An 84091-nucleotide genomic window follows, 5' to 3' on the forward strand; every position below is an offset into this window, starting at 1 on the left:
TGGGTGTGGCGGAAGGTGATCGCGCGCAAGCGTGCTCGGGGCGACTTCCACACGTCGGTACTCGTTGTGGGTGGCGCGCGAGCGGTGCGGCATATGACCCGCACCTTCTCCCGCAAGGACGGCGAGGGCTACCGCGTCGTCGGTGTCTGTGTGCCCCGTTATTCGGGTGCCCCCGGTGATGTGATCGATGTCGACGGCCGGGAGATCACCATCTACGGCGACGAACACTCCGTCGTCGAAGCACTCAAGTTGTCGGGGGCGGACTCGGTGGTGGTCACCGCCACCGAAACCCTGGGCAGCGAGGGGTTGCACGATCTGGTCTGGCAGCTCGAGCCGCTCGACACCGACCTGGTGGTCGCCACCGGTGTGGTCGATGTGGCCGGTCCGCGGATCGAGATGCGCCCGGTCGCCGGTCTGCCGCTGATCCACGTGGAGAAGCCCAGCTACCACGGGGCCAAGCGCTCGGGGAAGCGGATCTTCGACCTGGCGTTCGCAAGCCTGGCATTGCTGGCGTTGGCTCCGGTGTTCGCGGTCGTCGCCCTGCTCATCAAGCTCGAGGATCGGGGTCCGATCTTCTACAAGGCCGAGCGTATCGGCATCGACGGCACGCCGTTCGGGATGATCAAGTTCCGCTCGATGGTGACCAATGCCGACAAGATGGTCGACACGTTGCTGGCGCAGAACGAGGGTGCCGGTCCGCTGTTCAAGATGAAGGACGATCCGCGGGTCACCCGTATCGGCAAGGTGATGCGTCGGTTCAGCATCGACGAGTTGCCGCAGTTCCTCAATGTCATTCGTGGCGAGATGAGCGTGGTGGGTCCGCGTCCGCCGTTGCGGCGTGAGGTCGAAGCCTACGACGGTCGGGTCAAGCGCCGGCTGTTGGTGCGCCCCGGAGTGACGGGACTCTGGCAGGTGTCGGGTCGGTCGGATCTGTCGTGGGACGAGTCGGTGCGGCTGGATCTGTCGTATGTGGAGAACTGGTCGATGGTGAGCGATGTGCTGATCATCGGCAAGACCGTCAAGGCCGTGCTCGCCAGCGACGGCGCCTACTGAGTTGGCGTCCCAGCGACAAAAGCTTTCGAGAACCTCAAGCACAGCGCGCTTTGACAGCGCTACTTCACTACTTAGCGGAAGAGTTTCGATGAACGAGCAAGGCCTAACCTTCTTAGGATTTTCCTCTCCCACGGGAGAGGTGGACCGTATGATCGTCCATCAATTTGATGCGGCGGCGGCGTCCCCAGGCGGTATCGATACGTGCATACGTGGACTGGCTTCTTACGCCAATGAAAGAACCATCGCTATCGCTGGCGTTGACACCGGCCGAGGGCCTGCAGGGCGGAAAATCGGGCAATGGGAAAAATACACAAACGGAAGCAATGAGGTCTTCTTTATCCCGGTTACAGCCCTCGATCCGGCGATCCTCGCTCCGCGGCGCGTCCCTCATTCCATCAAACTCTCGGCGGGATTGATCCGGTTTCGGGGACATATGCCTCAAGCCAAGGTCTGTCAGACCCATCGTGCCGATATTGCGAATGTCGTCCACCTTCTCTTCAGAGGCACGAAAGTCTACTTCATACACACGCAGCGTAACGGGATAGCTAGCGATCAGTCTGATTCGTTCTGGACTGCCGCCGCGGCTGCACACCGGCGCCTCGAAACCATCGCGATCAAGCGCGCGGCCCAGGTCATCGTGTTCAACGAGGAGTACGCGCATGAGGTTCGCGCGAAGAACGCGAATACAACCTTCTACCCGACATGGTTCGACCCCAAAATTATTCGCCCCCGGGCAGAGGACGCCGACGAGCATGGAATTGTATGGGTAGGGCGACTCGAGAACCCGAAAGATCCGATACTGGCGATCCGCGCCTTTGATGAACTAGCGCGAAAAGATTCTGGAAAGCCGTGGCGCTTGGTCGTTGTCGGTGGAGGCAGCCTTGCAGCGTCTGTGCAGGAAGAAGTCCGAAGACTCGCGCTGGATGTACGTGATCGGATTACAGTAGCCGGTCGCCTCGCTCCCTCGGATGTAGGAGTAGTGCTCGCCAACGCCTCCGTATTCTTGATGACATCGCATCCAGGATATGAGGGGTACCCCCGCGTACTTGTAGAGGCAATGGCGGCTGGATTGGTTCCCGTGGTTACGGAGGGAAGCGACACCGGCGGCTTAATCCGCCACGGAAAGACCGGCTTCGTTACGAACCGCGTACCCCGAGTAATCGCGGAGTGTCTTGCCTCTGTTGGCAGCGTCAACATCGAGCACGTCAAGGACGCTGTACGGGAGCACTCTGCTCCAGCAATCGTCTCGGCAATATTTGACACCACATCGAAATAAGGGGGAGCCGTGCGTGAGCTTGCAGTAGAAAAGACTACCCTCGGCGATGGAGTCGAGATTGCCGGAGTGCCCCTGTTTATTGGGAGCAGTGAGGACCTGCTCGACGAAATCGACAAGGTACTCCGCAATCCGGGGCCTTCTTTGCTCATGACTCTCAACGTTGATCAGGTCTTGGAACTCGAGAAAAATCCAACACTATTCGACGCGTTCAGAACTGCTGCCATTCGAACGATCGACGGCGTGCCGTTGCAGTGGCTTTCGCGCAAGGTGGCGGGTACAAGCGTGCACCGAAACACCGGTGCCGACCTACTAGAGATCGTTACCGACAAGGGCAGGGAGCGAGCTTGGCGAATTGCGATTGCCGGCGGAGCCCCAGGTGTGGCTGACGAAGCTGCGGAAAAGCTGAAGTTGAAATACGGCGGAGCCAGCGTAGAAGCGGTCGAGTTCCCCAAAATCGCGGGATCCGATGGCCACGCGACTCGGTCCGTCATAGCGTCCTTCGAACGCGGAAATTTTGACTTGGTCTTTTTGTGCCTCGGGTGCCCGAAGCAAGAGACCTGGTTTTTAGAAAATCGGCAGCATTTGCCCGCGGGGGTATACATCGGAGCAGGTGCCGCGGTGGATTTCTCCTCCGGCCGGAAGAAGCGCGCTCCGCAAGTTCTTCAGAATTTCGGGCTTGAATGGTTCTGGCGACTGGCTGCCGAGCCGAGTCGCTTATGGCGTCGATACTTGGTTAGAGGGCCAATGTTCGTCAAGGTTATTGCTCGATCCCTCTCGAAGAAAGGTCAGTAGGAATGAAATCGTTGGTGACCGGTATCGCGGGATTCGTGGGAAGCACTTTAGCTGAAGAACTGCTCAGCAAAGGGCACGAAGTAGTCGGAATCGATTGCTTCACCGACTATTACGACGTCAACACAAAACTGGCGAATATCAAGAACTTCGAGTCTGACGTCGAGATTGTCCGTTCCGATATCAATGAGGCTGATCTCGATGCACTCTTCGACGGAGTGGACACGGTCTATCATCAGGCCGGCCAGCCGGGTGTCCGGTCTTCTTGGGGTAGAGACTTCACTACCTACACGAAAATGAACGTCGACGCAACACAACGTCTTCTGGAAGCGGCGAAGAAGTCGTCGACTCTTAAGCGATTTGTATATGCTTCGTCTTCGTCGGTGTATGGCGACGCTGAATCATATCCGACACGCGAGACCGACCGACCTATGCCCGTAAGTCCTTACGGCGTTACTAAACTTGCGGCCGAGCACCTATGCACGCTGTATGCAAAGAACTTCGGAGTTCCTACGGTCTCACTTCGGTACTTCACCGTCTACGGACCGCGGCAACGACCCGACATGGCGTTTAACAAGTTCATTCGCGCCGCGTTGCAGGGATCCGAAATCGAGATCTATGGCGATGGACATCAAGTGCGGGATTTCACGTATATTAGTGACATTGTTGCGGCGAATGTAATGGCCGGTAACTCCAGTGCCGATCCCGGCACGGTGCTCAACGTATCCGGAGGAAGTAACGTATCGATTCGCGACGTCCTTCGAATTCTTGGCGAAATTACGGGACGCACGCTCAATGTTAATTATGGCCCTCCGACGCCGGGTGACGTCCGTCGGACCGGCGGTGAAAGCGAGGAAATCGCAAAGAAGCTGGGATGGCGCCCCTCTGTGCAAATCGAGAAGGGTCTGGAATTGGAGGTCGAATACTTCGCCGGTCTTCTCAATAAAGGAGGTCAAGCGTGAAGTACTCTGAATTTCGTGAAGTTCTGCGCGCGGACCTTCACGCTCACGGGGTCCAAAAGTGGAGGATCGACTACATATTCCGCCGCCCTGAGCTTTTCTATCAGCGACATCTTCGACTCGTCGAGTACCTTTCTTCCTCGCCCAGTTTTATTCTCAGACTGGTGAGGATACCCGTACGGTTCCGGCTTCAGCGCCTCTCGGTGAGAACTGGGCTGTCGATCCCGCCCGGTGTCTTCGACCGCGGGCTTTCGATCGCTCATTACGGCAGCATCGTCGTGAACTCCAAGGCAAGGGTGGGGAAGTACTGCCGTATCCATTCGGCTACAAACATTGGCGTCGCAAATGGCGAGTATCCCCAAATTGGCGATTACGTATATATCGGCCCAGGTGCCGTCATATACGGAGGCGTGAAAGTCGGCAATAATGTCGTAATCGGAGCGAATGCTGTGGTCTCTAAGGACGTTCCAGACAACGTTACCGTGGCCGGTGCACCCGCTCGCGTCATTTCTGAGCGGAGCTCGCGCGACATCATGCCGGAATGGTACGCAGCATTGGACCTCTATAACGAGGACGACCAAAATTGAGTACGCGGCGCGTTGGTTTTCTCATCCCTCGCCTGAAGGAGGGCGGCGCGGAGTACGTTGCGCGTGAGTGGGCAACATGGCTGTCTGAACATGGGGATATTGTGGACGTCATCTTGACGGATGCCGGGGCAGATGTAGAGGACGTCGGGAACGCGGGATTCACTGTGCAGCGACTGACGTCGAACGGCTGGTTTCGAAAGTCGCTCGAACTTCGGTCGCTCGCTAAACATCGCAAGTATGACGTCGTTGTGGGTCTAATGCCGTACTGGAACTTGATGGCATTGTCTCTGAAGGCGCTTCGTGGCGCGCAAAAACCCGTGGTCATCATATCGAACCGAAACTCCGAAACGACGTTGCGAAACGTGCTGTCGATAAAATACCGGGTGCTTACTTCCGCCTCGCGCGTATTTTATCGATTTGCCGATTCGGCGATTGCGATTTCTCATCCGATTGCTGCCGAGATGACGGCGCGGTACGCAGTTCCGCAGTCGAAGATCTGGGTCGTGCCCAATCCTGCCACGGCGAAGGTTTCTCGCTCATCCGAGCAATCTCGTGCGGATGGTGGCAAAGAACGGACCGACGCGGTCGTCAACATTGTGGTGCCGGCACGACTGGTCTCGCAGAAGCGGCCGATGCTGGCACTCGAGACGGCGCGAGCACTAGCGGGCTCCCTCCACGCGGAAGTCCATTACTTCGGCTCGGGACCACTAAGGGACGCAGTAGCACGTCGGGCTGAAGAACTCGGCGTAGCAGCCCATTTCCATGGCTGGGTCGATGCGTGGTATGCGGAGCTGCCGGAAAACGCCGTGGTTGTCCTCCCCTCGGTGGCGGAAGGACTTGCCAACGTGTTGATCGAGGCCGCTGCAGTAGGCGTGCCCTCGGTTGCGTCGTCACGAGCGCTCGGCGTTGCTGACGCGATCGTACCCGGCGTGACGGGCTGCTTGATTCCAGACGATTCGCCGTCGTCGTTTGCCAGGGGAGTCAAGGAAGCCTTGAAGTGCGAACCGTCGCTGGCTGCCGCGTGGCTTGAGCAATACTCGATAGAGCACAGTGGTTCTAGGCTTCTCGAAGTTCTCGACACGGCCATGGCCCATCGGACCTCTTACTTGCCATGACCCACGCCAAGCCGCGTACACCAAATCGACTTTTTCGGGCCGCCGTGAGGTTGCAGCGGTCGCAGGCGCCCGCCCTACTGGCAATGGTTCCTGGCTTTGTTCTGCCCTTTGCGATTTCTCTTGCTTCATCTCCGGATGAGGCGGATACGGTGTTGCTCGGTCTTGCAATCTCTGTCACGTTGATCAATGTCGTTGTAAATTCGGTCGAACTAAATGCAATTGGAGAGTATGGTCGCTACCTTTCGAGTCGGGGAATCGAACAGGCATCGGCTCGCGACCTGGCCAGCGCGCAACGTGACGCCTTGATTTACGCCGTGCGGATCGGCATCCCCATCGGTGTAGGACTGTCGATCGTTTATGTCTTGGGTCGGCCGGATCCAGGCCTATTTTTAATCTGCGCCGGAGCCGCGATTCTCGTAGCAATTGCTGGTGGTGCCTCGGCGTCTTGTTCGGCCTATCTAATTGCTACGGGTAAGAGCGCAACAGCGATTGCGACCCAGTCGTTCCGAAGTGTGTTCGCCCTTGTTAGTTTGGCCGGGGTCTCGACTTTGGGCGTATGGGTTATAGCTGTCGCGATGCCGATTGGTGAAATAGTCCGCTTCTTCGTACTCCGTCGGACTATCCGAAAATCGACGGCGGTACCAGAGCCTGGAAAGTCCTCAAATTTCCGTTTGAATATGCGAGGCATGGGTTGGCAATCTGCTTCTACAGCGGCATCTCAGATATCTCCAGTTGTTGACCGTGCGTTTCTCGGCAACGCGGACAGTGGATCAATTGCGGCGTATGAAATGGCCGATAAAATACTTTTCGCAGTAATTCAGTTTCTGAATCTTTCCTTCTTGGTGCGAATGGTCGGCAATTGGTCCAGGCTGTGGTCGCTCGATTTCCAGCAGGCGCAGCGTCTGGTCCGGTCAGATATTCGCCGTCTCATCATACGGTCGATGCTTTCCGCTGCGGCGGCTGCGGCATTTATCGCCGCCGCTCTCTACTCGAATATGATTCCGGATGCCTGGCATGAAGGGCTACTGTGGGGTCTCGCCTTGCTAGCCTCTGTACCCTTCGGTTTAATCACTTCGTCGTATGCGCGACTTCTGATCATAATCGAAAAACAGAACCTGCTCTTGCGATTCTCAATTTTCACTATCTTGGTGAATGTAATTGCTGATTTGGTTCTCTATACCTTCTTTGGCGCGATTGGAATCGTACTCGCGAGTGGTTTGATGCGGGTCTTTAGCTCGACGGCATACTCGGCGTACTTCCGATTCTTTGGTTGGACGGAACTGCGCAATAAGCTGGAAAGTGGTGAGAGTATTGCGCGCTAATTTTGCCCTGTCCTCATGTTCGCAGACGAACTGATCCTCGCTGTTTGTTGGAGTGAAAGGAAGTAGGGAATATGTCCCTTCGGATGGCTGTATTCGGAACCGGCTACTTGGGTGCGACCCATGCAGCTTGCATGGCGGAACTCGGACACGAGGTCCTTGGTGTCGACGTTGATGCGTCGAAAGTTGCCAAGCTGTCTTCGGGAGAAGTCCCGTTCTATGAACCTGGACTTGAGGAGCTTCTTCAGCGGAACATCTCGTCCGGGCGGCTACGTTTCACCTCGTCCTATGCGGAAGCGGCCGAGTTCGCCGATGTGCATTTTCTCGGCGTCGGTACTCCTCAGAAGAAGGGTGAGTTTGCGGCGGACCTGACCTATGTGGACTCGGTCGTAGCTGAGCTGGCCCCCTTGCTTACTAAGCCGACCGTAATCTTTGGAAAATCGACCGTTCCTGTGGGCACTGCTGCGCGGTTGGGTGCTATGGCACGTGAACTTTCACCAGCCGGCGACGATGTTGAGGTTGCCTGGAACCCAGAGTTCCTCCGTGAGGGCTATGCGGTGCAGGATACGCTGCGCCCCGACCGTTTGGTCCTGGGCGTCGACGAGACGTATTCCCGTCGAGCAAGGGAAGTCGCGGAGGAAGTCTACGCTGATCTTCTTGAAGTCGGCATCCCGTTCTTAGTTACGGATCTTGCCACGGCGGAACTAGTGAAGGTTTCCGCAAATGCGTTTCTTGCGACAAAGATTTCGTTTATCAACGCAATTGCTGAAGTCTGCGAGGCCGCAGGTGCCGATGTAAGCGTCCTTGCAGATGCCATCGGTCACGACGAGCGCATCGGTCGAAAGTTCCTTAATGCCGGTATCGGCTTCGGCGGCGGCTGTCTGCCGAAGGACATCCGTGCGTTCATGGCTCGTGCGGGCGAACTTGGTGCGGACCAGGCGCTCACATTCTTGCGTGAGGTTGATGCAATCAACATGCGGCGTAGAACCAGCATGGTAGAGCTGGCGAAGGACACCTGCGGGGGCAGTCTTCTTGGGAGGCGGATTGCAGTTCTGGGGGCGGCATTTAAGCCGAACTCCGATGATGTTCGGGACTCCCCCGCCTTGAACATTGCGGGACAGATTCAGCTTCAGGGTGCCGCCGTGAATGTCTATGATCCGAAAGCCATGGAAAATTCGCGTCGGTTGTTCCCCACGCTCGGATACGCAACGTCGGTGCGCGATGCGTGCGAGGGCGCAGACGTAGTGATGGTACTGACAGAATGGAAAGAATTCCGTGACCTGGCTCCGAACGACATCGCCACAATCGTTCGCGAAAAGCACATTATCGATGGGCGGAACTGTATGGATTCTCGTGTGTGGCGATCCGCTGGTTGGACTTATCAAGGTGTAGGCCGGAAGTAGCGTTGTAGAGCAATAGAGCATGTCTCGCCAGATGGCTTGTCGTCGCATTGCGCGACTGGCCGTTTGTGCAGACGATCTCTGCCTATAGTCTGGCTGAACCACCAATACTACGATTCACTGAGAGTATCAGGAGTTGGCGTCGATGGAACTTGCACGTATCCGAAATCGAATTAGGGCTTCCCTCAAAGGGACCATTGTTGCAGCTCGCGCAGAGGGAGTGACAATCGGTGAGGGATGCCGGATTAATAGTCGCTTTCTCACACGCGAGCCGTGGTTGATCACAATCGGCGATCGCGTCACGATCAGTACCGAAGTTGAACTAGTTACGCATGACGGGTCGGGCTGGCTTTTCAACGACGAACAAGGTCGCAGGTATCGATACGCACGTATCGAAATCGGATCTGATGTCTTTATCGGTACGCGGTCCGTGATCCTCCCAGGCGTGCGTATCGGGAGCCACTCAATCGTTGGAGCAGGCTCAGTGGTTACGAAGTCCGTGCCTGATGGTGTGGTGGTCGCGGGTAATCCCGCGCGGATCGTCGGCACGTGGGACGAGTACCAAGATAGGCTCCGCGAGTGGAAGTCGCAGGAGGACATGGTGGGATCGACTTACCGAGAGCGCATTGACTCAGTTCTGGAGTCCGGCTTCAGGCCGTTGATGAACTCTTAAGTTCTAACATGCGCCCCATAGCTGGTCACGTGGCCAGCTCTGAGGCGAGAATTCACTGGTATGCCGGCATCGACGTCGGTTTGAGGGCGATGAAGGGCGGGCGGTCAAGTGCGGATGGGCAGCAGAGGGACGTTCGGGCGTGAAAAGATCACCCTCGCAGTCGTGGTAATCGCATGCTTACTCGTAGTGATTGGATTAGCGGTTGACCATGCGCGGACCGAGCCGCCTGTCACCCACTCAGACGGATCTGACGATGCTGGCACCAATCTGTACCTTGGCCCCGACATCGACAAGTATGACGTCCCTCGCGGTAGTCGAGTTCTGTTCTTCGGAGACTCGTACACGGAAGGCTGGGGCGCTGAGGACCTTGCTGATGGTTACGCGTACCAGATGAGCGGTCTGATGGGCTGGGACGTCACCGTGCGCGGAGTCGGGGGGACAGGCTACCTGGATGAAGGAAGTAAGAACGAGGGAAAATATGTTACTCGTATCGAACGACTGGACGCCGTGGGGCCGTATTCTCTGATTGTCCTGCAAGGCGGTTCAAACGATCAGGCCGCCCTGCCGCGATCGGAGAGTGGTGTTATCGATACCACTCCTTTGTCGATATCGGTCGAACAAGCGTTCAACGCCATGCAGGCGAAATATCCAAATACACCCATAATTATGCTTGGCCCGGTCTCCACCGGCGAGAAGGTTAACCCCGACAAACAAGCGGTCGACACGACCCTAAGTTCGTTCGCTTATACGCGAGGCATTCACTACATCAGTCCTATTGCGGGGCGATGGTTTTTGAGTAGCGAGCGCGAGGAATTGATAGACGAAAAAACCGGCCATCCGAATGGGCTTGGATACGCGAAAATGGCTCGAATGCTGAAGCGGCAGTTGAACGCGTACTTGATTGAGCCGATTGATTAGCGTGAGAATTGACTGAGTGGGATAAGCGCCAGGCGCAGTTCAACTATTCGGTTCAACATCGTTCAATGTGAACGTTGTGCGGATAATTCGATCTGGCATCCCGTGCAATTTTACCCGATCAGTGCCGACCAAAGGTTGATATGACAGTTCGAAGCGATTTTATTGCTGTAGCTATCGGGGTCGTGGCTGCATTATTGGCAGGGTTCGCTACTGCTGCTCCGTCTTATCTCGCCGTATTCGGGCTGTTGATTTTGTTGATCTTGATCGCCCTGTTGCCCCAACGAATTCTTCCGTCGTTGGCGCTGATCGTTTTTGCATTGGTGCCCGTAGCTTATATGGGCTATGTGCCATTCATGGTCGGTAGATACATTACACCAAGTCTGGTAATCATCTTGATTTGGTTACTCCGGGTTCCGCGGGGAATTTCGACGCGTCAATTCGTCGGAGTGTGGAAGTTTATATCTGCGCTCCTGGTAGCATGGCTACTTTACTCATCGTATTCAGGTATCGACAGTGCGCGGTCGTATGCATGGAGTTTTGTTTTTTGCGTGCTGTTCATAGGTGTCGGTTTAGTGGCTTCTCGTGTGGATGTGGAAACCGTGAAGTTGCTTATCCGGACGTGGTTGTGGCTAGCTGTTGGGTTGGGATCTCTGGCTATAGTCGAGGGTCTGGCTGGATTCTCCATTTTCCGCGGCATTTACGCATCTGGTGGTGGGTTCGAAGATAGGTGGAGTGTCAATCGGATTACCACGCTGCTCGGCCATCCTCTAATGAACGGCACCTTCTTCGCAACTGCCGGCTCCTTTGCGCTTTTGATGGCGCTCCGGCGTCGGGATCGCCTTGCATGGGCCGCGGCGGCATTCTCGGCACTTGCCGTTTTGTTCAGCGTATCCCGCAGTGCGACTATTGCGCTAATTGTGGGCGTCGCTGTTGGTGTTCTACTCGTTCTGTTTACCAAAACCCGCCGACGAGGTGTTAAGGTCTCGGCGATATCCGCAGTGGTGGTCGGCACAGTAGGTCTAGTGAGTTCGCCACTTCTTCGTGAACGTTCTGCATCGGAGGAGGGGTCGTCCTCGGCGGAATATCGAGCCGATGTAACCACGATTGCTTTGGAGATCTCGGAAAAGGATGGTTACATGGGTTCGGGGCCCGGTACGTCCAATCTTCGCGTTGTAGCAGAGGGTTATTACCTCCCGATCGAAAATTCTTTTCTGGGGTTACTAACAAGTCTTGGCATTCCCGGCCTGCTTCTGGTAATCGGCTTATTGGCGTGTGCTCTGTTAGTTGCCGTCCGAAGGCGTCGATTCGAGGTTGCGGCAGGGTGGATGGCCTATGTGGTCGCGGTCGCTGCATGGCCGGTGTGGGAAAACAATCCAGGTAGCTTTCTTATCGGTTCGATCTTGATAATTCTTTCGTTTGCCCCATCCTTGGCGGATGAAATTATCGGCCCAAAGCGCGAAGCTAGCAATTTGATAAATAGGTGATTCATTGCATACGTGGAGTTGCTTAGCTGATAGACCGGCCACGATCTCGGACTCCGCCCGTGCATCGGAGATTCGCTCCTGCGAACTTGACGTGTGTAACAATCGTCGTGTCCATGCGCTCACGGCCTTCATGCCAGCTGTTGATCGGGCGAGTTTGTCGTAGCGACTGGCCAGGCCACGCCCGTGACTGAGTGGGCAGAACCGGCGTTCGACCACCTTGTGACCGCGGTAGTCGACCGGGTCGAACGCCGGGGCCTGCTTGGTCGGATGGTTCGGCGATGACGCACCGATACCGCGTCTGCTCGGTAATTCCCGACTGGCTTGGGAAGAATACATCTCGTCACCGTGAACTCGATCGGGGCGGGTTCGTGGCCGTCCGCCACTGGATCGGAAAACTGTCAATTAGTCCAGTAGGTGCGGAAACGTCGGTGAGTTACCGGACTGACCTGGTAAAACGAGGACGACCAGTGGTAGTCCGTGACTGTCTACGAGTTGGTGAATTTTCGTCGACAGGCCGCGACGGGAACGGCCGCTCGCATGGACGGTCGGGTCGCCGGCGGTTTCGTGTAATTCGACCGATCCCCCTGTGGGACGAGCGGTATTGGTGGCTTGCTGGTAGGCGCGAGTAATGGTTGAGTCCACCGACACCGCCCAGTTGATTATCGCGTCCGCGTCCGTCAGTAATCGCTGCAGGACCCGGTCCCACGTGCCGTTACCAGCCAATCGTCGATGCTACGTCCAAATCGTCTGCCACGGACCGAGCACCTCCGGCACGTCCCGCCATGCGATCCCGCACCGGTAGCGATAGACGATGCCCTCGGCCATCGACCATGCATTGGATAACGGTCGACCACGCCGCCCCGTCCGAGCTGGCAGCAAATCCGCAATCACTCCCACTGCCTATCCGACAACACCTGAAACGCGTCACCAGAACACGCTCGCTCGCAACGGTTCACATGTAGGTGAGGCGCACACCGATTGAGCGGCCGTCAGACCCGTCAGTATTGTGTCCCGGAGCCATTGCCTGCTTGCTGACGTCGTTGATTGAGATGCCAGATCCATGGTCCACCGACGAGTGCCATTCCGATTGCAACCAGACCGAAGTAGCCGATCGCCCGAGTTAGGACATTACCGGCAGGTAGATCGATGCTCGGCTTCGTGACCTGCATGTTCGCTCCTCCGGTCGGGTGGATTGGGGTACTAATCAGGTAGCGTCCCGGCGGTGACATACGTGCGGAAGGTGCGGACCGTGTCGGGAGCGGTCGCGGTGCAGGTCGCCCGCAAAAGCCGTGGCAGAGTCGAGATCATCGAACACCTCGGGTCAGCGCACACCGATGCCGAACTCGGTGTGCTGCTCGCCCGGGCTCGTCGCATCGTCGACGGCGAGCAGGGCGTACTCGACCTCGAGGTCTCCACCCGCATCGCCCGGGTCGACGAGGTCACCGACTGGCGCCCCGAACCCGAGCGGACTGCCGCCGCAACGGTGGCGCCGGCCGGACGCACCCTGGGCACGAGTTCGCGGTTGCTCTACGAGGTGCTCGGCGCCGTCTACGACCGACTCGGATTCGACGAGGTGGGCGACGCCGTGTTCCGAGATCTGGTCATCGCCCGGATCGTCGAGCCCACCTCGAAAGCCGACTCCGCACGAGTCCTCGACGATCTCGGTGCAGAGACCGTCTCGTACAAAACAATCCAACGACATCTCGCCGCGGTGGTCACTCGCGACTATCGCAACATCGTCGCCACGCGATGCTTCGCCCGTGCCGCCACCAGCGGGGACTTGTCCCTGATTTTGTACGACGTGACGACCCTGTACTTCGAAGCCGAGAAGGAAGATGACCTGCGCAAGGTCGGGTACTCGAAGGAGCGTCGCGTCGATCCTCAGATCGTGGTCGGCCTGCTCGTCGATCGCACCGGATTCCCTTTGGAAATCGGATGTTTCGAAGGCAACACCGCGAGACCACCACCATCGTGCCGATCGTGCGCCGATTCCGGCAGCGGCACGGCCTGGACGACACCGAGATGGTCGTTGCTGCTGATGCGGGCATGCTGTCCGCATCGAACCTGACCGATCTCGACGACGCCGGCGTGAAGTTCATCGTCGGCTCCCGTGTCACCAAAGCACCCGGCGATCTCGCCTCGCATTTTCACTGGCACGGCGACCTGTTCACCGACGGCCAGATCATCGACACCATCACCCCACGTCACGGGCGCAGCACCGTCAACAACGTGCGCACCAGGGCCGAGCCCGTGTGGGACCCGGCGACGCATCCGAACGGATGGCGAGCAGTCTGGCAGTACTCACGCAAACGTGCGGTGCGCGATGCGCAGACCCTCAACCTGCAGGAAGCTCGTGCCCGCGCTGTCATCGACGGCACCAAACCCGCGAAAGCGACCCGCTTCGTCACCGTCACCACGAAGGGCCGGCGCCTGGACACTGCGAGTATCGAACGGGCCCGCTCCCTCACCGGTTTGAAGGGGTATGTTTCGAATCTTCCTGTCACTGTGATGGATTCACGTGACATTATCGCGAAATATCATGATCTGTGGCATGTGGAGCAGTCGTTTCGGATGTCGAAGACGGATCTGCGGGCTCGACCGATGTTCCATCGCACCCGCGATGCGATCGAGGCGCACCTGACCATCGTGTTCGCCGCGCTGGCCGTCGCCCGTGAGATTCAGGACCACACCGGGCTGGCGATCGGCAATGTCGTCAAGCAGCTACGACCGTTGCGGACCTCCACGATCGTCATCAACGGGACCACCGAGTCGATCCCGCCGCAGATCCCAGCCGCTCAGCAGAAAATCCTCGCGGATCTCGACGTCGCGGGGTACTAAAAATGTCCTAGGTCGGTCCAGACCGAAGTAGCCGATCGCACGCCAGTTCACGATGAGGGTCGGAACCGCCATCACGATCCACACAGCACCGAGGACGGCGATCGCAATGATGACGTCGACCTGCGGTGTTCGTATCGACGGCCATACGAAACCCAGCAGAGTCTGAAGAGCACGGCATACAAGCAACAGCACTCCATCCGAAAGAACTCCCATCGCGACGACGGCTACTGCAATTCCGGCGCTGCTCAAGTCCGCACCTTCCTGGCTTTGCTGGGTTCGACCCTACAGCGACGCACTCGGGGTTCGAAGTCAGGCCAAGCGTCGGGAGAACTTTGGAATGCAGGAACAGTTAATCCGGGTCCATCCAGGCAGATCGCCGCGTTTGACAGGGACGCTCTAGGTTCTAAGGCCTAGCGGCACGTAGGTACGTTTTCCGAGACTATTGGCGTGTCGATAAGCGGCTGAATAGGAACGCGCGGGGCACCTGCGACACCCGGTTCCTCAAGTTCGAAGACTATTTCAATTGTCTTTCCCTGAGCGATCGGAGTTTGCACATTGAATAGGGGGTGGCCCCGCTCCTCGTTTGTGTAGCTAAAAGTAGCTTTGCCGTCAATCGTTACTTTCTTGAGGGTTGATCCCTGAGTGGCGAGCAAGCCTACATCGGTGAGGTTTGTGCCAGGCGGCGCACCAACAGGATTATCGAACATGCCGGCTACATAGTTTGTGTAATCCCCGGGAGGTAGGTCATTTGTCAACCGGACCGTGACTTTCGAGGTACGAGTGTCTCCCTCGCACGACCCTGCGGTGTACTCGATCTCCCGCTGCAGGTAGTAGTCGAGCTTGTTTCCGCCGAGATTATTGATCACCACTCCGGCATAGGGAGCGGGGTCATCCGGCACGATATGGCCGAGTGGAGTCGTTTCCAGCACCGTCTGCTCGCCCGGGACAGAGCTCCAAACGGCGAGTCGGCCTTCACCCGCTGCGCGCCCCAACGCTTCCAGGAGGGCCCGGGGACGCGAAATGCTCCCGGTGAGCTTCTGCACGACAGTTTTTGCAACGGTTTCGAGGTAGCGCTTGCGAGCTGCCTGGTCGTCGCCAAAGCGCGAATACGCCGTGGACTCGGTCAGTTCCACTACATTGTCGGCAGTGACCTTCTCGCCGCCGGGCAGAGTGACGTCCCCGATTACGTCGAGGACATAGCTCAGGGCCACCGGGTCGGTCGCAATTGCGCCATCAACCCGTTCACCAGTCTCCTGCTGCCACATCGACTGCCAAATCTGGCCCGCGTAAGGGAAATGGGGACTCACATTGCTGTTGCGGAAGTCCTGGGCGGGGCGGCTGTGCCCGTATGCTCGCTGGAAATCGGGGCCGAGGTCGATCGGGTCGTAGTCGAACCGGAATTCCCGGTTGCTCGTGACGTCGTCGACGGAGACCGCTCCGTCATTTGCTCGGATCACAGTGAAGCCGCCGAGCAGTCCGCCTGTGCCACGTGCCTCTGCGTTCGTCTGGAAACCGACGAAATAACTGCGCGGACCATCTGCTCCGAGCATCGCCGGCGCGATCTGGGCTGCGAGCGAGGTGTTGTTCAGCAGGCCGGACAACTCGGACACCTGCTCCTGCAGATCGACCCGCGCGTCGTCGATCAGCCCGAGCCACGTGCTGTCGACATTCTGGGCCTGCTCGTCGAGGCCGCTGATCGCCGCAGAGGTCGTCTCGAGGACGGGCGCGGCGTCGCGGAGGGCCGCAAGATTGATTCGTGCACCGTCCAAAATCAACTGATCGGGAGACACGGCACTACCTGCGTCGACCGCGGGGAGGAGAACCTGCTCTGTGAGACCGCTCACAATGGTGGTCATCTGGCGAGTGGAATCGAACGGGCTCCCCAAGAATGGAACGGCGCCGGCAACACGCCACGGCACCGAGTCGACCGAACTCTGGGCGTCCTGGGCGTAACGATCGGCGTCGCCTGCGACGACGCGGGCCTTGTCGGTATCACCTGCGAGCAGTGCATCTTTCGCCTGCGTCGCGAAGTTCTGCGCCTTCTCCAGATTCGACTTCGCCTGCAGGCCTTCGTAACCCAGCCAGCCGATGAATCCGACGACGACGAGTGCGCCTACGCCGCAGCCGATCTGCACCCGCCGGCGCTTCCTGCGCTGAGCTGCAATCTCGTCGTCGGACAGGCGCCTGCGCACCTTACGTCGACGCGGTTCGGGCGAAACTGACTCACCGGTAACATCGTTCACGCCGCTTGTGCCCCCTTCGTGGTTTCCGCTCGAGACGATAACCCGATTTCGATCTGGCCGACCGTTCAAGTGGTGGGTAACCGTGACTGTAAGTAAACTTCTGCACGGTGATCGTGACAGTGGAGTTGGGAGGCTCCGTCCACGATCGCACGACAGGGGAGGGTTCCGCACTTCCCGTGTCCTGAATTGTGTCGGGAGGACGAGGGGAGCGTGGTGCATCTATTTCCGCTGTCCCCGAGTCAGCGGGGTCTCTGGTATGCGCAATTGCTGCATCCGGACGTACCGTTCACCACTGCGCAGTACGTAGAGCTCATCGGCGAACTCGACATCGAGCTCTTGCGTGCTGCGTGCGTGCAGGCCGCACGCGAGGTCGAGTCGGGCTTCTTGTTCTTCACCGACGTCGATGGCGTTCCGCACCAATACGTTGACGTCGCGTTCGACGACGATGTTCCGTACATCGACTTCCGTTCCGAGACAGACCCAGAGCAAGCGGCATCCGAGTGGATGACCGAGCGCTACACGAGCCCGTTGGATCTGCTGCACGACCGGTCGATCTTCACAACGGTGCTGCAGATCAGCGACGACCGCTACTTCCTGTCGAGCTACGTCCACCACATCGCGCTCGACGGGCAGGGTGCGGTCAACATGCTCAATCGCGCCGCCGAGCTGTATTCGGCGTGGGTTTCCGGCTCCGAGGCGCCGCCGCTCAAGACGATGCCGATTGCCGACATTCTCGACGTCGAGGCCGCCTATGTGGGCTCGAAGCGTCAGGACACCGACCGTCAGCACTGGCTCGAACGACTCGCCGACCTGCCCGAATCCGTGTCGTTCGTCGATCACGAAGCACCTCTCGGGGTGCCGGCACGGCGGGCGAACTCCGAACTCGACCCCGACACCGCAGCNGGTGTCGAAGCTCGCCCATGACGCGAACTCCACCGACGTGCCGATCGTCCTCGCAGCGTTCGGCGCGTTCCTCGCCCGGACGACGGGCGTGGTCGACGTCGTGCTCAGCCTGCCCGTCTCCGCCCGCACCACCGCCGCGCTGCGTCGATCCGCAGGCGTTCTTGCCAACGTCGTGCCGTTGCGCCTGTGCGTGGATCCGGCAACCACACCCGTCGAACTCATCCGCGACGTGCAGGTGGAACTGAGCAGCACCCTGCGCCACCAGCGGTACCGGTACGAAGACATGCTCGCGGATCTGCGCAGCCTCGGCCGCTCCCGCGACGAGGCGGCGAGCCCGTTCGGCCCCACCGTCAACCTGATGATGTTCCATCCCGAGATCGCGTTCGGCGACGTGACGGGGGAGTACCACCACCAGTCCAGCGGCCCGATCGACGATCTCGCCGTGAATGTCTACCCAGGCGTCGCCGGACGCACGATGCGCGTCGACTTCGAGGCCAACCCCAATCTCTACAGCGACGAGCACCTCTCGTCGCTGCACAGCCGTTTCCGCGGATTCCTGAAAGAGTTCGTGCAGAACGCGGGCGTTGCGGTGGGCGATCTCGCCCTCGCCGACCCGGCCGAGCTCGACGGTCTGGTTCCCGCCCGCGGACGCACCGCGCCCGAGCCCGAACTGCTGCCCGACGTCCTTACCCGCCACGCCGCGAGCGACTCCGTCGCCGTCGTGGACGGAAACGGCAGCATCACCTACCGCGAACTCGACGCCCGCTCCGATGCGCTCGCTCATGCGATGGTCGCGGCCGGTGCCGGACCCGAAGAGCGCGTCGCGGTGCTGCTGCCTCGCTCGATCGATTCGGTGGTCGCATTGTGGGCCGTCGCCAAGACCGGTGCCGCCTACACCCCGCTCGATCCCGAACTTCCCGCCCGCCGCCTCGATCAGGTGCTGCGCGACGTGCGGATCGCCGTCGCTCACAACCACCCGGCGCTGCCCGAGCACGTCACCCGCATCGCGCCGCCCACCGACGGAACCGGCGAGACCTTCACCGCCGAGCATCGCCTACGGCCGCTGCACATCGACAACACGGCGTGGGTCATCCACACGTCCGGTTCCACCGGCACCCCGAAGGCCGTCGCGGTCGGCCATCGCGGTGTGTCGGCGCTCGTGTCGACGCTGCGCGAGCGCTACCGCGCCGACGCGACATCGCGCGTGCTGCACCTCGCGTCGCCGTCCTTCGACGCGTCGCTGCAGGAACTGCTCCTGGCCTTCGACGCCGGCGCCACCCTGGTGATCTGTCCGCCCGACGCCGTCGGCGGACCGGCGCTGGCAATCCTGCTGCGCAGCGAAGCCGTCACCCACGCGATCACCGCACCGGCGATCCTCGCCGTCACCCCCGACGACAGCCTGCCCGACCTGCAGGTTCTCGACGCTGGTGGCGAAGCACTTCCGCAGGCCGTGGCCGACCGCTGGTCCACCGGCCGCACGATGCTCAACGCCTACGGGCCCACCGAGACCACGATCCTCGCGACCCTTAGTGACCCGCTGCAGCCCGGCGTGGGTGTGCCGATCGGCCGGCCGATCGACGGCACCACCGCCGTCGTTCTCGACGCGCGCCTGCATCCCGTGCCCGCCGGGGTGATCGGCGAGCTGTATCTCGGGGGACCGGGCGTCGCGCGCGGCTACCTCGGTGCACCGGCCCTCACCGCCGAACGTTTCCTCGCCTCGCCGTTCGGTGGGCGCATGTACCGCACGGGCGACCGCGCCCGCTGGACGACCGAGGGCCACCTCGAATTCCTCGGTCGCGCCGACCAGCAGGTGAAGATCCGCGGCTACCGCATCGAACTCGGCGAGGTCGAAGCCGCGCTCGTCGCCTTCGACGAGGTGCAGGCCGCGACCGTCACCGTTCACGGTGAGCACATCGCCGCCTACGTCGTGGGCGACGTCGACCCCGCCGATCTCACCGTCCGTCTCGCCGACGAACTGCCCACCTATCTGCGTCCGTCGTCGATCACCGTGCTCGAGGCGCTGCCGCTCACGCCGGGTGGCAAGGTCGACCGGCGTGCGCTGCCCGCACCCGAGCGTGCTGTGGCCGTCGGATCGCGGCCGCCCAACGGTCCGACCGAGAAGATCGTCGCCGAGTTGTTCGCCGAGCTCACCGGCATCGACGACATCGGAGCCGACGACGACTTCTTCGCGCTCGGCGGTCACTCGCTCGGCGCCGCTCAGCTCGCCGCCCGTCTCGGTGCCGCGCTGGGTCGCGACGTGCAGTTGCGCGACGTGTTCGCCCACCCGACCGTCGCCCGCCTGGCGGCCGCCGCGGCGAAGCGACCCGAATCGGAATCGCGCCCCGTCGCCACCCCCGACACCGGGCCGTCGCCGCTCGCCCCCGCGCAGCGCCGACTGTTCCTGCTCGCCCGCGCGCACGGCGACCCGGCTGCCTACCACCTGCCGTTCGCGTTGCACCTCGACGGCGACCTTGACCTGCCGGCGCTGCAGGCCGCGGTGGTGGACGTCCTCGACCGGCACGAAACCCTCCGCACGCTGTTCCGGCTCGAACTCGACGGCCCGGTGCAGGACGTGCTGCCGCTCGACCGTGCCGTCGCCGGTCTCGCGCTCGAACCCGAAACCGCCGAGGGTGACGTCGAAGCGCTCATCACCGAGTGGGCGGCCGAACCGTTCGACCTCACCGCGCAGATCCCGTTCCGCATCCGCTTGCTGCGACTCGCCGACGACAAGCACGTGCTCGCCGTCGTCGCCCACCACATCGCGCTCGACGGTGCGTCGTTCGTGCCGCTCACCGCCGACGTCGCCACCGCCTACCTCGCCCGCACGGCGGGAGAGGCGCCCGCGTGGACGCCGCTGCCGCTGCACTACCGGCACTACGCGCAGTGGCATCTCGACCGTCTCGGCGATCCGGCGGCACCCGACACCCGCGCCGGTCGCGAGATCGACTACTGGACACGCACACTCGGCGGTCTCGCCGACGCGGCGCCGCTGCCCACCGACCGTCTCCGCAACGGCGGCTTCGGTCCCGCTGCGGCCGTGGACTTCGCGGTGCCCGCCGACCAGGTCGCGGCGCTGCGGTCCGTCGCCGCCGTGCACGACGCCACCACCTTCATGGCTGTGCACGCCGCCGTCGCCGTGTGGCTGGCCGCCTGGACCTCCGGACACGACATCGCCATCGGCACCGGAACGGCCGGTCGCGACCACCCCGACCTCGACGCACTCGTCGGCATGTTCGTCGGCACCGTCACCCTGCGGACGAACGTCGACCCGGCGCAGCCGTTCACGGCGCTGCTCGCGCAGGCCCGCGACACCGACCTCGACGCCTTCGCGCACGCCACCGTGCCGTTCGACTACGTCGTCGACGCCCTCGGCTTCTCGCCCTTCCACGTGATGCTCGCCTACGACAACGTGGACGTGCCCGACCTCGAACTGCCCGGCCTCACCGTGCGGCCGCAGGAGATCGCCTCGTCGCAGGCACGATTCGACCTCGAGATCTCGCTGCGCGAACTGCGCGACGGATCGCTCACCGGCCGCCTCGTCTACGACACGAAACTGTTCGACGACGACACCATCGCCCGCTGGGTGACCCGCCTGAGCGGAGTGCTCGAGCAGGTCGCGCAACATCCGTCGCTGCCCGTCGGCGACCTCGACCTCGGCACCCTCTCCGTCGAACCGGCCGAACCCGGCCCGGAGGCGACCTTCGCCGAGATCATCGACCGGTCGCCGGCCTGCGTCGCCGAACCCGGTGGACAGGCCGTCGAGATCCGCACGGCGGCACGCCCGCTCGCGTGGACGTTGATCGAGCGGGGAATCGGGACGGAAGACCGTGTGGCCGTCGTCCTCTCGCGGTCGACGCGGTCGGTGCTCGCCGCCGCGGCCGTGGCGCTGAGCGGCGCGGCCTTCGTCCCAGTCGACCCCAACCAGCCCGCCGCACGCATCGCCCAGCTGCTCGGCGCATCCGGCGCGCAGTACGCGATCGTCGACGGCGACGTCGCGCTGCCCGACGGGATCGAGCCGATCGCCTTCACCGTCGAGGGCGACACCCGCCCGATCACGGACGCGGATCGTGTGCGGCCGCTGCACGTCGACAACACCGCCTACGTCGTCTACACCTCGGGCTCCACCGGCCGTCCCAAGGGCGTGGTGGTCTCGCACCGCGGACTCGGCCCGCTCGCACAGTCGTTCGTCGAACGTTTCGACCTGCCCGCCGTCTCCGACACCGCCACCGAAGCGCGGGTGCTGCACTTCGCAACCCCCGCCTTCGACGGTGCGGTGCTCGAATACGTCCTGGCGCTCACCTCCGGCGGCACGCTGGTGGTCGCGCCCGCCGACCTGTTCGGTGGCGACGAACTCGTGGATCTGCTTCGCGCCGAAGGCATCACCCACTGGTTCTCGACGCCTTCGGTGCCCACCCAGCTCGACCCCACTGGACTCGACGCCCTGCGCACCATCGCCATCGGCGGCGAGGCATGGCCGGTCGAGACCGCCGAACGCTGGGCACCCGGACGCACCCTGCTCAACGTCTACGGCCCCACCGAGATGACGGTGCTCGCCACGTCGAGCGAACCCTTCGCACCCGGCGACCGGCTCACCATCGGCACCGGCCTCGTCGGCGTCACCGCGGTGGTGCTCAGCGAACGCCTGCGGCCCGTGCCCGAGGGTGTGACCGGCGAGCTGTATCTCGGGGGACAGGGCGTCGCCCGCGGATACCTCGACGCACCCGCGCTCACCGCCGACCGGTTCGTCGCCAACCCGTTCAGCACCGGGCGTCTCTACCGCACAGGCGATCTCGTCCGCTGGACGGGACACGACGACGACCGCGCCCTCGAGTTCGTGGGCCGAAGCGACCACCAGGTCAAGATCCGCGGCTTCCGCATCGAACTCGGTGAGATCGACGCGACCCTGCAGACCCACCCGGGCATCGGCACCGCCGTGACCGTGGTGCGCGGCGACACCCTCGCCACCTACGTGCACAGCCGTAACGGCCGCCTCGACCCGCACGAGATCCGCGAATGGGCCGCCGAGCGGCTGCCCCGGCACATGGTGCCCGCGACCGTCACCGTGCTCGACACGTTCCCGCTCACCAGCACCGGCAAGATCGACCGCGCCGCGCTGCCCGAGCCGGTGGTCGCCGCGACCCGCACCGACGGATATCGCAGCGCTACCGAAGAACTCGTCGCCGGTGTCGTCGCCGACCTGCTCGACCTGCCGAACGTCGCCGGATCCGACGACTTCTTCGCCGTCGGCGGCAACTCGCTGCTCGCGACCCAGCTCGCCGCGCGCCTGCGGGGAGTCGCGGGTCGCCGGGTGGGTGTGCGCGACATCTTCGAGCACCCCACCGTCGCCGAACTCGCGAACCTGCTCGCCGAGGAACCCACCGGCGAGCACCTGCCGCTCGTGCACATCGACGACGACAGCGACGCGCCGCTCGCACCCGCGCAGCAGCGCATGTGGCTGCTCAACCGGTTCGACGTGGCCGACGGCATCGACGGTGGCGACCACATCGCCTTCGCGCTCGATCTCGACGCCGACACCGACCTCGACGCCGTGCGTGCGGCCGCCGCCACCGTGGTCGCCCGCCACGGCTCGCTGCGCACGGTCTTCCCCGACAGCCCGTCGGGACCGCGTCAGCACGTGCTGCCGTCGGTGACGCTCGACCTTGAGCCCGTCGACGCGGGCACCGACTTCGATGCGGAGCTGGCCGAATTCGCTCGCGCGCGTTTCGATCTCACCGTCGACCCGCCGATCCGCACCCGGCTGTACCGGATGGACTCCGGCTACGTCCTCGCCGTGGTGATCGACCACATCGCCGCCGACGGCCTGTCGCTGCTGCCGCTCGGACGCGACGCCGTCGCCGCCTACCGCGCCCACCGCGACGGGGAGACGCCGGACCTGCCGGCACCGGTGGTGACCTACCGCGACTACGCCCGCTGGCACCGGGCCGTGCTCGGCGACGAGACCGATCCCGACAGCCTCGCGGCCCGGCAGCTCGCTTTCTGGAAGCAGACCCTCGACGACGCGTCGCCGTTGCTCGCGCTGCCCACCGACCGTCACCGCAGCGCAGCGACCGCCGGTACCGCGGGGCGCGCGAGCTTCACGATCCCCGCCGAACTGCACGCCGCGATCGACAAGCTCGCTCGCGCCCACGACGTCACGCCGTTCATGGTGATGCACGCAGCGTTCGCGACGCTGCTGTCGGCGCTCGCCGCCACCGACGACGTCACCATCGGCACGCCGGTCTCCGGACGCAGCGACGCCGCGGTCGACGACGTGGTGGGCATGTTCGTCGGCACTGTGCCGCTGAGGCTGCGGGTGCATCCGCGCCGCACCTTCGCCGACCTGCTCGCCGATACCCGTCGCGCCGATCTCGACGCCTTCGCCCACGCCGACGTGCCGTTCGATCGCATCGTCGACGCGGTGGGCGCCGGTACCGACGCACACCACCCGTTGTTCCAGGTCATCCTCGCGTACGAGTCGTTCTCGCTCGACGAGTTCACGCTGCCCGGCAGCTCCACGACCATCCGCGAGATCCCGGTGGGCACGGCACGCGTCGACCTCGAACTGACCGTCCGCGAACGCCGTTCCGAGACCGGTGTGCCGGCCGGTTTGGAAACGGTCCTTACGTACGCGGACGAACTTGTGGATTCGCACACGATTGTGCAGTGGCAGTCGTGGTTCGTGCGTATCCTCGATGCCGTTACCGCCGACCCGGCTGTGTCGGTCGGCGGTATCGAGTTGGGCGACGCCGACCTCACCCCCGTCGGCGTCGCGCAACAACTTTCGGCAGAGTCGCTGCCCGAGCTGGTCGCGCAACGCGTGGCCGACGATCCTGCGGCCGTCGCCGTGGTGGGGGACGGGTACTCCCTCAGTTACGGCGCGCTGTGGTCGCGCTCGGGCGCGCTCGCCAAACTCCTCCGCGAACGCGGCGTCACCGCCGAGGACGTCGTCGCCGTCGCACTGCCGCGGACTCCCGAGCTAGTCGTCGCGATCCTCGCCGTCTCCCGCGCCGGCGGCATCTACCTGCCCGTCGACGTCACGCATCCCGCGACGCGCCTGCAGGCCCTGTTCGACGACGCGCAGCCCTCGCTGGTCGTCACCGACAGCGACTTCACCGACGTCCGCGTGCCGACGCTGCGACTCGACGACGCGGAGGTGGCCGGCCGCCTCGACGACGGGGCGCTGTTCGACTTCCCGCTCGTCGCGGATCTCGGCGCCTACATCGTCTACACGTCCGGTTCCACCGGAACCCCCAAGGGTGTGCAGGTCACGCACCGCAACGTGCTGTCGCTGCTCGCCGCGACCGTCGACGAATTCGGGCTGCGCGCCGACGACGTGTGGACGCTGTTCCACTCGCCGACCTTCGACTTCTCCGTCTGGGAGATGTGGGCACCGCTGGCCACCGGCGCTCGTGTGGTCGTGGTCGACCACCTCACCGTGCGCGACCCGGCTGCCTTCGTGGACGTGCTCACCAGCAACCGGGTGTCGGTGCTCAACCAGACGCCCACGGCCTTCTACCAGCTCGCCGCCACCGATCACGCGCCGCTCGAGGACCTGCGGCTGCTGATCTTCGGCGGCGAAGCCCTCGACCCCGCGCGGGTGCGCCCGTGGGCCGAGCGTCATCCGCATGTGCGGGCGGTCAACATGTTCGGCATCACCGAGACCACCGTGCACGTCACCTTCGGAGACGCCACCGCGACCGGCATCGGAGCACCGCTGCCCGGTCTCGCCGTGGACGTGCTCGACTCGTCGCTGCGCCCCGCACTGCCCGGCGCGATCGGCGAACTGTACGTGCGCGGAGACCAACTCGCGCGCGGCTACCGCGGACGCCCCGGCCAGACCGCGACCCGCTTCGTCGCCGCTCCCGGTGGCACCCGCCGCTACCGCACCGGCGACCTCGGCCGCCGCGACACCAGCGGTGCCCTGCACTATCTCGGCCGCGCCGACCAGCAGATCGAACTGCGCGGCTACCGCATCGAGCCCGGCGAGATCGAAGCCGCCCTGCTGCGCAGCGAAGGTGTGCGCCAGGCCGTCGTGCTGCTGCGCGACGACCGCCTCGTCGCCTATCTCGTCGGCGGCGACGCCACCGCGGCCCTGCGCGACCTGCGCCGCAGCCTGCCCGACTACCTCGTCCCGTCGGCCGCCGTGGTCCTCGACGCGCTGCCGCTCACCGTCAACGGCAAACTCGACCGCGCCGCACTGCCCACCCCCGATGTCACCGCCGGCGGCGGAGCGGCACCGCACGGACCGGTCGAGGAACTCGTCGCGGACGTGTGCGCCGAACTGCTCGGCATCACTGCCGGCACCCTCGGCGCCGACGACGACTTCTTCCATCTCGGCGGCAACTCGCTGCTCGCCACGCGCCTGGCCGGTCGCTTGTCGGACGTGCTGGACACCGATGTCACCGTGAGAGACATCTTCGAGAACCGGACCATTGCGTCTCTAACCTCATACATAACCAGTGGAAGCGATAAGCCTGCTCGCCGTGCGCGTCTCGTCGCCGACCCCGACGCGCCGGCTCCGCTGTCGGCGGCGCAGCAACGCCTGTGGTTCATCAACCGCTTCGACCCGGCGTCCCCGAGCTACAACCTGCCCTTCGCGGTGCGGCTCGACGGGAACCTCGACGTCGACGCCCTCGCCGCCGCTGTAGCCGACGTGCTCGAACGGCACCGCACGCTGCGCACCGTCTACCCGGCCGCCGACGAATACACCGTGCTGCCCGCAGCGCGCCCCGATCTCGATCCGGTGGCCGTACCGGATGACGCCCTCGACGAGTTCGTCCGCGACTACGCCACCACCGGATTCGACCTCACCGTCGAACCTCCGGCCCGCATGCGGCTGTACCGGACGGCACCCGACCGGCACGTGCTGCTCGTCGTCCTGCACCACATCGCAGCCGACGGCTGGTCGCTCACGCCGCTGCTGCGCGACATCGCCGTCGCCTACGACGCCCACCTCACCGGCGCGACCCCCGAACTCCCGGAGCTGCCCGTCCAGTACACCGACTACGCGCGGTGGCAGCGCAGCGTCGCCGACGAGCAGATCCCGTACTGGCTGGGCGAACTCGCCGACCTGCCCGACGAAGTGACCCTGCCCGGCGACCGGCCGCGCCCCGCACAGCCCACCGGACACGGTGCCGCCCACACCGTCTCGCTCGACGCCGACCTCGTCCGCGGACTGCACACGCTGGCCCGTGAGGGTCGCGCGACGGTGTTCATGGTGCTGCACGCCGCGCTCGCGGCCCTGCTCGCGCGGCACGGTGCCGGTCGCGACATCCCCATCGGCACCGCCGTCTCCGGTCGCGGCGAGCCGCAGCTCGACGACGTCGTCGGCATGTTCGCCGGCACCCTCGTGCTGCGCACCGACGTCGACCCCGACGCCACCTTCACCGAGCTGCTCACGCAGGTGCACCGCCGCGACCTCGCCGCCTACGGCAACCCGGACGCACCGTTCGAGACGCTCGTCGAGAAGCTGCAGCCCGCCCGCAGCGAAGCACGGCACCCGCTGTTCCAGATCGCGCTGTCGCAGGCACGACCCGTCGCGTCGACCTTCGCGCTGCCCGGCCTGAACGTCACCGCCGCGCCTGTAGACACCGAAACGGTCAACGTCGACGTGCAGGTCACCGTCACCGAGCAGCAGGACGGCATCGACCTCGAATTCTTCTACAGCACAGACCTCTACGACGCCGACACCGTCGCCGGCTACGCCGACCGCCTGCGAATGATCCTGAGCGCGGCCGTCGCCGATCCGGACGTGCGGGTCGGGGAGATCGACCTGCACGGCGACGCCGGCCTGCCCACTGTCGGCGCTGTGCCGGGCGCACCCCGGTCGCTGCGCCAGTGGCTCGCGCAGGGCGCGGCTGCCGGCGGCGAGGAACTCGCGATCGTCGACGACGACCGCGAACTGTCGTATCCCGAACTGCTCTACTATTCCGACGCTCTCGCCGCGCGTCTCCAGCTCGCCGGGGTGCGCCCGGGCGACCCGGTCGCATGCGCCTACCCGCGCTCGCTCGAATCGGTGCTCGCCGTGTGGGGCATCATCGGCGCCGGCGCCGCACCGATGCTCGTCGACCCCACCGCCCCCACCACGCGTCTGGGCGAGATGCTCGCCGACGTGCACGTGGGAGTCGGTGAAGCGCCGACACTTCCGGCGACCGTGCGGTGGCTCGAGGTGACCTCCGACGACGAGGAGCCGCTCGCCGACGTCGTCGATCCCGCACCCGACGCCCCCGCCTACTTCGTCTTCACCTCCGGCACCACCGGACACCCCAAGGCCGTCACCGTCACCCAGCGCGCCGCGAGCGCGTTCGCCGAGGACATCGGCGAATACCTCGCAGCCTTCCCGGGCGATCGCGTCCTGCACGTCGCGGCACCGTCGTTCGACGCCGCGATGCTCGAGATGCTCACCGCCGGCATCTCCGGCGCGACGCTCGTGGTGGCCGACGCCGACAGCTACGGTGGCGCTGCCCTCGGCGACCTGCTCGACAGTGCCGCGATCACCCACGCGGTGATGACGCCGTCGACGCTCGCGACCGTGCCGGTGCGCGACCTGCCGGCCCTGCGCACCCTCGTGCTCGGCGGCGACCGGCTCACCCGCGAGATCGTCGACCGCTGGGGAGACGGGCGCACCCTCGTCAACAGCTACGGCCCGGCCGAGGCCACGATGTTCGTCACCAACTCGCAGCCGCTGCGACCCGGCGACGACATCGTCATCGGCACCCCGGTCCGCGGCGTCACCGTCGAGGTCCTCGACGAGCGACTGCGTCCCGTGCCCGCCGGCGTGGTCGGCGAACTGTACGTCTCGGGACCGCGACTCGCGTCGGGCTACCGGGATGCCGCTGGGCGCACCGCCTCGCGGTTCGTCGCCGGACCCGACGGCCGTCGCTACCGCACCGGCGACCTCGTGCGCTGGACCCGCGCCGGTGCCCTCGAATTCGTCGGCCGCAGTGACAACCAGATCAAGCTGCGCGGCGTGCGCATCGAACCCGGCGAGATCGACACCGCTCTCACCGCTCTCGACGGCGTCGACCGGGCCGTGACCCTCGTGCGCGGCGGCCGCCTCGTCTCCTACGTGACCGACGAGAACCTCGACGGCGATAACCTGGACGACGCAGACCTGCGAGCCCAGCTGCGCACCGTCCTGCCCGCGCATCTCGTGCCCACCGCGATCGTGCCGCTGGCCGCGATCCCGCTCACCTCCCACGGCAAGGTCGACGCCGCCGCCCTGCCCGAACCTGCCGCCGGCGAAGGCAGCGAACCGCGCACCGAGACCGAAGCGCTCGTCGCCCGCATCATCGGCGACGTCCTCGGCGACGGCACCGCGGTGGGACGCACCGACGACTTCTTCGCGGCCGGCGGCAACTCGCTGCTCGCGACCGTCCTCGTCGGCCGCCTGCGCGACGAGACCGGCACCGACGTGCCGCTGCGCACCGTCTTCGCGAACCCCACCGTCGACGCGCTCGCCGCCGCCCTCGACGCCGGTGGTTTCGACACCGACGCCGGACCCGTTGCCGTGTCGCCGCGCCCGGAACGGATCCCGCTCAGCCGCGCCCAGCGTCGCCTGTGGGGATTGAGTTCGCTTGCCCCCGATGCCTACCGGCTGCGCAGCGAGGTCAACCTGAGCGGACCGCTCGACCTCGGTGCCCTGCAGGCCGCGCTCGGTGACGTTGCGCTGCGCCACGAGATCCTGCGCACCGACTACATCGTCGACGGCGACGGCATGTACCAGCAGGTCCACGAAGCGCCGCGCAGCGACCGGTGGCGCGTGCGACTCGAACGCACCGGCCCCGACCAGCACGTGCTGTATCTCGACGTCGACCATTCGATCGCCGACGGCACGTCGCTGCGGCCGCTGCTGCGCGACCTCACCATCGCCTACCTCGCCCGCGTGAACGGTGCGGCCCCGCAGTGGGAACCGCTGCCGCTGCAGTACGCCGACTACGCCCTGTGGGAATCCGAACGCGGCATCCCCGAACGCGACCTCGAGCACTGGCGACGCGCCCTCGACGGACTCACCGTCACCGAACTGCCCGCCGACGCCACCGGAACCGACACCGGTGCGCGCAGCGTCGACTTCACCGTGCCCGCCGATGTACGCGACGCGCTCGCCGACCTCGCCCGCGCCCACGGCGCCACCGAGTTCATGGTGCTCCACGCCGCGCTGTCGGTGCTGCTCGCGCGACTCGGCGGCAGCGACGACATCGCCGTCGCCGCTGTGGTGGGCGGACGCCGCTGGGCTCAGCTCGAGGACCTCGTCGGCCCGTTCCTCGACACCCTCGTGCTGCGTGCCCGCGTGGCTCCGGACATGTCGTTCGCCGGACTGCTCGGCCAGGTCCGCGATTTCGACGTCGCCGCCTTCGATCACGTTGCGGTGCCCTACGAGCAACTGCTGTCGGAACGGCAGAGCGGCGCACCACAGGTCGCGCTGGCGTTGCAGGACTTCGGCATCGACCCGATCAGCCTGGGAGAGCTCACCGTCGAGGCGCGCGAAGTCCTCGACGACACACCGAAGTTCGACCTGCAGTTCACGCTCGCCCCGCGTCCCGACGGCTACACCGGCACGCTCGTGTTCGACGCCTCCCGCTTTGCCGGCCGCACCGCCGAACTGCTCGTCACCCGGTTCGTCGCGCTCCTCGGCAGTCTGGCGAGCGCACCCGACCGGACCATCGGTGAAGTGGCCGTCGACGCCCCGGCTCCCGCCCTCGACGGCGGCGAACCGGCCCCGGCACGCACACTTGCCGAGATGCTGCGCGCCACCGCCGCTGCCCATCCCGACCGTGAGGCCCTGCGCGGCGACGACGAATCGCTCACCTACCGCGAACTCGACGAGCAGTCCGACGCCCTCGCCGACGAACTGCGGGCCGACGGCGCGCGGGACGGCCGGATCGTGCGCATCGACGCACCGCGCAGTGTCGACTACATCCGCACCCTGTGGGCCATCACCAAGACCGGTGCGGCCTTCACGCATTCGCGGCAGGCGGGGGAGACGTGCCTGCCCGGCACCGCCTACGTCGTGTCCACCTCCGGGTCCACCGGCACCCCGAAGCGGGTCGCCGTGACGCACCGCGGACTCGCCCCGCTCGCCGCAGAAGTGGCCGAGCGCTACCGGGTCGAGCCCGGAGACCGCGTGCTGCACGGTTATTCACCCGAGTTCGACGCCGCGCTGCTCGAACTGCTGCTCGCCCACACCACCGGCGCGACGCTCGTCGTCGCACCCCCGGACGTCTACGCCGGGCAGGACCTGCACCGCTACCTCGCCGGGCAGCGCATCACCCACTACCTGTCGACCCCCACGGTGCTCGGCACCCTCGACCCCGAGGGACTGCCCGACCTGAAGGTCGTCGCCTCCGGTGGCGAATCGCTGTCGCCGTCGCTCGCCGCGCGCTGGGCCGACGGCCGCGTGATGCTCGACGCCTACGGACCGACCGAGGCCACGATCGTCGCGACCCTCGTCGACATCGAACCCGGCACCCGCCCGAGCATCGGCAGGCCCGTGCCCGGCACCGTCGCCCACGTGCTCGACGCGCGCCTGCGTCCCGTGCCGGCCGGAGCCGTCGGCGAGCTGTATCTCGCGGGTGAGGGCCTCGCCGCCGGCTATCTCGACGACCCGGCTCGCACCGCCGAACGCTTCGTCGCCGCTCCGGGCGGTGCCCGCATGTACCGCACGGGCGACCGCGTCCACCGCCGCGTCGACGACACCCTCGGCTATCTCGGCCGCACCGACCGCCAGCTCAAGGTGCGCGGCGTGCGCATCGAACCCGGCGAACTCGAGGCGACGCTGCTCGCCCAGCCCGGCATCCGGCAGGCCGCGGTGGTCGCGCTGAGCGGCACGCTCGTCGCGTTCGCGGCCGGACCGGACCTGTCGGCCGACGACATCACCGCGCGACTCGCGCTCGTCGTGCCGCCGCACCGCATGCCGACCCGCGTGCACACACTCGACCAACTGCCCCTCACACCCAACGGCAAGCTCGACGTCGCCGCGCTCGAACTGCACGACGCCGCCGCACTCGACGACGACGCGGCCCTCGACCGGCCGCTCACCGACGCCGAGGATCTCGTCGTCACCGTCGCCGAGGACGTACTCGGTGCTCGCCCTGCCGCGCACCGCGGGTTCTTCACCGCCGGCGGTGACTCGCTGTCGGCCGTCGTCTTCGCCGCGCGCCTGAGCGAGGCATTCGGCACCGACGTGCCGGTGCGCGAGGTGCTCGCCGCCCCCACGCTCGCCGTGCTCGCTGCCCGCATCGAATCCGGCGACGACCAGCGCGTCGCGCTGCGGCACTACGACGACGACACCCCGGCACCGATCGCACCCGCGCAGCGCCGCCTCGGCATCGTCGCGCGGGCCGAGACCGGCACCGCCGGCTATCTCGTGCCGGTCGTGCTGACGCTGAGCGGCGACCTCGACGTCGACGCCCTCGCCACCGCGGTGAGCGACGTCGTCGACCGTCACCGCGTGCTGCGCACCGCCTTCACCGACGACGTGCAGGTACCCGTCGACCCGCCGGTGCTCGAACACTCCGCGCCGGAGGACGTCGCCGCGGCCGTGACCGCCACGATCACCACGCCCTTCGACATCACGACGCAGGCCCCGATGCGGATCCGGTTGTTCCACGTCGAACCCGGCCGCTGGGTACTCGCCGCCGCCGTGCACCACATCGCGTTCGACGGCGCATCCGTAGGTCCGCTGCTCACCGATCTCGCCGTCGCCTACGCCGCGCGTCGCGGGGGAGAAGCACCGGTCTTCGAGTCGCTGCCCGTCACCTACGGCGACTACGCGCGCTGGCAGCACGAACTGCTCGGCGACGCCACCGACCCGAGCTCGCTCGCGGCCCGCCAACTCGACTACTGGGCAACCACACTCGCCGGCCTGCCCGACAGCCCGCTTCCGCTGCCCGCCGACCGGCCGCGTCCCGCGCAGCCGACCCACCGTGGCGCGCAGATCGTCTCGACCCTCGACGCCGAGACCCACCGACGCCTCCGGGATGTCGCGCGCAGCCACGACGTCACCGTGTTCATGCTCGTCCACGCGGTGCTCGCCGCGATGCTCGCGCGTCGCAGCGGACGCACCGACATCGCCGTGGGCACGGCGATCGCGGGTCGCACGGATGCCCGTCTCGACCGGCTCGTGGGGATGTTCGTCGGCACCGTCGTGCTGCGTACCGCGGTCGACCCGTCGCGGCCGTTCACCGACCTGCTGCGCGACGTGCGGGCGACCGACCTCGGTGCGCTCGCGCATGCCGATGTGCCGTTCGACGAGGTCGTCGCCCGTCTCGCGCCGCGCCGCGACCCGTCGTACAGCCCGCTCTTCCAGGTGCTGCTCACGCACCGCGTCGAGGCCGGCGAGGTGCTGCCGCAACTGCCGGATGTGCAGATCGCCGAGACCGACGCCGGGGAACCGGCCGCGCAGTTCGACGTGGTCGTCGAACTCGTCGAGCACGAGGCCGGACTCGACCTGCGCCTGGTCTACGCGACGGATCTGTTCGACGACACCACCGGCGACGCGATGCTCACCGACCTCGTCGCGATGCTCGCCGCCGCCCTCGCCGAACCCGACCGCGCCGTCGGCGATCTCGCCGTGCCGGTGCCCGCACCGCTGTCGGCTCCCGCCGTCGCACCGCGCACCCTGCCCGAGATCTTCGCGACCGCCGTCGAGCAGCATCGCGGACGTATCGCGGTGCGCTCCGGCACCGTCGCGTGGACGTACGGCGGACTCGACGCCCGAGCCGACGAGATCACCTCCGTGCTCGCCTCCCACGGCGTACGACGCGGAGACCTCGTCGCGATCGCGGTGCCGCGCAGCGAGTACTGGCCGCTCGCCGTCTGGGCGATCACTAAACTCGGTGCGGCGTGGGTGTCCGTCGACCTCACCCAGTCCGACGCGCGCAGTGTCGCGATCCTCGCCGACTCCGGTGCTCGCATCGGCCTGACCGTCGGCTACCGCGAACTCGGCCACGTGACGTGGCTCGACCTCACCGCCGATCGCAGCATCGACTTCGACGCCGTCGAACCCCCGCGTCCCGCAGTGACATCCGGCGACCTCGCCTACACGATCTACACGTCCGGCACCACGGGCACACCGAAGGGCGTCGACGTCACCCACCGTGGGCTCGCGGCGCTGCTCGACGTGCAGACCGCCCTGCTCGACCTCGGGCCGGAATCGCGCGTGCTGCAGGTCGCCTCGCACACCTTCGACGCCGCGGTCTTCGAACTGCTCTCCGCCCACGCGCACGGCGGCGCCCTCGTGATCGCCCCCGACCACACCTTCGCCGGGGAACCCCTGCAGGAGCTGATCGTCGACGAGCGCGTCACGCATCTCAACCTCACGCCCACCGTGCTCGGCACCCTCGACCCCGAGGCACTCGAGCCGACGACGATCGTCGCCGCGGGTGAGACCCTGCCGGGTGCGCTGGTGGGCCGCTGGTCGCGGCACCGGATCGTCAACGGCTACGGACCCACCGAATTCACCGTCGCCGTCTCGTATTCCGAGCCGCTGACCGGTGGCGGGAAGCCGAGCATCGGCACGCCTGTCGCGGGAGCGACCGCCTACGTGCTCGATTCGCGCCTGCATCCCGTGCCGCGCGGCACCGTCGGCGAGCTCTACGTGACCGGCGACAGCACCGCCCGCGGTTACCGATACGAATCCGGCCTCACCGCAACCCGATTCGTCGCGAATCCGTTCGACGACGGCGGGTCGCGGCTGTACCGCACGGGCGACCTGGTTCGGATCCTGCCGAACGGGGTACTGGACTACGTGTCCCGCATCGACGACCAGGTGAAGATCCACGGCATCCGAATCGAACCCGCCGAGGTCGACGCCGCTCTGCTGAATGGTTCGGGAGTCGCGGCGGCCGTGACCGTTCCGCATCCCGGACGTGACGGCGACACCGTGCTCGTCTCCTACATCCAGCCCGAGACCGGCGCCGCGCCCGAGGCGGCAGCGCTGCGTCGCGCGCTCGTCGCCGACCTGCCGCGTCACCTGCGTCCGGTGAGCATCACCGTCGTCGACGCGCTGCCACTGATGGCCTCCGGCAAGGTCGACCGCGCGGCGCTGCCCGCCCCCGACGCCGCGGTCGACGAACCGTATGTGGCGCCGCAAGGACGCATCGCGCAGACCGTCGCCGCGGTGTTCGCCCGCCACCTCGACCTGCCGATCGACGAGATCTCCGCCGACCGTGGATTCTTCGACCTCGGTGGCAGTTCCATCGCAGCCGTCACCGTCGCCGGTGAACTACGCGACGCGCTCGGTGCCGACGTCCCCGTCGAATGGCTGTTCACCAGCCCGGATCTCGGCTCGCTCGCCGACCGCATCGAACACGGCCGCAGCGACGACGAAGGCGACCCGCTCGGCAGCATCGTCGAGATCGCCGGTCGCGGTGACGAGAAGCCGCCGCTGTTCTGCGTGCATCCCATCAGCGGACTCGCGTGGATGTACGCCGGTTTCGCGCAGCATCTCGACGGCCGCACCCTCTACGGTCTCCAGGCAACGGGCTTCGACGACATTCCGGACAGCATCGGCGAACTCGCCGCGCGGTATGTGGCCGAAATCCGTAAGGTTAGGGCCGATGGTCCCTACCACCTGCTGGGCTGGTCGGTGGGCGGCACCATCGCACACGAGATGGCCGTGCAACTCCGCGAGCACGGAGAGCAGGTCGGTGCGGTAGTGCTGCTCGACACGCTCACGCCCGAGACTGTGCCTGCCGAGCCCCACCCGACGGCAGAGAACGTACCCGACATCGCCGGGCTGCCCGAAGAACTCGTCGCCGAGGTCCGGCGCCGCACCGACGCCGCCGCGCAGGCCGTCGAAGACGCGGTGCGCCGGCACACCCTCGGCGAATACGACGGCGACATCGACCTGGTGGTCGCCGCCCCCGATCTCGACCGGCACCCAGATCTCGCCGCCACTTGGCAGCGATATGTGCGCGGTCTCGTCGTCGAACATCCGGTGCCGTTCACGCACTCGGAACTGGCCGATCCGGACGCGGTGCGTGCGATCGGCCCGGTGCTCGACAGCGTGCTCGAGCGCCACGACGACCCCCACACCGCGCCCACCGGGTGCGCACGCAGTGTTACCGCAACGAGGGAGACGCCCTGATGGAAGTACATGATTACCTGCGAATTCTGCAGGCGAGGTGGAAGATCGTCGCCGTCACGACGGTGGTGGCGGTTCTTGCCGCTCTCGGCGCCTCCCTGCTGACCACGCCCCAGTACGAAGCCAAGACACGCCTGTTCGTGTCGACCGCGTCGGGCGCGTCGGTGCAGGAGATCTACCAGGGCAACCTGTTCTCCCAGCAGCGAGTCACCTCCTACACCGAACTGCTCGAGGGCACCACCCTCGCGCAGCGCACCCTCGACAAGCTCGGTCTCGGCGAGATGTCGGCCGTCGATCTCGCCGGCAAGGTGACCGCCTCGTCGACCCCCGACACGGTGCTCATCGACACTGCCGTCACCGACGAGTCGCCCGAGCGTGCCCGCGACCTCGCGAACGCGCTGTCGGACGAGTTCGTCGTCATGGCACGCGAACTGGAGACCCCGGAGGACGGCGGCCCGCCCACGGCCCGCGTGGTGGTCGAGCAGTACGCGGCCACTCCGTCGTCGCCGGTGACGCCGAAGACCACGCGGAACGTCGCGCTGGGTCTGGCCGTCGGTCTGCTGCTCGGTATCGCCCTCGCGGTGCTGCGCGACCGCCTCGACAACACCATCAAGGACCGCAACGCCGTCGAGGATCTCGCCGGCACCGGTGTGGTGGGTGTGATCCCGCTCGACAAGGCCCGTCACGAAGAGCCGGCGATCGTCTTCGCGGAAGCCAACAGCGGCGACGCCGAGGCCTACCGCGAGATGCGGACCAACCTGCAGTTCCTCGAGGTCGACAACCCGCCGCGCGCGATCGTCGTCACCAGCTCGCTGCCCAGCGAGGGCAAGACCACCACGGCCCTCAACCTGGCGCTCGTGCTCGCCGAGGCCGGCCACTCCGTGGTGCTCGTCGAAGCCGACCTGCGCCGCCCCCGCGTGACCAAGTACCTCGGCACGCTCGGCGACGCCGGCCTGTCGAATGTGCTTGCGCACACGGCCTCGCTCGAGGACGTGCTCCAGCCGACCCGCTTCGACGGCATGTGGGTGCTCGCCGCCGGCGGTCTGCCGCCCAACCCGTCCGAGCTGCTCGGTTCCGCGCATGCGCGGGAGGTCGTCGAGGACCTGCGGTCGCGCTTCGACTACGTCATCATCGACGCGCCGCCGCTGCTGCCCGTCACCGACGCGGCGATCCTCACGAACATCGCCGACGGTGCGCTGCTCATCGCGCGTTACGGCAAGACCACCCGCGAGCAGTTCGCGCGGGCCATCGGCAACCTGCGTTCGGTCAACGCGCCCGTGCTGGGCACGATCCTGTCCATGACCCCCACCAAGGGTCGCGGCAGTGCCTACGAGTACCGGTACTACTACAGCTCCGACAAGGACGGTGCCGCCCCGGCAGCCGCCCGGACGAGCACGCCGGCGACGCAGCGTGTCGGTGCACCGACCCCGACTGCACCGGCCACGACTGCACCGGCCGCCCAGCCGGCGCCGCAGGCGCAGGCACCCGTCGAGGGACCGGCCCGGCCGCGGAACGGTCACCGTCACGTCGAGCCGCCGGCCACGCAGGCCTACCCGGCGCCGGGCAACGACGCCTACCACTACCGCGCTGCGGAGCAGTTCCCGCCGGCGCCGCAGCCGGCATCGGAGCGGTACGGCAGCGAGCCCTACCAGGCACCGCAGGCGTACTCCGCAGCCGAGCCGCTGTCGCGACCCGTGGTGCACGCACCGCGGCGCCCGGTGAACGACTCAGGCTCGGAGAGCGGCGAGGAGAGGTAGCAACAGGTCGGCGATCTCGGATCCGACCGTGACGAACGTCTCCTCGTCACGGCCGATCGGGTCGACGATGTCCTCCGGCCCGGGTGCAGACATCTGCGCCCGGGCCGTCGTCAGTTCTGCGATGGTCCGCGCACCGGTGGCGTTCTGCAGCCGGGCGGCCTCGCGCAGCGTGAACGTCACGCGCATCCTGCGCGGTGCGAGCTGGATCACCTTGGCGCGGTGCCGCTCGCTCATCGTGATGATCATGTCGGAGTCCTCCGCGATCTGCGGGGTGATCCGACGCGCAGCGAATCCGTCCGGATCACCTCCGAGCTGCTGCAACACGAGTGCCGCGGTGGGTTCCATGCCGTAGCCGACCATCGCCCGGGTGCCGGCGCTGTGCGCCGAGAGGTCGTCGCGACCGGCCTCGGCCGCGTATGCGGTGGTCAACCTCTCTGCGGTGGGTGATCGGCAGATGTTTCCGGTACACACATAGAGAATCCGCATTCGGCGATCCTATGGGAGACGCCACCCAGGCGCTCAGGAGACATCTCCGGGGTGCCCGGTCCCGGTGTACGTCATCCGAACGGCCCTCGTGACCCGTCGGTAACGTTCTGTACCATCGTCGGTGTTTTCGGGCGCCGGGGGAAGCTACACGGCTGGCGCAACCAACGTCGAAGGCGGCTGATGAGTTCTATTCTCGGTGTGACCGTGGGGGAGAGCGCCGTTCGGGTGGTGCGGCCGGTGGATCGAACGACCCCGACCGCAGGATTCCAGTTCCAGGTGGTCGAGACCGGTAAGGACGATCCGGCACGGCTGGCGGCCGGCACCCTCGGGGTGCTCTTCCAGACCGGTGTCGCGGGCGATCCGATCGAGCGGGTGGGGCTGGTCTACCGCGACCACACCCAGGCCGAGCGACTCCGGGCCGAGTTGGCCACCGAACACGTCGACCGTTACGTGCTCGTCTCCGAACCCGAGGCAGCCGTCACCTATCTGCAGGCCACCGGCGAGCTCGGCAGCAACACCGCCGTCTTCTACGACCTCGGCGACGCCGGGCTCACCGTCACCGTCGTCGACCTCGTCTCCCGCGAGGTGCTCGCCGAACGCACCGACAGCATCGGCGGCCGCGTCTTCGACAACGTGATCCGCGACCACCAGCTCGATACCAACGGTGTGTGGCGCCCCGACGACCCCGCCACCGACGACGAATTGTCGGCCCAGTGCCGAGAGGCCAAGGAGAAGCTCTCGCAGAGCGAGACCGTGGCCGTGCCGGGTGCGGCGGGGGTCGTGCTCATGTCGCGCGAGACCTTCGATCCGCTCATCGCGCAGTGTGTCGAGTCGTCGGCGCAGTTCGTTCACCAGGTGATCTCCCGTGCCGGTCGCAACCCCGAGGCCGTGGTCCTGCTCGGCGGCGGTGCGCACATCCCGCTCGTGCAGGAGGTGCTGCGCTCGTGGCTCGGCCTGCCGCTGGTGGTGCCGCACGAGCCCGAACTCGTCCTCGCCAAGGGCGGAGCGATGGCCGCTGCGAAGCCTGCGAACTCGCAGCCCGTGAGCACCCTCACCCGCATCGTGCCGGGCCGGCCGTCGTCGACCAGCGCCGAGACCGAGCAGATCCCGGTCGTCGCCGCTGCGGTCCCCGCACAGACGCCCCCAACTGCCGCATCCGCTCCGGAGTCCGCCGATGCCAAGAAGCCGTGGTGGTCGTCGCTGGCCGGTCGCGGCCCGTCGGTCAGCGGCAAGCAGATCTCCGGCGCCGGGATCGCGGGCACGGCCCTCGCGGTCGTCGCGGTCATCGGGGTGGCGCTGAGCACCGGCTTCACGAGTTCGTCGACCGACGAGACGAGCCCCACCCAGTCGTACACCCCGACCACTACGAACGCGCCGCGGCAGAACCCCGCGCCGGCGGTGGCGCCCACCCAGGTCACCACGACCACCACGGTCGAGCCGGAGCCGGCTCCGACGACCTATTCGCCGCGCCCGGTTCCGCCGGCCCCCGAACCTCCGCCCGCTCCGGTTCCGACCATCCCGGGGCTGGGAGTGCCGGTCCCGACGCTGCCGCCGCTGCCGACGATCGAGCTGCCGCCGCTGCCGCAGATCCGCCTTCCCTGACGTCACCCGGTCACGCGCGTCGTGCGTGCCGGCCACCCGTCTGCTGTCCGGGTGCGTCGGTACGCGCGAGCACGGCCGCGATCGCCGTGGTGAGCGGCACCGACAACGTCAGAGCGATACCGCCGACGCATGCGCGGACCAGCTCGATCGCCACGGCGTCACTGGTGATCACATCGGTGATCGACCGTCCGGCCACCGAGAACAGCAGCAGAAGAGGCAACGCACCGCCCGCGTAGGCAAGGACGAGCGTGTAGACGGTGCTGGCGATGTGGTCGCGGCCCACACGCATCGCCGCCGAGAAGATCTCCCGACGCGACGACTCGGGATCGAGTCCGGCGAGTTCGAACGCCGACGACGCCTGCGTGATGGTGACGTCGTTGAGCACACCGAGCGAGCCGATGATGAATCCGGCCAACAGCAGGCCGGAGATCGACACGTGCCCGATGTACAGCTGCACGTCGGTGTTCTGTTCCTCCGACAGCCCGGTCAGGTGCGTCATCCGGATCGTGAGGTAGGACAGCAGGGCCGCGACGACCATCGACGCGAGTGTGCCGAGCAACGCCGAACTGGTCCTCAGATTCACGCCGTGTGCCAGATACAGCACCGCGTAGAGGATGAGCGCACCGCCCACGAGCGCGACCGGCACGGCGGGTTTGCCGTCCAGGAGCGCCGGGAGCATGAACACCACCAGCACGCCGAACGCGACGCCCAGGCCGATCAGGGCCCGCAGGCCGCGCCAGCGGGCGATCGCGACCACCACGACGGCGAACGCCGCGACCACCAGAGCGAGCGGGAAGCCGCGGGCGTAGTCGTAGAAGGAGTACTGGGTGGCACCCGCCGGATCGGTCTGGCGGACGAGACGGATCTCGTCGCCGGCCTGCAGTTGGGGCTGACCCGGGCCGGGGATCACCTCGAGGAGGGTCCGGGCGCCGTCATCGGGACCGGATTCGATGGCGACGATGCTGCGTTCGCAGTCGAAGGTGTTGGTCGAGGGAGGGGACGGCTCACCGGTGAAGACGCGCCCGAAGGACGGGCTGCCGCACGGTCCGGTGTTCTGCTCGACGACCGTCCCGGCCTCGGTGACGACCGCGCCGCCACCACTGGTCTGGAAGGGGGCGGGGATGTCCACGGAACGGCTGCTCGGCCACAGCAGTGCGGTGCCGAAGAGCACCAGGAGACCGATCACGGCCAGTAGGCCGACGACGATCTTTGCGGCGATCGGCCCGAGGGGGATGGGACTTTCGGCCTGCCCGTGACCGTGTCCATGGCTGAAATGACCGTGTCCGTGATTCACCCGGACAGGCTAGCCAAGAAGCGAGAGGATTTGGGCTGGTGGTGGCGGGGAGCAGGGGGGGTGTCCCCGCCACCGTCACCTGATCTCGCACAGGGGGGATGGCGATCGATCAGGGAGCCCGGCACATTGCGTAGTGCTTAGTGCCGTAAGACAAATTACTGGTTCCGACCCCGACTTGGGGAGGGGTTGGCGTGTGTCGATGGTCACGAAGCCGACAAACTGTCCGTTCGGGTAGGTAGTACGTGCCACCAAGCAGGGACTTTGGTCCCGAAAGCCGCAAGGTAACCGTTTGGTAACAATGACCTTCCCCGAAGTTGGGGCCGTCCCCTACTGCTTGTAGGAGGACAGGAAGTTGCCGATCCGCTCGATCGCCACCGCCAGATCGCGTGCCCACGGCAGCGTGACGATGCGCAGATGGTCGTGGTTCGGCCAGTTGAAGCCCGTGCCCTGGGTGACGAGGATGCGCTCCTGCAGCAGCAGATCCTGCACGAGCTTCTCGTCGTCGTGGATGTCGTAGACCTCCGGATCCAGACGCGGGAAGGCGTAGAGCGCGCCACGCGGCTTCACGCAGCTCACGCCCGGGATGGCGTTGAGTCGTTCCCAGGCGACGTCGCGCTGCTCGAGCAGGCGCCCGCCGGGCAGGACGAGATCCTCGATGCTCTGATAGCCACCGAGCGCCACCTGGATGGCGTGCTGGGCCGGCACGTTGGGGCACAGGCGCGTCGAGGCGAGCAGATCGATGCCCTCCAGGAAGCCCGCCGCGTGCTCCTTCGGGCCGGTGATGACCATCCAGCCCGACCGGTAGCCGGCGACCCGGTACGCCTTCGACAGCCCGTTGTAGGTCAGGCAGAGCAGGTCGGGGGCCAGCGAGGCGAGGGAGACGTGCTTCGAATCGTCGTACAGGATCTTGTCGTAGATCTCGTCGGCGAGCAGCAGCAACTGGTGCTTGCGGGCGAGGCGCACGATCCCCTCGAGTACCTCGTGCGAGTACACGGCGCCCGTCGGGTTGTTCGGGTTGATCACCACGATCGCCTTGGTGCGCTCGGTGATCCGGGACTCGATGTCGTCGAGGTCCGGGTTCCAGTCGTTGGTCTCGTCGCACAGATAGTGCACGGGGGTGCCACCGGCGAGCGAGGTCATCGCCGTCCACAACGGGTAGTCGGGTGCCGGGATGAGCACCTCGTCGCCGTCGTCGAGCAGGGCCTGCATCGTGATGGTGATGAGCTCGGAGACGCCGTTGCCCAGGTAGACGTCGTTGATGTCGAACTTCGGGAAGCGCGGCACGAGCTCGTAGCGCGTGACGATCGCGCGACGGGCGGAGGCGATGCCCTTGGACTCCGAGTAGCCCTGCGCGTGGGGCAGCGCCGCGATCATATCCTGCACGATCGTGTCGGGCGCCTCGAACCCGAACGGTGCGGGGTTGCCGATGTTGAGCTTGAGGATGCGATGCCCCTCGGCCTCGAGCCGCGCGGCGTGGGCGTGCACCGGCCCGCGGATCTCGTAGAGCACGTTCTGGAGCTTCGACGACTGCTCGAGCCGACGGCTGATGTGATGGTGAAGTTGGCCTTGCTCCTCGGTAGTCACGGGTTACATGGTGCCACCGTGCTGCAACACGATTTCATCCGCGTTTTGTAGGTCGTGGTAACGACTCGGGAAACAAGACGCGACGAATGTCCGGATCAATGCGATGATCGAGGTCCATCTAGGCCGCACGTCGGGGTGACGTGCGGGAATGCAAGGAGCAAGTGGTATGGCGCAGGGCACCGTCAAGTGGTTCAACGCGGAAAAGGGCTTCGGCTTCATCGAGCAGGATGGTGGGGGAGCAGACGTTTTCGTCCATTACTCCGAGATCCAGGGGTCGGGCTTCAAGACCTTGGACGAGGGGGCACGAGTCGAGTTCGAGATCGGTCAGGGGCAGAAGGGCCCGCAGGCTCAGGGCGTGCGCATCATCTAGGTCGCACCCTTTCGGGAATTCCGCGTTCGACGGCGTCGCACTTCCGGTGCGGCGCCGTCGTCGTGTGCTCTCCACCACAACAGGGGCGTATGGACCTACCTGTCGGTAAGTACGGCTTGTAAGGTATATCCGAGTCGTGGGGTAACAGTTTGTTTTCTCCGGTGCGGGGGGATTCGTACCGGACGGTTTTTCCTTCGTGGGGGAATGGGTGTTTGTGGATTCGGCTACTCCTCGCAGTGCGACACACGATCGATGGACCGACCCCAAGAAGCGCCTCTGGCTGTACGGACTCGTCGTCCCCCTGAGCCCGTTCATCGCCTACTTCCTCGTCGAACATCTGCACCTCGGCGTCTTCTGGGCTGCGGGTGCACTGGTCATCGCCATCGTCTGCCCGCTGGTCGACGCGTTCGCGAGGCTCGACACGAGCAATCCGCCCGAGGACATGATGCGGACGCTCGAGAACGACCGGTACTACCGCTACTGCACCTATCTCTATCTCCCACTGCAATATGCGGGCCTGACATTCGGATGCTGGATGTGGGTGTCGCAGCCCATGGGCGGCGCCGAACGATTCGCGATGGCCGCCACACTCGGCATCGTCGGCGGTGTCGGCATCAACGCGGCGCACGAACTCGGGCACAAGCGCACCACCATCGAGCGGCGCCTCGCGAAGATCGCCCTCGCCCAGTCGTTCTACGGCCATTTCTACGTCGAACACAATCGTGGACACCACGCGCGCGTCGCGACCCCGGAGGATCCCGCGACCGCCCGCATGGGAGAGAGCTACTGGCGGTTCCTGCCGCGCTCCGTGTTCGGCAGCCTCCGTTCCGCGATCCGATACGAGAAGGGCCGCCTCGAGCGTCGCGGTACGTCGTTCTGGAACATGCGGCACAACGACATCCTCAACGCATGGGCGTTGAGCGTCGTTCTCTACGCCGTGCTCATCGCGGTGTTCGGCTGGTCGATCGCCCCATGGCTCGTCGTCCAGGCCGTCATGGCGATCATGTTCCTCGAGGGCGCCAACTATCTCGAGCACTACGGTCTGCTGCGCGAGAAGCGACCGGACGGCGGCTACGAACGGGTGCAACCCCAGCACAGCTGGAACAGCAACCACGTGTGTTCCAACCTGTTCCTCTACAACCTGCAGCGGCACAGCGACCACCACGCCAACCCACTACGCCGCTACCAGACCCTGCGGTCGATGCCGCAGGCGCCCCAGCTGCCCGCCGGCTACGCGGTATTGATCATCCTGGCGCTGTTCCCGCCCCTGTGGCGGCGGGTGATGGACCCGCGACTGCTCGAGCACTACGGGCACGATCTGTCGCGAATCAACATTCGGCCTGAGAAACGAACGGCGATTCAGGCACGATACGGTGGTGGGAATTAGGCGTCGTGTCGGGGAGACTGCGCCGTTTCTGTGATGCGCACACCCGTGCGGATCGTGCGCGCCCGGGGAGATAAGTGGAACAGCAGTATGTGCCTGCATCGTCGCAGGCCGGGGAGTCCGGCGACGGTTTCCCGCTCTCGTCGGCCCAGCGCGGGATCTGGTTCGCCCAGCATCTGCTCGGTGACATTCCACTGACCATCGCCCAGTATGTCGACGTCCGGGGCGACTTCGATCCCGAGATCTTCGCCGACGCCGGCGCCGCCACCGCCCGCGAACTGGGCACCGGCATGCTCCGCATCTTCGAGGTCGACGGCCATCCCCGTCAGGTCATCGACCACACCCTCGAGGACCGCGCCACCATCCTCGACCTGCGCGGCGAGGGCGATCCCGAGGCGGCAGCCATCGCCTGGATGCGAGCCGAGTACCGCACGCCACTCGACATGCTCGAGGACCGGTTGATCGTGTGCGCGGTCCTGCGCATCGCCGACGACCGCCATTTCGTCTACACCCGGATCCACCACATCGCCCTCGACGGTTACGGGGCGACGACCTTCGACACCCGCACCGCCGAGCGCTACAGCGCCGCGGTGCAGCACCGCGAGCCCGCCCGCTTCGACGTGAGCCCGCTGCCGGAGATCGTCGAAGACGAACAGCGCTACCGCGACTCGGCCCGGTTCGTCAGCGACCGCGACTACTGGGCCGACCGCATCCGCGACCTGCCGCACCCCATCAGCCTCGCCGGTCGCGCCGCGCCCGTCGGCCCGCACCCCGTCCGGTTCAGCGCGCCCCTGCCCGAGCGTGTCGAGGCCGCGGTCGACCGGATGATCGCCGAGCGCGAGAAGACCACGACCTTCGCGACCGTGGTCGCCGCCGCCTTCGCGGCCTTCCTCGCCCGCGTCACCGGTGAGACCGACGTGGTGCTCAGCCTCCCGGTCTCGGCGCGCACCACCGTCCGCCTGCGTCGCTCCGGCGGCATGGTCTCCAACGTCGTCCCGATCCGCGTCGGCGTCGAACCGGACGGCAGCCGCGACGATCTGATCGACCGGATGCAGCTCGAATTCACCGGGGCACTGCGCCACCAGCGGTACCGGCACGAGGACATGCGCCGCGACACCGGATACGGCAGCGCCGACCGCGGATTCTTCGGGCCCGCGGTCAACGTCATGATGTTCGACCACGAGATCCGCTACGGCGATTCGGTCGGCCGCCGGCACGTGCTGAGCACCGGCCCGGTCGACGACCTCTCGCTCAACATCTACCCGAGCGCGCCGGGGCAGCCCGCCCACATCGACCTCGAGGCCAACCCCCACCTGTACACGGTCGACGAACTGCGCTCGCACCACACACGATTCGTCGAGTACCTCGGCGAGTTCGCCGACTCCGACCGCACCATCGGCACGCTGCCCGTCCTGCACGACGACGAATACGAGAGCCTCGTCCCGAATCGAGGACTGCCCGCGCAGCCCGTGCGGCTGTTCGCCGACTTCCTCGCCGACGGTGTGCGCCGCAATCCCGACGGCGTCGCGGTCATCGACGGCGACCGGCAGGTCACCTACCGCGAACTCGACGACCTCTCGAACCGCCTCGCCGCACAACTCGTCGAGGCCGGGGCTGCCCCCGAGACCTTCGTAGCGCTGAGCATGGACCGCGGCGCCGACGCGCTGATCGCGGTATGGGCGGTGGCGAAGACCGGCGCGGCCTTCGTCCCGATCGACCCGGCGCTCCCGGCCGACCGGATCGCCTACATGGTGGGTGATTCCGGTGCGCAGCTCGGACTCACCGTACGGAGCCGGATCGCGGACCTGCCGTCCGGACCCCGCTGGATCGCCGTGGACGCCCCGCTCCCCTCGGATGCCGACGTCGAGGCGGTGCGGTCACGGGCCGTGCCGGAGAACCCGGCGTACATGATCTACACCTCGGGCTCCACCGGAACCCCGAAGGGCGTGGTCGTCACCCATCTCGGGCTCGCGACCTTCGCCGCCGACGCCCGCCCCGAACTCGCCCTCGGCACCGACTCTCGGATGCTCCGGTTCTCGTCGGCGAGCTTCGACGCGTCGATCTTCGAGATGCTGCAGGCCTTCAGCGCCGGAGCGGCCATGGTCGTGGCGCCGCCGCACGTCCTCGGCGGCGACGAGCTCGTCGACGTCCTGCGCGCGCACCGGGTCACGCACATCGTCTCGGCGCCGACCGTGCTCAACACCGTCGACCCCGCGGGTCTGCCGGATCTCGAGGCCGTCGTCGTCGGTGGTGACGTGTGCACCCCCGACCTCGTCGAACGCTTCGCTCCCACCTGCCGGTTCACCAACAGCTACGGCCCCACCGAGACCACCATCGTCGTCACCGCCGGCGACCCCCTGACTCCCGGCGACCCGATCACCATCGGCCGTCCCCTCGACGGTGTCGTCGCCGTCGTGCTCGACCGTCGCCTGCGGCCGGTGCCCGTCGGCTTCGTCGGCGAGCTGTATCTCGGCGGACCGGCACTGGCACGCGGCTACCATCGCCGTCCCGGGCAGACCGCGGATCGTTTCGTGGCCAATCCCTTCGAACCCGGGACGCGCCTGTACCGCACCGGCGACGAGGTGCGGTGGACGCCCGACCACCAGCTCGACTTCGTGGGCCGCTCCGACTTCCAGGTGAAGATCCGCGGCTTCCGCATCGAACTGGGCGAGATCGACAACGCCCTGCTCGACCAGGACGGTGTCGACTTCGCCACGACCGTCGTGCACGACAGCGGCAGTTCCGTCGTCCCGGTGTCGTACGTACGTATGGAATCCGGCGCGGCCTTCGACATGCAGGCGCTGCTCGACGGTGTCGCCCGCGTCCTCCCGTCGCACATGGTCCCCGCCGCCGTCGTCGAACTCACCGAGATCCCGGTGACCCCCGCCGGCAAACTCGACCGCGCCGCCCTCCCGGCACCGCAGTTCGCTACCGCCGAATTCCGCGCCCCCGAAACCGAATCCGAACGCCTCCTCGCCGAGGTCGCCACCGGACTGCTCGACGTCGAACGCATCGGCGTCGACGACTCGCTGTTCGCCCTCGGCGCCGACAGCATCGTCGCGATGCAGTTCGCCGCCCGCGCCAAGGCCGCCGGACTGCACATCACCGCCCGGCAGATCTTCGAACACAAGACCATCGCGGCGCTCGCGCGCGTCGCGACCGCCGTCCCCACCGCACTCGTCCTCGACGAATTGCCCGGCGGGGGCGTGGGCGACATCCCGATCACGCCCATCGTGCACGAGATGCTGGGGCGCGGCGACTATTCCACCTTCGCGCAGGCCGTCCTCGTCTCCACTCCCGCGGACCTGACCTTCGACGACCTGCGGGCCGCGCTCGCGGCCGTCGTCGCCCGGCACGACATCCTGCGCTCCACGCTGTGCGACGGGCAGTGGCGCACGCACGCCGAGCTGCCGGATCTCGACGCGTGGATCACCCGCGTCCCGGTCGCCGACACTGCCTCAGCGGACGCGTTTGCCGACGACGAATGCGACGCTGCCGCACACGATCTCGATCCGGAATCCGGTCTCGTGCTGCGCGCCGTGTGGTTCGACGTCGCCGAACCCGGCGAGCAGGGCCGGTTGCTGCTCGTCGCACACCACCTCGTGGTCGACGGCGTGTCGTGGCGGGTGCTGCTTCCCGATCTCGGTCAGGCGTGGATGCAGGTCGCGGCAGGACAGGCACCGTCGCTTCCCGAGGTGGGCACCTCCTACCGCCGCTGGGCACACGCCCTGCACGACACCGCCCGCGACCACGCGGGCGAACTCGACCACTGGACCGAAACCCTCGGTGGTGCAGCACCGCTCGCCGGAGTTTCACCGCTCGACCCGGAGATCGACACCCTCGCGACCACCGCGACCGTCCGGGTCGATCTCGACCCGAGCGTGACCGACGCGGTGCTCACCCGCCTGCCCGAGCTGTACGGCAGCGGCACCGCCGACGGATTGCTCACCGCTCTCGCACTCGCCGCAGCCCAGGGCGGGCAGCGCTCGCTGCTGCTCACCCTCGAAGGGCACGGCCGCGACCTCGACGCCACCGGCACCGTCGACCTCGCCCGCACCGTCGGCTGGTTCACCAGTGCGTATCCCGTGCGCCTCGACCTCGCCGACGGTCTCGACCTCACCGACGCCACCGCCGGAGGGCGCGCGAGCGCCACCGCGATCAAGACGGTCAAGGAACGACTCGCCGCCGTCCCGAACAACGGTGCCGGATACGGCATCCTGCGCTATCTCGATCAGGAGACGGCACCGGTCCTCGCCACCCTCCCCACCGCGCAGGTGTCGTTCAACTACCTCGGCCGCCTCACCTCCGGCCACATCGCCGATGAGATCCGCGAGATCGGCTGGGTGCCACTCGATCTCGAGCTCGACCCCAGCCGCACGTCGCCGATGGCCGCGTCGGTCGCCGTCGACATCAACGCGATGGTCGTCGACGGCCCCGACGGCGCGCACCTCACCGCGTCGTTCACCTATGTGCCGCGGGTGATCTCCGCCGAGACGGTCGGCGCACTCGCCGAGCGGTGGAAGGACGCACTCGTCGGCCTCGCCGCGCACGCGCAGCGACCCGACGCCGGTGGCCTCACCCCTTCCGACGTGCCGCTCGTGCGCACCCACCAGCAGCAGATCGAGCAGTGGGAGAACCGTTTCGGTCGACTCGCCGACATCTGGCCGCTCTCGCCGCTGCAGACCGGTCTGGCCTTCCATGCCGCATTGTCCGTCGACGCGGTCGACGTCTACACGGCACAGCTCCGCCTCGATCTCGCCGGGGACGTCGATTCCGGTCGCTGGCAGGCGGCCTTCGCGTCGCTGCTCGCACGGCACGCCGCCCTGCGCACCGCCTTCGTGCACGACGACACCGGCACCCCGGTCCAGCTCGTGCTGGATCACGTCGAGATGCCGTGGCGCGAGGTCGATCTCACCGGATCGTCCGACCCGCAGAGCGACCTGCAGGCGCTCCTCGACACCGAACGCTTCGCCCGCTTCGACCTCGCGCACCCGCCGCTGCTGCGCGCCGTCCTCGTCCGGCTCCCCGAGCAGCGCGCCGTCCTCGCCCTGACCAACCACCACATCGTGCTCGACGGCTGGTCGATGCCGCTGCTCGTGCGCGAACTCCTCGTCGGCTACGCCGCCGGCGGACAGGTCGCACTGCCCACTCCGGCCTCCTACCGGGACTACCTGGCCTGGCTCGACCGGCAGGACACCGACCGCGCCCTCGACGCGTGGGCAGAAGCGTTCGCCGACCTCGACGAACCCGCGCTGGTCGCACCCGGGGCCACCGACGCCGTCGACGACGCGCCCGTCCAGATCGACATCGACCTCGACGCCGACGATATCGACGCTCTCGCACGGCTCTCGCGCCGCACCGGCGCGACGCTCAACACGATCGTCCAGACCGCCTGGGGCCTGCTGCTCGCCCGGCACTGGGGCGCCCGCGACGCGGTCTTCGGCGCAACCGTCTCCGGCCGGCCCGCCGACCTGCCCGACGTCGAGAACATGCTCGGCCTGTTCATCAACACCCTGCCCGTGCGGGTGCGGATCGACGAGACCGAAACGGTCGCCGACCTCGTAGTGCGCCTGCAGGGCGAGCAGACCGCCCTGCTCGACCAGCAGTTCGTCGGCCTCGGCGCCATCCAGGACCGCATCGGTGCCGGCACCCTCTTCGACACGCTCACCGTCTTCGAGTCGTATCCCGTCGACCGCGCCGGATTCGACGAGACCACCGACATCGCCGGCATGCGCGTCACCGACGTCGACGCCCGCGACGCCACGCACTACCCGCTCTCGCTCATGGCGCTGCTCGAACCGCACCTGCGACTGAGCCTGCGCTACCGCACCGACGTCTTCGACGCCGCGACCGTCGACGAACTCGCCCGCCGTTTCACGCAGATCCTGAAGTTCGTCGCCGAGCGCCCCGACGAGACCGTCGGCGCCGTCGACGTGTTCCTGCCCGGCGAACGCGAACGGGTCCTCGACTCCTGGAACCACACCGCACATTCGGTACCCGTCGGGGACGTCGTCGCGCTGTTCGAACAGCAGGTCGCGCGAACGCCCGATGCGCCGGCCGTCGTCGTCGACGGGTCGGTGTCGACCTACGCCGAGTTCGCGTCCGATGTACATCGGCTCGCGCGGCGACTCCTGGCAGAGGGTGTCGCTGCGGAAACGCGTGTCGCCGTGGCTGTTCCGCGCTCGTACGCCCAGCTGGTCGCGATCTACGCCGTGCTCGCCGCCGGTGGGGCGTACGTGCCGGTCGATCCCGACCAGCCTGCCCAGCGCACCGCCCACGTCCTCACCACCGCCGCCCCGCAGCTCGTGCTCGCGACCGCCGAGACCCGCGACAGCCTGCCCGCCGACCTGCGCGTGCTCGACGTGTCCGACGTCGACGGATACTCCGGCGACCCGCTGACCGGCGACGAACGACCCGCCCTCCGCCCCGGCAACCTCGCCTACGTGCTCTTCACCTCCGGTTCGACGGGCCGGCCCAAGGGTGTCGCGGTGACGCACGGCGCCCTGCACAACCAGCTCGCCTGGATGCGCGCCGCTTTCGCGCCGGACGCCGCCGACACCGTGCTCTACAAGACGCCCTTCACCTTCGACGCGTCGGTGTGGGAGTTGTTCCTGCCGCTGCAGAGCGGGTCGCGGCTGGTGATCGCCGACCGCGACGGGCACGCCGACCCCGCCTACCTCGCGTCCGTCGTCCACCGCGAACGCGTCACCATCGCGCAGTTCGTGCCGTCGGTGCTCGACCTGTTCGTCGCCGAGGCACAGCGCACCGGGATCGACGCCTCGTCGCTGCGCGCAGTGTTCTCCGGCGGTGAAGCACTCCGGGCCACGACTGCCTCCCGCGTCCGCGAGGTGCTCGGCGCCGAGGTCCACAACCTCTACGGCCCGACGGAGACGACGGTGCAGGTCGCGCACCGCACCGCGATGGTGCAGGTCGCACACCGCACTGCGCGCCGCGACGATGCCGAACAGGTGCCGCTCGGCCGGCCCGTGTGGAACACCCGTTTCCTCGTCCTCGACGCCGCGCTGCGTCCGGTGCCCGTCGGGGTGCCGGGTGAGCTGTACGTGGTGGGCTCGCAGGTCGCGCGGGGCTACCAGGCCGGTCCCGCCGTCACCGCCGACCGCTTCGTCGCGAACGCCTTCGGGAACTCCGGTGACCGGATGTACCGCACCGGCGACCGCGTCCGGTGGAACCGCGACGGCGAACTCGAATACCTCGGCCGTACCGACTTCCAGGTCAAACTCAACGGTCAGCGTGTCGAACTCGGCGAGATCGAGAGCGCGCTGCTCGCGCATCCCGGTATCACGCAGGCCGTCGTCACGCTGCGCACCGGCCGGCACGGTGACTATCTCCCCGCCTACGCCGTCGCTACCGGTGAGGGTCCGGACGAGAGCGCGGTGCTCGCGACCGTCGCCGACCGCGTGCCCCGGCACATGGTGCCATCGGTGCTCGTGCTGCTCGACGACCTGCCCGTGACCGCGCACGGCAAGATCGATCGGGCGGCTTTGCCGGAACCGGACTTCGACGCCTCCGCCGCCTACGTCGCGCCGCGCACCGACACCGAGGCCGCCGTCGCCCGCATCATGGGCGAACTGCTCGAGGTCGAGCAGGTCGGTGCGTCGTCGAACTTCTTCCAGCTCGGCGGGAACTCGCTCGGCGCAACCCGATTGATCGCCCGCGTCAACGAGACGTTCGACGCCACCATCGGGATCCGCGCGCTGTTCGACGATCCCACCGTCGAAGGCCTCGCAGCCGCCGTCGACCGTGCCCGCGGCACCGGTGCCGTCGCGACGGTTCCCACGGCCGGGCCGCGCCCCGACCGGATTCCGTTGTCGCCGGCGCAGACCCGCATGTGGTTCGTCAACCGGTTCGACCCCGATTCCGGCGCCTACAACGTCGGCGCCGCGCTGCGGCTGCGCGGCGATCTCGACCTCGACGCCCTGCGCGCGGCGGTCGTCGACATCCTCGAACGGCACGAGACACTCCGGACGATCTACCCGGACTCCGATGCCGGTCCGTACCAGAGCATCCTGTCCGTCGACGACGCGCTGCGGGATCGTCCCGTGCTCGTCGCCGACACCGAGACGGTGATGGAAACCGATCTCTCCGAACGCATCCGGAAGCTGACGGCACGCGGATTCGACATCACCGCCGAACCGCCGCTGGAACTGACGCTGCTCGAGTGCGCCGACGGCAGCCACGTCGTCGTGATGGTCGTGCACCACATCGCCATCGACGGCTGGTCCACCCAGGTGCTCGCCACCGACCTCGTGCTCGCCTACTCCGCACGCGCCACAGGCCACGCACCGCTCTGGGAGCCGCTGCCGCTGCAGTACGCCGACTACGCGCTGTGGATGCGCGAGCTGCTCGGCGCACCGGGCGAACCCACCGAGATCGCCGCGCGCGAACTCGACCACTGGACCACGACACTCGCCGGCGCACCCGCGCTGCTCGAACTGCCCACCGACCGGCCGCGACCCGCGAGCTCGTCGTTCCGGGGCGCGGCGGTGCCGTTCACCGTCGATCCCGACACCGTCCGCCGCCTCGACGCCTACGCGCAGGCCCGCGGCGTGAGCCGGTTCATGGTGCTGCACGCTGCGCTCGTCGTGCTGCTCGCCCGACTCGGTGCGACCGACGACGTGTCCGTGGGCACGCCGGTCGCCGGTCGCGGCGATCGCCGCCTCGACAACCTCATCGGCATGTTCGTCAACACCCTCGTGCTGCGAACCCCGGTTGACCCGGCCGCGGGCTTCGACGACATCGTCGCCGCCGTCCGCGACGTCGACCTTGACGCCTTCGCGCACGTCCAGGTGCCGTTCGAGCAGGTCGTCGAGGCCGTCGACCCGGTGCGTTCGCAGAACAGCGCACCGCTGTTCCAGGTCGCACTGTCGGTCGAGGAGGCACACCCCAACGATCTCGAACTGCCCGGGCTGCGGGTCGAACCGATCGTGCCCGACTTCGGCATCGCCAAGTTCGACCTCGAGTTCACGCTCCGCGACGACGACGGTGCCCTGGCCGGCACCCTCACCTACGCCACCGACCTGTTCGACGCGTCCACTGCCGCCCGCACCGCCGAGCGCTGGAACCGCATGCTGGCGCAGCTGCTCGACGGCCCGCGCAGCCCCGTCGGCGACCTGCCGTATCTCGACGCCGACGAGACCGCTCGGGCACTCGATGCGGCGCGCCCGGAATCGATCCGCATCCGGACGCTGCCGGAGATCCTCGCGGCCAGTGTCGTCGCGTCGCCGAACGGTGTTGCCGCCGTGGACGAGACGCGACAGCTCACCTACCGCGAACTCGACGAACGTTCCAACGCCCTGGCCCGTGTTCTCCTCGCCGAGGGCGCCGGACCGGAAACCGTGGTGGCCCTGGCCTTCGAGCGGACCATCGAGTCGCTGGTCGCGGTGTGGGCGGTCGCGAAGACCGGTGCGGCGTTCGTGCCGATCGACGTGAAGCTGCCCGTCGATCGCATCGGTTTCATGCTCTCGGACTCGGGTGCCGCCTTCGGCCTGACCATGAGCGAGATCGCTCCGGCCGTCGACTTCCGCTGGCTTGCACTGGATTCCGACGACGTCGCCGACCGGTGTGCCGAGATGTCGACCGACGCACTCGACGTCGACATCGCACCCGACGTCGCGGCGTACATGATCTACACGTCCGGCTCGACCGGCACCCCGAAGGGCGTCGTGGTCACCCACCGCGGCCTCAACGCCTTCACCGCCGAATGCCGCACCGAACTCGGGCTCACTGCGCAGTCGCGGGTACTGCGGTTCTCGTCGGCGAGCTTCGACGCGTCGGTGTTCGAGATGCTCGCCGCCTTCGGTGCCGGAGCCACGATGGTGGTCGCGCCGCCCGAGATCGTCGCCGGCGCCGACCTCGAGGCGTTTCTGCTGCGCCACCATGTCACCCACGTGCTCACCGCACCGGCCGCGCTCGGTGGCGTCGACCCGGCGAGGCTGCCGGATCTCGAGGCCGTCGTGGTCGGTGGCGACGTGTGCCCGCCCGAGCTGGTCGAGCGGTTCGCGCCGCGTTGCCGGTTCGTCAACAGTTACGGCCCCACCGAGACCACGATCGTCATCACGATGACCGATCCGCTGGTCGCGGGCGGAGCCATCACCATCGGCCGGCCCATCCGGGGCGCCGGTGCCGTCGTGCTCGACGCACGCCTGCAGCTGGTGCCCGACGGAGTGTTGGGCGAGCTGTATCTGGCGGGTCAGGCGCTCGCCCGCGGCTACCACGACCGACCTGGGATGACGGCCTCGCGGTTCGTCGCGAACCCGTTCACCAGTGGGCTCATGTACCGCACGGGCGACCTCGTGCGCCGGCGCGCGTCGGGCGAACTCGAGTTCGTCGGCCGCAGCGATGCGCAGGTCAAGCTGCGTGGTCTGCGTATCGAACTCGGCGAGATCGAGGCGGTGCTGAGCCGCCAGGACACCGTCGCGCACGCGGTCGTGGACGTCTACCGCGACGCCCACACCGGCGAACGGCTCGTCGGCTACGTCGTGCCCCGCGACGGCGCCGAGGTCGACGCCGATGCGCTGCGCAGCGCCGTCGCCGACGTCCTGCCGTCGTACATGGTGCCCTCGCAGATCGTGCCGATCGAGACGGTGCCGGTCACGGTCAACGGCAAGCTCGACCGCAACGCGCTGCCCGCGCCCGACCCGGTGACCCGCGAGTTCCGCGCCCCCACCAACCCCGTCGAGGAGACGGTCGCCGAGATCGTCGCCGAACTGCTCGGCGTCGAACGCGTGGGCCTCGACGACGACTTCTTCGCCCTCGGCGGCAACTCGCTCATCGCAACGCGCCTGGTGGCCCGCATCGGGGAAGCGCTCGGCACCACGGTGCCGGTGCGCGCGGTGTTCGAGGGATCGACCGTGCAGGCGCTCGCCGAGACCGCCGGCTCGCACATCGGCACGGGGGCGCGGCTGCCGCTCGTGCCGCAGGAACGCCCCGCGCGGGTGCCGCTGTCGTACGCGCAGCAGCGCATGTGGTTCCTCAACCGCTTCGACCCGACGTCCCCGCTCTACAACATCCCGCTCGCGGTGCGTCTGCACGGCGACCTCGACGTCGACGCCCTCACCGCCGCCGTCCGCGACGTGCTCGACCGGCACGAAGCGCTGCGCACGGTCTTCCCGGAACACAAGTACGGACCGTCGCAGCACGTGCTCGCCACCGGCGACGTGCCACTCGATCTCACTCCGATCGACACATCCGACACCGACGCGCTGCACACCGCGATCGCCGGAGTCGTGGGACGCGGCTTCGACGTCACGCGTGAAGTCCCCATCCGCGGCGCGCTGTTCCGCGAGAACGACCGCACCCACGTGCTCGTGGTGGTCGTCCACCACATCAGCGCCGACGGCGCGTCGACCGTGCCGCTGGCCCGCGACGTCCTCGTCGCCTACTCCGCGCGCCTCGACGACGCTCAGCCGGCCTGGGAACCGCTGCCGGTGCAGTACGCCGACTTCGCGCTGTGGCAGCGCGCCGTGCTCGGCGACCCGCAGGATCCGCAGGCACCGATCGCGCAGCAGCTCGACTACTGGACCTCCGCCCTCGCCGACACCCCGGCCGTCCTCGAACTGCCCGCCGACCGGCCGCGACCCGCGGCGGCGTCCTACCAGGGTGCCAATACCGGCTTCCGGATCGCCCCCGAGGTCCTCGCCCGCATCGACCGGCTCGCCCACGCCCACGGCGCGACCCGCTTCATGGTCCTGCACGCCGCCCTCGCCGTGCTGCTCGCGCGTCTCGGCAGCACCGAGGACGTGTCGGTGGGCACGCCGGTCGCCGGTCGCGGTGATCGTGCCCTCGACGACCTCGTCGGCATGTTCGTCAACACCCTCGTCCTGCGCACCCGCATCGATCCTGCGGCGTCGTTCGCAGAGTTCCTCGAACAGGTCCGCGCCACCGACCTCGCGGCGTTCTCGCATGCCGACGTGCCGTTCGACCAGGTCGTCGAGGCCGTCGATCCGGTGCGCTCGCAGAGCCACTCGCCGCTGTTCCAGGTCGCGCTGTCGCTGCAGAACCAGGGCATCGGCGAACTCGAACTGCCCGGGCTGCGGGTCGAACCGCTCGAAGCGGATCTTGCCATCGCGAAGTTCGACGTCGACATCGCGCTGCGTGAGGACGAAACCGGCGGACTGATCGCCGAACTCACCTACGCGACCGACCTGTTCGACGAAGCGACCGCCGCCGATCTCGCCGCGCGGTGGGTGCAGCTGCTCGACGCGAGCACGGCCGACCCGACGGCTTCCACCGGCGACATCGCGCTCCTGTCGGACGCCGAGACCGATCGTGCACTGTCGTACTCGGTGCCGGCGCCGCTGCCGCAGAGGACCTTCCCGCAGATCCTCGCGGCCGGTGTCGCCGCGAACCCGGACGGCGTCGCGGTGGTGGACGGCGAGCGGCAGCTCACCTACACCGAACTCGACCTCGCGTCCAACCGGCTCGCGCACAAGCTGATCGACCACGGTGCCGGACCGGAAACCGTGGTGGCGCTGTCATTCCCGCGCAGTCTCGACGCCGTCGTCGCCCTGTGGGCCGTGGTCAAGACCGGCGCGGCGTTCGTGCCCGTCGATCCGGCACTGCCCGCAGCGCGTATCGCGTACCTGCTCACCGACTCCCGGGCCATCCTCGGCCTCGGCGACGGACCGTCGCATGTTCCGTGGCTGAGCATCGACGCCGACGATTACTCTTCTGCACCGGTGACGTCCGCGGTGAATGCGGAGTCGGCGGCGTACATGATCTACACGTCCGGTTCCACCGGCACGCCGAAGGGCGTCGTCGTCACCCACCGCGGTCTCAACGCCTTCACTGCCGACCACCGTCCCGAACTCGGATTGAGCACCGGCTCGCGGATGCTGCGGTTCTCGTCCTCGAGCTTCGACGCGTCGGTCTTCGAGCAGATCTCGGCGTTCTCCGCCGGTGCCACCGTGGTGGTCGTGCCGCCGCACATCGTCGCCGGTGCCGAACTGACCGACCTGCTGCGCCGCGAACGCATCACGCACATCATCACCGCGCCCGCCGCGCTCGGCACCGTCACCCCCGACCTGCCCGACCTCGAATCCGTGGTGATCGGCGGCGACGTGTGCCCGCCGGAACTCGTCGAGAAGTTCGGTCCCGTCTGCCGTTTCGTCAACAGCTACGGTCCCACCGAGACCACCATCATCATCACCGAGACCGCGCCGCTCACTCCGGGCGACCGCATCACCATCGGTGCGCCCATCGAAGGTGCCGGTGCCGTCGTCCTCGACACGCGTCTGCATCCCGTGCCCGACGGCGTCATCGGTGAGCTGTACCTGTCGGGTGCCGGTCTCGCGCGCGGCTACAACGCGCAGCCGGGACTGACGGCCGCGCGGTTCGTCGCGAACCCGTTCACCGGTGGACTCATGTACCGCACGGGCGATCTCGTGCGCCGCACCGCGACCGGCGAACTCGACTTCGTCGGCCGCAGCGACGCGCAGGTGCAGGTCCGCGGCCTGCGCATCGAACTCGGCGAGATCGAAGCAGCGCTGAGCCGCGCCGACGAGGTGGCCCAGGCCGTCGTCGTCCTGCACACCGACGCGCGCACCGGCGAACGTCTCATCGGCTACGTCGTTCCTGCGACCGGCGCCGCGGCGGACCCGCAAGCATTGCGGGACCGGCTCGCCGGCGAATTGCCGTCGTACATGGTGCCCGCGCAGATCCTCGTTCTCGACGCGCTGCCCATCACCGCCAACGGCAAGCTCGACCGGAAGGCTCTGCCCGTCCCCGGTTTCGAGGCACGCGCCTTCCGCGCACCCGAGACACCGGTGGAGCAGACGGTCGCGTCCGTCTACGCCGACCTGCTCGGCGTCGACCGCGTGGGTCTCGACGACGACTTCTTCGCGCTCGGCGGCAACTCGCTCAACGCGACCCAGCTGGTCGCGCGGCTCGGTGCCGCCCTGCACACCACCGTGCCGGTGCGCACGGTGTTCGATGTTCCGACGGTGGCCGCGCTGGCCGCCGCCGTGGCGCGCACTGCCGGTTCCGGTGGCCGTCCCGACCTCGTCGCCGTCGAACGCCCCGACCGCATTCCGCTGTCGCTCCAGCAGCAGCGCATGTGGTTCTTCAACCGCTTCGATCCCGACTCGTCCGCCTTCAACATCCCGATGGTGCTGCGCCTGAGCGGCGAGCTCGACGTGCCGGCGCTGCAGGCCGCGCTGCTCGACGTCCTCGACCGTCACGAAGCGCTGCGCACCGTCTTCCCCGACAGTGACACCGGTCCGTCGCAGGTGATCGTGCCCGCCGACGAGGCCGCCTCCGATCTCGGACCGGACGTTGCCGCGGCCGACGAGATCACCGATGTCCTCACCGATTTCGTCACGCGCGGCTTCGATCTCACTGTCGACGTGCCCGTGCGTGCCCGACTGTTCCGCATCGCCGACGACGAGCATGTCCTCGCCGTCGTTGCCCACCACATCGCGAGCGACGGAGGGTCGCAGGCACCGCTGTCGCGCGACGTCGTCACCGCCTATCTCGCGCGTCGCGAAGGTGCCGAGCCCGGCTGGTCGCCGCTGCGCGTGCAGTACGCCGACTACGCCCTCTGGCAGCAGAAGCTCCTCGGCAGCGAGGACGACCCGCAGTCGCTGCTCGCCCGTCAGCTCGCGTACTGGACCGACGCCCTTGCCGACCTGCCCGACCTGGTGGAACTGCCCACCGACCGGCCGCGTCCGCCCGTGCAGTCATCGCGGGGCGCGACCGTCCCGATCGCCCTCGACGCCGAGCTCGCCGACCGCGTCGAACAGTTCACCCGCGAACGCGGCATCACGCTGTTCATGCTCGCTCACGCCGCCGTCGCGGTGCTGCTGGCCCGCTGGTCGGGGAGCAGCGACATCCCGATCGGCACCCAGATCGCCGGTCGCGGCGAGGAGGCTCTCGACGACCTCGTCGGCATGTTCGGCAACACCCTCGTGCTGCGCACCCGCATCGACGCCGGCGCCACCTTCGACGAGGTCCTCGACCAGGTGCGCGACGTCGACCTCGCGGCCTTCTCGCACCCGGACGTGCCGGTCGAGCGCCTCGTCGAACTGCTCGACCCGGTCCGCTCCACGGCCTACTCGGCGCTGTTCCAGACCCTGCTCGTGGTGCACAACTTCACGCGCTCGGAGATCGACCTTCCCGGGCTGCGGCTGAGCACCGTCGAACCCGGCGCGACCGGCGCCAAACTCGACCTCGAGATCCACCTCGGGGAGACCTTCGACGCCGACGGCCGACGCCTCGGCATCGACGGATCGATCACCTACGCCACCGACCTGTTCACCGAGCACACCATCACGCAGGCCGCGCAGCGCCTCGTCGCGCTCGTCGACGCCGCGGTGCGTGCGCCGGAGGTCGCCGTCGGCGACATCGACCTGCGTGGTGACGACGAGATCCGTCTGCTCGCCGGCATCAATGCGACCGATGCGGGTTCCGTCGACGAGACCCTGCTCGTCCGCTTCGACCAGCAGGTCGCCCGCACCCCGGACGCGCCGGCGCTGATCTTCGAGGACACGACCCTGACGTACGCGCAGTTCGCGTCGCGGGTCAACCGTCTCGCGCGGCATCTCGTCGGACTCGGGGTGGGTCCGGAGAGCCTCGTCGGCGTGTACACGGGCCGGTCCATCGAGATGATGGTCGCGATCTACGCGATCCTGCAGGCCGGGGGAGCGTACGTTCCGCTCGACCCCGAACATCCCGCCGACCGCACCGAATACGTGCTCGACCTCGCCCGGCCCGTCGTCGTCCTCGCCACGGCCGCCGATCGGGGATCGTTGCCCGCCGCGGCACCGGTGCTCGAGATCGATGCGCCGTCGACGGTCTCCGACGCGCCGCTCTCCGACGCCGACCGCGTCGCGCCGCTGCGACCGGACAACACCGCCTACGTCATCTTCACCTCCGGCTCCACTGGACGTCCGAAGGGTGTTGCGGTGAGCCATCGTTCGGCCGCGAATCAGATCGTGTGGATGCGCGAACGGTACGACCTCGGCGCCGGTGACGCCGCGCTCCACAAGACACCGATCACGTTCGACGCGTCGGTGTGGGAGCTGTTCTACCCCTTGCAGGTCGGGACACGTCTCGTCGTCGCCGTTCCGGGTGGGCACCGCGACCCCGCCTATCTCGCACGGGTGTCGCGTGAGGAGCGCGTGAGCATCCTCGAATTCGTCCCGTCGATGCTCGCGGTGTTCCTCGCCGACCCGGCGCTGCAGCTTCCCGAGTCGCTGCGCTACCTGTCGGTCGGTGGTGAAGCCCTGCCGGCCGATCTCGCTGCCGACTTCGCCGCACGATCGACGGCGGCGCTCGACAACACCTACGGTCCCACCGAAACGACCGTCACCGCAACGGTTCTGCGGGTCGAGGGCGAGCACGCGGGCAGTGTCCCGATCGGCCGTCCGATCCGCAACACCACCGTGCAGGTGCTCGACGCGCGGCTCCGCCCGGCGCCGATCGGGGTGCCCGGTGAGCTCTACCTCGGGGGAGTGCAGGTCGCGCGCGGCTACCACGCCCGCCCCGACCTCACCGCCGAACGGTTCGTCGCCGCACCGGACGGCGAACGTCTCTACCGCACCGGCGATCTCGTTCGGATCCTGCCCAGCGGTGAGCTGGACTTCCTGGGCCGCACCGACTTCCAGGTCAAGGTGCGCGGTCTGCGCATCGAACTCGGTGAGATCGAGAGTGCCCTGACCGCGCTGCCGGAGATCGCGCAGGCCGTGATGGTCGTGCACGACGGCGACCACGGCCGGCAACTCGTCGGCTACGTCGTCCCGTCCTCGGGCGCGACCGTCGACGTCGAGGCGGCGCGTGCGGCGGTCGGCAGGTCGCTGCCGCGCTACATGGTGCCCGACGTGCTCATGGTGCTCGACGCGTTGCCGCTCAACGCATCCGGCAAGCTCGACCGTCGCGCTCTGCCCGCGCCCCTCGCCGCGATCCGGGAGTTCCGCCCTCCCGTCACCCCTACGGAACAGGCGGTCGCGGCCGCGATCGCCGAGGTGCTCGAGGTGGAGCGGGTCGGTCTCGACGACGACTTCTTCGCGCTCGGCGGCAACTCGCTGATCGCGACCCGCGTCATCGCCCGCATCGGTGCCGCGCTCGGCGCGGACATCCCGCTGCGCACGCTGTTCGAACATCCCACCGTCGACGCGCTCGCCGCCGCGGTGGCCGAGCACGGTGGGCAGGCCGCGCGACCTGCACTGGCCGCGGGGGAGCGGCCCGAGCAGGTGCCGCTGTCGCTCGCCCAGCAGCGGATGTGGTTCCTCAACCGCTTCGATCCCGACTCGGCGGCCTACAACCTGCCGATGGCGATCCGACTGTCGGGCTCGGTCGACGTCGACCTGCTGCGCATCGCGGTCGCCCACGTCGTCGAGAGACACGAGTCGCTGCGCACCGTCTACCCCGACACCCCGGACGGGCCGGTGCAGGTCGTGCTGCCCGCCGCCGACGCCGCCCCGGACATCGAGGTCCACACCGTCACCGGTGGGGACGACGCCCTGCTCGCCGCGGTCGCGCCGTTCGCGACCGGCCACTTCGACGTCACCACCGAGGTGCCGCTGCGGATCGGGCTCTTCGAACTCGGTGCAGACGACTACGTCCTCGCGATGGTCGTCCACCACATCTCCGGCGACGGCTTCTCGATCGCCCCGATGGTGCGCGACCTGCTCGTCGCCTACACCTCGGCTCTCACCGGTTCCGAGCCCGAGTGGGCGCCGCTGCCGGTGCAGTACGCCGACTACGCGCTGTGGCAGCGTCGTGTGCTCGGGTCCGAGGACGATCCCGATTCGCTGGTGTCGCAGCAACTCGACTACTGGCGCGGTGCCCTCGCAGGCCTGCCCGACCAACTGTCGCTGCCGACCGACCGCCGACGACCCGCCGTGCAGTCCTACGAGGGCGGACGCGTCGAGATCCGCATCGACGCCGACCTCCACGCCCGGCTCGTCGACCTCGCCCAGAGCTGTCACGCCACGCTGTTCATGGCCGTGCACGCGGCCCTGTCGGTGCTGCTCGCGCGACTGTCCGACAGCGACGACATCGCGGTCGGCACGCCCATCGCGGGTCGCGGCGAACGTGAACTCGACGACTTGATCGGCATGTTCGTCAACACCCTCGTGCTGCGCACCCGGGTGTCCGGCGCCGTCACCTTCGACGACCTGCTCGCCGCCGTCCGCGAATCCGACCTGCGGGCCTTCGCGCACGCCGATGTGCCGTTCGAGCGGCTCGTCGAGGTGCTCAACCCGCAGCGCTCCACGGCGCGGCACCCGCTGTTCCAGGTCGGTTTCTCGTTCCAGAACTTCGAGCAGGGCACCCTCGCGCTGCCCGGACTCGACGTCGCCCTCGTCGACCTCGAACACGACACCTCGCAGTTCGACCTGCACTGGATCGTCCAGGACCGCTACGACGAGTCGGGTACACCCACCGGCATCGTCGGCTACCTCACCTACGCGTCGGCCCTGTTCGACGAGTCGACCGCCCGCGTGTTCGTCGATCGGTTCGTCCGATTGCTCGACAGGATCGTCGCCGAACCCGGCCGTCCCGTCGGTGATCTCGACATCCTCGACACCGTCGAGCGCACGCGAATCCTGCAGGAGTGGAACGACACTCGGCACGAAGTTCCCGCTGGGACGCTGGTGTCGCTGTTCGACGCGCAGGTCGCGGCCCGACCGGACGCCGTCGCGCTCGATCACGAGGGCGGCACCCTCACCTACCGCGAGTTCGACGGACGGGTCAACCGCCTCGCCCGTCACCTGATCGACCTCGGCGTGGGTCCCGAAACGGCCGTTGCGCTGGGAATGCGTCGCTCCGTCGAGTTGCTCATCGGCATGTACGCCGTCGCGAAGGCCGGCGGCGCGTACGTCCCGCTCGACCCCGACCACCCGCGCGAGCGGATCGACTACATCCTGTCGGTCGCCGACCCCGTCTGCGTGCTCACCGCTCGCGACGACGACTTCGATGCCGGCGGTCGCGCCGTGGTGCACGTCGACGCACCCGAACTCGACGCGCTCGACGACAGCCCGGTGCGTGACACCGAACGTCGTGTTCCGCTCGACCCGCAGCACCCCGCCTACGTCATCTTCACGTCGGGTTCCACCGGACGACCCAAGGGTGTCGCAGTTCCGCATGCGGCGATCGTCAACCAGTTGCTCTGGAAGACAGGGCATTTCGGTCTGTCCTCCGACGACGCCGCGCTGCTTGAGACGGCCGCGACGTTCGACCTGTCGGTATGGGAGTTCTGGTCGGCACTCGTCTCCGGCGGTCGACTCGTCGTCGCCGCACCCGACGGTCATCGCGACCCGACCTACCTCGACGCGGTCATGCGGCAGAAGTCCGTGACCACTCTGCACGTCGTGCCGTCGATGCTCGAGGCGCTGCTCGACACGGCCGGCGGTGCGCTGAGCCCGTCGTTGCGGCGCATCCTCGCGATCGGTGAGGCGCTGCCCTCCGCGCTCGCCCAGCGGTTCCGGTCGCTCCATCCCGACGTCGACCTGGTCAACCTGTACGGGCCGACCGAGGCCGCCGTCTCCGTGACCGTGCACGCGGTGACCGGTGACGACACCGACTCGGTGCCGATCGGCCGCCCGGAGTGGAACACGCGCGTCCACGTCCTCGACGGTCGCCTCCGTCCCGTGCCGGTGGGTGTGAGGGGCGAGCTGTATCTCGCGGGCGCCCAGCTCGCACGTGGCTACGCCGGACGCCCCGACCTCACCGCCGACCGGTTCGTCGCCGACCCGTTCGGATCCGGCTCACGCCTCTACCGCACCGGTGACATCGTCGCCTGGAACGAGGACGGCACCCTCGACTACCGCGGCCGCGCCGACTTCCAGGTCAAACTCCGCGGCTTCCGCATCGAACTCGGCGAGATCGACACCGCATTGCGGGCACAGCCGGGTGTGGCGCAGGCCGTGACGGTCGTGCACAGCGGCCCGCACACCGGCGACCGGATCGTCGCCTACCTCACCGGCGACGAGGCCCTGCACGCGGACGCGGTGAAGAACGCACTCGCACAGAGTCTTCCGAGCTACATGGTGCCGTCGGTGGTCATGATCCTCGACGCGCTGCCGCTCAACGCGAACGGCAAGATCGATCGCAAGGCGCTGCCCGCACCCGAGGTCGCGACCCGCGCGTACCGCGCGCCGTCCACCCCGATCGAAGAGATTGTCGCCGGCATCTACCGCGACCTGCTCGGCGTCGACCGCGTAGGCGCGGACGACGACTTCTTCGAACTCGGCGGCAACTCGCTGATCGCCACCCAGGTGATCGCGCGCCTCGCGACCGCGCTCGACGCGCGCGTCCCGCTGCGCGTGCTGTTCGAGGCACCCACCGTGGCAGCACTGGCCGTGCGGGCCGAGGAACACGCCGGATCCGGGGGCCGCCCGGCACTGCAGGCGCAGCCGCGACCCGACTCGGTGCCGCTCTCGCTCGCGCAGCAGCGGATGTGGTTCCTCAACCGTCTCGACCCCGACTCCGCCGCGTACAACATCCCGGTGGCCATCCGTCTCACCGGATCGCTGGACCTGACGGCCCTGGCCGACGCCGTCGCGGATCTGTTCGCGCGCCACGAGATCCTGCGCACCGTCTACCCGGAGGCCGACGGCGTCGGACACCAGGTCGTCCTGCCCGTCACCCGGGTGCGCCCGGACGTCACACCCGTGCCGATCGACGAGGCCGACATCCTGCCCACCGTCGTCGAATTCGTGAACGCCGGATTCGACGTCACGTCCGAGGTACCGGTCCGCACCCGCCTCTATCAGGTCGGCGACGACGAATACGTGCTCGTCTTCGTCGTGCACCACGTTGCCGCGGACGGTTTCTCGATGGGACCGCTGACCCGCGACGTCATGGTCGCCTACGACGCGCGTCGGCGCGGGGAGGCACCGTCGTGGTCGCCGCTCGCCGTCCAGTACGCGGATTACGCTCTCTGGCAACGCGAACTGCTCGGATCCGAGGACGATCCCGACAGTCTCGTCGCACGCGAACTGGCCTACTGGACCGAACGACTCGGTGACCTGCCCGAGCCGCTCGAACTACCGCTCGACCATCCGCGTCCGCCGGTCGCGACCAACCGCGGTGCACGCCACACCTTCGAGATCGACGCCGCCACCGTCGATGCGCTGCAACGACTCGCGCGCGAACACAACGCGACCACCTTCATGGTCGTGCACGCCGCGCTCGCCGTCCTGCTCGCGAAACTCGCCGGCACCCGCGACGTCACCATCGGCACGCCCGTCGCGGGTCGCGGGGAGGCCGAACTCGACGACCTGATCGGCATGTTCGTCAACACCCTCGTGTTGCGCAACGACATCGACCCGGCCCTGCCGTTCACCGAGCTGCTCGCGCAGGTGCGCGACACAGACCTGGGTGCCTTCGGCAACGCGGACGTGCCGTTCGAACGGCTCGTCGAGGTGCTCGATCCGCCCCGCTCGCAGTCGCGGACACCGTTGTTCCAGGTCATGCTCGTCTTCCAGAACATGCAGCAGTCGGTGTTCGAACTCGACGAGCTGACCATCTCCGCGCTCGACACGGACTTCGCCGAAGCTCGGTTCGACCTGCAGCTGACCGTGGGGGAGTCCTACGACGCTGCAGGACAATCAGCCGGTCTGACAGCGGAGTTCACCTACGCGACAGATCTGTTCGACGAGTCGACGATCATGACCTGGGCGGAGTGTCTGACGCGGGTGCTGACCGCGGTCACGGCCGAGCCCGCACGTCGAGTCGGCGACATCGAGATCCTCGACCGTGCCGAGCGCGCGCGACTGCTGGCACCCGGCCACGAGGACGCCTTCGTTCCCGTCGCCGACAGGACCCTGGTCGACCTGTTCGACGCGCAGGTCGCCCGCACACCCGACGCGGTGGCCGTGATCGCCGGCGACCGGACTCTGACCTATGCCGAGTTCGACGCCGAGGTGAACCGTCTGGCGCGTCACCTCATCGAGGTGGGCGTCGGTCCGGAGACCACGGTGGGTCTTGCGATGGCACGGTCGCTGGACCTTCTGGTCGCGATGTACGCGACGGTCAAGGCCGGCGGTGCCTACGTACCGATCGACCCCGATCTGCCCGCTGCACGCAACGAGTACGTCCTCGAGGTCACCGACCCCGTCGTCGTCCTCACGACCGAGCGCGACGGCTTCCCGGTATCGGACGGCATCCGGTCCCTGGCCGTCGACACGCTCGATCTTCGCCACGTGGCGAGTGACCCGGTCACGGATTCCGAACGTCGGCACCCTTTGCGGCCGGACAACACGGCCTGGGTGATCTTCACGTCCGGTTCCACCGGCCGTCCCAAGGGCGTCGCTATTCCGCACGGCCGCGTGGCCGTGGCGTTGGCATGGCGCCAGAGCGCCTACCGACTGGACGCGAACGACACGGTCCTGCAGAAGACACCGTTCACCTTCGACGCGTCGGGACGCGAATTCTGGTGGCCGCTGACCGTGGGTGCGCGACTCGTCATCGCCGCTCCGGACGGTCACCGCGATCCGCAGTACCTCGCGTCCGCGATCGCCGAACACGGCGTGACCTCGTCCTACTTCGTCCCGTCGGTGTTGTCCGAGGTGCTTGCCGTCGCGCGCGACACGGACCTGGCGTCACTGCGACAGGTGTACTGCAGCGGTGAGGTGTTCACACCGGGACTCGCCCGGGCATTCCGCGCGCGGAACGAGCACGCGGAACTGTCCAACGAGTACGGCCCCACCGAGTTCACCCTGTCGATCACGCGCCACGTTCTCGACGCCGCCGACCCGGGATCGGTGCCGGTGGGTGCGGCGCAGGGCAACGTCGCCGCCTACGTCCTGGACCAGTGGCTGCAGCCCGTCCCCGACGGTGTCGCGGGTGAGCTGTACCTGGCCGGGGCCCAGCTCGGCCGCGGTTACATCGCGCGCCCGGACCTCACGTCCGAACGATTCCTGGCCGACCCGTACGGTCCCGCCGGCACTCGCATGTACCGGACGGGCGACCTCGTGCGCAGGACGTCGACGGGCGAACTGCACTACATCGGCCGCACCGACTTCCAGGTCAAGCTCCGAGGCCTGCGTATCGAACTCGGCGAGGTCGAGGCTGCCGTCGCTGCGTATCCGACCGTCCGTCAGGCCGTCGCACTCGTCCGTACCGATGCGTTGCGCGGCGACCAGCTGGTCGCGTACGTCGTCGCCGAGGACGGAACCACGATCGACATCGACGACCTCAAGGCCACTGTCGGCCGGCGCGTCCCGGGCTACATGGTGCCGTCGACGGTGATGGTCCTGCCGCAGATGCCGCTCAACCCGTCCGGCAAGGTGGACCGGAAATCCTTGCCGCAGCCGGAATTCGAAGCACGTGAGTTCCGCTCCCCGACGACACCGGCCGAGCAGGCCGTCGCGGACGTCTTCGCCGATGTTCTCGGGATCGAACGCGCGGGCCTCGACGACGACTTCTTCGAACTCGGCGGCAACTCGCTGGTCGCGACACGCGTGGCGGCGCGTGTCGGTGCGGCCCTCGGAACGAAGATCCCCGTTCGTACCGTCTTCGAGGCGTCGACGGTCGCCGCGCTGGCGTCGGCAGCCGAACACGCGGGGCGCGGCGAACGTCGTCCGTTGATCCCGATGGCACGGCCCGACCTGATTCCGCTGCTGCCCGCACAGCAGCGCATGTGGTTCCTCAACCGGTTCGATCCCGACTCCGCCGCCTACAACATCCCGGCCGCACTCCGGTTGTCCGGGGCACTGGACGTCGAGGCTCTGCAGGCAGCGGTGAACGACCTCGTCGCGCGCCACGAGATCCTGCGAACCATCTACCCGGAGATCGACGGCATCGGCTACCAACGGGTGCTGCCGATCGAGGACGTGCGCATCGACCTGGCACCGAGAGCCGTCGATGAGGAGGCAGTGCTCGGGGCCGTCGCAGAGGTGGTGACCGCTGGGTTCGACGTCACCACGCAGGTCCCGCTGCGCAGCGCGTTGTTCCGTGTGGCTGCGACGGAGTTCGTGCTCGTGTTCGCGGTGCATCACATCGCCGCCGACGGCTACTCCATCGGGCCGTTGACCCGTGATGTGATGATCGCCTACGCCGCACGGGCCGAAGGGCACACACCCGGTTGGGCACCGCTGCCGATCCAGTACGCCGACTATGCATTGTGGCAGCGGGAGAACCTGGGTTCGGAGGACGATCCCGCCAGTGTGATCTCGCAGCAGCTGGAGTACTGGACGGCGTCCCTGACCGGCGCCCCGGACGAACTGGCTCTTCCGTTCGACCGCCCGCGTCCGGTCGAATCCTCCAATCACGGTGCGGCCTATCGCTTCACCGTTCCCGCCGAACTGCACGATGCGCTCGTGCGGCTCGGGCGGGAACACAACGCGACGCTGTTCATGGTGCTGCATGCCGCACTGGCCGTGGAGCTCGCGAGGTCGAGCAACACCGACGACATCGTCGTCGGCACACCGATCGCCGGTCGCGGCGAGGCCGAACTCGAAGACCTGATCGGCATGTTCGTCAACACGCTCGTGCTGCGCGCCCGGGTCGACGGTGGGGAATCGTTCAGCGATCTTCTCGCTCGGATCCGAGATCTCGATCTGGGTGCCTTCGGCCACGCCGACGTGCCGTTCGAGCAACTCGTCGAGGTCCTCAATCCGCCGCGTTCCCGCTCGCGGAACCCGTTGTATCAGGTGCTGCTCACCCTGCAGAACATGGCACCGTCGACGTTCGAACTCGGTGGGGTGACGATCTCTCCGGTCGAAGCACCGCTCGACCAGACGAAGGGCGACCTCCAGTTCACGCTCTTCGAGTCCGCCGACCACGCCGGTCGCCCGTCCGGACTGGCGTGTGAACTCACCTACGCCACCGAACTCTTCGACGAACGGACGGTGCGGGGCATCGCCGACCATCTGGTCAGGATCCTCGATGCCGCGGTGGCGGATCCGTCCGTGCCCGTCGGGGATCTCGACCGTTCGAGCCCCGCCGAGTACGAAACGCTTCGCGACCTCGGTCACGGTTCCGACCGCGTCGTCCCGGGTGCCGCCACGCTGCCGGACAGGTTCTCGTCGCAGGCTGCGGCTTCGCCCGATGCGGTGGCCCTCGTGTACGAGGGCGAAAGCCTCACCTACGCGGAGTTCGCCGGTCATGTGAACCGTCTCGCGCGACACCTGATCTCCCTCGGTGTCGGGCCGGAAGTGCGTGTCGCGGTGGCGATGGAACGCTCGCTGGATCTGGTGCTGAGCATCTACGCCGTGCTCGCGGCCGGTGGTGCGTATGTTCCGATCGATCCGGAGCAGCCGGCAGAGCGCAACGACTACGTGCTCGCCACGGCCGATCCGCAGGTGGTGCTGACGACCTCACGTCACGACATCGGTGTGGGACGGACCGTCGTCCGCGTGGACGAACCGATCACCTCCGGCGTGTCCGGCGCGCCTGTCGTGGACGCCGATCGTCGTTCACCTCTGCGTCCGCAGAACACTGCATATGTGCTGTTCACCTCGGGTTCGACGGGTCAGCCCAAGGGTGTGGCGGTCGCACATGCGGCAGTGGTCAACCAACTCGCATGGATGCAGGACCGCTTCGCCGTCGAGTCCTCGGACGCCGTCCTGCTCAAGACCTCCGCGACCTTCGACGCGTCGGTGTGGGAGTTCCTGCTGCCACTGATGTCGGGTGCCCGACTCGTGATCGCCTCACGCGACGGACACCGGGACCCCGCGTATCTCGCTCAGGCGTTGGTGGATTTCGACATCACCATCGCACAGTTCGTGCCGACGGTGCTCGATGCCGTGCTCGACGAGTCGACGGCGCCGACCCCGGCGCTGCGTGCGGTGTTCGCCGGCGGCGAGGCATTGCAGTCGGCGACCGCCGAGCGTTCCCGCGCGACGTTCGGTGCGGAGATGCACAACCTCTACGGCCCGACCGAGGTGACGATCCAGGCGACCCACCGTGTCGCGCGCGATGGCGACGGTGTTGTGGTGCCTATCGGTGCGACCGTATGGAATACGTGCGCGCGGGTGCTGGACGCGCGCCTGCGGCCCGTGCCCATGGGCGTGACGGGTGAGTTGTATCTGTCGGGTGTGCAGGTCGCGCGAGGATACGAGGGACGCGCGGGACTGACTGCCGAGCGTTTCGTGGCCGATCCCACCGGTGACAGTGGCGAGAGGCTCTATCGAACCGGCGATCTCGTCCGGTGGAACCGTGACGGTGAACTCGAGTACATCGGCCGGAACGACCTGCAGGTCAAGCTCCGTGGTCAGCGCATCGAGATCGGTGAGATCGAAGCGGTGCTGCGGAGCCTGGACCACGTTGCGGCCGCGGCGGTCGACGTGCGGTCGGATCAGTTGGTCGGCTACATCGTTCCCGCAGGGGACATCGATCCCGCGCACCTTCGCGGAGCGCTCGGCGAACTGTTGCCGTCGTACATGGTGCCCACGCACTTCGTCGTGCTGGACTCGTTGCCGCTCAATGCATCCGGGAAACTGGATCGAAAGACGTTGCCTTCCCCGGAGATCGAGGAGCGGGAGTTCCGTGCCCCTGTGACGGCGGTCGAGCATGCAGTGGCTTCGGTATTCGCCCAGGTGCTCGGAGTCGAGCAGGTCGGGTTGGACGACAACTTCTTCGCACTGGGTGGCAACTCGCTGGTGGCGACGCAGGTCGTGTCCAGGCTCGGTGCCGCTCTCGACATGCGTGTGCCGCTGCGTGCGTTGTTCGACGCGTCGAGCGTGGAAGGCCTTGCTGCGCGGCTCGAAGGTGAGTCCGGTTCCGGCGCTGTCGTTCCACTCGTTGCGCAGGAGCGGCCCGAGGTGGTGCCGTTGTCGTTGGCGCAGCAGCGGATGTGGTTCCTGAACCGGTTCGATCCCGAGTCGGCGGTGAACAACATTCCCGCTGTCATCCGGCTGACGGGTGTGCTCGATGTCGATGCATTGCGGGCCGCGGTGACGGATCTGGTCGAGCGGCACGAGATCCTGCGGACGGTGTATCCGGAGATCGACGGTGTCGGTCGCCAGGTCGTGCTCGGTGTCGATGACGCCGGAGTCGCGCTCCAGGTGGTGCGCGTTTCCGAGGCAGAGGTGTTCGATCGGGTCGTCGCCGCGGTGAGTACCGGTTTCGACGTGACGGTGGCGCCGCCGTTGCGGATCGAGTTGCTGCAGGTCTCGGAGACCGAGCATGTGCTGGCCGTGGTGGTGCACCACATCGCGGCGGACGGCTTCTCGATGGGACCGCTGTCTCGCGATGTGATGGTGGCGTACGCGGCCCGTTCAACGGGGGAGATCCCGGCGTGGAAGCCGCTCGACGTTCAGTACGCGGACTATGCGCTTTGGCAGGGTCGAGTCCTCGGCTCCGAGGACGATCCGTCCTCGGTCGCGACTGCCCAGGCCGAGTACTGGCGCACGACACTGGCGGACCTCCCGGAGGTCTCTGCCCTGCCGACCGACCGTCCCAGGCCGGCCGTCGCCTCGACACGCGGTGCCGAATACCGTTTCGGCTGGTCGCAACAGCAGCAGCAGGCACTCGAACGGCTCGCTGTCGAGCACGGCGCCACCCCGTTCATGGTGGTCCACTCGGTGCTCGCGGTACTCCTGGCACGCATGTCCGGAACCGATGACATCACCATCGGTACTCCGGTCGCAGGGCGTGGCGCTGCCGAACTCGACGACCTCATCGGCATGTTCGTCAACACCCTTGTGCTCCGCACCGTCCTCGAGGAGGGAGAGTCGTTCGCCGATCTCCTCGGCCGGGTCAAAAACGTCGACCTCGGTGCCTTCGCGCACGCCGACCTTCCGTTCGAGCGGCTCGTCGAGATCATCGATCCCGTTCGCTCGCAGGCATGGCATCCGCTGTTCCAAGTGGCGCTGTTTTTCCAGAACATGACGTCGGGTGCTCTCGAGCTCGAGAATCTGGCGATCGAACCCGTCGACGTCGACGTGACCACGGCGAAGTTCGACCTCCAGTTCACCGTGGCGACAGCCGAGAACGGCGGTTCCGATGTCGCGATCAACTATGCGGTGGACCTCTTCGACGACGAGACCGTTCGGTCCCTTGCCGAACGCTTCCTCCGCGTACTCGACGCCGCCACCGCCGCTCCGAACACCGCGGTCGGCGACCTGCCGGTGCTCAGCGCACAGGAACAGCAGCGCATGGTCGTCGAACCGAACCGGACCGAGCGGCGCATCGACCACCACCTGCTGCTCGACGGGTTCGACGCGCGTGTTGTGGCGTCTCCCCACGCCGTGGCGGTGATCTTCGAAGGCGAAGAACTCACCTACGCCGAATTCGACGCGCGTGTCGACGCCGTCGCTCAGCGCCTGGTCGCTCTCGGTGTCGTCCCCGAGACGCGGGTCGCGTTGGCCATGCGCAGGTCCGTCGAGCTGGTGATCGGCATGTACGCGGTGCTGCGGGCCGGCGGCGCCTACGTGCCCGTCGATCCGGACCACCCGCTCGACCGCGTCGCCTACATCCTCGAGGCCGCCGATCCGCTCGTCGTGCTTACGACGCACCGCGACGACTTCAGCGCGACAGGTGACAGGCTCGTTCTGCACCTCGACGACCTCGACGACACGGATCGGTTCGGCACGCCGTTCGATCGACCGACCGTGCACCCCGAGAACAGTGCCTACGTGATCTTCACGTCGGGTTCCACCGGTAGGCCGAAGGGCGTGACGGTGTCGCACGGCGCCATCGCCAACCAGATGGCATGGATGGAGCACGAGTACGCCTTCGACGAATCGGACGTGTACCTGCAGAAGACCGCCACAACCTTCGACGTCTCGTTGTGGGGCTTCTTCCTGCCGCTCCGAGCCGGCGCAACGCTGGTCGTGGCGACGCCGGACGGTCACCGCGATCCCGAGTACCTCGCGCGCACCATTCGGGACCGAGGAGTGACGATCACCGACTTCGTCCCGTCGATGCTGTCGGTCTTCGTGTCGTCCGTCGAAGCACGGGATGTGGCGACATTCCGCGACGTGTTCGTGATCGGTGAGGCGCTACCCGCCGCGACCGCGCAGGCATTCGCCGAGCTCAGCCCCGCAGGACTCCACAACCTGTACGGGCCGACCGAGGCTGCCGTCTCGGTCACGTACCGGCGTGCCGAGCCCGGTGACGACGGCAGCGTCCCGATCGGTCTGCCGCAGTGGAATACCCAGGTTTATGTGCTGGATTCGCGTCTGCGTCCGGTACCCACCGGCGTCCCGGGCGAGCTGTATCTCGGGGGTGACCAGTTGGCGCGCGGATATCACGGCCGCGTCGATCTCACCTCGGATCGTTTCGTCGCGAACCCCTTCGTGCCCGGCGAGCGCATGTATCGCACCGGCGACCTCGTGTACTGGACCGCGCGTGGTGAACTCGACTACCTCGGCCGTACGGACTTCCAGGTCAAGTTCCGCGGCCAGCGGATCGAGCTCGGCGAGATCGAAGCGGTACTGCTCGATCATGATTCGGTCATCAACGCTGCTGTGCTGGTGGTCTCCGGCGCGACCGGTGACCAGCTCGTCGCCTACGTCGTGCCGGCCACCGGGACGGATGTGACAGCGGATGCTCTGAAGGAGCATGCGGAGACGGCCCTGCCGACGTACATGATTCCGGGCGCCTTCGTGGTCCTGGCGGAGTTCCCGCTCAACGCGTCGGGCAAGCTCGACCGGAAGGCGTTGCCCGCTCCCGTCTTCGAGACGAAGGCGTTCCGTGCTCCGGCGACCGTCACCGAGCAGACGGTGGCACAGGTGTTCGGTGAGGTCCTCGGAATCGAGAAGATCGGAGCGGACGACGACTTCTTCGCGCTCGGCGGCAACTCGTTGATCGCAACCCAGGTCGTCTCGCGTGTCAGTGCTGTCGTGGATGCCCGGGTGCCGGTACGAACGCTGTTCGAGGCTTCCACGGTCGAGGAGTTCGCCCGGGCCATCGAGACCCACGCCGGGACCGGAGGAGTTGCGCCGCTGGTGCCTCAGCCGCGGTCCGAACGGGTTCCGCTTTCCCTCGCGCAGCAGCGGATGTGGTTCCTGAACCGGTTCGATCCGGAGTCGGCAGTGAACAACATCCCGGTGGCCATTCGCCTGACCGGTGCACTCGATGTCGAGGCGCTGTCGCATGCCGTCGGTGACGTCGTCACTCGTCACGAGATCCTGCGGACCTACTATCCGGATATCGACGGTGTCGGGGTCCAGATCGTCGTGCCGACGGCCGAGGCGGGGTTGGATCTCGTCGCGGAACCCGTCGATGAGCGGGACGTGCTCACCACCGTTGCTGGATACGTGACCGGCGGTTTCGACGTCGCAGTCGCACCCCCCGTGCGTGTTCGACTCCTGCGGATGTCGGAGACCGAGCACGTTCTCGTCGTGGTGGTGCATCACATTGCTGCAGACGGATTCTCGATGGGACCACTGGCGCGGGATGTCATGATCGCGTACGCCGCGCGGTCGGCGGGTGAGGCTCCGTCCTGGCAACCTCTCGAGGTGCAGTACGCCGATTACGCGCTGTGGCAACGACAGGTGCTGGGTTCCGAGGACGACCCCGAGTCCGTCATCGCACGGCAGGTCGCGTACTGGACCGAGCAGTTGACCGGGGCACCCGATGTTCTCGACCTTCCCGCGGATCGGCCGCGTCCGGCGGTGGCATCGAACCTGGGCGCCACACACCATTTCGTTCTCGGATCCGACGTGGTGTCCGGAATCGATTCACTGGCAGCATCGCTCGGACTGACTCGCTTCATGGTGGTGCACGCAGCCCTCGCTGTGTTGTTGGCTCGGTTGTCGGGCACGGGTGACATCGCGATCGGTACGCCGGTGGCGGGTCGTGGTGAGCGTGCCCTGGACGATCTGATCGGCATGTTCGTCAATACGTTGGTCTTGCGTACGCAGGTCGATTCCTCCGAGCCGTTCGCAGACCTCCTCGGTCGGGTGCGTGAAGTGGATCTGGGTGCGTTCGGTCATGCGGATGTGCCGTTCGAGCGGTTGGTGGAGGTTCTCGATCCGGTTCGGTCGACCGCGTGGAATCCGCTGTTCCAGGTGATGTTGACGATGCAGAATATGGCGCCGACTCGATTCGAACTGCCGGATCTGTCGCTGTCCGCGGTGGATACCGATGTGTCGTTGGCGAAGTTCGATCTGCAGGTGACGCTGGCGGAGCAGTTCGACGACGGCGGCGAGTCTGCAGGGATGGCGGTCGCGCTGACCTATGCCACGGACCTGTTCGACGAGGCGACAATGGTCGGTTTCGCCGAGCGATTCGTGCGGGTGCTGTCCGGTGGGGTCGCGGATCCGTCGATTCCGGTCGGGGACGTCGACCTGTTCCTCGCCGACGAACGCGAACAGCTTCTCGCCTTCGAGCGCGGGGACGTGGCGCCGGCGAGTGGAGTGCTCACGGATCTGATTGCTGCGCAGGTGGAGCGGGCGCCGGATGCTCCGGCGGTGTCGGTCGGGGACGACGAGCTCACCTATGCGCAGTTCGGGGATCGGGTAGGCCGGTTGGCCCGGTACCTGATCTCGGCGGGTGTGGGTCCCGAGGTGCGGGTCGCGGTGGCGATGGACCGCTCGCTCGACATGGTGCTCGCGATCCATGCGGTGCTCGCGGCGGGCGGTGCGTATGTGCCGATCGATCCGGAGCAGCCGGATGACCGCACCGGGTACGTGCTGAACACGGCAGATCCTCTTCTGGTCCTGACCCGGTCGGGTGAGAACCGCCGCTGGGATCGCCCGGCTGTGGCTCTCGATGTACTCGATCTATCCGAATATGCATCGGGTCCGATCGAGAACAGTGAACGGCGTGCGCCGTTGCGACCCGGCAATACGGCCTATGTGTTGTTCACCTCGGGCTCGACCGGTCGCCCGAAGGGCGTGACGGTCTCCCACGGGGCCGTGGTCAACCAGTTGTTGTGGATGCAGGACCGCTTCGCTCTGACGGCGTCCGATGTGGTGCTGCTCAAGACTCCCGCGACGTTCGACGCGTCGGTGTGGGAATTGCTGTGGCCGTTCATTTCCGGTGCTCAAATGGTGATTGCGAGTGCAGACGGTCATCGCGATCCGGTATACCTCGCCGGCGTCATGACCGATGCGGGTGTCACGGTGGCACAGTTCGTGCCGACGGTGCTCGACGCGGTGCTCGACGAGATCGACGGTGCGGCGGCGTCGTCGGTGCGGTTGGTGTTCGCCGGTGGTGAGGCGCTGGCCGCGGCCACGGCCGAGCGGGCGCAAACCGTGCTCGGTGCGGAAGTGCACAACCTGTACGGGCCCACGGAGGTCACGGTGCAGGCCACACACCGTGTCGCGGACGAAGTGGACGGTTCGTACGTCCCGATCGGCCGGCCTGTGTGGAACACCGATGCCTGGGTCCTCGACACGCGACTGACGCCGGTGCCGGTCGGTGTGGTCGGAGAGTTGTATCTGTCCGGTGCTCAGCTCGCGCGCGGATACGCGGCTCGTCCGCAGCTGACGGCCGATCGGTTCGTGGCGAACCCGTTCGGGATGGCAGGGGAGCGGTTGTATCGCACCGGCGACCTGGTTCGCTGGACCCGTGTCGGAGAGCTCGAGTACGTCGGCCGAAACGATCTGCAGGTGAAGGTGCGTGGCCAGCGCATCGAGCTCGGTGAGATCGAAGCGGTGCTACGGGCGCAGTCCGGGGTGGCCGCGGGTACGGTGGCTGTGGTGTCGGATCGGTTGATCGGCTACGTCGTGCCGACCGGAACCCTCGATATTCAGTCGCTGCGGACATCGCTCGGTGAGTCGTTGCCGGCTTACATGGTGCCGTCGCAGTTCGTCGTGCTCGAGGCGTTGCCGTTGTTGTCGAACGGCAAGCTGGATCGACGGGCGTTGCCGGAGCCTGTGGCCGAGAAACGTGAGTTCCGGGCGCCTTCGTCCTCCGTGGAACAGGCAGTGGCCGCGGTGTTCGCCGAGGTGCTCGGTGTCGAGAGGGTGGGTCTGGACGACGACTTCTTTACCCTCGGCGGCAATTCGCTGGTGGCGACCCGGGTCGTGGCGCGTCTGGGTGAAGCGCTCGGTACGCGTGTTCCGCTGCGTACCTTGTTCGACGCGCCTGCAGTCGAGGATTTTGCTGCGCTGGTCGCGCGGGAGATGGGCACCGGCATTTCCGTTCCGCTGGTGGCGCAGGAGCGACCGGATGTGGTGCCGTTGTCGTTGGCGCAGCAGCGGATGTGGTTCCTGAACCGCCTGGAACCCGACTCCGCGGTGAACAACATCCCTGCCGTGATTCGGATGTCGGGCGTACTCGATGTCGATGCGTTGCGGGCTGCGGTAGCGGACCTGATCGAGCGGCACGAGGTCCTACGGACCGTGTATCCGGAGGCCGACGGTGTCGGTCACCAGGTCGTGCTCGGTGTCGGCGATTCCGGTGTCGAATTGGAGGTCGTGGAGGTCTCCGAGGCCGAGGTGTACGACAGTGTCGTCGCGTCTGTGAGTACGGGATTCGATGTGACGATGGCACCGCCACTGCGGATCGAGTTGCTGCAGGTATCGGAGACCGAGCATGTGCTGGTTGTGGTGGTGCACCACATTGCGGCGGACGGTTCTTCGATGGGTCCGTTGTCTCGCGACGTGATGGTGGCGTACGCAGCCCGTTTGGTGGAGGAGACCCCGGCGTGGGAGCCGCTGGACGTGCAGTACGCGGATTACACGCTCTGGCAGCGTCAGGTACTCGGATCCGAGGATGACCCCAAGTCCCTGATCTCGCAGCAATTGTCGTACTGGACGAACACGCTGGAAGGATTGCCCGACGAACTACCGCTGCCCTTCGATCGTCCACGCCCGCCGGTCGCCTCGTACCGCGGTGGCCGGCACACCCTGACCGTCGACGGATCGGTGCGTGCGGGTATCGACGAACTTGCCCGGGATCGTGGCCTCACTCCGTTCATGGTGGTGCACGGTGCGCTGGCCGTCCTGCTCGCCCGGCTGTCGGGCACCGACGACATCGCAATCGGTACGCCAGTGGCAGGTCGCGGTGAGCGCGCCCTCGACGACCTGATCGGCATGTTCGTCAACACCTTGGTCCTGCGCACTCGGGTCGACAGTGGTGAGTCGTTCGCCGAACTGCTCGATCGCGTGCGCGACGTCGACCTGGGCGCCTTCGGTCACGCGGAAGCACCGTTCGAGCGGCTCGTCGAGGTGCTCGACCCCGTGCGCTCCACCGCGCGCAATCCGCTGTTCCAGGTGATGCTCACCTTCCAGAACTTCGAACAGACGAGCTTCGAACTGCCCGGACTGTCGCTGTCCGCACTCGAAGCCGACGCGCAACTCGCCAAGTTCGATCTGCAGGTGACCGTCGTCGAACAGCCCGAAGGTGGATGGCTCGTCGAATTCGGCTACGCCACTGACCTGTTCGACGCAGCGACCGTCGAATCGATCGCCGAGCGATTCCGGCGCGTGCTGGCGGCAGCCGGCGACGAATCCGTGGTGATCGGGGACATCGAACTCCTCTCCTCGGAAGAGAAGTCCCGACTGCTCACACACGCGACAGAAGATCGGAGCATCGACGGCGAGACGGTGCTCGACCTGTTCGACCGTCAGGTCCTGCGCATACCCGATGCCACGGCCCTCATGCGCCACGACGGAGCGCTCACCTACCGCGAGTTCGGTGCGCGGATCAACCGACTCGCCCGTGAGCTGATTGCTCGCGGTGTCGGACCCGACACGTTGGTCGGCCTCGCCGTACCACGTTCGGTCGACATGCTCGTAGGGATGTACGCGATCCTCCGAGCCGGTGGCGCATATGTCCCGATCGATCCGGAACACCCGGCCGACCGCATCGCGTACCTGCTCGACGTCGCGAACCCGATCCTCGTACTCACCACTCGCCGGGACGCGAACGCACTGCCGGACTCCGCACCCGTGGTGTGCCTCGACGAACTCGACGTCTCGCAGTGGAGCGATCTGCCGATCGGTGACAGGGAACTTCGTGCCCCTCTCCGGGCTGGGAACACCGCGTACGTGATCTTCACGTCGGGCTCGACCGGACGTCCGAAGGGTGTCGCCGTCACCCACGAGGCGATGCTCAACCAGATCGACTGGATCAGCGATCGTTTCGACATCGGTGCCGAGGACGTCGTCCTGCTCAAGACACCGTTCACGTTCGACGTGTCGGTGTGGGAGTTGTTCGGTCCTCCGAGCAGGGGAGCACAACTCGTCATTGCTGCTCCCGACGGACACCGCGACCCTGCATATCTTGCATCGGTCATCGACGAACACGCGGTGTCGATGGTGTCGTTCGTGCCGTCGATGCTCGATGTGTTCGTTGCCGAGCTTGCTGAGCTTGCTGAACTTTCCAAGGGATCGTGCACTACGTTGCGCGCGGTGCTCGTGGCCGGCGAGGCACTTCCTGCCCGGACGGTGACCCGCTTGCGCGCGGCGCTTCCTGGTGCGGCCGTCCACAACCTGTACGGGCCGACGGAATTCACCGTCCACGCCACCGAGATCGAACTCTCCGGTGACGAGGCGATCGTTCCGATCGGTGCACCGGTGCGGAACTCGCAGGTCTACGTGCTCGACACCCGGCTGAGGATGGTTCCTCCGGGGGTCCCGGGAGAGCTGTATCTGTCCGGTGTCCAGATCGCTCAGGGCTACGTCCAGCGTCCGGATCTGACAGCGGAACGGTTCGTCGCGAATCCCTTCACCGAGGGCGCGCGCCTGTATCGCACGGGAGACGTCGTGCGCTGGAATGCATCCGGCGTGCTCGAGTACATCGGACGCAGCGACTTCCAGGTCAAACTGCGCGGTCTGCGCATCGAACTCGGTGAGGCCGAGGCGGTACTGCGGGACGATCCGCGTGTGTCGTCGGCTGCTGTCGTGGTGACGCACGATCGTCTGGTCGCGTACCTGACCGCTTCGCAGGAGAACCTGGATACGGACGAACTGCGCCGGTCCGCGTCCGATCGTCTGCCCGCGTACATGGTGCCGGACGTGATGATGGTGCTCGACGCACTGCCGCTCAACGCCTCCGGCAAGCTCGATCGTCGGGCACTGCCGGAACCGATGCTCGAGGCACGTGAGTTCCGGGCTCCGGTCACCGATGTCGAGCAGATCGTGGCGTCGGTGTTCGCCGAGGTGCTCGGTGTCGAGCAGGTGGGCCTGGACGACGACTTCTTCGCGCTCGGCGGCAATTCGCTGGTGGCCACCAAGCTCGTCTCCCGGTTGAACGCGGAGCTCCCCACGCGAGTACCTCTGCAGTGGCTGTTCCGGGAACCCGGCGTCGAAGGACTCGCGGCGCTCATCGATCGTGAAAGTGCCGGTGACGTCGAAGAGTCCGTGGCCCCGGTCCTGCCGATCCGGACCCAGGGCGCAGGTACCCCGCTGTTCTTCGTCCACCCGATCGTCGGATTGTCGTGGTGCTACACCGCCCTCGCGCGTCAGCTCGATCACGACGTGCCCGTTTACGGTCTACAGACGCCGGCCGTCACCGAGGACGACTTCGAGCCCGCGACCCTCGACGAACTCGCGGCGCGTTACGTCGACGAGTTGCGGACCGTCCAGCCCGAGGGGCCGTACCGGTTGTTCGGCTGGTCGCTCGGCGGCGTGATCGCCCACGCGATGGCGGTTCGTCTGCAGGTGGAGGGGGAGCGTGTCGACACGTTGGTGATGCTCGACAGCTTCGCCGGCAACGGTGCACGGACCGTCGAGTCGAGCGATGTGTCGATGAGCGAGCTGCTCGCCGGATTCGGAATCGACGACGCGGCCGCAGCCGGCGCCGAGGACATCGACGACCTCGTCACGTCCGTCGCTTCACTTACCGGCAACACCGAGGACGACACCCGACGCGTGGTGACCAGGCTGGTCGCGGCGGCACAGCGGAACTCCGAGTTGATGGCTGAGCATCGGCCGGGGACGTACGACGGCGACATCGTCTACTTCACCGCCGCAGCCGACGACCCGACCGGAACGCGCGGCGCGTCCGGCTGGAACGCGGCCGTGACGGGTGCCGTCGACAACCATCAGGTGCCGGCGACGCACTGGCAGATGACCTCACCCGACGCGCTCGACGTCATCGTGTCCGTGCTCGACGCGGTGCTCTCCGAGCGGGAGAGCTGAAGTGCTGTCAGTCGACGCAGCCGGTCGGCGCCGGAACGGTCTCGTCGAGGGTGGAGAGCACGAGTTCCGCGGTGAGCCGGTCGGCGAGCATCTCCAGGTGCGTGGTCTTCGCGGAGGCACATACGTCCTGCAGCACGATGTCGGTGACGTTCGGGTCCTCGCCGAGGCCGCTCGTGTACGGCTGCACCACGTCGTCGTGGGCGGTGAGGATGTTCGTGTACTTCACCGGCTCGACGAAACGGCCGGTCGCGGCGAGATCCTCGAGGAACTGCGAACCGGGAAGCATGTCGGCGCAGGCGGGGCACGTCGCGTACTCGAAGTCGCGCATCACACCGTCACTGGTGACGATGGTCGTGCCGTTCCACAGGGGAGCGAGCGACACGAGCCGGTCGACCTTGTCGGCGCCGCCGTCACCGATCCACTTCGCCGCGACCAGCGTGCCCTGCGAATGGCCGACGATATCGACCTTCTCGGCGCCGGTCTGCGCGAGCACCTCGTCGACGAATGCGGAGAGCTGATGTGTGCTCGGCTCGAGCGGCGCCATCCCACCCAGAGCGCTGACGGGCCACGGACCGGGGAACGCGCCGAAGGTCGGAGCGAAGACGCAGTAGCCGGCGTTGGCGAGCAGAGGCGAGAACGTCTGCCACGCGACCTGCCGGTTACCGCTGGTGTTGTGGACCAGCACAACAGGATTGGGCTTGCCGGGGGTCGGGCGACAGTTCGGGTCGTTCGAGCCGGGAGCCGAACCACCCGGATTCTCGAGCTCCAGAGCCACCGTGTCGGGAAGTTCGTACGGCACGGGCAGCGTGGTAGGCGAGGCGGCCGCCGTGCCGGATCCGAGAAGACCCGCGGCGAGAACGGTCAGCAGGAGCGATCGGCCAAACACGGGTCATCCTTCGAACAGTGACGATTATCGGTAAGTGCACTGCGGCCCTATAAGGTGTTCCGGGGCTGCGCAGGGGAACGGAATCGGAGTATATCTATGCGGCGGATATCCGCGTTGGCGGTCGTGACGACCGTCGTGGCGTCGACCTGGGGACTCGGAGCGTCGACGGCGTCCGCAGAACCCGATGAGGCCCGGCTCGTGAGCACCACGGTCGTCGACGACCAGCAGCTCGACATCGAGGCCTACTCGCCGTCCATGGACGAGAACATCGAGCTGCGGATCCTGCGCCCCACCGACACCGTCACTCCCAGCCCCACGCTGTACGTGCTGAGCGGCGTCGACGGCGGGTCGTACGACAACAGCTGGATGGACCAGTCCGACATCGTCGACTTCTTCTCCGACAAGCACGTCAACGTGGTTATCCCGAAGGGCGGCGAGTCGAGCTACTACACCGACTGGAAGCACGACGACCCGAACCTCGGCCGCTACAAGTGGGCCACCTTCCTCACCGAGGAACTGCCGCCCGTCATCGACAGCACCTACGCGACCACCGGCACCAACGGCCTGATCGGCTTCTCGATGTCGGGCACCTCGTCGCTCAATCTCGCCATTGCCGCACCGGATCTGTACAACGCGGTGGGCAGCTTCAGCGGCTGCGCACGCACAAGCGACCCCCTCGGCCAGGCCTTCGTCACCACCACCGTTGTCAACTTCTTCGGCAACCCGCTCAACATGTGGGGTCCGTTCGACGACCCCACCTGGGTCGCCAACGATCCCTACGTCAATGCGGAGAAGCTTCGCGGCACCACTCTGTACCTGTCGTCGCGCACCGGCCTGCCCGGCCGTTACGACAATCTCGAATCCGAGTGGATCAAGGACGAGGAAGACCTCGCCGACGTGGTCATCAAGGGCGGACTCATCGAAGCCGCCGCGGCCGACTGCACCCGACGTATGGCGACGCGCCTCGACGAACTGGGCATCCCCGCGACCATCGACCTCCACGACGACGGCACCCACAACTGGGGCTACTGGCAGGACGACCTGCACAACTCGTGGCCGGTCCTCGGCCCCGCGATCGGCGCTTCCTGACGGTTCATCCACAGGCGGTCGGTTCATCCCCAGATCCGGCCGATTCGTCCTCGTAGGCACCTGCGGGCCCGGGGCGACGGGCGATGCTAGGCGCCATGGGGGAGTTGATCCTGCGGCGCGAGGCAAATGCGCGCGGCGTCACCGATGCGGAGATCCGACGTCTGGTGCGGAACGGAACGTGGACTCGGCTCGCGTCGGGAGTCTTCGTCCAGTCCGACCAGTATGCGGGGGCCGACGATCACGCTCGACATGCTCTGCGGGCACGGGCGTTCATCGCGAATGCCGGACCGACCTCGGCGCTGAGCCACGTATCGGCCGCGGTGCTGCACGGGCTCGACGTCTGGCAGATCCCACTCGACGATGTGCACCTCACCCGCAACGCGCCGAGTGGAGCACGGAGGACACCCGGCCGCGTCATGCACGCCGCGCTCTTCCGTGAGACGGACGTCGTGGATCGGAGGGGAGCGCGGGTGCTGTCGGTCGCACGGACGATCACGGATGTGGCCGCAACGGTGCCGGCGGAGCAGGCTGTCGTACTTGCCGACAGTGCGCTGCGAGCAGGGCTGGTCACTCCCGTCGATCTGACTCGTGCCGTGGAACGGATGGGGAGTCATCCCCGCATCGCGCACGCGCGTCGTGCCGTGCAGCTGTCGAGCGGGTGCAGCGACAGCGCCGGCGAGTCGCGGAGCAGGGTTCTGTTCGTCCGCGAGCAGATCCCGATGCCGCTCACGCAGGTGGACGTCTTCTGCGCCGACGGCAGGTGGCTCGCTCGCGTCGACTTCCTATGGCCGGAGCACGGTGTGATCGGCGAGTTCGACGGTCGGATCAAGTACCGCCGCGACGGGGTCGCGACCACCGCCGCCGAGGACGTGGTCTACCGCGAGAAACTGCGGGAGGACGCACTGCGTCACGCGGGGTGGACGGTGGTGCGGTGGACGTGGCAGGACCTCGGGACCCGCGGCGCCGTCGCAACGAAGGTGCGGGAGGCGTTCGCACGGGCGGCGCGGGGGAGCGGGCCGACGGGGAGGTACGCAACAAAGAAGTGAGGCTCGC

Annotated in this window: 27 protein-coding genes and 1 pseudogene; 21 read left to right on the forward strand and 7 right to left on the reverse strand. The window is 67.0% G+C overall.

The window, feature by feature from the left end; genetic code table 11:
• The 11 genes from ACLBYD_RS17175 to ACLBYD_RS17225 all read left to right on the forward strand — a co-directional run.
• Window positions 1–1053 (forward strand): sugar transferase (locus ACLBYD_RS17175; protein ID WP_447817367.1); only part of this gene is annotated, 1053 nt, incomplete at its 5' end.
• A 148-nt stretch (window positions 1054–1201) separates the two neighbouring features.
• Complete coding sequence (locus tag ACLBYD_RS17180; protein WP_447817368.1) at window positions 1202–2329, forward strand: glycosyltransferase; 1128 nt, start codon at window positions 1202–1204, stop codon at window positions 2327–2329.
• Between the two features lie 9 nt (window positions 2330–2338).
• On the forward strand, window positions 2339–3121 hold the full coding sequence (locus tag ACLBYD_RS17185; RefSeq protein ID WP_447817369.1) for a WecB/TagA/CpsF family glycosyltransferase: 783 nt from the start codon (window positions 2339–2341) through the stop codon (window positions 3119–3121).
• Window positions 3122–3123: 2 nt separating this feature from the next.
• Window positions 3124–4080, forward strand: a complete 957-nt coding sequence (locus tag ACLBYD_RS17190) for an NAD-dependent epimerase/dehydratase family protein (RefSeq protein ID WP_447817370.1) — start codon at window positions 3124–3126, stop codon at window positions 4078–4080.
• Window positions 4077–4664 carry a serine O-acetyltransferase gene (locus tag ACLBYD_RS17195; RefSeq protein ID WP_447817371.1) on the forward strand — a complete coding sequence of 196 codons (588 nt, stop codon included), beginning with the start codon at window positions 4077–4079 and terminating at the stop codon, window positions 4662–4664. Before ACLBYD_RS17190 ends, ACLBYD_RS17195 begins: the two co-directional genes overlap by 4 nt.
• On the forward strand, window positions 4661–5779 hold the full coding sequence (locus ACLBYD_RS17200) for a glycosyltransferase (RefSeq protein WP_447817372.1): 1119 nt from the start codon (window positions 4661–4663) through the stop codon (window positions 5777–5779). The genes ACLBYD_RS17195 and ACLBYD_RS17200 overlap by 4 nt, the downstream gene beginning before the upstream one ends.
• Window positions 5776–7101, forward strand: a complete 1326-nt coding sequence (locus ACLBYD_RS17205) for a hypothetical protein (protein ID WP_447817373.1) — start codon at window positions 5776–5778, stop codon at window positions 7099–7101. Before ACLBYD_RS17200 ends, ACLBYD_RS17205 begins: the two co-directional genes overlap by 4 nt.
• A gap of 71 nt (window positions 7102–7172) precedes the next feature.
• Window positions 7173–8501, forward strand: a complete 1329-nt coding sequence (locus tag ACLBYD_RS17210) for a UDP-glucose dehydrogenase family protein (RefSeq protein ID WP_447817374.1) — start codon at window positions 7173–7175, stop codon at window positions 8499–8501.
• Between the two features lie 142 nt (window positions 8502–8643).
• Window positions 8644–9171, forward strand: coding sequence for an acyltransferase (locus ACLBYD_RS17215; protein ID WP_447817375.1), 528 nt, complete (start codon window positions 8644–8646; stop codon window positions 9169–9171).
• 162 nt (window positions 9172–9333) lie between these two features.
• On the forward strand, window positions 9334–10089 hold the full coding sequence (locus tag ACLBYD_RS17220) for an SGNH/GDSL hydrolase family protein (RefSeq protein ID WP_447817376.1): 756 nt from the start codon (window positions 9334–9336) through the stop codon (window positions 10087–10089).
• A gap of 140 nt (window positions 10090–10229) precedes the next feature.
• Window positions 10230–11573 carry an O-antigen ligase family protein gene (locus tag ACLBYD_RS17225; protein ID WP_447817377.1) on the forward strand — a complete coding sequence of 448 codons (1344 nt, stop codon included), beginning with the start codon at window positions 10230–10232 and terminating at the stop codon, window positions 11571–11573.
• Between the two features lie 732 nt (window positions 11574–12305).
• Here the strand turns inward: ACLBYD_RS17225 and ACLBYD_RS17230 are convergent.
• Together ACLBYD_RS17230 and ACLBYD_RS17235 are read right to left on the reverse strand one after the other, a co-directional pair.
• A complete protein-coding gene (locus ACLBYD_RS17230) occupies window positions 12306–12470 on the reverse strand; it encodes a transposase (RefSeq protein WP_447817378.1) in 165 nt (54 codons plus the stop codon).
• Window positions 12471–12571: 101 nt separating this feature from the next.
• Window positions 12572–12742, reverse strand: coding sequence for a hypothetical protein (locus ACLBYD_RS17235; RefSeq protein WP_447817379.1), 171 nt, complete (start codon window positions 12740–12742; stop codon window positions 12572–12574).
• Between the two features lie 179 nt (window positions 12743–12921).
• Between ACLBYD_RS17235 and ACLBYD_RS17240 the strand changes: the two are divergent.
• A pseudogene (locus ACLBYD_RS17240) lies at window positions 12922–14411 on the forward strand (IS1634 family transposase).
• A gap of 410 nt (window positions 14412–14821) precedes the next feature.
• Here the strand turns inward: ACLBYD_RS17240 and ACLBYD_RS17245 are convergent.
• Window positions 14822–16654: a DUF4012 domain-containing protein gene (locus ACLBYD_RS17245; RefSeq protein WP_447817380.1), complete on the reverse strand. Its 1833-nt coding sequence runs from the start codon at window positions 16652–16654 to the stop codon at window positions 14822–14824.
• 213 nt (window positions 16655–16867) lie between these two features.
• On the opposite strand from ACLBYD_RS17245, the gene ACLBYD_RS17250 reads away from it, so the two are divergent.
• The 3 genes from ACLBYD_RS17250 to ACLBYD_RS17260 are packed head-to-tail and all read left to right on the forward strand — an operon-like array spanning window position 16868 to window position 37399.
• Window positions 16868–17578 (forward strand): condensation domain-containing protein, encoded by a 711-nt coding sequence (locus ACLBYD_RS17250; protein WP_447817409.1) that lies wholly within the window; start codon window positions 16868–16870, stop codon window positions 17576–17578.
• Complete coding sequence (locus ACLBYD_RS17255) at window positions 17559–35645, forward strand: amino acid adenylation domain-containing protein (protein WP_447817381.1); 18087 nt, start codon at window positions 17559–17561, stop codon at window positions 35643–35645. The genes ACLBYD_RS17250 and ACLBYD_RS17255 overlap by 20 nt, the downstream gene beginning before the upstream one ends.
• Entirely contained in the window at window positions 35645–37399 is a 1755-nt protein-coding gene (locus ACLBYD_RS17260) for a polysaccharide biosynthesis tyrosine autokinase (RefSeq protein ID WP_447817382.1), read from the forward strand. Before ACLBYD_RS17255 ends, ACLBYD_RS17260 begins: the two co-directional genes overlap by 1 nt.
• Here the strand turns inward: ACLBYD_RS17260 and ACLBYD_RS17265 are convergent.
• The gene (locus ACLBYD_RS17265; protein WP_230791566.1) at window positions 37370–37885 is read right to left on the reverse strand and encodes an arsenate reductase/protein-tyrosine-phosphatase family protein; all 516 of its coding nucleotides are present in this window, start codon (window positions 37883–37885) and stop codon (window positions 37370–37372) included. The two genes, ACLBYD_RS17260 and ACLBYD_RS17265, sit on opposite strands and share 30 nt — an antisense overlap.
• A gap of 180 nt (window positions 37886–38065) precedes the next feature.
• Here ACLBYD_RS17265 and ACLBYD_RS17270 point away from each other — a divergent pair, with 180 nt between their 5' ends.
• A complete protein-coding gene (locus ACLBYD_RS17270) occupies window positions 38066–39487 on the forward strand; it encodes an Hsp70 family protein (RefSeq protein WP_447817383.1) in 1422 nt (473 codons plus the stop codon).
• Between the two features lie 10 nt (window positions 39488–39497).
• Here the strand turns inward: ACLBYD_RS17270 and ACLBYD_RS17275 are convergent, their stop codons facing one another.
• Window positions 39498–40781 (reverse strand): YibE/F family protein, encoded by a 1284-nt coding sequence (locus ACLBYD_RS17275; protein ID WP_447817384.1) that lies wholly within the window; start codon window positions 40779–40781, stop codon window positions 39498–39500.
• A 327-nt stretch (window positions 40782–41108) separates the two neighbouring features.
• Window positions 41109–42365: a pyridoxal phosphate-dependent aminotransferase gene (locus ACLBYD_RS17280; protein ID WP_447817385.1), complete on the reverse strand. Its 1257-nt coding sequence runs from the start codon at window positions 42363–42365 to the stop codon at window positions 41109–41111.
• 166 nt (window positions 42366–42531) lie between these two features.
• Here ACLBYD_RS17280 and ACLBYD_RS17285 point away from each other — a divergent pair, with 166 nt between their 5' ends.
• From ACLBYD_RS17285 to ACLBYD_RS17295, 3 genes are all read left to right on the forward strand, one after another.
• Window positions 42532–42735, forward strand: a complete 204-nt coding sequence (locus ACLBYD_RS17285; RefSeq protein WP_120280264.1) for a cold-shock protein — start codon at window positions 42532–42534, stop codon at window positions 42733–42735.
• Window positions 42736–42949: 214 nt separating this feature from the next.
• Complete coding sequence (locus ACLBYD_RS17290; protein WP_447817386.1) at window positions 42950–44122, forward strand: alkane 1-monooxygenase; 1173 nt, start codon at window positions 42950–42952, stop codon at window positions 44120–44122.
• Window positions 44123–44196: 74 nt separating this feature from the next.
• A complete protein-coding gene (locus ACLBYD_RS17295) occupies window positions 44197–81063 on the forward strand; it encodes a non-ribosomal peptide synthase/polyketide synthase (protein ID WP_447817387.1) in 36867 nt (12288 codons plus the stop codon).
• A 7-nt stretch (window positions 81064–81070) separates the two neighbouring features.
• Here ACLBYD_RS17295 and ACLBYD_RS17300 read toward each other — a convergent pair whose 3' ends face one another.
• The gene (locus ACLBYD_RS17300) at window positions 81071–81949 is read right to left on the reverse strand and encodes an esterase/lipase family protein (RefSeq protein WP_447817388.1); all 879 of its coding nucleotides are present in this window, start codon (window positions 81947–81949) and stop codon (window positions 81071–81073) included.
• Between the two features lie 96 nt (window positions 81950–82045).
• Here ACLBYD_RS17300 and ACLBYD_RS17305 point away from each other — a divergent pair, with 96 nt between their 5' ends.
• Both ACLBYD_RS17305 and ACLBYD_RS17310 read left to right on the forward strand, forming a co-directional pair.
• Complete coding sequence (locus ACLBYD_RS17305; RefSeq protein ID WP_447817389.1) at window positions 82046–83038, forward strand: alpha/beta hydrolase; 993 nt, start codon at window positions 82046–82048, stop codon at window positions 83036–83038.
• 95 nt (window positions 83039–83133) lie between these two features.
• Window positions 83134–84084 (forward strand): hypothetical protein, encoded by a 951-nt coding sequence (locus ACLBYD_RS17310; RefSeq protein ID WP_447817390.1) that lies wholly within the window; start codon window positions 83134–83136, stop codon window positions 84082–84084.
• Window positions 84085–84091: the final 7 nt, after the last annotated feature.

This window comes from Rhodococcus sp. C26F (genome assembly GCF_053345925.1).

Bases quoted from the DNA above. Each gene is read 5' to 3' on its own strand.
- ACLBYD_RS17180 (WP_447817368.1), top strand. From the start codon at position 1,202: ATGATCGTCCATCAATTTGATGCGGCGGCGGCGTCCCCAGGCGGTATC.
- ACLBYD_RS17190 (WP_447817370.1), top strand. From the start codon at position 3,124: ATGAAATCGTTGGTGACCGGTATCGCGGGATTCGTGGGAAGCACTTTA.
- ACLBYD_RS17205 (WP_447817373.1), top strand. From the start codon at position 5,776: ATGACCCACGCCAAGCCGCGTACACCAAATCGACTTTTTCGGGCCGCC.
- ACLBYD_RS17210 (WP_447817374.1), top strand. From the start codon at position 7,173: ATGTCCCTTCGGATGGCTGTATTCGGAACCGGCTACTTGGGTGCGACC.
- ACLBYD_RS17215 (WP_447817375.1), top strand. From the start codon at position 8,644: ATGGAACTTGCACGTATCCGAAATCGAATTAGGGCTTCCCTCAAAGGG.
- ACLBYD_RS17225 (WP_447817377.1), top strand. From the start codon at position 10,230: ATGACAGTTCGAAGCGATTTTATTGCTGTAGCTATCGGGGTCGTGGCT.
- ACLBYD_RS17235 (WP_447817379.1), bottom strand. From the start codon at position 12,742: ATGCAGGTCACGAAGCCGAGCATCGATCTACCTGCCGGTAATGTCCTA.
- ACLBYD_RS17260 (WP_447817382.1), top strand. From the start codon at position 35,645: ATGGAAGTACATGATTACCTGCGAATTCTGCAGGCGAGGTGGAAGATC.
- ACLBYD_RS17265 (WP_230791566.1), bottom strand. From the start codon at position 37,885: ATGCGGATTCTCTATGTGTGTACCGGAAACATCTGCCGATCACCCACC.
- ACLBYD_RS17270 (WP_447817383.1), top strand. From the start codon at position 38,066: ATGAGTTCTATTCTCGGTGTGACCGTGGGGGAGAGCGCCGTTCGGGTG.
- ACLBYD_RS17285 (WP_120280264.1), top strand. From the start codon at position 42,532: ATGGCGCAGGGCACCGTCAAGTGGTTCAACGCGGAAAAGGGCTTCGGC.
- ACLBYD_RS17305 (WP_447817389.1), top strand. From the start codon at position 82,046: ATGCGGCGGATATCCGCGTTGGCGGTCGTGACGACCGTCGTGGCGTCG.
- ACLBYD_RS17310 (WP_447817390.1), top strand. From the start codon at position 83,134: ATGGGGGAGTTGATCCTGCGGCGCGAGGCAAATGCGCGCGGCGTCACC.